We start from the raw sequence: 115,343 nt of genomic DNA, 5'->3' as shown, positions 1-115,343 counted from the left end.
TTTTGCGAAGTCAATCAGTGTGTCAAAAAGTTGTTGGCTTATACCAAACGCTTTTCCCCTGTACTCTTTCTTCACAAACATTTTTCTCAATATCCCATTGCTGTCATTAAGTCTTTGTAAGCCAATCGTACCAATGATTTCATTGTCTGTTTTTGCAACCCAAAATCCACCATTAGAATAAAACTTTTCCAAGTCGCCAAGGTCGGGCTGTTCTGCCTCTGTGAACCCTAACAGAAATTCAACATTCTGAATATTCAGAACGAAATTTTTCGCTTCCCTTTGGTCTGATTTATTGAAGTTGCTTATTGTTATCATTGTATTATTGGTTTATTTCAATAAGGATTAAGGTTAAAGATTGAACAGCATACATGTTGAAACTCCGTGCGCATATATTTTTCCGTCTTCGTCTTTTAGGTCAGCTTCCACAAGTGCCGTGCTTTTGCCCAAATGGATAATTTTCCCTGTAGAGTTCAGTTTACCGTTTTTATGGCTAACTGCTTTAAGAAAATTTACTTTCAGTTCCAATGTAGTATATGCTACGCCCTGTGGCAATGCGGATTGAAGCGAACAACCCATAACCGTATCCAACACGGTAGTAATTACGCCGCCGTGAACGCTGCCAATAGGATTGTAGTGAAATTCCTGTGGCTCAAATTCAAAAACAGCTTTTCCCTTTTCCAAACTCAATGGGTGGAAACCTAATGTTTCTGCTATGGGTGCTTGTGGTATTTCGCCATTTAAAATGCCTTTCAGAAAATCAAAGCCGGACATTGTTTTTGCCTGTGCTGCCAACTCCAAGGGGTTTGCCCACTCATGGGTTCTTGTTCTATCTTTCTTACTCATATCCTCTTTGGGTTTAATTAAATATTCAAATTCTCAATTACTATGACAGATATACCAACAGGTTTCAAATAGCTGTACGTTTTGTCGGCACTATAAAACACTTTTTTCTTTTGTTTTACAGATGCCCGTACCAATCTCTGTCATAAGCCTTATTTAAAAAGGCTGCTATCTTTTTCAAGATTTTATTTATGAATTTTTTTACCGACTTCATCTGTTTATCTTGATTTTTATTATACCCATCGGTATATTAATATTCAAAAAAAATTACACTGACAATTCCCGTTCAATAATGCTTTCTATATGCCTTGCTGCAATTTGAAAATACTTTGGGTCATTCATAATCTTGGCCAACATTATATTTCCCTCCATTATACTGTATATCAATGCCGCATATTCTTCCGAATTGGCTTTTGCCTTGAACTCGTTATTTGCTTGCCCACGCTCAATGGTCAGTTGCAACGTTTCCATAAATCGCTTCATCCCATTGCGAACGCTATCCCTCAAATAATGCAAGTGGTCGTCTGCTTCTACTGCTGCGTTCATCAATGGGCAGCCACCTGTTTTAAAAACAGTTTGCCAATTTTTAGCATAATAATTCGGGTAAGCAATTAGGGCTTCCCTCGCCGTTGCTGCTTTTGCTACCGCCTTATTTATTAACCCGATTGCGTAGGAACAATTAAAATTATAAGCTGCAATTGCCAATTCGTTTTTATCAGAAAAATTTCCGTAGATAGCCCCTTTAGTTAGCTTAGTGGCTTCCTGAATGTCAGATAAAGATGTGCTTTCATATCCCTTTATGTTGAATAAAGGGGCTGATTTCTCTATAATAAATTGTCTTGTTCTTTCTGCCTTTGTCATACTCTTCCAAGATTAAAACAAACTAATTGGGTACAAAGTTAATGAAAAAATATACCAAAAGGTATATTTTTTTGATGAATTTTAGCTATTGAAAATATAAACTGAAAAAACTGATGAAATCAGAACAAGGTTTGTGTAATAGAATGACAGCTTTTTCAATCAAGCCACGCTATCCGACCGTTATCCCTATTGTACCAAATGCTGTAAATCGGGGTCATTCTTGATGCGTTCCAATTCGTTTTCTACAATATTCAAAATGTCTCCCTTTATCTGGCTGTAATTGCCTTCAATCTGCTGCTTCATATTATCTTCTCCGCTTTCATCAACAAAGGATATGTAGCTGATCGTTGATGCCAGAAAGAAAGTAACTATTTTCCGATTATTTCTTTTCGGTGTTCCGCACCCCAATCCGTAAGATTTTTTATCACGGTTTGTAACTTTTTACCGTATTCAGTAAGTTCGTATTGAACGGTGACAGGTTGTGTATCTAAAACGGTGCGTTTTACAAGTTTGTTTATTTCCAACTCTTTTAGTTCTTTGCTCAGCATTTTGTTGGAAATCCCGTTTACGTCATTTAAAATTTCTGAAAACCTCCTTTTGTTGTGATAACATAGCGAGGCGACAATGGATATTTTCCATTTGCCGTTAAGCACATCCATTGCATCGTGAACCGCCATAATTTTTTTCTTACAATCTTTTTGGAATTTATCGTCTGCCATAAGTTACATAGTTACTCAAAAGTTACTGTTACTTTTAGATACTTGGTAGCAAAAATAAACAATTAACCTCTAAATTTGTGGCTTTAAACGATTAAAATTTACAGTATGGCTTTAATAGAAGACTTAAAGTGGCGTTATGCTACAAAGAAGATGAACGGACAGAAGATTCCGAAAGAAAAATTAGATTATATATTAGAAGCTGCAAGATTAGCCCCATCTTCTTCAGGACTACAACAGTACAAAATCATTGTAATCTCTGATAGGGCTTTATTGGAAAAAATCAAAGGATTTTCATATCATCAAAGCCAGATTACAGACTGTTCACATCTGTTGATTTGGATAGCTTGGGATGGTTATAGCGACGATCGGATTGAAGGTGTTTTCAACGATATGATGGATGAACGGAATTTACCTCATAACACTATGGATTCATACAGAAAAACTATCTTAAATCTATATGAGGAAGCAGGACAAGAATGGCAAGCCCATCACGCTGCAAAACAAAGCTATATTTCTTTTGCTATGGCAATTGCCGCAGCGGCGGAACAAAAAGTGGATGCTACACCAATGGAAGGTTTTATTGCGGAAAAATTGGACGAACTTTTAAATCTGAAGGGCAGTGGTTATAAAAGCACGGTAATTTTACCTTTGGGTTATCGGCAAACAGAAAATGATTGGCTCGTCAATATGAAGAAATTTCGTATTCCGAAAGATAAATTCATCGTGGAAATGACGATTGACGATGCGTCAGACATAGCCGAACCACCAATGGAACAAACTCTTGATGACTTCACTCAAAAATAAACTTGTGGTTTTAAACAGGCTTTGCTTTTGAAATTGCAAAGCCTGTTTTTTGAATACCTATAAACAAATTATCCCTGCTGCACCAAATGCTGTAAATCAGGGTCGTTTTTGATACGCTCCAATTCCGTTTCGATAATCTGTACAATATCTTGTTTTATTTGGCGGTAATTGCTTTCAATTTGCTGTTTCATTTTATCCTCGCCCTGTTCATCCACAAAAGATAAAATTTCTGGTATTTTTTGATAGGCTTTGGTTTCGGCAGCTACCTTGTCATTATCCACTACAATTTCTGCGTGAAATATTTTTTGATCGATGCGTTCGTCAAAATTATCAGACACGGAACCAACAAACATTCCCTGTGTAAGCGTTGAAATTTTGGAAGCCGGAATAAGGCTGTCTAACTGTGTGGAAATAGAGGTAGATTTATCGTTGCGGTTGATGGTCATACTTTGGCGTTTCTGCAATACCTTACCGAAACGTTCCGAAAGGCTTTTTGCCGTTTCTCCAACTACCTGCCCACTGAATATATTACCAACCGTATTTTGAATAACCTTGGCTTCCTTATCGCCATAATCCCTTATCAACTGCGAAAAATCCTGGAAGCCTAAGCAAACTGCAACTTTGTTGCTTCTGGCAGTGGCGATAAGGTTGTCCAAGCCTCTGAAGTAAATTGTAGGCAGCTCATCAATGATAACCGAACTCTTTAATTGTCCTTTTTTGTTGATGAGTTTTACAATTCTTGAATTATACAAACCCAATGCTGCGGAATAGATATTCTGACGGTCGGGATTATTGCCCACGCACAAAATCTTTGGTTCTTTGGGGTTGTTGATGTCTAGCGTAAAATCATCTCCGGTCATTACCCAATATAATTGTGGGCTAATCATTCTCGATAGAGGAATTTTTGCCGATGCAATCTGCCCTTGTAATTGGTCTTGTGCACCGCCTTGCCAGGCGTCCATGAAAGGCGATAGGTAGTTTTCCAAATCGGGATAGGAAGTCAAGATGGTAAATACGTCTGAATACTTTTTATTGAGCAATTCAATGGCGTGTGGAAATGTACAATACTTACCATTTTCATAAATTTTCAGATACCAGATTATTGCTGCCAACAGGATAATTGGGCTTTCCACGAAAAAATCACCTTGCTTCTGTATCCACGACCTGTTGAGGTTTAGCATAATGGTATAAGCCGCTTCGTAAGCATCCGAAATGTCCGTCATAAAGTCGGGGTTCAACGGATTACAACGGTGGCTCTTGCGTGGGTCGTCAAAGTTGATGACGTAGAATTTGGGCTGAATTTTATACTTGTCCCTGTGCTTCAGCAAGTGATTGTAAGCAATGGTAGAAAGGTCGTCAAACTTGAAATCGTAGATGTACATACTGAAACCTTTCTCTATCTGCTGTTTGATGTAATTGTTTACGATGGCATACGATTTTCCAGAACCCGGAGTACCCAATACGATTGATGCCCTGAATGGATTGACGATATTGATCCAGCCGTTATTCCATTTTCCTTTGTAATAGAACTTCGTGGGAAGATTAACAGAATATTCGTTTTCCATCAGCTTGGTTTCCTGCTGAAAACTTTCGTTCTCGTTGTTGAAAACATCATCCATCAGGTTGGTACGAAGCAACCGGCTCATCCAAACTCCGGCAACCATTAATGCGATATAGCCTAAAGCTGTAGTAAGGATATAAAAAAATGTAGCAGTTAATACTGGTAGTTTCAAAAAAGGGAAATTCAGAAAAAAGAGGACAAAGCCAACTCCCAAAGCCGCATAAATTTTAGACCAGGTTATTTTTTCGTTCTTCACTCCCTTGGTTCCCAAACAGCTTAGTGCAAGCAATACCAAAGCAAATACTTTGGTATATAAGGTGTGTGAGAACAAACCTGCCGTACGGTCAAAGTTGCCCAATATTTTATTGATAATTTCCAGTGTCCAGCCATGTTCCAAAAAGAACCCGTAGCAGAACCAATAAAGGTGCATCAGTACCAAAAGAATACTTACTGCCCGCATAAAAGCCATTATTTTGGCTAATCCTCTTAAATCGTCTTCTCCCTGCATTATTATAAGTTTTAATGTTCGGGCGTTAATTTAAAGGCAGTAAAAACCTACCATAAGAATGTGGCAATCATTGGCAGTGGATGGCGGTGTTTGGCGTTATGTTATCGCCACCAGATGGTATCTATATAATAGCAAGGTGCATTTTTTGTATATTTACTTTTTGGATATAATAAGCAAAGTTTGAAGAACTTTTTCTGGCAGAAAAACTACGGCCCTACATAAAAATCTTGTGGTTTAAGAAACATGAATTTAGAAATTATTACAAGGTTTTCCCGTCTTCGAAATTGGTTATTGGAAGAAACAACTAAAAGACTACTTTAATGGAGCATAAACATAAATACGATGCACAAGGCAAACAGCTTTGTTGCACACCACAGGAAGAAAAAATATATACCGATGCCAATGCTAAAAAGTTATTGGAAAAGCATCATGACGATGACGGGCACAATCACGGACACAGCAATGATGACGGGCACAACCACGGTAGTACTGACAAATCTCCCTTTCAGATGTTTTTACCTGCCATTATCAGTTTTGCATTACTGATGATTGCCATCGCTTTTGATAATTGGTTTACCCAATCCTGGTTTACAGGTTGGGTAAGAATTACATGGTATGTAGTAGCGTATATACCCGTTGGATTTCCAGTTATTAAAGAGGCATTTGAAAGCATCAGAAAAGGGGAAATATTTTCAGAGTTTTTATTGATGAGCATTGCTACCGTAGGAGCTTTTGCTATAGGAGAATATCCGGAAGGTGTTGCCGTGATGCTGTTTTACGCCGTTGGCGAAGTATTCCAGACTTTAGCCGTAACAAAAGCCAAAGCTAACATCAAAATCTTGTTAGACCAAAGACCGGATGAAGTAACGGTTCTAGAAAACAATGAAGCAAAAACAGTAAAAGCTGAAACAGTAAACATTGGCAGCATCATTCAATTAAAGCCTGGAGAAAAATTAGGATTGGACGGCGAATTGTTATCCGAAACCGCTTCATTTAATACCGCAGCACTTACAGGAGAAAGTAAGCCAGACACCAGAACAAAAGGCGAAACTGTATTGGCGGGAATGATAAACCTGAACACCGTTGCACAGGTAAAAGTGACAACGGCATATACTGACAGCAAGCTTTCAAAGATATTGGAATTGGTACAAAATGCCACTGCCCAAAAAGCGCCAACAGAATTATTCATTCGAAAATTTGCAAAAATTTATACCCCAATTGTTGTCCTGTTGGCAATATTAATCACAATACTTCCTTATTTCTTTGTTGAAAACTATGTATTTAGCCAATGGTTGTACAGGGCATTGGTGTTCCTGGTTATTTCTTGTCCGTGTGCTTTAGTCATCAGTATTCCTTTGGGCTATTTTGGTGGAATTGGTGCAGCTTCCAAAAATGGCGTTTTATTTAAAGGAAGTAATTTTTTAGATGTGCTTGCAGGTATTCAGAATGTTGTAATGGATAAAACAGGAACATTGACCGAAGGTGTTTTCAAAGTACAGGAAGTGGTATTAAAAACAGAATTGAATAAAGAAGAAATTCTGAAAATGGTTAACGTTTTGGAAAGTAAAAGTACACATCCTGTTGCTACCGCTATTCATCAATATGTGGGCGAAATCGACAATTCAATAAAACTAGAAAATACAGAAGAAATTGCAGGCCATGGTTTGAAAGCCAATCTAAACGGGAAAGAATTATTGGTTGGAAATTTCAAATTGATGGATAAATTCAAAATCACTTATGATTTAGATCCAAGCACAATCGTGTACACCTTAATTGCGATTGCTTACGGTGGAAAATTTGCAGGCTACATTACCATTGCCGATAGCATCAAAGACGATGCACAGCTTGCCATTGATAAATTAAAGGCATTGGGTGTAAAGACCACTATGTTGAGTGGAGATAAAAGCACAGTTGTAAAATTTGTTGCTGATAAATTAGGTATTAATAATGCCTTTGGCGATTTATTACCAGAAGATAAAGTAAATAAGGTTAAAGAAATTAAATCAAAAAATGAAACTGTAGCATTTGTAGGTGATGGTGTGAATGATGCTCCCGTGGTAGCATTGAGCCATGTAGGAATTGCAATGGGTGGTTTGGGAAGCGATGCGACCATTGAAACGGCAGATGTGGTAATACAGGACGATAAGCCCAGTAAAATTCCAATGGCAATCAACATTGGAAAACAGACAAAGAAAATTGTTTGGCAAAATATTTCATTGGCATTCGGTGTAAAAGCTATAGTACTAGTTCTCGGAGCAGGTGGTTTAGCAACAATGTGGGAAGCTGTTTTTGCAGATGTAGGCGTGGCATTACTGGCAATCCTGAATGCCTTTAGAATACAAAGGATGAAAGAATTTTGAAACGTCTAACATAACATTCTATTGTTTTTTGCGTATTCTTTTCTTCTTCATCTTATTGGCAAAGTCCTGTTCCTCGTAATCGTCGCCCTGGGCTTCGGGCAATAAACCGCCCAATGCTTCGATCAAACCGTCTTCGTGTTTTTCAGTAGGTAAAAAATCGAACAAATGATGTGGTTTTTCATCGGGCAAATCTTCGTTATTGTTTGACTGTGATAGTTTGGGTTGTTGTATAGCGGTTTTTTTGATCTCCGGTTTAATATTATTATTCCAATAATCATTAAAGGTATTGGCAGAAAGCTCTTTGCCCAAATTTGAACCATTCCAAACAGTTTTGGAATTATGGTCAATAAACGTCATTCCGTAAATACGACCTGCTTCATTTCTACGCACCACTACGTTAATGCCCTGTTCGGTCAACTGTTTTTTAAAAGCCTGCTCATTGCTGGTCGATTGCAGAGCAATGGTAACGGCCGCTTTTAGGGTTGCCTTTGTGGGATGATCCTTCAGCGTTGTTTTGCATTTCGCAAAATGCAATTCCAAAGCCGTAAGCCCTGCATTTTTACCAAACAAGGATGCCTTGAACGGAAGCCCGGCTCTTTCACCCTTTTCATTTAATGGAATGTACAGTAAACCTTGCTGTGCCTTGCCGTGTAACTCGCCCTCCACTTTTTCTGTGGTAATATTGAACAGAGAAAGCAAGGCATTGTATTCGCCCAAAGTCTGAAATTTATAATAATTGGATAAGTGGCGAACAACCGAAGCAATTTGGCTTTTTATATCGCCTGCCCGATAATCTACCGGACGGAAAACCTTATCATTTTGACTACGCTCTTTATCCGTTGCAGGTATCAATCCGTGTTGCCTTTCAAGCTCTCGGCATACATTCATAGACCGCATTTTCTCGAATTTGTCCGAAATCTTTACACCATTTTCGTCCACACAAACCGATACAATATGGATATGGCTGCGGTCAATATCGGTATGTTTGAATACCACAAAAGGCTGTTCTCCGTAACCCATTTCCCTCATATACTGTTCTGCCATTTCCCTGAACTTGTCATCACTTACCTTGTCGTTCGGGTCAGGATTGAGCGAAATATGCAAGGTATGTTTTTCCGTATTGCGGTTCGCTATCAGGTAAGGAGCAAAAGATTGGGCTAATTGTCCAACAGAATATTGCCCGTTTGACGTTTCAATTATCTTATTGGCAAACAGAATTTGTCCGTTTTCCTTTTCAACTTTAAGATTATTGTACGCCAATGCACCGTATAAATTTGCACTTCTTCCAATTTTTGCTATCATTTTTGCTACTGCTTTTTCAGATATTTTTTATCAAATTGTTCCGCTATCTCCACCACATTTTTGAACAATTCGACCATTTCAGCTGTCTGTTTTTCCAGCTTATACAGAAATGCAGATGCCTTTTTCTGAGAAAAATTCTTGTACAACAACTTTACGATCTGATTGTAGTTTACCCCGATTGAGCGAAACTGGCTGTGAAACGAAGTCAATCGCATATAGAAATCAACTGTTCCTTTGTCAATCTGAATGGTCTTTACGGTCTTCTCAAAAATGCAGGACGTTATAAAATGGGCCTTTACCTGCATTCCCGATTGGTCAAATAAGGCAAGAAAACGGGCGTGTTCTTCTTCAGTAAAGGAAATGGTGTACCTAATCTTCGCCGGATCTTGTTTAGGTCGGCGTCCGGTCTTTTTTAATTGTTTTCTGCTGTCATCGTTCATCACTAATCCATTTAAAACCCATACAAAACCTCGACTTCGGAGAGTGTTTTCCCGCCCCCGGCAGGGCAAGTTGTTTTGAGCATCGGAAATCGTTTCGAGATGCTCAAAACACAACTTGCCGTGTTCCGGTGAACACAAAAATCCGCCCTGCGGGACGGATTGAATGTAACAGGGAAAAACGGCTCGATGCCGTTGCTGTTACTCCTTGATTTGTCAGTTGATGTTTGCATAAATCCATTAATAAAAATCATTTTACAAAGTAAGCCCCTCTCTACGAAAGCATTGTACAGTGCGGCAGTGCCAAACACTGCCTTTGAAAGCCAAACAGTGCCATACTCCGCAAAGCAGAAAAATCATCTGCTTTATTTGCTGTACGGTTTTAATGAAGGCAGTAAAAAATGTAGTTAAGCAAGAAAAGAAATCGGGTTTGCAGACGGGCAGTTTGCAATAAAAGCATAAGGTTTTAAAAGCATAAAACTATAAAAGCGTAAAAGCATAAAAGCGGTAAAGCAATTTACCTTTTGTAAGGTTTACCACCTGCCAAAGAATATGTCTTACAAGCCTGCAAAGCGTACAAAAAACCTCATTTAAACTTTACCCGAAAACCATACAGTAAAAAGGGAAAGCGGAAATATTCAAACGTGCAAAACAGGTAAAACAGGAAACAATAAATTTTTAAATAATGGAAACAAGAAAAGAAACTTTAAAAATCAGCTTCTCAACACCCAAAGGCGGTGTTGGAAAATCAACAATGACTGCACTGCTCGCCAGTGTGCTGCACTACCGCTTAGGATTTAATGTGCTGGTAATGGATTGCGACTTTCCTCAACACAGTTTAGCCAATATGAGGGAAAGGGATTTGAAAACCATTATGCAGAACGATTACCACAAAAGGGCGGCAATGAAACTGTACCAAAGCATCAATAAAAAGGCATATCCGATTATCAGTTGCAAAGCGGAAGATGCTTTGTCAAAAGCACTCGAATATGTAGAACAATCCTCAATAGAGCCGGATGTAATATTTTTCGACCTGCCCGGTACTGCCAATACAAAAGGAGTGCTTACTACCCTAAGAACAATGGACTTTATTTTTTCTCCAATCACTGCCGACCGTTTGGTTATGGAAAGTACGTTGAGCTTTACAAAAGCATTTCTCGGACTGCCTGAAACTGATGAGCGTAATAAGGAACAAAAAATGTGGCTGTTCTGGAACCAGGTGGACGGACGGGAAAAGACAGGCATATATGAGGTGTACCAAAGTGTCATTAGCGGACTTCATTTGTCTGTAATGAACTCACGGATAATGGACAGTAAGCGTTTCAGAAAAGAAACGGACGATACCCCAAACAGCGTATTCCGGTCAAGTCTGCTGCCTGCCGAACCCCTGCTAATGAAAACAACCCGGCTAGATATGTTTGTCGAAGAGTTTTTAAAAATTGTCAACTTATAAAATCATTTAGCTATGACCGCAGATAAAAGAAGAAAAGACTTTGACAAGCCTGATGTTGATGAAGAAATGATAATGAATATTATGAGTGGCAACCAGACCGCTGCCGTACCCGAAGCACAACAAAAAGAGCAACAACAGGAAGTACAGAAAGAAGTAAAACCAAAAGAAAAAGCCCGTAGCAGTTCCTCAAAGAAAGTGGATTATGAAGAAACGTTTATGGTCAATCGTTTCCCCTCCGGTCGAAGCGGAAAGGTTGTTTATATCCGTCCCGAATACCACGAGAGATTGCTCCGTATCGTGCAACTAACGAGGGAAGAAAAAACTACGCTTTACTCATACATTGATAACATTCTTGAACACCACTTTAGGGAGTTCGGGGATGACATTACAGATTATTTCAACGAACGTTTTAAACCCATTATATAGCTATGGAAATTGTAATAGTAATATGCCTGCTGATAGTTATTGCTCTGCTTTTGCAGGACAAGATTGTCATTCACAAAAGGTCGGAGCAAAAGCCGACACAGGAAAAAGTAAATCCGCATTTGCCCGATATTATGGGGCAGCCTAAGCCAGTAAAAAGCCAATCCCTACCAAACACTGCCAATGAAAGCCAAATAGCTGAAGCCGAGATAAACCTCGATAATTTAGACATTGAATATGACGAAAATGAAAATGTCAGCATTCAAATTCCGCAGGAAGAGCTGGACGAAGTTTTCAGTAAGCCTGATTTGAGAGAAGAGGAAGAAGAATGGAACAGGTACGGAATATCAGGTGGCGATAACGGTTTAGCACAAGGTGTTACCTATGACGAACTAACATCCGTAGGGGCGTTGCTCCAAAAAGAGAATTTGGAACACGCTCAAAAGGAAACAGCGGTAGCCATAGTTCAGAAATTACAGGGAACTGAATTATTCAGCCTACTGGAAAATTCCATAGAGGGTGCTTCCCGAAAAATTGCCGAGCTTTTGGATAGCACACTTTCGGCTGAAACGGACAACAGTTCTTCCACCTTGCGGAAAAGTGATTTGAGTGATTTTGACATTGGGGAGTTTGTCTGAAAGACGGCTCCCCTATGTTTTAAAGGTGTAGCAAGCTGATAAAAAATGAATAGTTAATCAATTTAATAATACAGGTATGATTAATAAAGATGACCCTGACTACATATTCGAGGAATATAAAGGACATACCATAGCAAGCCACAAAAACAATGTTGTTGGCAAAGACATAAATAATCTCATTATCGTTTATCGTTCTGATGAGTTCCCCAATCACGGCTTTACCATCGGGCTTGATGATAGCAAGCTGTCCGGGCAAAGAAAGTCCGTACCGCACAATATGGATGATGCAAAAGGCTATATTGATTGGGTAGTTGGTGTGCAGCAGAAAAAGGCAGAAGCAAAGCCGGAAAAAAATATAGTTGATGAGAAAGCATACGACTTGCGTGTAAACAAAGGAATGCTGCCAACGGTGGATATTGCAGGGCATACGTTCTATGTAGATATTCGTATGGATATGCTGCGACCTAAAGACGATTTTCTTTCTAAAGGAATTGTGTTCTCCAATATACAGAACTACTATGACGAAGATAAAAGAGCCTACACCATTCCATACAACCCGAAGACACACGAATTTCAGGAGCCGGACTACCGCACTATCAAAGAGCTGCCCAAAGATTTAATTGCTGTGCAGTTCTCCTCCCAAAGATTGCTTGACAGGATTGGGTGGAACAGGCACTACGGGTTTGAGCTTAGGCACGGACTGGATAAACAGGGCTTGAAATTACAATTTACCGCAAAGCAAATACCGTGGGAAAAAACCTTTCTTGTTGGTTTGATAAAAAGCAATCTGAAAGCTGACAAGCTGCAAGAAAAAGCGACCGAAAAACTACAACGAAAAAAGGGGCGAAAGATGTAAATGAAAAACCGGGTTACTAAACGTCAAACTGTAAAAAGTTTGGCATTTTTTTTTGCTCAAACACCTGTTACAAAGCCACTCACAGCCAAACACTTCCTCTGACTGCCACTTTACGGTAACGCCTCTTTTTCCATAAGACATTTGTCCCGAAAGCTCGCAAGGTGCGGGATAAACAGTAACAAATTAATGTGTTTCAATTATGGAAAAACAAAGAAAAAAAGTTTTGCTGGCAGCAGTGGCTATGCTGTCAGGAATTGGTGTGTTCGCACAGGGAAATGGCTCGGCAGGTATCAACGAGGCTACCCAAATGGTAACCTCTTATTTCGACCCCGCAACCCAGTTAATTTACGCCATCGGTGCGGTCGTCGGGTTAATAGGGGGCGTTAAAGTGTACAACAAATTTAGTTCCGGCGACCCCGATACATCGAAAACGGCGGCTTCGTGGTTCGGTGCGTGTATCTTCTTGATTGTAGCGGCTACTATCCTGCGTTCATTCTTCCTTTAAACCCTTGCCTTATGAATTACAATATCAACAAAGGCATCGGCAGAACGGTGGAATTTAAAGGGCTAAAGGCGCAGTACCTGTTCATTTTTGCGGGGGGCTTGCTCGGTACGCTCATTTTCGTGATGATACTGTATATGGCAGGCGTAAACTCATACATCTGCCTTTTCCTCGGAGCAGGCGGTGCTTCGCTCATTGTATGGCAGACCTTTTCACTGAACAGGAAGTACGGCGAACACGGGCTGATGAAAATCGCAGCCAATAAACGGCATCCCCGCCACATCATCTGCCGCAAGCCTGTACACCGCTATTTAAAATTCACTCCTAAACAGAATGCCCTATGAGAAATGTTGCAAAGACCACCACACTGGAAAACAAATTTCCTTTGTTGGCAGTAGAGAACAACTGCATCCTTTCCAAAGATGCGGACATTACCGCCTGTTTTGAAGTGCGTTTGCCGGAACTGTTTACGGTAGCATCTATCGAGTATGAAGCCATACATTCCGCTTGGCACAAGGCTATCAAGACCTTACCGGATTTTACGGTCATTCACAAACAGGATTGGTACATTAAGGAGAACTATGCGCCCGACTTGGCACAGGAAGACCAGAGCTTTTTATCAAAGTCTTATCAACGCCATTTTAACGAGCGACCGTTTTTAAACCACTATTGTTACCTGTTCCTTACGAAGACCTCCAAAGAGCGTATGCGGATGCAAAGCAACTTCAGTTCGCTTTGCAAAGGTTCGCTGATACCAAAGGAAATCAGGAACAAGGAAACGATACACCGTTTTATGGAAGCGGTAGCACAGTTTGAGCGTATCGTGAACGATAGCGGTTTTGTAAGCCTGAAACGTCTGACCGAAGATGAAATTATCGGAACCGACGACACGCAGGGGTTACTGGAGCAATACCTCACGCTATCGAGGGGAGCCGGAACGCCGATGCAGGACATCGCACTCGGAACCGAAGAAGTGCGCATAGGCAATAAAAGGTTAAGCCTGCACACGCTTTCAGATACCGACGATTTGCCCGGAACGGTATCGGCAGATACCCGTTTCGAAAAACTGTCCACCGACCGGAGCGACTGCCGTTTATCATTCGCCGCACCTGTGGGCTTGTTGTTAAGCTGCAACCACATCTACAACCAATACCTGTTTATAGATAACAGCGAAGACAACCTGCAAAAGTTTGAGAAGTCTGCAAGGAATATGCACTCACTGGCAAGGTATAGCCGTGCCAACCAAATCAACAAAGAGTGGATAGAAAAGTACCTGAACGAAGCCCACAGCTTCGGGCTGTCATCTATCCGTGCGCACTTCAACATTATGGCGTGGTCGGAAGACCCTGCGGAACTGAAGCAGCTAAAGAATGATTGCGGTAGTGCGTTAGCACTTATGGAATGTAAGCCACGCCACAACACAACGGACGTAGCGACCTTGTATTGGGCAGGAATGCCGGGCAATGCTGGCGACTTCCCCAGTGAGGAAAGTTTTTACACTTTTATTGAGCCTGCATTGTGCTTCTTCACGGAAGAAACCAACTACCACAATTCGCCCTCGCCGTTCGGTATCAAGATGGCTGACAGGCTTACAGGAAAACCTATCCATTTGGATATTTCCGACCTGCCTATGAAGCGTGGTATCATCACGAACCGGAACAAGTTTATACTTGGTCCATCGGGAAGTGGTAAATCGTTCTTCACGAACCATATGGTACGGCAGTATTATGAACAGGGCGCACACGTACTGTTGGTAGATACAGGTAACTCTTATCAGGGTTTATGCGAACTCATCAAAGGAAAGACCAAAGGCGAAGACGGTGTTTACTTCACTTATACCGAAGATAACCCGATTGCCTTTAATCCTTTCTATACCGATGATGGTGTGTTCGACATTGAAAAGCGGGAAAGTATTAAAACCCTGATACTGACCTTATGGAAACGTGATGATGAACCGCCAACCCGTTCAGAAGAAGTTGCCCTTTCCAATGCGGTAAGCGGTTATATCGAACGTATCAAACAGCAAGATATTTACCCGTCATTCAACGGTTTCTATGAGTATGTGAAAGGCGACTACCGCAAGGTACTGGAAGAAAAGCAGGTCAGGGAAAAAGATTTTGACATTGCCAATTTCCTGAACGTTCTCGAACCCTATTACAAGGATGGCGAATATGATTACCTGCTGAACTCAAACAAGCAGTTAGACCTGCTTTCCAAACGCTTTATCGTGTTTGAAATTGATGCGATTAAAGACCACAAAATCCTCTTTCCCATAGTCACGATTATCATTATGGAGGTGTTCATCAACAAGATGCGCCGACTGAAAGGTATTCGCAAGCTCATCTTAATTGAGGAGGCTTGGAAAGCGATTGCCAAAGAGGGAATGGCAGAATACATCAAGTACTTGTTTAAGACTGTCCGCAAATTCTTCGGGGAGGCGATTGTCGTAACGCAGGAAGTGGACGACATCATCCAGTCGCCTATTGTGAAAGAAAGTATCATCAACAACTCCGACTGTAAAATCCTGCTTGACCAACGCAAGTATATGAACAAGTTTGATGACATACAGGCGATGCTCGGATTGACGGACAAAGAGAAAGGGCAGGTACTTTCCATCAATATGAACAACGATGCAAGCCGACTTTACAAAGAGGTTTGGATTGGCTTAGGTGGTACGCACTCGGCAGTCTATGCCACCGAAGTTAGTTTGGAGGAATACCTCGCCTATACGACCGAAGAAACCGAAAAAATGGAAGTAATGCAGCTTGCTTCCGAACTGGACGGTAATGTAGAACTCGCCATTAAGCATATCGCAATGCAAAGGCGGGACAATTCAAATCAATAGTCATTAACATTTTAAAATTCAGAAACAATGAAAAAAGTATTGTATCTGGTGTGTACGGCACTGATGCTCGCCGTAGCACCGTCAGCAAAAGCCCAGTGGGTTGTAACCGACCCCGCTAATTTGGCTTCGGGCATTATCAACTCTGCAAACGAAATCGTGCAGACTTCTTCCACTGTAAGCAATGTGGTTAAGAACTTCAACGAAGTGAAGAAAGTGTACGAGCAGGGTAAGGAATACTACGACAAGCTGAAAGCCATCAACAACCTTGTGAAAGATGCCCGTAAGGTGCAGCAAACGGTATTGTTGGTAGGCGATGTTTCCGAAATGTACGTGCAGAATTTTGGTAAAATGATGAACGACCCAAATTTCACACCGCAGGAATTGGTCGCCATTGGTAACGGTTATTCAGCACTCCTTAATGAAAGTACCGAACTGCTAAAAGAACTGAAACAGATTATAACCTCTTCAAGCCTTTCGCTGAATGACAAAGAGCGTATGGATATTATTGACCGTGTGTACAAAGAGGTAAAGGATTACCACAGCCTTGTACGCTACTACACCAACAAGAACATTTCTGTAAGCTACCTAAGAGCGAAAAAGAAAAACGATGCCCAAAGAGTACTTGAACTCTACGGAACTGCTAACCAAAAATACTGGTAAACTATGGAATGGGATAATCTTCACGAACTTCTGCGGTCGCTTTATGATGATATGATGCCGCTTGCAGGCGATATGGCGGCAGTCGCTAAGGGTTTGGCGGGATTGGGAGCATTGTTCTATGTGGCATTAAAGGTTTGGCAGGCTTTAAGCCGTGCCGAACCTATTGATATGTTCCCTTTGCTGCGCCCGTTCGCTTTGGGGCTTTGCATAATGTTCTTTCCAACCATCGTATTGGGAACCATCAATGCGGTACTAAGTCCTGTGGTAGTAGGAACCCACCAAATACTCGAAGACCAGGTGCTTGACCTGAACAAGCTGCAACAGCAGAAAGACCAGTTGGAATACGAGGCAATGGTAAGAAACCCCGAAACCGCCTATATGGTATCAGACGAAGAGTTTGATAAAAAACTGGACGAATTGGGTTGGTCGCCCTCCGACATTGGAACAATGGCGGGTATGTATATGGACAGGCAAGCGTACAAGATAGAGAAAGCCATAAAGGATTGGTTTCGCAATCTACTGGAAATACTCTTTCAGGCGGCTGCTTTGGTCATTGATACCATACGAACGTTTTTCCTGATAGTCCTCTCCATACTCGGACCAATAGCCTTTGCTATTTCCGTATGGGATGGCTTTCAGTCCACGCTCACGCAATGGCTCACGAGGTACGTCAGCGTTTACCTGTGGCTTCCCGTTTCGGATTTGTTCAGCTCAATGTTGGCAAGAATACAATCCCTCATTTTAGAACGGGATATAGCAATGCTTGCCGACCCCACCTTTATACCTGATACGAGCAATACCGTGTATATCATATTTATGATTATCGGCATCATCGGGTACTTCACTATTCCGACAGTAACAGGTTGGGTAATCCAAGCCGGAGGCGCAGGAAACTTTACCCGCAATGTAAACTCCACAGCAATGAAAGCTGGAAACATCGCCGGAGCCGGAGCCGGTTCAGCAGCAGGAAATATCGGTGGCAAACTAATGGGGAAATAAAAACAATTAAATCATTCTAAAAAATGGAATTTAAAACGCTAAGAAATATCGAAAACAGCTTTAGGCAGATAAGATTATATGCCATTGTGTTTGCGGTTCTCTGCATTAGCGTGGTAGGTTACGCCGTATGGCGTTCCTACCGCTTTGCAGAAGAACAACGCCAAAAAATCTATGTACTGGATAACGGCAAATCCCTGATGCTTGCCTTATCGCAGGATGCGAGCATCAACCGCCCGGTTGAAGCAAGGGAACACGTTAGGAGATTTCACGAACTGTTCTTTACGCTTGCACCCGACAAGAACGCTATTGAAAGCAATATGAGCAGGGCATTCAACCTTGCCGATAAAAGTGCCTTTGATTACTACAAAGACTTGTCGGAAAAGGGCTATTACAGCCGTATCATTTCAGGGAATGTGCAGCAACGCATAGAGGTGGATAGTGTGGTTTGCAATTTCGACAACTATCCCTATGCAGTGCGCACCTATGCCAAACAGTTCATCATTCGGTCAAGCAATGTAACCAGGCGTAACCTGATTACTACCTGCTATCTCGTCAACTCCGTTCGCTCCGACAATAATCCGCAGGGCTTCAATATTGAAAAATTTGCAGTCGTGGAAAATAAGGATATAGAGGTCATCGAACGCTAAAAACAATCTTATGGAAGCATTATCAGATTTAAGCACGTTTGCAAAAATCCTTACTGACAAAGGATACAACGGGTATTTCCATACGCAGGGTGCGTATGCCGGAAAGCTGAAAGACAGCATCAGCGATTTCCTCGAAAGCTGCCAAAAAGGTGCAGACAGTTTGCCTAAGCAGGACTTATTGCTGACAGGCTACCTACAATGGTGGGGCGATGTCAAACCCCGTGTAGAATGCAGTATGTGGGTAAAGTACCTGAATGGCAAATTCTCACTTAGCCGTATGGAGGTAGCGAGGAAAGACGGCTTTGGGCAATTACTCAAAAAATCGGAACTGGCAAACCTATCCGTAATGTCCGCACCCCAATTAAAGGAAGCGATCGCACTGGTCAACGATGCGCCGAAGCAAACGGCGGGTAAAAGCCCTAAACGTTTCAAGCTATAACACAGAAATAGTAAGGCTATGAAAAAATTAAGAGCAAATATGGACAGGTACTTTGACAAGCTGGACGAACGTTGGCGTGCTTTGCCTTTACGCAGACAGCACCGATATACCCTGTACTTCTTTGTGGGTTATCTGCTGCTTACCGTAGCGGTCATTGGCAAAGTGATGTACGACACCTCAAAGTCCGGTAACGGTATGGTCATAGAGCATATCGAAAACCCTGTCCTCAAAAGTAAAAGTCCTGCAAGGTTGCAGGATAGTGTGTCAACAATTTTAAAAAATCAGATTTATGAAAGAAAATGAAAAAAGGGTCAGTTTTCTTGTTGAGGGAGAAGACCAAAACGGAGCATCAAATCTGCCCGATAATAAAAAGAGCAATAAGGATAAGCTCAAAAAGCCAATCATATTCCTTTTGATGGGCGTGGTATTTCTCGGCTGTATGTACCTCATATTTAAACCGTCGAAAGATAAAAAGACGGTTGAAAATATCGGGCTGAACGATGCCGTTCCGCAAGCTACGGGAGCAGGAATGCCCGATGATAAAAGCAAGGCGTATGAGCAGGAAATGCTTGAACGCAAAGAGCAGGAAAAGCGCAATGCACTGACCACGCTTTCTGATTATTGGAATACTGAAGACAGTGCATCTGCTGACAATGAAGATAGTTTACCTGAAGAAGATGATGTAAGCAACGGCTTAGGCGGTGGTGGCAGAAATTCGGGACGAAACGGAAATTCTGCATTGAACAGCTACCGCAATATGCAAAGCACACTGGGTTCATTCTATCAGGACAACAATTCGGAAACAATGGAATTGCGTAAGCAAGTGGACGAACTGAAAGCAAAGTTGTCGGAAAAAGATGTGCCACCTGTGGCCACCGTTGACGACCAACTCAAATTAATGGAGAAATCCTATGAAATGGCAGCAAAGTATCTTCCCCAAAATGCCAATACCGGAAACGCTGCTCCCGCGAATGGTGTAACTCCAAGTGCTGCTGCGGGTGCTAACCAAAAAGAGCATTTTGTATCATTCACACCCACAAGAAAGAACATTGTATCAGCCTTGTACCGTGAGCCGTCAGACAGTGCCTTTGCAGCAGATTGGAGCCAAACAAAAAACCGTGGGTTTTATACCGCAGGTGCTACCGAACAGGCAATACAGCCTAAAAACAGTATCAAAGCCTGTGTACACGAAGCCCAAACGGTAGTGGGCGAAACGGGTGTGCGCTTGCGCCTGTTAGAGCCAGCTAAAACGCCACAACGTATCATCCCCAAAGGAACGATTGTAACGGCTAATGCAAAATTTCAGAATGGCAGGCTGCAATTAAAAGTTATCTCCGTGGAACTGGAGGGCAACATCATCCCGGTAGATATTACCATTTATGATTTGGACGGTCAGCAAGGCTTGTACGTTCCGTATTCGCCCGAAATGAACGCCCTTACCGAAATGGCGGGCAATATGAGCCAGACCGGAGGAACAAGCGTAATGCTTACGCAGAATGCCGGACAACAGGTTGCTGCTGATTTAAGCCGTGGCGTAGTACAGGGTATTTCGGGCTATTTCGCCAAGAAAGTAAGAACCCCAAAAGTCACACTGAAAGCGGGTTATCAGGTCTTCTTGGTATCTAAAAAATAATGTTGAACTCAAATAAATAAAAACAATGAAAAATCATTTAAAAACCTTTTGGGCTATTGCCCTGATACTCGGCTTTGCCGTACAATCTTATGCACAGGACAGCATCAGAACACCGCTTGCATTGGGCAAGATAGAACCGTACCGTATGGAAGTAACCTACGACAAAACTTCGCACCTGATTTTCCCGACCGCCATACGTTATGTGGATTTGGGCAGCGAATACCTGATTGCAGGCAAGGCTGAAGATGCCGAAAATGTATTGCGTGTAAAAGCATCGGTAAGGGATTTTGAACCGGAAACCAATTTTTCCGTGATTACGAATGACGGACGTTTTTACAGCTTTAACGTGTATTACAGTTCCTACCCCGAGGCATTGAGCTACGACCTGCTCACGATGCAAAAAGCTGTGGATAAAGCCAACGGTAACGATGTGCTTTTTGAGGAACTGGGCAACAATTCTCCATCACTGGCAGGCTTGCTACTGGAAACCATTTACAAGAAAGACAAACGTATTGTAAAGCATATCGGGGCTAAGAGTTTTGGCATTCAGTTTATCCTAAAAGGGATTTATATACATAACGGAAAATACTACTTCCATACGGAATTGAGAAACCGTACCAACGTCCCGTTTGAGATTGATTTTATCAATTTCAAAGTGGTGGATAAAAAGGTAGCCAAACGCACCGTAGTACAGGAAAGACCGCTAACGCCGTTGCGCACTTACAAGCCATTGGACGGCATCGCTGGGAAATCGACCGAACAAAACGTGTTCCTGTTAGACCAGTTTACCATTGCCGATGACAAGGTGCTGCTGATTGAGATTTTCGAGAAGAACGGCGGCAGGCATCAAACGCTTCAGGTAGAAAATTCGGACTTAATCAAAGCCCGTTTGATTGACGATATGCATCTGAAATTTTAATAACCTTTTAAAGCAATAATATGAAAAAGTATATCTATGCCGTGATGCTTGTTTTAATAGGTATTACGGCTGCACAGGCACAACGAATGCTGCCAAAGCAGAAAGGATTGGAAATAAGTGCGGGTGTAATGTCCGATGATAAAATCGGCAACGATTATTACATCAGCGCAGCAATGACCGTAAACGGTAAAAATGGCAATTATCAGCTTTGGGCATTGGAATATACCCACCAGTACCACGATTACAAAGACCTGCGCATCCCGCAGGAAACCTATTCCGCAGAGGGTGGTTACAGCTTCTTTTTATTGGGCGATGCCCGGAAAAATATCACGCTGAATTTAGGGATAACGGGCGTGGTCGGTTACCAAACCATCAACCGGGGCGAAGCAATGCTGTACGACGGGGCGAAGATATTGAGTGAGGATAATTTCATTTACGGCGCAGGCGGTCGCCTCACTTTTGAAACGTACCTGTCCGACCGTTTTGTACTTGTCCTGCAAGGGCGTACAAAAATGCTTTGGGGTACAGATTTACAACAGTTCCGACCGTCGGCAGGTGTGGGAATAAGGTTTAACTTTTAAAACGTAAAAAACAATGATAGCATTATTCAATAAATTCAGAACAGGGCTACTGCCATTATATGTATTCCTGACAATCCTCACAGCTTCGGTTACGTTGGTATCTTGCAGCAAAGATGATGAACTCGAAATACAGAACAATTTTCCTTTCGAGGTTAATGTAATGCCAGTACCTAAAGATGTTGCCAATGGGCAGACCGTAGAAATACGCATTACCATACAGCGTACAGGCAATTACAGCAACACACAGTATTTCCTCCGCTATTTCCAGTTTGACGGGCAGGGAACGTTGCAATATTACAATGAACCACCGTATCAGCCCAATGACTTGTACCAATTACCAACGGAGCAGTTCAGGCTGTACTACACTTCAACATCTGCCGTATCGCAGTCCTTTGATGTTTGGATTTCGGACAGCTTCGGGAATGAAAAGCAGATAACTTTTCAGTTTAATAGCAGCGATTAAGAGCAGTATTTCAATTCATAAAAAAACGGCTTATCTGATTGTTAAGCCGTTTTTAATTTTATGCCGGGCAGTGTATTTCAAAAGAAATAATTTCTTATTCTTGTAACACACATTGCAGTATTGTATAAGATTTTATTTCCATAAACAATGAAAGCGGCTTGCCTTTTTGGTAAGCCGTTTTCGCATTTAGTTCACATTGCTTACAGGCTGAAACAAATATTTTCGTAAATTCAAACAGTGGAAATAAAGTGTTTTTGTTATGGTTGCATCATTAGTTATAGGTATCATATTTTTGGTTGCAGGCTTGGGACTTCGTTACTGGATTAACCGCAGAAAGTTTTACAGGCGCAGCCCTATGGGAGCAGAGGGGTTCTCATCTTATGAAAGTTCGGTTTTCATTAAATTGATTGAAAGGGTCGGTAAATGGATAGCTTACGGACTGATAATTTTCGGTCTGTTGTCGTTGTGGGTTTACTCCCGTGAAAAAAAGGAAAAACAGCAGCCTGAAGTAACAACCGAACAACCTGCCCAACGCAGATAATTATTACAGCATAAATTTTAAAAGCAAATCGGATAGTCCAAAAAGTTATCCGATTTTTTATTTGCACAGGGTAATAAACCGCCAAACGCTGCCTCTCAAAGCCAAACCCTGCAACATTCCCAAACGCAGCACTAAGCCTTTATAAATTCGACTTCCACAGCAAAATTGAGCAAGCAATGGAAGTAATCGCAATACAAAAGTCCGTACTGGAGGGAATGAAAAATGAGCTAAAGGCACTTTTGGAACTGACCGAAAATGCCACGCATAAATACACACCAATTTTCGCACAAGAGCAATGGCTCGATAACCAGGAAGTGTGCCTGATGATGAACATTACCAAGCGGACTTTACAGACGTATAAGGACAGAGGGTTATTGCCCTATTCCCGACTAAACCGTAAGAATTATTATAAACGCTCGGATGTACAGGCTTTGCTCGAAGCCGGACAGCCGTACAATACTGCCGAAAATGGATTTATTCACGAATGACAATGACGAAATCATTTCCCATCAGGAAATGATTACACAGCTACGCAGCCGTATCGAAAGCATATTGAAAAACTACCGCCCAGTAATGAACGGCGAAATATACCTTTCGGGCGAAGATGTGTGTAAGTTGCTCCATATCAGCAAACGGACTTTACAGCAATATCGTGATGATAATATCCTGCCGTATATACAAATAGGCGGTAAAATTATTTACAAGGAAAGCGATATTCTGACAATACTGGAACAGAATTATATTTCACAAAAAACAGTTTGACTGTAATCTTTTTGTATTAGATGCTGTCAAAAAGGCACGAGTTTAGTATCTTTGTTGTCGAAAATATAGAAAATACTTAAAGTGTTTTTGCTTTAAGTCCCACATTGAAAACTGGTAATTTTTAGACAACGGGACAGATAAGTAAGAACGCTCACGTCAAAAGGCGTGGGCGCTCGCTTATTCGTTGTCGGGCATACCAGTGCCTCAATGTGCGGTAAGTGTAGTTGCCTGCGCTCTTTTTTTTTGCAGGGCTCCACTTCTTAAAACATTGAGATTTATGGAAAATGAGCCTGTATTTTACCCCGATTTTGCCCATCCTGCATCACAGCTATCAGCATTCTCTCTCTGCATAGATGTATTTATTATATCCCTCAAAAATGGTGAAATCGTAAAGTTTAAACCTAATGACATAGCACACTTTAAAGAATGGCTTAACCGTTTTAAAGTTAGGGATGTTGCGGTTAATGATGGCTTATCCCACACTCATAGAACGACAAATTTATCTGAAGCTCCCAACGGATTTTTTAACCTTATCAAACGAAGCAAAAGAAAATGAGCAAAGAAACAATTAAAGTAGCGATGATAGACGACCACGACCTGCTTAGAAAGGGCATCTGTGACTTTCTAAAAGATTTTGGTTTTGAAATACTATTTGAAGCGGAGAACGGCAAATTAGCAATGGAAAAAATGGAGCAAAGCGAAGTTGTCCCCGATGTAATGGTTGTTGATATAAATATGCCAGTAATGAATGGATTTGAAACAGCAAAGGCATTGCTTAAAAAATATCCACAGACAAATATTCTCGCCTTTAGTGTGAATGATGAGGTGCAGGATGTAGTGAAGATGCTCAATTGCGGGGCAAAAGGGTATATACTAAAAGGGGCTGACCCTGAAGAACTCAAAAAAGCCATCACGGTAATAAATGACGGAGGGCGTTATTTCAGTGCAGGTGTAGATGAAGTAGCAAAAGAATTTTATAAGCAGTTTCCCCAATCGTAGGTTTCTTTGTTACTTTCTTTTCCGCCGAACTCACGAAAGAAAGTAATCCCTCAAATCTAATTATGGGATAACGAATATCCCACACAATAACGCTGCAACCTGTTTGGTAAAATGGAAAAGAAAGGATTTGTGTAAGGGTGCATTTTGCTAAAGGGGTTGCACCAATTTAAAGCAAAAAGACTGCCCGACCATCGGGAGGATCTGTCTTTTTGCCGCCCAACTTTTTAGGGTCAGGCGGCTGCCATTTTAGCTTATGGTTTTTAAATACTCGTCGTAACGCTCCGTTATATCCTTGCCTTTCCTGAAAGTGTCTTTTGTATAGCTGTAATGCTCTTCAAAAAACTTTACCTCTTTGTTGGTAAGGTCTATTGTATAGCGGTAATCCGCATTTATCCGCCTTTCATCCATCGTGCAATGCTCTTTAAGCATTTCGAGTTCCTGCTCGCTGTTATCAAGGGATAACAAGGGCAAAAAAAGCCTTTCAACGATATATCCCTGTTCAGGTGCGCTGCTGCTGTCGGCAACACATATAATAGATTTGCCGTTGCTCAATTTGATATGAAGATTTGAACGTGTCATAAATTGAGATTTTAAATTGTGGTTTACTAAATAGCTAAGTTTAAAAGGTTGTTTGCCATTTTGCCGTCTGCCGTAAAAAGATACTCGTTTGCTGCAAAGGCTTCCTTTAGGCTTTCATCACTTGTTTCAAATTCGTACTGCTTTTCAAGTGATTTGTATAAATAGTTGTTCAGCCGATTGAGGCATTCCCTTAACCATTTGTCCAACTTTTCTAATTCATAGTCGATGTTAGGCAATTCGGTTTCCCTGCTTGGTATGAAATGATAATCCGTCCACGTTTCAAGCCAGTAACCCCTGTTTGGTGTTTCGGTAATGCAGCTACATTCTATCAATCCTTTTTCGATTAACCTTATTACCTGTTTATCACAAGGGCATTCCTTAAAGTTTAATTCAAGTGTAGGAGCATATTCTTTCCACGCCTCTGAATTGATGCCTTTGATAAACTTCACTTCGTCTATGGTAGATTTAAACGTGCTGCCGTCGCCCTGCGACCAAAAACCACTAAAGAAAATGCCGTCATTATCTATAATAACGCCGATGGTTTTACAAATGGCTGTAAAGTCTTCATACTCGCCCTCATACCAACTACCATCCTTTACATTGAAATGTCTGTATTTTTCAAATGCTTGCTCTTGCGCTTCTTGGCTTAATTCGTCTATGCTGAATAGATTTATTGATATGCTTTTCATAACTACGCAATTAATTGGGTTAATAAAAATTCTTCTGTCCAAAATTCCTCGCTGGTGTGCTTGCCGTATGCTGTATAGTAGCCTGTACCGTTTGCCCGCAATACAAGCCTGTGACAGTCCAGTCGGTTTTCAGGTACGGTAAACGTTTCCTGCTCTTGCTCGTCAAGCTCAACAAATACCCATTCTTTACCGTTTAGCAGTTTCTCAATGTTCGGGTTGTCGTCTTCGCCTGTCCTGTAAAAATCTACTGCCGTATCATAGTAGTTCATTGAGCAGAAATAATGATTGCCCTCTAACGGCTTAACCAATGCAAGCCGTTTTGCCTGTTCCTGTTTCCATTCTTCGGATAGGTAGATAATTGCAAACTCGCAATTATCCCATTCGCTGTTGGTGTTGGCTTTAACCAAAATATGTGCTGTTGCTTTATCTGATAGTTTCATCGTTCTAAATTTTAGTAGTGTTTAACTGATTTTCGATTTTACGTTCTAATAGGGTGTCGAGTATTTCCCACTCGCTGTCGTACTCTGTTCCCTCAAAATGGTAGGTGTCCGTTTCCTCGTCTAATTCATAGCTGTCAAAGTCCTGGCTATCTAAGCAGGTGTCCGTTAGTATGCCGTCTTCAAATATTGCCTGACCATATACTAAGCATCCTAATTCCTCATAGTCCTGTGTGAAATTCACTTTGAAGTGTTTGGCTATCTGCTTAACGGCTTGCGTATTTGGCGACCATTTTGTTTCATACTGGAATACGCCAACACTTTCATTGTCCTGACTGATATTGTAGAAATAATCTCCGTGCGTGTCCTGTACGAAATCGGGTAATTGCCCGCAGTCGTCTTTCTGTTCCTGTTCAGCCATTGATTTGAATAGCTTTGTTATCTGTTCTATTGCTTCGGCTGTTCCCTCAAAAACAACCCAATTGTTGCACCAATTAGCCATAATTATTTATCGTTTAAGGTTATCTGTAAAAATTTGTCACTCCCGAAAAGCAGGTGTATCGCCTGTTTTAATTGCGGGTTGCATTGTGCATCCTCTGTATATTCAATCAGGCAATGAATAGCGAAAATTGAATTGTGTCCGTCAAAAAAATGGTCTGTAAACCAGTGCGGGCGTTTCCAAAGTGGTTCATTTTGTCTATCCCTTTTTGTGCATTCTGCACAAGCCTGTACCAAAATTCAGCAGTAAAAAATCCCTTTTGATACCAACCCTCACGAAAGGCGGTTTCATTTTGCAGGAAGTAGTCGCATTGCTTTTTTATAGCGTTTTGCAGGTTCTCCAGTTCTGCGGGAAACAGTTTGCATAATAAGCCCGCTTTATCGAGGTTATCCATTTTATCTAATGCTTTCATATCTTTTGTTTTTAGTAGGCGACCACCTTTGCAGGCAGTCGCCTTTGATGATTAATTGAAGTTGAAAATCTCTGCTCCTGAATAGGCAAAGTCTGTACACAGTTCAAAGGCTTTTTGGGTCTTTAGCTGTGCTGTACCACCCATAACAATGGATTGTAGTTTGGCTTCGCCATCCCTGTAATTGCGTACATTCTGAAAGTAGCCTGTAACGGCATTGTAAGCCCCGAATAATGTGCCTTTGGTAGTTGCCATTTGTTGGGTATCGCTTATCATAGCGTATTCAAAGGCATCATCTACGGTGTTTTTGAATACGGTGGAAACTTCATCTTCCGCACCTTTTTTAAGCAGGTTAAGCGTTTCTTTGTTCGGGCAAAGTGCCAACTGGATTAGCTTTCTTACTTCTCGGTCTGTTACCCTTACTTTAGCCCAGTCGTTAAAAATGTTCTCTAATTGTGTGCTTAGGGTGTTGGCAAGCCCCATAACCTTGTGAGCATTTTCAAGGCGTTGTTTTGCTCCTGACGTGTGTTTGATACGCACTACGTTGGTCATACTCCGCAATGATGCGTTCAGGGTGTTTTGGCATACGATACGGATAGGAGTAAACGCTGCGGTAATACTTCCGCTACCGTCGTGGCTTGTGGTTAAGAAGATGTACTTTTCGGTAACATCGTCGCCGTTACCTACTCGGATATAGTCGGGCAGCTTGGCAGTGATAAAAATGCGTTCCCCGTTGCCCAATGCTCCTGCGGTTTCGTACAATATCCCATCGCCTGCGCCTACAATAGCATCAAAGAAATTGAACGCCTCACGGTTTTGTACGATATGGTAGTCTTTGCCTACTACGCCCAACGGTGTATTGGTGTCGGTGCGGAGTGTGGCGAAACTGTTAGGTACTAAGATGTCATTGGCTTCAATCAGTTCTCCGCTGTCGCCTATGCTCATTGTTCTGCCCTGTGTAAATAGTGGGGATTTGATAACCTCGTAATCTAAACCTGCGTGTACTATTGCTTCTTCGCTTGTTGGGTACTGCTCTACGATTTGCCCCAAACCGTGCCACGCTTTTTGTTGAACGCTGAAAAATGAATGACGTCCTGTTTGCTCGTTGAAATTGATGTTGTGTGCCATAATGCTAAATTTTTGATGTTGAAAAAATGTTATTTACTCACTCGCTTTTCTCGTTTCCCGCTTCCCGTTGTGGTTTGCTCCGCTTCGCTTCGCATAAATTTTTCCAAAAGAAAAACCGGAAAAAAGAAAGCAGATAATCCAAGCGGGCTAAGCGGGAAAACCAAAAGGAAACGGAATAAGTCCCGGAGGGTGGCAAGGCAACACACAGCAACTCGGCAAAGCCGTCATTTTGCCTTGCCATTATGCCGTAGTCTTTTGGTTGGGCGTGTGCGGTGGCTGCCCGCTATAACTTAGCTGCCTTTTTACCGGTTGATTGTGGAAATTTTCTGTTCTAAAATTTTATGGCATTAATGACCAGGCTATCATAGCCTGTAATAGAGATTTGAAAAACGGAATAGCAGGGGGCGTTAGATAAGGGCTTCGTTTTTCAATTTTCTATTTAGCAAGTAGGTAATAAGCTCTTTTACAGCGTTGGACTGGGTAGAGGAAAGTAAATGTGCTTTACCTACATAAAAGTATGGGCATAAAAAAAGCAGAACCGTTAAGTTCTGCTCATTGTGATTAACTAAAAGCTGATTAGATTGCCATCATAAATGCTTCTTCCATAGCTTTGAATTTAGGGGTAACCAAATCCATATCCTTACTGATTTTTTGGCTTGTGATTTTAGCGTAAATCTGTGTGGTGGAAATGTTTTTATGCCCCATCATTTTGCTAAGGCTTTCAAGCGGTACACCCTCGGTCAAAAACATTGTTCCGAAAGTATGCCTTGCCGTGTGAAAGGTTACTTTTTGCTCCGTAATAATCTCTGCCTTTTCAACCAGTTTACCTATGTGCGTATTGCAGGTTGCATTGGTCGGAACCGGAAAGATAAATTCATTCCTTGTCGTACCCTGATACTTCTCAATGATACGCTTAGGGATTTCCATTAACCGAACATTTGAAGCAATATCTGATTTCTTTCTCCTGCTGATAATCCATTGATGACCGTCAAAGAATGATTGAATATTGTTCCTTGTCAGTTTTTTAATATCCGCATAAGCAAGTCCGGTAAAACAACTAAAAATAAACAGGTCTTTTACCAGTTTATACCGTGGGTGCGGTGGTACGCACATCATCAGCTTTTCAACATCTTCTTTAAGGATATAACCCCGGTCGGTTTCTTCCATATTGATTTCGTAATCCTGAAAAGGATTATCACGTATCAAGCCTTTTTTAATAGCCAGTTCCACAAGGGCTAATACAGGCATCGTGTACACCCAAACTGTATTGTGGGAAGACTGCAAATCATACCGGAGGTAAAAATCAAACTCCCGGATAAAATCGGAAGTCAATTCCCGAAAAGCCATATCATCACGATGATAGCGTTCCTTTATAAATGTGGTAAGATGATTGTAAACTGTGATATACTTGTTGTAGGTGCTTTGTGAGCGTTCTTCCTTTTCGACCAATTTTTTAAAATCCTCATTTTGGTTGTTGAAAACTTTTAGGATAGCATCATCCATTACGCCGACACCCAAAAATGATAGCTTTACTTTTTGGGCGGTCGCAAAGCCCTCGTGCTTCAGCATATCTTCATAAATCTTGTCGATACGCCCACGTATATTATCCAGTTTTTTATTGATGCTTAATGCCTGCGCACTTTTGCCCTGAACTCTTCCGTGTTTCAAATCCCAATTATTGGGGTTTATTTCTAACTTTGTTCCGAAAGTTTTAGGAGTTCCGTCAATGGTAATACGTGCCATAATCGGGGCATTACCGTTCTTTTTCAGTTCGTTCTTTTTCAGGTAGAAAAGTAGTTTGAACGTGGATTTTTTTGTCTGTTCCATAACTCAAATGTTTAATGTTTAAAATTAAATTACATTGAGTTACAAGGGAATGTAAAAAAGGATGCAAAAGACTGAAATATAATCAGTTAAGCTATGTAGTTACCTTTATCAATCGGTAACGAATTAGTAACTTAACCTTGTCATTTTAAGCCCAAAATCTATCAGACACCGACTTCCGAACTAAGACTACTGTTTTTATAAAGCCTTGTATAGCAAAGGTTTTAACCGTTTTGCTTATTTTTGCTTTTTACTAATCTTTTTTAAGAAAAAGATTTAAACAAAAAATCCGTCTCAATTTTGTTTGAGACGGATTTTATTTTAGAACAAAATTTTAATTATTTATACAGCCATTTCCTAATCAGCTTCGTATAATTCGGCATCACTACAAAAATCACTAAAAATACCAGACATCCTGTACTGATGAAAGTATCAAAATACCGATTGGCAGGAATATTCATTAATCTTAAAGAAGGCAATAACAGCAATTGCATCAATAATGATAAAGGATAAATTGCAGACCAAGTTGCCAGATATTGTTTCCATCGAACCGGAACTTTGTTTTCTTTTTCGCCATAAAATAGAAAATCCAGACCCGATTTGATTTCGTAATTGTCTTCTTTGGTGAATAAGGGATGTGCTTTGTCAATCAGTTTTCTTCTGGTATCAGATTCCATCCAGTTTCTGAGATTTTCAATCGTATCAAATCGGATAATGACCGTGTAGACAAAAGTAAGATTTGGAATTGGACGAACGATTTGCCAGTCGATAAAGCCTTTGGCGTTTTTGGAAACGGGCAGAATTTCATCGAGCCATTTTTCATATTCGGTTTGTTTGCCGTTGAGAACGTGATGGGTGATGACCACCGATGCGCCTTGGTTTTCCATAATCATTTTGGTATTAAAAAAATCAATAGGAATGGGCTTTAGCCCTTTCGTTCCCGAAAAATAATAGGTTAGGCTTTAGCCAAAACTTAATCTAAATTTTGGCTAAAGCCGAGTTCATTTAAATTTTAATCATCGGGCTAAAGCCCGACGCAATTGATTAGACTTTAAAGCGATTTCATAAATAATTTAGCCTCAAAAAAAGATTTCAGCAAAATATCTTTCACCTCTTCCAAAGCTTGTGTTGAAGCTGGATTATCGTCGACTGTTAATTCTAAAATATTTAATTTTTCCTCTAATAAAGCCAGCAAACCCATTATCGCAACACTCGATTTCAAATCGTGTGCTCTTAATTTCAGCAATTTGAAATCTTTATATTCATAAGCCAGTTTCAGTTCCTGCAAATGAGTCGGGACATTATCTAAAAACTGTTGCGTCACGGTTCTTTCAAAATCTTTGTCGCCATTGCTGATAGACTTCAAATAGGTAAGGTCGATGAACTCATAATTAGAAGTGATTTCTTCTGTTTTTACTTCGATTTTTTCATTTTCCTTCAGACCGAAATTGGAGATTAATTTGAATAATTCCTCTTCTTTTATCGGTTTGGAAATGTATTCGTTCATTCCACGGCTCATACATCTTTCGCGTTCGCCTGCCAAAGCGTGTGCGGTCATTGCGATGATTGGCGTGTTCAGTTTCAGTTCTTCACGGATGGTTTGCGTGGCGACATAACCGTCCATTTGTGGCATTTGGATGTCCATTAAAACCAAATCACAGTCGTTGTTTCTGAGAAATTCCACAGCTTCCAAGCCGTTATTTGCAGTTTCAAAATTGATGTTCCATTGGGAAAGGAGATGTTTCATCAGGCTTTGATTGATAGCATTATCATCTACGATTAATACTTTCAGAGGCGCATTCGTTTTATCTTTAAAATAATCGGTGTCAACTTTTGGAACTAAATTAAGCTGTTCTTTTGCAATTGTGTATGGAATATAAAAATGGAAAGTCGTGCCTTTTCCCTGTTCGCTCGTCACTTCTATATCGCCGTTCTGCAACTGAATTAGGCTTTTCACAATCGATAAACCAAGTCCTGTTCCACCGTAATTTCTGGTCGTTGAATCTTCTCCCTGATTGAATCTTTCAAAAACTTCAATGAGTTTTTCTTTATCAATTCCGATGCCTGTGTCAGAAACTTTGAAGCCGACAATGATTTCGTTTTCGGTTTGCTGTTTATTGTAAATTTCGATATTGATAGTTCCCTGATGTGTAAATTTGATTGCATTTCCGATGAGGTTGACCAAAATCTGAGTGAGTCTCGTTGCGTCACCATTCAAAGTATCGGGAATTGAAGTATCGATTTTGCTGGAAATCGTCAATCCTTTTTCCTTGGCTCGTTCAACAAAAAATGTTTCGACAGAATTCACCAATCCATTGATGCTGAATATACCTTTGGTAATGCGCATCATTCCGGCTTCGATTTTTGATAAATCTAAAATGTCATTGATAATCGCCATCAGATTTTCCCCGGAACGTTGAATGGATGAGACAAATTCTTTCGAAGTTTCATCCAAAGGTCTTTTCTGTAAAAGGTTGGTAAATCCCAAAATTCCGCTCAAAGGCGTTCTGATTTCGTGGCTCATATTGGCTAGAAAATTTTCTTTGGTCTGTGCGGCAACCGATGCTTTTTTCTCTGCAACATCCAATTCCTGAATTAACAATCTCTGACGTTTGAACTGACGTAGAATGTGATAACCGACAATGGAACCGCTCAAAATCAAAAGAATCAATAAGGAAATATCATACAATCTCGCTTTTTGTCCCATTGCTTCAGTCTCTTTGCTGAGGCTAACCATATGAAGTTTTCTGCTTTCGTAAATTTTAGCAGTGATGGACGTGATTTCGTTCGAAATTTTTCGAGCTCTTGGATTAGCAATGGAAGTGTTGTCGTCCATATTTCCAAGGGTGTGATAGCGAAGCAGTAATTTGTCTTTCGTTGTCTTCTTTTCCATTGCGAGAACGCTCAGTCTGTGAATCAGCTTTTCTTCAACGCCGTCTGAATTGTCTTTGGAAAGTGAATCGAGAAAGTTTTCTATCTGACTGATTTTTTGGTCGATTCCTTCGAGATGAGTCGTATCATTGGTTGCAATAGAAGCTCGGATTCTGCTTTCAACGCCAAGAATATCGCGGTCGATTTCACGCAAATGATTGCTGGAACGCAACTCGTTCAGAAGTCGGTTGTTATTTTGGATGAGTTCTTTGGTATTTTTAGCCGAATTGATTTGAACTGCTATCAATAGGAGAGAACCCGCAATAAATGTGAGGATGATGAAATAACTGAATCGTCTGTTTCCCATTACTGAGGATATTTTTTTCATAAGTATCTGTACTTATTTTGAATTGTTGAAAACCACCCCGTCAAAAATTCTTTGAATTTTCGCCATCCCTCCAATGGAGGGGGATTTTTGCGCTCTGATTAGAACGTTGAATCTGCAGCCCGACTTGAGCGGAAATCCTTTTTTGCTTGTTCTCAAGTTCTATTTAATCTGAAATCGTGTGCAAAAAAGATTGGGAGCGGAAGGCGGATAAAGCTGCCCAAACCTAACAAAGTGGTTCGATGTAGTCAAATAAAAATTTTAAAAGACATTCATTCTTGTGTTGAGTGCTTTTCGATAAGCATCTGCAACAGGAATGAATTTTCCATTGATCATAATTCCACCATCCTGAAGCGTGTCTATTTTGCCTACAGAAACGATGTAAGAGCGATGAACTCTGATGAAATGGTCTTTAGGCAAACGTTCTTCCGCTGTTTTCATTTTACCATGGATAGCAAACATTTTTTCCCGTGTATAAAACTTCACGTAATCACCCATTGCTTCTGCATAAAAAATATCGTCGAGCTTCAAACGCCTTGTGATATTGGAATCTCTCACGAATAAGAACTCATCTTTGGTGACTTCCACATCTTCTTTTCTGCTATCAAGAATTGCCTGAGCTTTACTTACCGCCTGTAAAAATCTCGCCGGCATCACTGGTTTCAGGATGTAATCTGCGATATTCAGTTCGAAAGCTTCGAGTGCATATTCTTTGTTCGACGTTGTGAAAATAATGATGGTGTCCTTCCCGGAAAGATTTTTTGTGAGTTCTATACCGCTCATTTCCGGCATTTCGATATCGAGAAAAATCAAATCGACGGAATTGGTCTGCAAGAAGTTGTAAGCCTCAATCGCATTAGAAAATTCATTGACAATCGTGAGGTTTGGTACTTGTTTTACCAAGTGCGCCAAAGTTGTTCTTGCGATATCATTATCATCAACAATCAAGGCTTTCATAGGGATAGTTATTTATGGTTGACGCAAATATAATTATTCCTTGTCTTATTTGCTTACTTTCTAAAGTAAGAACGTATCATCCAGGCCATTTCTTCGTGTGTTTCCATCAATCCTGTGATAAAGTCGCTTGTACCGTAATCCTTGTATTCTTCGGCAAAAGGCGTAACATTTCCTCTTAAAAACTCGATGATGCTTTCGTGATCGCTTAATAGATCTTTCATATAACCGAGTCCGTCGTTGGTCCTGTCGCTGTATTCAGTAAGATGCGTTAATTCAAGATAGATTTTCATTGTTGCAGGAGCGTAATGACCGATTTTTCGCATACGTTCTGCCACGCTGTCAATCAGTTCATCTAATTGTTTATATTGCTCTTCAAAGAAAATGTGATTGGCGTGGAAGTTGTCGCCAGTTACGTTCCAGTGGGCATTTCTGGTTTTGATGTAAAGTAAAGTTTCGTCTGCTAAAAGCTTTGCCAATTGTTCTGCTACAGCTTCTGTGTTTTGCTCTGTAAGTCCGATGTTTGTTTTCATAATTTTAAGATTTAAATTGAGCGTTATTGCTCTTTTTTCTGATGTAAAGTTCAGAATGAATCTTAAAAAAATGATGGATTTTTCGTCGAATGGGCAAAATGAGTCGGTGAATGAGGCTTAGCCTTTAGAAATGGTTTTTCAAAGCACGATCAATTCATTTTGACTATTGTCTTTTTAAGTAATTTTTTTGTGTTTAATTTTTTTCGTCTTTGGCATTTCCGTATTTTTATTGCTTAAAATTAATCTAATTAAAAAATGGAAAAACTTAATTATGGGATCGTTGGTCTTGGAGTAATGGGACGGAACCTTCTCTATAATATAGCTGACAACGGCTTTTCGGCTGCAGGATTTGACCTCGACGAGCAAAAAGTAAAAGAACTTCACAATGGTGCAACAGAGGGAACAACTGTGCAGGGAACTGCTTCTTTGGAAGAATTTGTATCCGTATTGGAAAGTCCAAGAAAAATTATTCTGATGGTTCCTGCCGGAAAACCTGTAGATGCGGTGTTGGAAAGCATTACACCACTTTTAGAAAAAGGAGATATTGTAATAGACGCAGGAAATTCTTATTTTGCTGATACAAACAGACGTATTGCTGCTCTGGCTTCGAAAAATCTACATTTTATGGGAATGGGAGTTTCCGGAGGTGAGAAGGGTGCTAGAAAAGGACCTAGTATAATGCCTGGAGGAGACCTGGAAGCTTTCAATATTCTAAAACCGATGCTGGAAGCGATTTCTGCGAAAGTCGAGGGTGAAGCTTGTACAGCCTATATGGGCAAGGGTTCTGCCGGAAACTATGTGAAAATGGTGCACAACGGAATCGAATATGCTATCATGCAGTTGATCAGCGAAGCTTACGATTTGTTGAGAAAAGGTGCAGGCCTTAATAACGACAGACTATACGAAGTTTTCAAAACTTGGAATGAAGGTGAGATGAATTCATTCTTAATAGAGATCACAAGAGATATTTTCCAACAAAAAGATGATTTGACAAACGCTTATCTTGTAGATAAAATTCTTGATAAAGCAGGAGCAAAAGGAACCGGAAAATGGACTTCTGAACAGGCAATGGAAATCGGGGTTTCTATCCCGACAATCGATATTGCGGTAACTTCAAGAATTTTATCAGCTTATAAAGATGAGAGGGTAAAGGCGTCTCAATTATATTCTAAAGAAGAGATCTCAAAGCCTGAAAATACAGAATCATTCATCAAAGAAGTTGGTGATGCACTTTATTTATCGACTTTGATCAGTTATGCACAAGGTTTGGCATTATTGGTAAAAGCTTCTGAAGATTATCAGTTTGACATTCCATTAAAAGATGTTGTAAAAATCTGGAGAGGCGGATGTATCATTCGTTCGGTTTTGTTGGAAAAATTCTATCAGGCTTATTCTAATGACGAGAATCTATCTAATATTTTATTGGACCAGGGAATTTCCGAAATCGTGAAAGATAAAATTTCTTCATTAAGAAAAACGGCTTCTTATGCTGTGTCAAATGGAATTCCAAGCTTAGGGATCCAGACAGCTTTAGGTTATTTTGATGCTTACACAACGGAATCTTTGCCGGTAAATCTTATCCAGGCTCAGCGAGATTATTTTGGGGCACATACCTATCAAAGAGTTGATAGAGAAGGTGTTTTCCATACTTTCTGGAATAGTGAAAACAATTAAATCTCGAAAAATGAGCGAACACACAATTTTGCAGCCAACGACCATTGTTATCTTTGGCGCAACAGGAGACCTAGCGAAAAGAAAACTTTTTCCGGCTTTTTATAATTTATATATCGATGGAAGAATGCCCAAGGGTTTCAATATCCTGGCGTTGGGAAGAGCAGAGAATACAGACGAAAACTTTAGAAATTATATCAAAGAAAATCTGGAAAGCTTCTCGAGAAAAAAAGTAACTGCTGAAGATTGGGCTGGTTTTCAGGCTCATATCAAGTATTTTCAGCATCAATTGGATGAAGAAGATTCTTATAAAAATCTGTATCAGAAATTAGAGGATTTTGACAAGGTCTATGGAACAAGAGGTAACAGGCTTTTTTACTTGTCGATAGCACCTAATTTTGTATCGGTTATTTCCGGTCACATCAGGAATACATCAATTGCTTCCGATTCTAAAAAAGACAGGATCATCATCGAGAAACCTTTTGGTCATGATAAGGCATCTGCAATAGAACTCAATAATCTTCTTTCACAAACCTTCAAAGAGGAACAGATCTACCGCATTGATCATTATCTTGGGAAAGAAACGGTTCAGAACATTCTGGCATTCAGATTTGGAAATTCGATCTTTGAGCCTTTATGGAATCATAGACATATAGAATCTGTACAGATCACTGTTGCAGAGGAAGTCGGAGTGGAAACACGGGCTGCTTTCTATGAGCAGACAGGAGCACTTAGAGATATGATTCAGAATCATTTGTTACAGATCCTTTGTATGGTTTCCATGGAACCACCTGTTTCGTTGGAGTCAAGTGAGATCAGAGATCGCAAGGTTGATGTTCTGAAATCGATCCGTAGAATTTCGCCCGATAAAGTTGACCATTATGCAGTGAGGGGGCAATATGGAAAAGGTACGGTTAATGGCGTTCCAGAAAAAGGTTATCGTCAGGAAGAAGGAATTGCCCCGGATTCCAATACCGAAACTTTCGCTGCAATAAAATTCTATCTCGATAATGAAAGATGGCAGAACACTCCTTTCTATGTCAGAACGGGTAAGAAAATGAAAGAAAAGCATTCTTATATCACGATTCAGTTTAAGCCACTTCCACATAATACATTTTCAGAAAGTTCACAGCTTTTATCAGCTAATCGATTAATAATCAACATACAGCCTCAAATGGATATCAGACTGCAGTTTATGGCAAAGAAACCTGGACTTTCATTAGAATTAAAACCTGTGGAAATGATATTTGATAATTTTGCTTGCCAGAATGATACGCCTGAAGCTTATGAGACCTTGTTATTAGAAGCTCTTTTGGGCGATTTAACTTTATTTATGCGTTCCGATCAGGTGGAAGAAGCTTGGGATGTTATGAAAACCATTCAGGAAACCTGGGAAAAGACCAAAGATTCTTCCTTCCCCAATTACGAGGCCGGAAGCTGGGGGCCGGAAGATAGTAATGCTTTAGTTGAAAGACAAGGTCACAAATGGGTTTAATTTAAAAATATAAAATGAATATTACAATATTTGATGATCTGGATACACTTTATAGAAAAGCGGCTGATAGGTTTGCTGAACTTTCGGAAAGATCTGTTCAGAAACACGGTAAATTTGTTGTTGCGTTAAGTGGTGGCTCTTCTCCAAAGGCAATTTTTAATTTATTGGCAACTCCGGAATACGCTGATAAAATAGAGTGGGGTAAAGTCTATTTTTTCTGGGTCGATGAAAGATGGGTTTCTCTAACTGATGAGAAAAGTAATGCTAAAATGACTTTTGAAACATTATTGAATAAAGTTCCGGTTAATAGAGATCATATTTTCCCAATGTATAAAGATGGAATTGAACCAGAAGAATATGCTAAAGAATATGAAGAGCATATCATATCAGTTTTGGGAAAAGAAGGTGTCTTCGACTTCATTCTTTTAGGGATGGGAGACGATGGTCATACGGCTTCTCTGTTTCCCGGGGAAAAAATACTCCATGAAAAAGAAAAATGGGTAGATGCTTATTATCTGAAACCTCAGGAAATGTTTAGAATAACATTGACGGCCCCACTTATTAACAAAGCAGAAAATATCTTGGTTGTAGCTTTCGGTGAATCAAAAAAACATGCTCTGAATGAAGCCCTGAAGGGAGAATACAATCCAGAATTATATCCAATTCAATTAATTGAGAAGAAAGAAACATTTCAGTTTTTTACAGATAAAAAAGCAATAGGATAAATTTAATTATTGATCAAAAAAATAAAACCTCTTTCAAAAATATTTGGAAGGGGTTTTGTTATGAAAAATTTGATTTGATATTATTCTATAATAACCTTGAAATGACTATTCAGATTTTCTCCTGAAACATTCAAGATATAAGTCCCGGAAGCTTTTCTGCTAGAAATGTTTAAAATGAAGATTCCTTTTTCCTTAGAATTAATTTTTTCATTAAGGATAATTTTTCCTGACATATCTCTTAGTGTTGCAGTCAAACTAGATTTTTTGTAATCAGGGAGTTGTATTGAGATTTGGTCTTTAACAGGATTAGGATAGATAATGCCTTTTTTAGAAAGGAATTTATCCGTGCTTAATGTCGTTTGGCTATACAAAGCTTGTACTTCCGAGAGAGGTAAAGCATAGTTAAACATTTTCAGCTCATCAAATGCGCCTTTATAAGGTGCTGGAGCTGTGGTTGACATTAATTCCAATTCTCCAATGTTTCCAATGATTAGATCACTGACCTCTCCAATTCCAGTAACAGCAGTTTCATCGCCTTCTGCACTAAGAACTCCGTTCGTGTAAATTCTCATTTTATGGGCAACAATATCTCTCATTATTACCACATTGACCCAATCACCCGTGAAATAATTTGCAATTGGGGAACTGATTTCTTTCTTGGTCACATCATCATCGATAGCAAAACGTAACTGACCGCCTTTGACTTCAACATTGTATCGTTTTCCTGTTGCTCCGGTTGTCGTATTTTTCGTAAATGAACCTTTGCATAAAACATAAAGACTTGCCGATGATGAAGAAGGAATCATACTCGTAGGAGCTTTCATCCAGAAAGAGACAGTGAATGAGTTTTTGTCAAAGAATATATGGTCTTGATTCGGAACACTTGCGATGTACATATTACTGGGTGAAGTCAATAGATCAAGCGCATAATTTTCCTTTCCTTGAATTCTGACATTAGAATTGTCGTAAGCGACATCCAATATTCCGTCATTTTCATAATCGGTGACATCCGCAATTTTTTCTCCTTCCAATGGTGCTTCTTTGAATGGCCAATGCCCAACGAGCCTTGGTGTAAGTGTATGGAAATTCCAAACGTCACCGGTTGCAGTCCCTTTTTCGTTCGAAGCATCGATTCTCCAATAATAAGTCGTTGCAGGACTTAATCCGGTCAATTGATAAGATGGAGAATTTGAATAATTAACATCCGCGATTTTATTTAAATTTGATGCATCCGTTCCAAGATAAACTGAATAAGCTGTCGTATTTGTACTTCCTGACCATTTCAAAAGTAGATTTCCGCTGGTCAATTCTACATTATCATTTCCTGTTATTGGTGTTGGATTTGTAGCTTTCGTCGGAGCTGAAGGAATCGGTGGAGTTGTAATTGATGCAATCGAAGTATAAACTGAAGATTCTGTTGCACTAATAGCTTTAACTCTGTAATAATATTGAGTATTTGGAGTTAAACCTGTTTCATTATAGCTTACAGTATTTGCAGACAAGGTTGCGATTTCAGAAAAATTATTTCCATCGGTCGAACGTTCCAGAATATAATTAGTTTCATTAATCGAATTATCGCTCCAGTTAACTGTGAAAGAACTTGCAGGCGGAACTTCTGTTGTCGTAACATTCGTGAAATTCAGGTCAGTTGGCGGAATTATAAAATCCGGCGGAGTTTGATAGGGTAAGCTGTTGATATAAACTTCAATATTAAGATATGGAGCGTTTGTAGTGCTCACATTCAATGCATCTGGTGTATATTTATCTAATCCGTTCGCATCTTCCCAAGCATCTGGCATTCCATCATTATCGGTATCCAAAGGAGCTGGAGCACCATAAACGTGTCCCGCGCCACCATTGGTAAAACCAAATTGAGATGTAAGGTCAGACTGAACATACACATAGGTCGCCGTTGTTCCTTTTGACTGCAGATCAGCAATCATCAGATTCTCAACCTGGTCACGTCTCGGATAAGATGCACCGACATTCAAAATTGATTTGTCATAAGCTTGTTGAGCTGTCAAAGTTGGATTTTTCATCGGATAATCATAAGGCTCTGATTTGATGGAATTAATATCACCCGTAGGAAAACCTGTCAAATCCGAAGGAATCAAAGTTCCGTTCAAGATCCCGTCTTTGTTATTATCAAAATAATTTCCAGAACCAAATAAAAAGAAATTGTCATTTCCTCTGTTGAAAGGTGTTGTAACGGTATTGCTCGTATTTGGCCCACCAATAAAATAATTATTAATGATATTCACATCAGAAGTTCCCGCTGAGTCTCCACCCATAATGTAAGCGTCACCCGATTCTGCATGTCCGTAGGTATTCCCGTAATTTCCCCAGTTATAAACGATGTTATTGACGAATTCATTGATTCCCTTTACCTTATTGTTGCGAGTCTTGTTGCAGATATACAAATTTCCGATCAAACTGATTTTTCCACCAGAAGGTTGCATCAATCCTCCAGCCGAGTGATTGTGACGGTGCAAACCTTGACCGATAATAGAATTCTGGATCGTTATATTGTCAGGACTTTCACCTTTGTTATCCCAGTTGATAGAGAAAACTTCGTCCGTTCCCCAAGTGAAGGACATATGGTCGAAAATCATATTCGTACCATTCGCAAGTCCTGATGTATCCTGACCTTGGGTTGTACTTCCAAAACGGATTCTAATATAACGGGAAATTGTATTACTTGCTCCTGTAAAAGTGACTCTGGAGCCAAGAAGAACAATTCCTTCTCCGGGAGCAGTCTGGCCCGCAATGGTTGTATTTTTAGGAATTACGATTTGGGATTTAGTATTGATGATACCGCCAACTTTGAATATCACAAATCGTCCTTCTTTACTCACTGCATCACGGAAAGAACCTGGTCCACTATCATTTAGATTGGTTACCAGATAGATTTCAGGATTTCCTGAACCGCGTGCACCTGTTGCAAATCTTCCAAAACCAGTCGCTTCCGGAAAGGCTAATGTTTGTGCATCAATACCAATAGTCGTTGAAATTGCTCCACAAAACATAAATAGCTTAAATATTTGCTTAATAGGTAGAATTTTTTCTTTCATAATAATTCTGATTAGTTAGAAATAGAACTTTTGTTGTGAGGGAAAATTAGAGACAACCACCAAGATGACTATCCTGTCCAATCCTGTTAATTATCAGGTTGTTATGGTTTTCGTGAATTTTATATTAATTAAATATGAACTGAAATTAAGATTTAATCAAGGTTTGAAGATAATTGAGTTTGCATCAAATAAAATGTTTTAGAATCAAAATTTAACATTAAATCAATAAAAAAATATCCTTTATATATTCATTAGAATTTTTTTGACAGGAGAGGGCAGGATGCTCCAAACTCTCAGAAACTATATTTTTATTTTCGTTTATTAGCTATATAAAATCGATTATGAAATTTCAAAATATATCAAAGCTTTTCCTGGCTTTTTCGCTCTGCTTTTCTTTTTCAGGATTAAAAAGCCAGGACAACTGGCCAGACGGTACCAAAATCGACAAATGGTTTAAAGAAAGCAAGCCCACAGACATCAACAAATTAGGCAAAAAATATATCCTTACAGACAATGGAGTGAAGAACGACAGCACGATTCTTCAGACCAAAGAACTTCAGGCAATCATTGATTTGGCTGCTAAAAATGGTGGTGGAGTTGTGGTGGTGCCGAAAGGAACATTTTTAATCAGTTCAATTTTCTTCAAACAAGGTACCCATTTGCATCTGGAAAATGGAGCAAAATTAAAAGGCAGTGATGATATCAATGATTTTCCAGTTGTAACGACAAGAATGGAAGGTCAGACTGTGAAATATTTTCCTGCTTTGATTAATGCAGACGGATTAGACGGCTTCACGATTTCAGGAAAAGGAACTCTGGACGGAAATGGACTTCGCTTCTGGAAATCATTCTGGAAAAGAAGAGAATGGAATCCTAAATGCACCAATATGGACGAAATGAGACCTAGAATTATCTACGTTTCCAATTCAAAAAACATTCAGATTGAAGGAATTACTGTTAAAAATTCACCGTTTTGGAGTACGCATTATTACAAAAGTGATTTTGTAAAATTGTTAAATCTCACTATTCTTGCTCCGAAAGCACCAGTAAAAGCACCAAGTACAGACGCAGTTGACATCGATGCGTGTACCAATTTCTTAATTAAAAATTGCTATATGTCAGTCAATGACGATGCAATTGCTTTAAAAGGCGGAAAAGGTCCGAAATCCGATAAAGACCCGAACAACGGTGAAAACAGAAACATCCTTATCGAAAACAACAGTTTTGGATTTTGCCACAGCGTTTTGACTTGTGGAAGCGAATCAATTCACAATTACAACGTGATTCTAAGAAATTCTAAGGTAAAAGATGCTTCAAGATTATTACATCTGAAAATGCGTCCGGATACTCCTCAACATTACGAATATCTTACCGTAGAAAACATCACAGGAAACGTGAAAACATTCTTGTATGTTAAAGGCTGGAATCAGTTTTTTGATTTGAAAGGCGAAGAAAGACCGAGAAAAGGATTGGCGAACAATATTACCATCAAGAATATCGATATCAGTTGCGAAACGGCATTCTCTGTTGAAAAATCAGACTTATTTGATTTAAAAGATTTCACATTTGAAAATTTGAAAATAAAAGCTTTAAAACCTGAAATACAAAACCTGAACAACATTCAGAATTTAAAGCAAAAAAATGTTAATGTGATGCAAGTAGCTTCTCTCACGCAATCTTACAACAAAAAAGACGATTCCGATACTGCTGCAAAATGAGTTATTTTACCAAAATATTCGTTCTTTTATGCTTTTGCTCACAGTTTCTGCATTCTCAGTCTAAGGAAATCCAATTCCTGAGCGGGACAGATTCTGAGCAGACAAAAGAATGGGATTTTTGGATAACTGGAGGAAGAAAATCAGGAAGCTGGGACAAAATACAGGTTCCATCACAATGGGAACAGCAGGGATTTGGCTCTTACAACTACGGAAGAGACTACGTTACCTACGGAAAGAATTTTAAATTTAACGACGAAACAGGTCTTTACAAACACAAGTTTTCAGTTCCAAATTCCTGGAAAGGAAAATCGGTCAACATTGTTTTCGAAGGTTCGATGACCGACACCGAAGTGAAAATCAACGGAAAATTGGCCGGAGCAATTCATCAGGGTGCTTTTTATGAATTTAAATATGATATTTCCGACAAATTAATTTTTGGAAAAGAAAATATTCTAGAGGTAAAAGTTTCCAAAATGTCGGCTGATAAATCCGTCAATAATGCAGAACGTCTTGCAGATTACTGGATTTTAGGAGGGATTTTCCGCCCGGTTTATTTGGAAGCAACTCCAAAAGAACATATTTCGTGGACGGCGATTGATGCAAAAGCGGACGGAACTTTTAGTTCAAATATTTACTTAAAAGGAATCACTTCAGTCAATAATTTAAAAGTTGAAATTTTTGATGTTAAAAATAATTTGGTTGGCGAATCTCAGGTTCAAATTCAAAATGGAGATACTTTAAAGCAGATTCAGTTTTCCGTTAAAAACCCGAAGCTTTGGACGGCAGAAACACCGAATTTATACAAAGCAAAATTCACTTTAAATAAAAACAAAAAAATAATCAGCCAAACCGAAGAAAAATTCGGTTTCCGAACCATTGAAATCCGAAAAGGCGACGGAATTTACATCAACGGAACCAAAATCAAAATGAAAGGCATCAACCGTCACGTCTGGTGGCCTGAAACAGGACGAGCGGTGAATAAAAATATAGATTTAATGGACGTTCAGCTCATCAAAGAAATGAATATGAATGCCGTTCGCTGTGCCCATTATCCACCGAATAAATCGTTTCTTCAGATTTGCGATTCTTTAGGGTTGTATGTTTTGGATGAATTGGCGGGTTGGCAAAAAAAATATAGTACTGAAATCGGCAAAAAACTGGTCAGAGAAATGGTTACAAGAGATGCCAATCATCCATCGATTATTTTCTGGAGCAACGGAAACGAAGGCGGACATAATTTGGACTTGGATGCAGAATTTGCAAAATACGACTTATCAAACCGTCCCGTCATTCACGCCCATCACAAACCAGGAAATGCTTTCAACGGCATCGACTGCAACCATTACGAAGATTATTACAGCACCAAAAAAATCCTTGAAGGAGAAAATATTTATATGCCGACCGAATTTCTGCACGCACAGGATGACGGTGGTGGCGGAACTTCTTTGGCTGATTATTGGGAACTTCACTGGAATTCCAAAAAAGGAGCAGGCGGTTTCCTTTGGGCATTTGCGGATGAAGGTTTGGTGCGAACCGATTTCAATAATCAAATCGATGTCAATGCGATTAATGCGCCGGATGGAGTAGTTGGTCCGCATCGTGAAAAAGAAGGAAGTTTTTATGCCATCCGTGAAATTTACAGTCCTGTAAAAATTGATTTTAAAACGTTGCCGACAGATTTTAATGGAACAATTCCTGTTGAAAACCGTTATCATTTTACCAATCTAAATGAATGTCAGTTTGAATGGAAACTGGTCAAATTCAAAACACCATTTTCGTCTGAATCCGGATTTAATGTACTTCAAAGTGGAAAAGCAGAATCTCCGGATATTAAACCAACAGAAAAAGGAAATGTTAGATTAAATCTTCCTCAAAACTGGAAAGAAAGTGAAGCTTTAATGCTGACTGCAACCGATTTTTTGGGAAAGGAAATCTACACTTGGACTTGGAAAATAAAATCGAACGATGAGATTTCAAAACAGTTTTCGAAGACTTTAATCAAAGAATTTCCGGTTTCTGTTGCGGAAAATGATTCATTATTTATTTTAAAATCAGACGAAAAAGAATTTTCAATAGGTAAAAAAGACGGATTATTAAAATCAGTCATTATCGATAAAAAAGGCAAAAAAATGACCTTCCGAAACGGACCGATTTTCGTGAATGGAAAAACGGAATTGTCTTCAATTAAATCTTTATCAGAAGGGAAAAATCAAATCATCGAAGTTTCATACAAAGACGGAAAAAAAGCAGTTTGGAAACTTAATTCTAACGGAATTTTAGAATTGAATTATGAATATTCACTTTCCGGAGATTATCAGTTTGCAGGAGTAAGTTTTGATTATCCCGAAAATTATGTCATCAGCGCAAAATGGTTTGGAAAAGGTCCTTATCACGTTTGGAAAAACCGTACTCAGGGGCAAACTTACAATGTTTGGCAAAACCTGAGAAACTCCACCAGAACAGGTTTTTCACCTTGGATTTATCCTGAATTTAAAGGTTATTTTGATGATGTTTCGTGGTTGCAATTGGATACAGCCGAAGGAAAAATGACAATCGGAACAAAGGAAGAAAAAATGTTTGTCAGACTTTTTGATTTTTACGGAATTTACGGTGCAGAAGGTTACCCGAAATTGCCAACTGGAAATATTTCTTTCCTCGATGCAATTCCGCCGTTGGGAACTGTTTTAGCGTTTAATATTAATAATGATACTTCAACTTTAGGTCCTGAAAGTGAACCGAATCATCTGAACGGGACATTTAAAAGAACACTATATTTCTATTTTGGTCTTCCGGATTTGGGCGATGAAAATAAACAGTTTACAATGCCAAAAGAAAATATTTTAACAGATTAAAATGCAGAACTGGATAAAATTTTTGACGCTTTTCTTAAGTTCGTTTTTGTTTGCTCAACAGACGACTTTCAAGTTTGATTTTGGAGGAAATAGAACTGAAAACGGTTTTATTCCCATCAGGCCAACCTCAAAATTCGATAAGAAAAAAGGTTACGGTTTTATGGATATTTCCGGTTTAAAATCGTTTGATAACGGAGGAAATGCTTTGACGGGAGACTTTATTACGAGTGACAAACCTTTCTATTTTTCAGTCGCAATTCCTGAGGGAAATTATAATATTACATTAAATCTTGGCGATACCAAAGGAGCATCTGAAACGACAGTTCGTGTAGAAAACCGCCGTCTGATGCTGAATGATATCAAAACAAAACAAGGTGAAATTGTTGAAAAACAAATTTCAGTTCACGTAAAAGACAGTATCATCCGAAATCAAAATGGCGAAAAAATCGGAATTGTAAAATTAAAACCAAGAGAAACTAAATATTTACATTGGGACAACTTATTGACGATTGAATTCAATGACAAAACTCCAAAAGTTTCTTCAGTTATCATTCAACCCAACCCAACAGCTAAAACCATTTATATCACTGGAGATTCAACGGTTGTAGATGCGCAGTACGAACCTTGGGCGTCGTGGGGACAGATGTTGCCGTATTTTTTCGTTCCGAATGAAGTTGTGATTGCCAATTACGCTGAAAGCGGAGAAACGTTGAAAGCCTTTGAAGACCGTCACCGAATCGATAAAATCTGGAATAAGATAAAACCCGGAGATTATCTTTTAATCCAGTTTGGGCACAACGACCAAAAAGCTGGAAACAGCATTAAATCTGGTTACAAAAAAAGGTTAAAAGAATGGATTTCGAAAGCCAAAGAATTGGGGGCAACTCCTGTTTTGGTTACTTCAATGAACCGAAGAGTTTTTGACGAAAATAATAAAATCGTTAATACTTTGGATGATTTTCCTGATGCAATGCGGGAAATTGCGAAAGAAGAAAATGTATATTTAATCGATTTAAATGCAATGAGTAAGACCTTGTTCGAAGCGATGGGACCAGAAAATTCTAAGAAAGCATTTGTTTATTATCCGGCAAACAATTATCCAAATCAACCAACAGTTTTAGCAGATGATACACATTTCAATACCTACGGTGCTTACGAACTGGCGAAATGTGTGGTTAAATCTATCGTTGACCAAAATTTACCTTTAAAGAAATATATCTCAAAGAATTATAAAAGTTTTAACCCTAATAAACCCGATGATATTGACAAATTCCATTGGCCAGAAAGTATCTTTATGGAAAGTTTGAAGCCTGATGGAAACTAAAAAATAAGAAATGAATATTCAATCTATCATAAAATTAAGTTTAATCTGTTTTGCTTTCGGAAATCTTTCCGCACAAAATCCGTGGCCAAAAACCACCGAGACCGCAAAACCCTGGACACGTTGGTGGTGGATGGGAAATGCTGTCGATGAAAAAGGATTGGATAAACAGCTGACAACACTTAATAAAGCAGGTTTTGGAGGCGTTGAAATTGTTCCTATTTACGGCGCAAAAGGATTTGAAAGTAAATATATTAATTATCTCTCTCCGGAATGGATGAAAATGCTTCAACTCACTACTTACAAAGCAAAAAACCTGAATATGGGCGTCGATATGTCGGTTGGAACAGGCTGGCCAATCGGTGGACCGCAAGTTGATGAACAGGATGCTGCTACGAAAATGATTGTTCAGACTTACACGATTTCAGCAGGCGAGAATTTTTCAGATAAAATTATTTTGAAAGATGAAAAACAGAAGAATTTAAAAATCATAAAATTAGATATTGTCACAGCTTACAATGAAAAAAATGAAGCGGTAGTTTTAACAGATAAAGTCAGTAGCGATGGAAGTTTAAACTGGAAACCGACGTCTGGAAAATGGACAATCTATGCAGTTTTTGTAGGTAAAACTTTGCAAAAAGTAAAACGTGCCGCTCCGGGCGGAGAAGGCTATACTTTAGACCATTTTTCAAACACAGCAACGGCTGATTATTTTAAAACTTTCGACAAAGCTTTTGGAAATTCAAACTATGGAATCCGTTCATTTTTTAATGATAGTTACGAGGTTTACAACGCAGACTGGACTGCTGATTTTAAAAATGAATTTAAGAAGAGACGAGGGTATGATTTAAGTCCATACATCAAATATTTGGTTAGTGATGAGCTAAATGAAATTGCAGGAAGGGTAAAATCGGATTACAGAGAAACTTTGAGCGAACTGATTTTGAATAACTTCACCGATAATTTCACGAAATGGGCACATTCCAAAAATTCTAAAAATACGAATCAGGCTCACGGTTCGTCAGGAAATTTACTCGATTTATACGCAGCAGTCGATATTCCGGAATCGGAAACTTTCGGAAGTACAAAATTTGATATTCAGGGTTTGAGAAGAAATCTGGAAGACATCAATACGAAGGAAGTTCCCGACATCAATATGCTGAAATTTGCCTCTTCAGCAGCCAATATTACCGGAAAACCTTTGATTTCCAACGAATCTTTCACTTGGTTGACAGAACATTTCAAAACTTCGTGGTCGCAGGTAAAACCTGAAGCTGAGCAGATTTTTCTATCAGGAATTAACCATATTTTTTATCACGGAACAACGTATACGCCGGCTGATGTTCAGTTTCCGGGTTGGCTGTTTTATGCTTCGACGAATTTTGTTCCTGAAAACAGCTTATGGCCAAATATAAAAGGTTTAAATTCTTACATCGAGAGAATTCAATCTGTGTTACAAAGCGGAAAATCAGACAATGAAATCTTGATGTACTGGCCAGTTTACGACCAATGGGCGAATCCGAAAGGGAAAGATATGGCGTTCAAAATTCATAATATTGAAAAATGGTTACATCCGACCGTATTCTACGAAAATCTTGAGAAATTAGGGAAATCCGGCTATTCTCTGGATATGATTTCTGATAAAATGATTGGTGAAGCGAAGTTTGAAAATCAGAATATTCAGGTTTCGGAAAATGGAGGTTCTTATAAAGTTTTAATTATTCCTCAATTGAATTATTTCTCTGAATCAACTTTAAAAAATATTTTAAACTTGGCTCAAAATGGTGCTTCAATTATTTTTCAAAACGAACCAAAAGATGTCCCCGGAAATTTTGAAGTGGAGAAAAGAAGAAAAGAATTACAATCTTTATGGACTCAAATTCCTTTTCAGCAAAATGGAAATCTTAAATCAGCAAGCTTCGGAAAAGGAAAAATTGTGTTAAGTTCTGATGTTGAAAAAGGGTTAGAATTCTTAAAAATTGAAAGAGAAAAACTGACCAATACAGGATTAAAATTTATCAGAAGAAAGTTTGATGGCGGAAAATATTATTACATCGTCAATCATACTTCCAAGGAAATCAATCAAAATATTCCGCTGAATTTTGTCGGAAAACAAGTCACTTTGATGAATCCTGAAAATGGGGATTATGGAATTGCCCAGACTCAAAATAATTCAGTGAAAATTCAATTAAAATCTGGGGAATCTTTAATTGTAAAAGCTTCTGAGACTGCAGATAATTCTGTTGCAAAGTGGAAATATGTTGAAAAAACAGAAGCGCCAATTGTTTTAAATCAACCTTGGCAATTAAGTTTCAAAGAAGGAGGTCCCGAACTTCCGAAACCCAGAAAGTTAACGAAACTTCAGCCTTGGACGAATTTCACAGAAGACGCTCAAACGCAAAGCTTTTCGGGAACAGGAGTTTACACAACGACTTTCAGCTTAAAGAAAAATAAAGCCGATGATTTTGTACTGAAATTCGACAAATTATATGAAAGTGCAAAAGTCATCATCAACGGACAAGATGCCGGAATTGTCTGGTGTCTTCCGTTTGAAATCAATGTCGGAAAATATTTGAAAAAGGGAAAAAATACCATTCAGATTGAGGTGTCAAACCTGATGGCAAACCGAATCCGTTATATGGACCAAAATAAAATTCAATGGCGAAATTACCACGAAATTAATTTTGTCAACATCGATTACAAACCTTTCGACGCTTCAAATTGGAAAGTACAACCTTCAGGGTTGGATGGCGAAATTCAATTAATTCCAGTTCATTATTCAAAATAAATTATAAAAAATGAAATATTATTTGTTGAAAAAGCACTAAAATAATTTTATCGAAGATAAAATCTTTGCGCCTTAAAAAAGTATTTTTCTCATTAACTTGCGTCTTTGCGAAAAACCAACAAATAAATTAAAATAAATAGATATGAAGCAGAATATCGTAAAAACATTAGCTTTAGGAACGCTCTTCACATTCGGATTTTCCAATGCTCAAAACAAACCGAAAGTCGTTTTAGACAACTTTTTCAATAACGAAAAAAAGGAAAATAAAGAAACCAAAGTTCTGGAATCTTGGCATTACACGTGGAACGACACTTCCAACGGCGGATTTTCTTTACTGGGCGAGATTTTCCAGAAACAAGGTGCTGAAATTTCAACATTGACGACTGCTCCTTCCAAAAAAGATTTGAAAAAAGCCAACATTTACATCATTGTTGATGCCGATATCGACAAAGAAGCTTACGGCGGAAAAGCCAATCTGATTGACCCGACCAGCATCAAAAATCTGACAGATTGGGTGAAAAAAGGCGGTGTTTTGGTTTTGATGAGCAATGATAATGGCAATTCGGAATTCGAATATTTCAACAAATTGGCGGGAGAATTCGGGATTCATTTCAATGATGACAGTTATAACCGCGTTCAGAAAAGAGAATTTGAACAGGGAAAAGTAATGGTTCCTGCCGGAAATGAAGTGTTTTCTGAGCAAAAATTATATATGAAGGAAGTAAGTTCAATTGATGTAAAAGCTCCTGCCAAGGCCATTTTGATGGCAGAAGGCAAAAATATTGGAGCCATTGCAAAAGTCGGCAAAGGAACCGTTTTCGCATTGGGCGACCCGTGGTGCTATAACGAATATATCGACGGTAAAAAACTTCCGGCAGATTTCACCAATTATCAGGGAACTGAAGAATGGGTAAAGTGGTTGCTGAAGCAGGTTTCTAAAAAATAATCGAATCTGTGCAATCGATTGAAATACAATGATGGGAATTGTTTGGGCAGCTTTTCCGCCCTCCGTTCCCGCTTTTTTGTCTGCGCTTTGCTGCGACAAAAAGAGCTCCACTCAGGTCGGGCTGCGAGAGATTCAACGTTTAAAATGTATGATTAAGAACAAATATTGAAAGCGGATAAACAGGTTAATTTAATTGAGCATTTGTCATTCTGACGAAGGAAGAATCTCAGTCAGAAAAATTGAGATTCTTCACTACATTTTATTTCGTTCAGAATGACATACTGAAAGAACTAGTTTATAAAAGCATTTAGCCAGAACTTATTAAAAATAAAAGATTTTGAAAATCAAATATATCTTCATTACATCCGCCATTTTTCTTTCGCAAACTTTTTTTGCCCAAAGACAAATGGAATACCTGAAAAGAGGAATCGTTGCGATTCCTGCAGAGTCAGGCGTTTTTGTGAGTTGGCGTTTGCTGGGAACAGAAGCTCAAAATACTCATTTTGATTTATACCGAACTGAAAATAATTCAACTAAAAAGTTGAATGAAAAACCACTTTCAAACGAAACCAATTTTTTAGATAAAACCGCTGACAAAGGAAAAAATTATACCTATTTCGTAAAATCAAACACGCAACATCAGGATGTTGACCAAGATTTTGCAAAATATACTGCGAATCAAAAACCTTATTTTTCTATTCCGTTGAAAACACCAGCCGGTTACACGCCAAATGACGCTTCTGTAGCTGATTTAGATGGAGATGGTGAGTACGAAATCATCCTACATCAAACCGGAAGGTCAAAAGACAACAGCCAAAAAGGAGAAACAGACCCGCCGATTATTCAGGCTTATAAACTGAATGGTCAGTTTTTGTGGGAAATTAATTTAGGTAAAAATATCAGAGAAGGAGCACATTATACACAATTTTTGGTGTATGATTTAGACCAGGACGGAAAAGCGGAAATCGTGATGAAAACCGCCGACGGAAGCAAAGATGGAAAAGGAAAATTCATTGGTGACCCAACCAAAAATTATGTCAACGAAAACGGAATGATTCTTTCCGGACCTGAATATCTGACGGTTTTTGACGGACAAACCGGTACGGAAATTAATACCGTTAACTATGAAGTTCCAAGATTTGCTAGAAGTTTAAACCCAACTAACGAAGAAATGACCGAAACCTGGGGCGATGCCAAAGGAAACCGCATCGACCGATTTTTAGGAGCAGTTGCATATCTCGACGGAAAGACTCCAAGTGTGATTATGTCGAGAGGTTATTACACCAGAACTGCGATTGCAGCTTGGGATTTTAAAGACAGAAAACTCAGTCTCCGTTGGCTTTTTGATACCGAAAGTTCAGAAGAAAACAAACAATATCGCGGACAGGGAAATCATAATCTGAGCATTGCCGATGTTGATAATGACGGAAAAGACGAAATCGTTTTCGGTGCAATGACGGTTGATGACGACGGAAAAGTGTTGAACAGTACAGGCTACGGTCACGGTGATGCTTTGCACGTTGGAGATTTAGACCCTTCAAATCCGGGATTGGAAATTTTTGATATTCAGGAAAGATTTGATGATGCGGGAGCACATTTTAGAGATGGAAAAACAGGAAAGGTTTTGTGGAAATTACCTTCTACAGTTTACAGTCAGGCAAGTAAATTTCAGGGACCGGGAAGAGGTTTGTCGCTAAATATAGACCCTCGTTATGATGGTTCGGAATGTTGGGCAGCCGGTGCAGGTTTAAAAGGAGTTTACAGTGCAAAGGGAAAGAAAATCAGTAATAAAAATCCGGCAGTGAATATGGGAATTTACTGGGACGGTGATTTTTTAAGTGAAATTTTAGACGGAACAGTCGTTTCAAAATGGAATTGGAAAAAAGAAAAATCAACTGTCATATTTGATGCTAAAGATTTCCAATGTGAATCGAATAACGGAACGAAGAAAAATCCGTCTTTGGTTGTAGATTTATTCGGGGACTGGCGAGAAGAAGTAATGTACAGAACAGCTGATAATCAGGAATTAAGAATTTTCAGCACGACAATTCCTACAAAACACAGGTTATACACTTTGATGCATAATCCGCAGTATCGTTTGAGTATTGTATGGCAAAATGTAGGCTATAATCAGCCTCCACACACGGATTATTATCTGGATGAATCTGTGAAAAAAATCTTAAAGCCAAATGTTTTTACTGTAAAACCTAATTAATTTACCAGTTGAAATCAGTTTTTTTGAAAAAATTATATATAAATATTATGAAAAAGTTACTAACTGCAAGTCTCGCTTTTGCTTTGTTATTTGGAGGGATTTCTTCTTGTACAGCTCAAAAAAAGTCAACCGCAAAGAAAATATCTGAACTTCCAAATAAGAAAGAAGTTCTGGAAGTTGCTCAACGTGCCAACCAATATTTTATGAATAAATGGCCAGATGCAGGCAAGGAAGTCGTTGGAAAGAAGGTATGGCCAAGTAATCTTTGGACGAGAGCGGTTTATTATGAAGGCTTGATGGCGCTTTATAAAATTAATCCGAAAAAAGAATATTATGATTACGCTTTGGATTGGTCGCAAAAACATAATTGGGATATGATGCGTGGAACTTACACTCGAAATGCCGACAATCAAGCTTGTGGACAAACATATCTCGACCTTTATGAAATCGATGGAAGAAAGAATCCTGAGAGAATCAAATTCGTGAAGCTTTCTATGGATAGTATGATTGCTTCCGGAAAATCTGACGATTGGTGGTGGATAGACGCATTGCAAATGGGAATGCCGATTTTTACAAAGTTGGGTAGAATTACTGGCGACAAAAAATATTTTGACAAAAATTACGAGATGTACGCTTTCACCAAGTATAAACACGGCGGAAACGGTCTGTACAATGCAAAAGATAAACTGTGGTGGAGAGACAAAAGTTTTGTGCCTCCTTATAAAGAACCGAATGGAGAAGATTGCTATTGGAGCCGTGGAAACGGTTGGGTTGTAGCAGCTCTAGCAAGAACTTTGGAAGATACGCCTAGGTCTGATGCACATTATCAGGAGTATTTGCAGGATTATAAAGACCTTTTATCGGCTTTGCTTCCGATTCAGAGAGAGGATGGATTTTGGAATGTGAGTCTTCACGACCCAACTAATTTTGGCGGAAAAGAGATGACGGGAACTGCACTTTTTGTTTACGGAATGGCCTATGGAATTAATAAAGGTTTGATTGATAAAAAAGCATATTTGCCAGTTCTTACTAAAGCTTGGAATGCAATTGTAAAAGATTCTGTTCAACCGAATGGATTTTTGGGATGGGTCCAGGGAACAGGGAAAGAGCCAAAAGATGGACAACCGCTTTCTGTTAGCAAGGAACCTGATTTTGAGGATTATGGTTTAGGTTGTTTATTACTCGCTGCAAGCGAAGTATATCAATTGAAATAAATTTTAATTTTCTAAAGAATCAAAAGACTTAATAATGGAAATTGTTAAGTCTTTTTTTATTTAAATAAATAGAAATCAAAAGAGCTGTTTGATTTTTGGTAAATATCAAAAATTAGAAATAATGATAATTAGACATGTGCTTTGGTAAAATAATTTAATGTTAATTTATTATGAAATTACCTGTAACTATCAATTTAATAGTGTTTTAATAAACGTTTTCGAAACAGTAGAAAAAATCTTATTTTTCAAAAAAGTTAGGCATGACAGTACAAGATGCGCAATCGATTACATGTTGTTAATTTTCAAATTCAAGCAATACGATAATTATGAATGCATTATTAGGAGTTATTTTCCATTTTTTAGGAGGTTTTTCTTCTGGCAGTTTTTACTTACCTTATAAAAAGGTGAAAGGGTGGCAGTGGGAAACTTTTTGGTTGATCGGTGGTGTCTTTTCATGGATTATTGTTCCACCTTTGGCCGCTTTTCTTACAATTCCTGATTTTTGGGAAATTATTAAAAATGAAAGCTCATCGATTTTAGGACTGACATTTTTATTCGGAGCACTGTGGGGAATTGGTGGTTTTATGTATGGTTTAGGTGTTCGTTACCTAGGCGTTGCACTTGGAAGCAGTATCATGTTGGGACTTACTATGGTGATAGGTTCGCTTCTTCCTTCCATTTTTTATGAATTTAATCCGCAGGCAGGAAAAGATAATATTGGTTTAATGCTTTCCAGCGATTGGGGAAGAATGGTTCTTCTGGGATTGTTAATTTGTATTGTCGGGATTATCATCAGTGGAAAAGCTGGTGTTATGAAGGATAAGGAACTCCAAACCAGTTCCATCGACCCTCATGGTGTAGAATCTAAAACCGAATATAAATTTGGTTTGGGACTTATCGTTGCTATTATTTCCGGAGTTCTCAGTGCTTGTTTCAATTTCGGACTGGAGGCTGGAAAACCAATGGCCACGGTTGCAAACGAAGCATGGAAACTAGCAAATCCGGATCAGGGAGAATTCCTCTTTCAAAATAATGTAACCTACGTTGTCGTCCTTTGGGGCGGAATGGCTTCAAATCTTATCGGATGTCTTTACCTTTCATTTAAGAATAGATCTTATACCGATTATATCAAGAAAAATGTTCCGGTTGTAAAGAATATTATTTTCTGTGCATTAGCTGGAACGATGTGGTTTTTACAATTTTTCTTTTATGGAATGGGAGAGAGCAAGATGGGCAATGGTCCAAGCTCATGGATTTTACACATGGCATTCATCATCCTTATTGCAAATCTTTGGGGCGTGATTATCAAAGAATGGAAAGGCGTTTCCAAGAAGACCATCTCAACAATTGTTATTGGGATGTTGGTGATGTTCATCTCGATTTTGATTGTGGGTTATGGCAATTCTTTACGATAACAATTAAAACAATTTAAGTCGTTTTTTTCTAATATTTTATGAAAAGATATGATACAATTCTAATTTCAAATCAAGTTAATAGAAGGCACTGATTTTTATCAGTGTCTTTTTTTGAAATTAATATGGAATTCAGAAAAATATAATCAATTCAATCCAAAATACATAAAGCTTACTCTGGTTTTTATTTTCAAAAAATATTAACATTTTTTAAATACTATAATTTGTTTTTGACTTTATTTGTGTAAATATACTTTAAAAAATTATGATAAATTAATAAATTGATAATGCAGGATATTGCAGGATGCCAAACTTTTCCTAACAATGTACTTTGGCGGTATTAATTTAATATTACTAAAAATTAACATATGTCTTTAATCATTAAACACAAAGCAATAAAGGGAATCGTTTTTCCGGCATTTTTGCTTTCGTCTGCTTTTCTTGCTGGTCAAGAAACGGTCAGCGATACTGCACAGGTCAGTACCAAAGTTATTGATGAAGTGGTGGTCATCGGTTATGGAACGGTTAAGAAGTCCGACCTTACAGGTTCGGTGTCATCTGTTTCCGCAAAAGAACTTGCAGCTACACCAGCAATGAACGCTTTACAGGCGCTGCAAGGCAGGGCAGCTGGTCTTAATATCGTTACAGCAAGTGGTGCGCCTGGTGCCAGTGCCAATGTTACCATTCGTGGAGGTGCTTCCATCACGCAAGGCACGGAGCCGCTTTACATTGTGGATGGATTCCAGCTGGACAATGCCCTGAATGTCATCAACCCAAATGACATTGAAAGTATTGATGTGCTAAAAGGTGCATCTGCCATCGCTATTTACGGTGCACGTGGTTCCAATGGTATTATCGTCATCAAAACTAAAGGCGGAAAAAAGGGAAAAACTATTATCAACTATAACAACTTCACCTCATTCGATACATTGTCCAAAAGATTGGATATGCTTTCTAATGCAGAAGATTATGTGAAATATCAGTACGAAATGGCTAACTTGGCCGGAAGAACTGCCCAGTGGAGCAATTATTTTGATAATAATCTACCGCCTGAATCCCAAGGTTTCTACACAGGTGTGTTCAACAGAATCAGCGAAAGATATGCTAATGCACCCACGCTGGATTGGCAGGAAAAAATGCTTGGCGGTTCCGGAGTGACCACCAATCATAACTTTAATTTTTCTGTTGGGACTGAAAAGACACAGGCATTTGTCAGTTATAATTACAATAAACAAGACGGCTTGCTAAGCAATTTCAGTGAGACCAGAAACTCTTTGAGAGCAAATATTAAATCTGAGTTGTACAAAGGCGTAAGGGTAGATTTCAATACCGTTTTCAATTCCAATTCGCTTAATGGTGGTGGTGCTTACTCCGGGATGAAGAAGATTTTGCTTCAGCCGATCATTGGTGGGACGCGTTTCAGTCTGGACCAGCTTTTCAATACGCAAACGTACGGGGATTTTACTGCATTGGACCCGAGTTTTGATACAGAAAACCCGTTTGTGGAACTTCAGGCTTCCACTTCCAATGCACGCACAAGAAACTTTGTAGCGAATGCAGGAATAGAAATTGACTTTTTGAAGAATTTTACCTTCAGAACGGCTGGACAATATAATTGGAAAAACACCAAATCAACTTCTTTCTCCGATGAGAACTCCAGGGCAAATCTTACAGACCCGACAACTACGGGAATCAATGGAAAAATAGGAAACAGCGAATCCTACGGTTACCAGATTACGAATACGGTAACTTATAACAATACATTTGGAGATAAGCATAAGCTTAATGCATTGATCGGTCAGGAACTCGTATATTCCCAATCAGAAAGCAATAATCTGTCTCTGATAAAATTTCCTTTTCCTAACTTTGGGCTGGATGATATTTCCACAGCAACAGTTTCTGGTAAATCTACCGACAGAAGTAGTAATTCTTTGATGTCTTACTTTGGAAGGGTTAACTATAACTACGATGATAGATATCTATTAACAGCCACTATTAGAAGGGATGGGTCATCAAAGTTTGGACCGAATAATAAATGGGGTATTTTTCCATCAGTAGCCGCAGCCTGGCGAACATCCCAGGAGAGTTTCTGGCAGAATTCCAAAATCACAAATACAATTAATGATCTAAAATTCAGAGTTGAATACGGTGTGACAGGGAATAATGATATCGGAAACAATCTCTTTAAAACGACTTATTCCATTACGGATTATCCTATGAACAACACGCCGGGAACACCAGTTTACGTGACGAGTTCCAATCTTGGAAATCAAAATCTGAAATGGGAAGAAATGAAGACAACGAATGTCGGTGTCGATCTAGCCTTATTCAATAGTAGAATTAAACTGACATCTGAGTGGTATAATAATATTGTAGATGGAATGCTTCTAGAAGCGGTTCTTCCGACATCGTCAGGATACTCCAGACAATATCAAAATATTGGAAATATGAGAAATCGTGGTGTCGAGTTTACATTGAACACAATCAACTGGAGGTCTGACAATTTCAGATGGTCCACAGATTTCAACATCGGTCATAACCGTTCCAAAGTACTTTCATTAGAGCGGGGAAGAAATTCCAGAACGTTCAGCGTTGGAAGCAACAGAGCAGGTGTGGTTACCTATTATGCAACAGTTGGTGAACAGCTTGGTGAGATGTATGGCTATGTTTATCAGGGAATCTACACAACGGATGATTTCATCCAGAACGCCAATGGTTCATTGACTCTTAAAGATGGTGTGGTGAAACCAGCAACGGGAACACCCAAGCCAGGAGATATCAAGTTTGCTGCTGATAATGAAGCAGGAGACCAATTCACAAGAAAGATGGTGAAGATTGGTGACGCAACGCCAGATTTCATCGGAGGAATGAGCAATAACTTTTCTTACAAAGGTTTTGACTTAGCAGTATTTATGAAATTCAGCGTTGGTGGCGATGTGTACAATGCTACTAAACATAGTTTAAGTCCATATGCCTTGTTTCAGAACGTTCCGTCGGAATTCGGGACTAATTTCTATCATCTGATCGACCCAAATACTGGACAGCAGACAATGAACCTTGCCAGATTGAAAGAACTTAACCCTAATGAAGATTCAAGACTTTGGAGTCTTAGCAATACTAATACACAGACCATCACTTATCCGTCATCGTATTATGTAGAAGATGGTTCCTATCTTAGAATTGCGCAGCTGACCTTAGGCTATTCTTTACCTAAAAATTTCCTGAGAGACATTATGGTAACCAATGCCAGAATTTATGTTACAGTGAATAACTTAGCTACGATAACAGGTTATTCCGGTTTTGACCCGGAGGTTTCTGCTGCAAGTGGCGTGGCTGTGACACCAGGCTATGACAGTTCTACTTATCCAAGGTCCAGAAGTTACGTACTTGGAATTAACTTAACATTTTAATTTTTTTAAATTGATTTAAAATGAAAAATATATTTATCCAACATAGATTTTTAAAAAAGACGCTTGTAATGTCGTCAATGGTTTTGGCTGTTTTGGCAACCAACTCCTGTAATGAAGATTTTCTGGACCAGCCGGCTTACAACACAGCAGATTCGGATTTGGTTTTTCAAGACCTGCAGACCGCTGAGATGTTCGTATTGGGATGCTACAGAGGTCTGGTTCCCACAGAGATGTTCTATCAATTGGGCGCAGGTGACACAGTGAACCATTCTGTTGAAGCGCTCAATAATTCAAAATATAATGTTTGTAATTACAATTATGACGCTTACACACCATTTACGGTAACAGGGATCTACTCTGCTATGTATGCTGTCATCGAGCGAACCAATATTGCAGTGTATCAATTAGGGAAAATGCCTGCAAGTGAAAAACGTGACGCCTTGATTGGTGAGGCTAAGTCCATCCGTGCTTTTTGTTATTATAACCTGATTAGGATTTATGGCGACGTACCTTCGGTATTTGAGCCATTGGAAACACTGGACCCGAATGATGAAAATACATTCTATCCAAAACGTGCCTCTCGCGATGAAATCTATGACAGAATTGTAGGCGATTTGCAGGAAGCATCAGTGACTGTTCCTACATTGGCAGCCAGCGGTTTCGGGACCACAGAACGTTTGTCTAAAGAAGGTGTCAATGCACTGCTTGCAAGAATTGCACTTTATGCTGCGGGTTATTCGCTTCGTTGGGAGCTGAACACTTCCAACCCAGGTGTGGTTTCCCGCCGTTCGGACAATACAAGAGTAAGGGAACTTTATCAGATTGCAGATAATGCTTGTGCAGCTATCATTAATGGCGGTACCAAAAGTCTCGTTCAAAGCCAAGGTGGAAAAAGCGGCTTCGAGACATTATGGTTCAACTTTGATCGCCGAAATTTCGGTGCGGTCAATTCCGAAATGCTTTGGCATGTCGCATCATTGGGTCAGAATACCAATTCGGCATTCCAGGTCTATGCGCATCCGGGGTATAAGAATGGCGTTTTCGGTTCACGTTCTTCCCAGCAGATGATATTGCCGTCATACTATCTTTCATTCAACCAAAATGATACCCGTAGAGATGTGACTTGTACTTCTTACAGTGTCTACTTCCTGGAAGCCGGAGCTGCAGGTGATACATTTGTAGATGTAGGAACTACTTATTCTGCAATAATGCCTGGAAAATTCAGATTGTCCTGGTGTGTTGAGCCACAGGCCGCTGCTGACAGAAACCTTAATATTCCATTACTGAGATATGCCGATGTTCTATTGATGTATGCGGAGACTCAAAATTATCTTAACAATGGTCCTACAGCTGCTGCAAACGCTGCATTGACAGCCATTCGTACAAGAGCTGGTATTGGTTCATTGCCATTACCTTCCGGACAAACTGAGTTTTTAAAGGCGATTGTTCAGGAAAGAAAATGGGAGTTTGCCGGCGAGTTTATGCTCCGTACAGACCTTATCAGAACGAATAGCTTAACGACTGAAATCGAGGCGACAAGACAGGACATGAAGGATTTGACCAGAAGAGTTGGTAAATATGCTAATGTGGCCACTTACAGACTCTATAAGTTTCATAAAAATTCCCAGGTTTATGGTGATCCATTCTTAGCACTACCTTACATTGACATCACCGACCCAACGGAAATTGCTACCATCAAAAACGTTCCTACCAGTTCAGCAAATTATGCAGCTTATCAAACAGCATTAAGAGCGATTGTAGCAGCACATGGACAGCCTATTTCGACAGATGATAAATGGTATCCTACACAGATGTTTGAAGCATACACCAGTACGTTTAATGGCAATGCGAGAAAAGCAGTAGGGTTTGGAGCAGGATTCAATGTTTTGGGAATGGGTAACAATATGTATTCTAAGCCGTTTGGTTATGCTGAGAATGGAAATGCGTATCCGGGTTGGGTAGAGTCTGCCAACGATGGTCTTTTCTTCGGTTTCCAGACCAATAAAACAGAACTGTTGCCTTTCGCAGCCGCATCTGCAGGACACCCAATGATAGATAATCCAAATCTGACCCAATTGCCAGGCTATTAATATTTTACAAATTAGAAAGGGTTGGATTTGATATCAATAATCGTCGGATTGAAGCTGAATCTTATTTTAAATTAACTTTAAATCTAGGATTCATCAGTATAGTACGGGATGCCGTTGAAAATCCAACCATCTAATTTTGATGAAAAATTTAGAAATATAAAAATGGAAAACGTAAGAACATTTAAATATGTAGATTATTTGTGGGATGAAGAAAAAGCATCATCATTTGGAGACGACCAAGTTGCTTTATTTTTGTACCGTTCAAACATACTGGGAGCAGATCTTAGAATCACAAATTATGGAGGAGGAAACACAAGCTGTAAAACTATTGAAAAAGACCCTTTGACTAATGAAGAAGTTGAAGTAATGTGGGTGAAGGGTTCGGGCGGTGACATTGGAACTTTAACCAGAAAAGGAATTGCAGGTCTTTATACCGAAAGATTAAGAAATCTTAAAAATGTTTATGAGGGCTTGGCAGATGAAGATAGAATGGTTGGACTTTTCAATCACTGTATTTTTGATCTGGACAGTAAAGCTCCTTCAATTGATACGCCTCTCCACGGTTTGCTTCCGTTCAAACATATAGACCACCTTCATCCGGATGCTTTGATCGCAGTCGCAGCAGCAAAAGACAGCGAAGCAATTACAAAAGAAATCTGGGGAGATACAATGGGTTGGGTTCCTTGGCAAAAACCAGGTTTTGATCTGGGATTACAATTGGAAAAATGTTTAAATGACAATCCGGGAATCAGAGGAATCGTATTAGGTAGTCATGGATTATTTACTTGGGGCGATACTTCATATGAATGTTACATTAATAGTTTGGAAGTTATCGAAACGGCTTCTGATTATATCAATAAGAAAATAGCAGAAAACGGCCAGGTTTTCGGGGGGCAAAAAGTAGAATCTCTCCCTGCAGAAGAACGTAAAGCAAAAGCCGCTCAGATCATGCCTTTGTTGAGAGGTTTAGCTTCATCTGAGAATAGAATGGTGGGTCATTTCACAGACAGCGATGTTGTTTTGGAATATATCAACAGCAATGATCTGGAACGCTTGGCTCCGCTTGGAACATCTTGTCCGGACCATTTCCTGAGAACCAAGATACAGCCCTTGATATTGACTTTAGATAAAAATGAAGATCTGTCTGATTCCAAAGTTATTCTTGAAAAATTGAATCCACTTTTCCAACAATACAGAAAAGAGTACAAAGAATATTACGAGACTTGTAAACATCAGAACAGTCCTGCAATGCGTGACCCGAATCCGGTGATCATTATTTACCCTGGAGTTGGAATGTTCAGTTTCTCAAAAGATAAACAAACGACTCGTGTTGCAAGTGAATTCTATGTCAATGCGATCAACGTAATGCGTGGGGCAGAAGCCATTTCTGAATACACTTCACTGCCAAGACAGGAAGCTTTTGACATAGAATATTGGTTGTTGGAAGAAGCAAAACTTCAGAGAATGCCAAAAGAGAAGCCATTGTCAAGGAAAATAGCGATCGTAACCGGAGCCGGAGGTGGAATCGGACAAGCTATTGCAGACAAAATGGTGGCTGAAGGTGCTGTCGTCGTTTTCACAGACCTTGATCAGAAAGCTGTTGAATCTGTTACTGAAAAATACAGCAAAGACCAAGCAATTGCAGTTCAGTGCGATGTGACGAGCGATGAAGCAATAGCCAGAGCTTTCAATGAAACTGTTTTGGCTTTCGGTGGAGTGGATATCATTGTTCATTCAGCTGGTTTGGCAATTTCTAAATCATTAGAAGAGACCACTTTACAAGATTGGGATTTATTGGAAAATGTTTTAGTGAAAGGTCAGTTCTTAATGTCTAAATTTGGTGTTGAAGTTATCAGAAAACAGGGTTTAGGCGGAAACATCGTAAATATCGCAAGTAAAAACGGATTGGTAGCCGGTCCAAACAACGTAGCTTACGGAACTGCAAAAGCAGCTCAACAGCATATGACCCGCTTATTGGCGGCAGAATTGGCAGGTGATAAAATCCGTGTGAATGTTGTTAATCCTGACGGCGTTATCGTTGGAAGTAAAATTTGGGAAGGGAAATGGGCAGAAGGTCGTGCAAAAGCAAATGGGATCTCTGTTGAAGATTTGCCTGCGTTCTATGCAAAAAGAAACTTGTTAAACGAGATCATTCTTCCGGAAGATATTGCAAATGGCGTATTTGCTTGTGTCGCCATTTTAGATAAAACGACAGGAAACATCATCAACGTAGATGGCGGAATGGCAAATGCCTTTCCAAGATAAAATTAAAAAGTAATTTATTAATTGGGAGGCCTGTTCATGGGCAGGCTTTCTTTTTTAAAAAATTAAAGATATTATGATCATAGGAAAAGATATTATTGAACAATACAACAAAGGAGAAGTCGAGAACTTTGATTCAGATTTTGATTATCTGCAGAACAAATTGACAAGATCGGGGGCAAATGTTTCCGAGATTGTTGATAAGATCGCTGATTTTCAGGTAGCCATTCCAAGTTGGGCTTTGGGAGCTGGAGGAACTCGTTTCGGAAGATTTTCTTACGGAGGAGAACCTTCATCTTTGGAGCAAAAACTGGATGATGTTGGCTTGATTCACGCGCTTACACACTCTGCCGGAGCGATTTCCCTTCATATTCCTTGGGATATTCCAAGTGATGTGAAGGCAATTAAAGAAAAAGCAGTTTCTCACGGACTTGTTTTTGACGCAATGAATTCTAACACTTTCCAAGACCAGCCGAATGCAAAACATTCTTACAAATTTGGTTCTTTGAATACTGTTAACGAAGATTCAAGAGCTTATGCGGTAGAACATAACAAAGAAGTTATCAGAATCGGAAAAGAATTAGACTCAAAAAGTTTAACGGTTTGGTTAGCGGACGGCGCAAGTTTTCCAGGACAGCTGAATTTCCAGACAGCTTTGTCTAAAACTGAACAAAGCTTGAAAGAAATCTACGCAGGAATGCCGGAAGATTGGAAATTGTTCATCGAATACAAACCTTACGAACCTAATTTCTATTCGACCACGATCCAGGATTGGGGAACGTCTTTTATGCTGGCAAATGCTTGTGGAGATAGAGCTTATACTTTGGTTGATCTGGGACACCATTTACCCAATTCAAATATTGAGCAGATTGTTGCAACCTTGATGTATAAAGGGAAATTAGGTGGTTTCCATTTCAATGACAGCAAATATGGAGATGATGATCTGACGGTAGGTTCAATCAAACCTTATGCATTGTTCTTGATTTTCAATGAACTGGTTTACGGAATCGAAAATAATCCTCAGAATCCTTATCCGGCTTGGATGATTGATGCGAGTCATAATGTCAAAGACCCTTTGGAGGATTTGATCCAGTCTTTGGAGGCGATTTTAATTGCTTACGCACAGGCACTTTTAGTTGACCAAAAAGCATTGAAAGATGCACAATCAAACAACGATGTTGTTCGTGCACAGGAGATTTTGCAGAATGCTTACAGAACGGATGTTCGTCCGTTATTGAAAGCAGCAAGATTGAAAACCGGAGCCGCACTTGACCCGATCTCAGCTTACAGAAATCTGAAAGTAAGAGAAACATTGATCTCCGAAAGAGGTTTCGATACCAAGGCAACAGGATTGTAAGGTCCTATTTAAAATTGATAATTTCAACTTTTAAGAATTAAAGGTTTTTATTATAAGTAATTTATTCTTTACGACCATTAAGGCAGAATTTAGTTTTCCTAGACCTAAAAGCTCCTTAATGGTTTTTAAAAATTTTAAACCAATTATTAGAATAGTTCTGAGATGGAATTCGAAACTACTTTAATATTCAAAATAATTCATTGCAAGGATGTCCAAAAAGAAGAAGGTAAGCATCGTATTTGATATTGGAAAGACCAATAAAAAGTTCTTTTTATTTGATAAAAATTATAAAGAAGTTGTTCGGGAATATACAGAATTACCACTGACAACGGATGAAGATGGTTATCCTACAGAAGACATCATAGCATTACAAAACTGGATAAAAGATAATTTTCATTCGATATTGGATAATAAAGATTATGAAGTGAAAACAATCAATTTTTCCAGTTACGGTGCGAGCCTGGTTCATCTGGACCAGAAAGGAAATGTTCTGACGCCATTGTACAATTATACAAAACCGATGGAGCAGGAGATTCTTGATCTATTCTACGAAAAACATGGCGACAAACTGAAAATTGCCCGCGAAACAGCTTCTCCACAGTCTGGAATGCTAAACTCCGGAATGCAATTGTTTTGGCTGAAATACAAACATCCGGAAGTTTTCAAAAAAATACGTTACAGTCTTCATTTACCCCAATATTTATCGTACTTGTTCACAGGATTATGTGTTTCCGAGTTTACTTCAATCGGCTGTCACACCAATTTGTGGGATTATGATAAGAATGATTATCATGATTGGGTTTATGAAGAGGAAGTAGATGCATTGTTACCACCGATTGTTCCGACATCAGCAAGTATCAATACTTCTTATAAAGGTCAAAAGATAAAGATTGGCGTAGGAATTCACGACAGTTCTTCTGCATTATTGCCTTATATTTTGAGCAAAAAGAATCCATTTTTATTGGTTTCAACAGGAACTTGGAGTATTTCTCTTAATCCTTTCAATGATGAAAGTCTGACGTATGAGGACATCGAAAATAATTGTCTGAATTATATGCGTGTTGATGGTAAACGCGTAAAAGCTTCGCGGTTTTTTATGGGAAATGAATATAGGATCCAAGTTGAAAAATTGTGTGCCCATTACGGAAAAGAATACGGATTCCACAGGGAAGTGCGTTTTGACCAGGATTTGTACCTACGTTTGATGAAGCATAAAGCCGTTTATTTTCGTTTTGAAGGAATCTCATTAAAACGAAAAATGATCAGTGAAACAGATCTGAATTCGTTTCCGACGTTTGAAGAAGCTTATCATCAATTAATGATAGAATTGATGGACCTACAGATTCATACGATTAAAAATGCCATTGGAAATTCCGAAATTGAGACCATTTACATAGATGGAGGCTTTACCGATAATGATGTTTTTATGAAACTGATGTCCCATCATTTCCAGCATTACAGTGTGATGTCAACACATTCTCCGCTGGGTTCTGCTTTAGGCGCCGCAATGGTGATCTCTAATAAAGAAATCGATGAAACTTTTTTGCAGCAACATTATAAGATGAATGTGTTGCAGCCTTTAATTTTTAATTTATAGATTATGTCATTTCCATTTGATATCAGATATGCGTCGCTTGAATTGTTGATCGAAAGAGCTAAAAAAAGAATGCCTCGTTTTGCATTTGAGTATCTTGATGGAGGCTGTAATGAAAATATCAACAGAGACAGGAACACAAGCGAATTAAGAGACGTTCTGCTCCGACCGCGTTATTTGAATAATACTTATGCTGAAGCCAATATGGAAACCGAATTGTTTGGCGTGAAATATTCAGCTCCTTTTGGCATCTCGCCTGTTGGTTTACAAGGATTGATGTGGCCGAATGCGCCAGAGATTCTTGCAAAAGCAGCTTTCAAACATAACATCCCTTTTATTCTAAGCACAGTTACAACAAGCAGTATCGAAAGAATTGCTGAATTAACGGAAGGGAAAGCTTGGTATCAATTGTATCATCCAAGGGAAGAGTGGTTGAGAGACGATATTCTCGATCGTTGTGAAGCTTCTGGATATGACGTTTTGGTCGTCCTTTCTGATGTTCCGACTTTCGGTTACAGAGCTAAGGAGATCAGAAATGGTTTGGCGATGCCTCCGCAATTGAATTTTAGAAATGTTTCCCAGGCTTTGGCAAAACCACAATGGTGTCTGGAAATGCTGAAACATGGTGTTCCAAGTTTTAAAACGATGGAGAAATATATGGATAAGAATATGAACGTGAAACAGCTGGGACAGTTCATGAATTCCACTTTTTCTGGCAGATTAAATCCAGACAGGATCAAAGCCATCCGTGATAAATGGAAAGGAAAACTGGTCATTAAAGGTGTTGCTTCCGATGAAGATGCGGAAGAAGCAGTACGTTTAGGTTTCGACGGAATGATCATTTCCAATCACGGTGGAAGGCAGCTGGATGCAGGAGAATCCACGATTGCTGTTGTAAAAGAAATCAGCGATAAATATAAAAATCAAATCAAAATAATGATGGACAGTGGTGTAAGAACTGGTCCGGATGTTGCCCGAGCTTTGAGTTGTGGCGCGGAATTTACTTTTATGGGGCGTACTTTTATGTATGCTGTTGGCGCTTTGGGAAACAAAGGAGGCGACCATATCATCGAAATGCTGAAAATGCAGTTTAGACAAGTTATGGAGCAAGTTTGTTGCGATAAACCTGAGCAGTTGCAGAATTTCAGAGTGAAATAACTGAATTATCAATAAAAATGGACCAAACTCATTTTCAGGAAGATCTATAACATAATGATATTAGCCAGAATTATTGCGTTTTCTTCTCTGCAAAACTGAAAATACTATGAAGCTTGATTTCTGAAAAACTATTGGATTTTATCTTTGAGGCCACAATCATAGCTTTTGCCAGAACAGAAGTTGGAAGTGGTTGCTGACTTTTGAAAAATCCGAATTTATTTAGAAATTTAATTATTTTCAAACCATAGACCTCACCGTTTCTGTCAGTGTTTTTTCGTTCCAGCATACCGGGTTTGAAGATCGTCGTTTTTGGAAAATGTAAATTTTTAACAGCTTCCTCCAGTTCTCCTTTCATTCGGGAATAGAAGATTTTGGAATCCGGATTTGCGCCGTAAGCAGAAACCAAAATATAATCATCTACTTGATTTTCTTTCGCTGCTTTCGCAAACTGATATTGATAGTCGTAATCGATTTTCCACTGGTTATCCTTACTTCCGGCAGTTTTCAAAGTTGTTCCGAGACAGGAAAAAACAACATCACCTTTCACAAGATGTTTCCATTCATCAGGCTGGTCAAAATCTACGATGTGCGCTTTGACTTTTTCATTATGAAAATCAGAACGTCTCCTCACAAAAATATCAATTTCATCAAAATCAGGATCCTGGCAAAGTTGATTCACGAGGTCGTTTCCTGTAGCGCCGGTTGCACCAATTACCAAAGCTTTCATATGCGTAAGATTTGATAATAAAGTTAAGGAATATTTTCAAGTAAATGATCAGACTTTGAAATCTAAAACTTATAAGTGGGAAAATGAAAAATATTTCTCTCACAAATCCAGCTAATTTTGCAGCTTAAAAAAATCTGCTTTATCTGCCAAATCTGCGAGTTTTTTAATTAATTCAGCTGATTGCGATACTCCGCCCAAATGATTTTAAACCATTCTGTAAAGTTTTCCGGATTTTCAGCTATTTCCTGTTGCAAATCAGAGATGGAAACATATCGGATTTCAGACACTTCCTCAGGATTTAAATTAAATTCCCCATCAAAGTTTCCTGTGAAGACATGATCCAATTCGTGTTCCCAAAGCCCATCTCCAACATCCGCTTTATAGATGAAATGGAATTTCTCCGTCAGCTCACAATCGATTCCCAATTCCTCTTTGATACGTCTTTTCGCTGCATCCAGATAAGATTCCTCGATTCTTGGGTGTGAGCAACATGCATTGGTCCATTGGTTGGGTGAGTGGTATTTTTCATTGGCACGTTTCTGCAAGATCATTTCTCCCTTTTCATTGAATAAAAACACCGAAAATGCACGATGCAAAAGCCCATTTTCATGCGCCTGCATTTTTTCCATTTGTCCTAAAACTTCATCATTCGGATTTACCAATACCACTTTTTCCATAGTACAAAAATAGGGATTTTAAAATAAATTTTTAAGAGCTAAATAACAACTTCGAAGAGTATTTTTTGAATATTTTTTAGGAGCTATTTCCCGCTTTCCGTTGCAATCTTTTTTGCAAGACGTCTCCTTTAAATAGAACTGTTGGTAAACGCAAAAAAGGATTTCCACTGCAATCGGGGCTATGGGATTTGTCTTTATTAGAACATTTATTCATAACTTAGAAGATTAACAAAGCCCGTTTTTCATTCCAAAATGATTTCGACAGCGAAGTTTAGATTCCTACGGAATGAAAATATTATGCTTATAAAGCATTTTTTATAAACTCTCAAACTCCAAAACTCGCCTTCCACTCATTCGTAAAATCAATAAAATCAGCAACAGACAATTCCTCCGCACGAATGTCAAGAAAACGATGTGAACTCATAGCTTCAGGAATACCAAGAACTTTCAAAGAATTGCTCATTTTTTTGCGTCTCTGTCCAAATCCGGCTTTCACGATCTGTTTGAACAAAACCTCATTTCCAGCCAAACCTGGTTTCAGATTTCTGGTCATTCGAATAACACCGGATTTCACTTTTGGTGGCGGATTGAACACATTTTCATGAACCGTGAAAAGATATTCCACATCGTAATAGGCCTGAACCAAAACCGACAAAATCCCGTAATCTTTTGTCCTTGGAACTGCCGCTGTTCTCTCTGCGACTTCTTTTTGGAACATGCCGCTCATTTCCGGAACATATTGGAAATTATCAATGATCTTGAACAAGATCTGAGACGAAATATTATAAGGGAAATTCCCGATCACAGCCAATTCTTCACCATCAAAAACTGTTGGAATATCAGTTTTCAGAAAATCTCCAACGAAATGCTGTTCTTCTAATTTCGGATAATGTTTTTTAAGATAATCGATGGACTCGTTATCAATCTCAGCAACGTAAGTTTCAACGTCCTTTTCCAGAAGAAATTTTGTAAGAACACCCATTCCAGGGCCCACTTCCAAAACTTTTTTATAACCTTCCAAAGAAAGCGAATCTACAATGTCACGTGCGATATTCTGGTCTGTAAGAAAATGCTGACCGAGATGTTTTTTTGCTCTAACGTCCAATTCCGATTTTTTTTGCAAAGATAGAATTATATTTAACGCAAAGGCGCAAGAATAGTTTCTAACGGATAAAAAAGAAATCGCAAAAGTTTTCCTTTGCGACTTTTATATGCTTATTTAAGTTAAAGGCAGGTAGCCAATTGCTATCAAATAATCAATACATCTTCGTCTTCACACAAGTCACATTTTTGATTTTGACTGGTTTTCTCACTTTCTTCAACATTCCTGTATCTAAGTTTCTTTTAAAAACGGTTACGTTTTGAGAAATTACGTTTGTAACAATAATGAATTTTCCAGTTTCATCAATTGCGAAAGTTCTCGGATGTTTCCCTTTCACAGATTGATATCCGATGGATTCCAAAGTTCCATTTTCTTTGATTTTAAAAATTGCAATATTGTTTTCTTTCCCTCTATTGCTCGCGTAAAGGAACTTTCCGTCCGGAGAGATATGAACATCCGAGCTCTCAAAACCGTCTTTGATTTCGTCCGGATGTGTCGGAATTCTCTGGATTTCTTCCAACTTGTTTTCAGAAAAATCATAAACCGAGATCATCCCAGCCAATTCCTCGATAGAATAAGCTAATTTTCCATCTTTGCTGAAAGTGATATGTCTCGGTCCGCTTCCCGGTTTTGTATTGATGAAAGTACTTTGGTTGTCAATCAAAGGTTGTTTTTGTGTTGGGTCAAAAGGATATTGCAAAATCTTATCTGTACCCAGATCTGCAAAAAGTACAGTTTTATAATCTGGTGAAAAAACCGCAGAATGTGTGTGCGCTTTTTCCTGTCTTTTCGGGTCAACGCCACTTCCTTCTGTGAATGTAAAATGTTGCGCTATCGAATCAATTTTTCCATTTTCAAGAAGCGGAAAAACAGAAATCGTTGCTTGATTGTACGTTGCATTAATGAGCCATTTTCCATTTTTGTCAACATTCACATAAACGGGATTTTCGCCACCGGTTTTTTGTTGATTGAGGAAAGTCAAGGATTTTTTATCTGCATCGAAAGCAAAGGAACTTACTGTTCCGTAATTTGGAGTTTTAGCATCAGATGAAGCGTAGATATATTTTCCGTCAGGCGAAACAGTGATGTAACCCGGATTGATAACATCAGAAGAGGAAGTAACTTTCGTCAGTTTTCCTGTTTTCATATCAAGTTCATAAACATAAACCGCGTCTGAACCTTTGTCCCAATTATAAGAACCAAAAAATACAAACTGTCTTTGTGAATATAGACTTTTGAAAATTAAGAGACTTAATAATATAAATATTTTTTGGAATTTCATTGGTGAAGAATTAATGTGGAATTAAACCTGACGGAATTAAATCTGTGTTGTCACAAATTTCCTAAAAATTCATCTGGAAACCAAACTGAACACCAAATTTTCTAACTTCGGACGTTGCAGAAGTATTATGATTAAGATAATTTCCTCTCCAGTTAAAATCGACTCTCAATATTCTGAAATTGCCCCAACCAATATTTTCGATCCCAAAACCATATTCGTAATAAGGCTTGTCAGGAGCAGTCAATTTCATACTTCCTGCATTCATATTGATGGTTTCTTGTTTCAGGCTTCCAACTCCCGAGCGAAAAAATGCAACTTCTCTTAATTTCAATTTTTTGATTAGTGGGATTTGAGAAAGAATTTTTCCATTGAAGTGGTGTTCCAAAAACAAAACTGCATAAGAATCTGCAACGAATTCATAATAATTCATCAAAGAGAAAACACCTCTTACCAGACCATAAGACTGGTTGGCGGGCAAGACATTTTGCAAAGCGAGTGGGAGAGCGTCAAAGTTTTTACCAACTTCCACATTGGCAAATAATCTTCCCCAGTTTCCTAAGATCACCGGTTGATAATAATAAAACTGAAGCTTGTTATAATTAAAGTCCGAATCGAAAACGCCTCCGACCCCTTTTGTATATTTAAGAATTAAAGTTGGATTGGTTGCCAAGGCGGTCATCTCGTACCGATCAATACCATAAGTGGAAAATTTGATTCCGGGTCTTGCGATAATGGTCGCTGTAAATCTTGTATCGTTCAAATCATTTCGCAGAACACCTTGTCTGTAATAATCGATATTGAAAAGATCGGAGTCGGCAGATCTGATGTTTTGTGTGGTTGCATCCAACTTGATCTGGAAGTTTTTCCAAGGCTCTATACTTGTGAAGAAATTGTATTGTTTCACAGAACTCATCGATGTTGTTTCACCGCTGTTAAGAACAGACGAAGAGGCAAATGAACGGGTCATGATTCCCTCATCGGTTGTTAATTGAACTCCAAGCTGCAAAACATCTTGTCTGTAACCTGCACCAATTTGGAAACGATTGGTTTTATTGAACATATATTTGGCCTCACCTCCGAATTTCCATTTTTCATCACGGAAACCGTAAGCGGTATAAGCTTGGACCCTCCACATATCGTTCTTTCCAAAATAAGTTCTGGCTCCGGCTCTTAGTCTCAGTCCTTCTATATCATTATATCCCCAAGTCTGGAAAATATTTCCAAAATCCAGCCATTTTCCAAAATGAATATAACCTGTGTTACCGATCTGGACCAGTTTTACAATCCGTTTATATTTCGGAACGTTTTCCAGTTCGTCATACATTTTGTAGATATTCTGTTCGCTTTCTGTCAGTTTTTCGGTTCTGTTTTCCAGCCAATAATTTTCATCTTTATCAACCAAATAGTCTTCCGGTATATAGACTTTATTAAGGAAGGAATCATCTATCCCTTTATCGAACTCATAATTGGAATAATTCGCAACCCGTTTTGCGATCACACTTTTTGCACCATCTCTATCATTAAGGACAAGATTAAGCGTAGTCTCATTTCTGGTCGGAATAAATGTAGAATCATCTGGATTATCGAATTCTAGATCGGTAGCAATATTTTTCACAAAGTTGATATTGATCCTTTTATTCGTTTCCATCTCCACTTTCATCACATTATATTTGTCCATCGAGATATAAAGTCGCCCTTTCAAAGCTAATGCCTCAGGATTTTTAGGCGTGAACCGGATCTCGTAACTTCTGACCGTATTTACTTCGATCGTATCTGTAATATTGTAATCAAAAACGCCGAAACCGTCTGTGGAAACTGGACTTGTAAAACCAAGATTCAGATAATTGATCGTATTATCATAAATGTTGATGTCCTTATACATGTTCTGGATTGTCTTCGCAACGATCTGGTTGTTTTTAAGTCCGGAATTCCTTATAGCCAAAAGGTCTTTCCTTTCTTTTTTAGGGTCATTTTTCCCGTAGATCTGGGTGATACTTTCTGTAATAAAAAGTGGTAAAACTGCTTTTCCTGCAATCTCAGAAGAATCGTTGTATTTGAAAATGATAGAATCCAAACCTCTGAATACTTTCTTTTTCGTAAAAGAACTGTCGATATTATCTAATCGGAAATCGATTTTCTCGTAAGTTTTATATTTATAGTCCTTATGGAGAAGAAGTCCGTTGGATTTCTTTTTTTTCCAGACCTGTTGCATGATCGCATAAGCCGGATTTTCTTTTTTATTTTTATACTTTTTTACCGATTTAATGGTAACGCTTTCAATTTCATTTTCTTTTTCGGTTTGCGAAAAAAGCAATCCGGAACACCAAATCAGAAAAAATGAAAGAATAAATTTTTTATCAAACATCGAGTCTTCGAACATTAAGCTATTAAAACTAAAATTTTATTAAAATATTATACTTGTAATGAATTATTTTCCTTTTTCATAGAAAATAACATTCACGGGTGCACAAACAGGGATGGACTTCTTTGTGGGAGTCAATTCTCCCGATTTGAGATCCCTACTGAAAATATTGATTCTATTCGTATCCTGGTTCGCGATCAAAACCAGTTTATTATTTGGGCTGATGGCAAAATTTCGGGGATTTCGCCCGGTTGTTTTGATTTGCTGAATTTTTTTCACTTTTCCATCCTTCAAGATTTTGAAAGTTGTGATGTCATCTGCATCATCACGATTCGTAACATATAAAAATTCCTCATTATCAGACAAATGGATATCAGCCGCTCTGAAATTAAACCTAACTTTTCTTGACAACAAGGTTTCTTCTTGAATTAATTCAATTTTTCCTTCATTGAAACTCAAGACAGACAGATCTCCACTGAGTTCCTGGACGAGATAAATTAATTTTCCAGATTTATTAAAAATAATATGTCGTGGGCCAGAGCCTTTTTTCGCATCAAATTCCCCCGCTTTTTCCAAAACCTCTTCTCCGGTTTTATTATATTTGAATACATAGATCTTGTCCAATCCCAAATCGGTTGCCAAAACATATTTCATATCCGGGGAGAACTGAACCTGATGAATGTGTGATTTTTCCTGTCTTTTTGGATTCATACCAACACCTTCAAATTTTATATTCTGAAAAACATCAGATAATTTTCCGTCAACATATCTTTTGAAAACATTGATGCTTCCACCGGAATAATTGGCAACAATTATATTTTGGTCGTCAGAAATGATAAAACACGGGTCTTCCCCCTGCGTTTTTTTCTCGTCTTTTTTGATTAAAGTTCCATTCGCTTCATCAATTTCAAATGACGTGATTGTACTTTTTTCGCCATTTTCATTAACTGAAAAAAGAAATTGCTTATCTGGACTAAGGCTTACAAAACTTGGATTGATTATATTCTCTGTATGGAATTTCAAATTGTATTTGTAAGTATTTTCATCAAAATCAAAAACATAAATTCCACCACTGCTGCACTTATCACTATTCGTATAAGTTCCAACGATGATGGTGTTCTGTGCGGATAAATTGGCCATAAAAATTATTGAAAAAATAAAACTGTTCCAGATTTTCATTCTAATTTGAGCTGTTTTTACAGATAAATGTTAAATTTTGCTCGAATTTATTACATTAAAAATTAAGCCAAAGACCTTTTAAGAGAAATTAACTTTAATTCACTGGAAAAGTCAGCGGATTTGCTTTAATCGATTTGTAAATTTAATTTTGTAAAAAATATGACTATGACCTGGAAAGAAGTTTTGAAACCAATTAAAGAAAGTGACTATTTTGAAAATCTTTGGAATAAGGTAAAAGTTGAATATAATTCGACGAAATGTTTTCCACCAAAAAATGAGATTTTCCGAGCTTTGGAATTGACGGAATTTGATGATGTGGAAGTTGTTATCATCGGTCAAGACCCTTATCATAATGATGGACAGGCTAATGGGCTTTGTTTCTCTGTTTCAGAAAATGTGACTGCGCCTCCTTCACTCAAAAATATCTTTATTGAGCTAAAAGATGACATTGGAATCGAAAGAAAAAACAAAGATTTGCAGGATTGGGCAAGGCAAGGTGTTCTGCTTCTTAATGCAACTTTAACCGTAAAAGCACACGAACCGAACTCTCATAAAGACCTCGGTTGGGAAACGTTTACAGATTATATTATCAAGCAAATTTCTGATAAAAAACAAAATGTAGTTTTTGTGCTTTGGGGAGCATTTGCACAGAAAAAATCTGTATTGATTGACCAAGGCAAACATTTCATCATTCAGTCAGCGCATCCTTCTCCATTTTCTGTTTACAGAGGCTTTTTTGGAAGCAAACCGTTTTCAAAAATCAATAACTATCTATTAGAAAAAGGTAAAAAGCCAATTGTTTGGGGATGATTTGAGTTTGAGAATGGATAGTTATAGAATTTTTTGATTGGATATTATTCCTCTTTCTCATACTTAAAAGTTACAGATTCGCTTTCTTGTTTTCCGCCAGGATAGGGTTTCAAATCGGTTAATGTAAATCTGTATCCTGAAAAACTGAAAGACTTGCTAACATTTCTTGGTAAAAAATCTCTCGTCCCAACCTGAAAATTGGTTTTCTGACTTCCAGAAGTTCCTTCAATATTAACTGTTGCAATGCCTTCCCAGACACAAGTCACATCAACCGGACAACGGCTGTCTTCCGTAATTTCTTTGAAGTGAAGATTGATCTTAGAATTCGGGATTTTTGCCGTTTTATTGATTCCGATTGTAATTGTGTTGCTTCCGTTCTCTGAATTCAGAGTCTGAGATTGCGTCGTACAATTGCTCATCAATAATAAAACCGGAGCGAATAAAAGTGTTTTGATATTCATCATTTATAATTTTAAAAGAAAATATAATAACCAACAACCAAAAACATTGCCAGTCCGACCATCAAACTAAATCCCGTTCCGTAAACAAATCCGATAAAAGCTCCTTTCATAGAGTTGAAAGCTTTTTTCCTATCATTAATGTCGTGCAATAATTCGCCAAGGAAAACACCTAATAACATTCCTATCAAAAAACCAAGCGGAATCGGGATAAAAAATAACCCGACAAGTGTTCCAATGAAAGAACCAATGCTCCCGTAACGTGTTCCGCCATATTTTTTGTTGGTTTTGGCTGGAATTACATAATTCAGGATTGTTGAAATTAATGTCAGTAAAACAAAAATCCAAACGTACATCATCGGCATTTCGTTTTCTGTCCCGAATTTGAATATCAGTAATCCGCAGATACTCAATAATAAGCCAGGCAAAACAGGAAGGAAAGTTCCCAACATTCCTACAAAAAGGAGAACCAAAGCGATAATGTCTATAAATACAGAATCCATTATTTTTAAATTTATTTAAAAATACAACATTCAAAGTAATGCCAAAAGAATTTTTTTTATCCTTAAATTTGTGAAATAATTCTCTTCAATGAAAAATGAACTTATAGATTACAAAGATTTTCTTCAGCGGATCAGTGATGAAATTCATTTCTTCTGCAAAGACTTTTTTCCTGATGAGTTTGTTTTGTCGACTCAGATTACACTTAAGTTTGTCCTTCTGATATTCCTTATTTATTTGCTTTCTTTTATCCTGAAAAATGGGATCAACCTGATTTTCAGATTCTTTTTTGATAAGGAAAAATATCCCGTGATGAAGTCGATCTACAAAGCCAGAGTTACCAATTCTGTGGCTAGTATTCTGGCTTTGGGATTCGGGAATTATGCCTTGTTTTCTATCTTTTACAGACATCCTAAAAGCTTTGTTTTTCTCGAAAGAATGATAGGTTTCCTGATTGTTTGGGCGATTGCGAACATGGCTTTCCGTTTCATAAGAGTTTTGCAGACTTATTACGAGATCCAGAAAGATTACTATAAAATCCTTGCGATCAATTCCATTACTCAAACGGTAAAGATTTTCGGAATTTTCATCTTTAGTGTCATTGCTATCTGTGTCATTTTTGGGATTGCAAGCAGTACGGTTTTAGGAAGTTTGGGAGCTATCACAGCTGTAATTGTTCTGATTTTCCGGGATACGATTTTAGGTTTTGTAACGGGAATCCACGTGGCTACTTCCAAAAACCTGAAGCCTGGCGATTGGGTAGCAATCCCAAAATACAATATTGAAGGAAATATCGAGGGAATTGACCTTTTGACAACAAAGATCAAAAATTTTGACAAAACGATCTCGACAATTCCGACCTATGATCTATTAACGACAGAAATCAAGAATTATCAGGTGATCTCTGACGAAAATACGAGAAGGATCAAAAAATCGATTGTTTTCAATATGAAATCTCTGAAGTTTGTGAACGATGATTTGATGAACCGATTGAAGAGAATCAATCTTATCAAAACTTATCTTGGCCTTAAGGAAAAAGAGATAGAGAAAGAAAGACGATCAATGGAAAATCCTGACGAGATCATCAATGGAACTCAGTTGACCAACATTGGTGTTTTCCGAAAATATGTTCAGAACTATCTTAACAACAGCGACAAAATCGACCAGAAAGAAATTATCCTTGTGAGACAATTGCAAAGTACGCCGGAAGGTTTGCCTTTGGAAATCTATTGCTTCGCAACCGAGGCTGATACAGAGAAATACGAGAATATCCAGTCTGATATTTTTGACCATTTGTTATCGGCTGCAAAAGAGTTTGAACTTGATATCGTTCAAAAAGTTTAAAATCAATTATTAATTATCATTTATAGGAGTTATGACCAAACTTAGTGTCAATATCAATAAAATCGCAACGCTTAGAAATGCCAGAGGAGGCGATGTTCCAAGTGTAACACAAGTGGCTTTGGATTTGGAAAGATTCGGAGCGCAGGGAATTACCATCCATCCAAGACCGGACGAAAGACATATCACGAGAAAGGACGTTTACGATTTGAAACCTTTGGTAACAACGGAATTCAATATCGAAGGAAATCCTCACAGACCTTTTATCGATATGGTTCTGGAAATTAAACCGGAGCAAGTGACCCTGGTTCCCGATGCTGATGATGCAATCACTTCCAATGCGGGCTGGGATTGTGAAAAGAATCTTGATTTCTTGAAATCTGTTATTACAGAATTCAAAAACGCCGGAATCAGAACTTCTATTTTCCTTGACCCGAATCCCGAAATGGTAAAATTCGCGGCAGAAACAGGAACGGATAGAATCGAGCTTTACACAGAAGCTTACGCCAAACATTATCCTGGCAATAAAGAATTTGCTGTAGAATCTTATTTTAAAACAGCTGTTGTTGCAAGCGAATTTGGTTTAGGAATCAATGCTGGACACGATTTGTCATTAGACAACTTAAAATATTTTGCAGATAACATCCCAAACCTGTTGGAAGTTTCCATTGGTCACGCCTTGATTTCGGAAGCACTTTATCTTGGTTTGGAAAATACGGTTCAGGCTTATCTTAAGAGATTGGCGAAGTGGTAATTATATTTTATTATTGATGGAAATTTTACATTCAAAAATATACGGAGAAGAAAGAACGGAAACGCCACTTTTGGTTTTTCACGGATTGTTCGGAATGCTTGATAACTGGGGAAGTTTTGGAAAAGAATTTGGGGAATTGATGCCGACACATTTGCTGGACTTGAGAAATCACGGCCGCAGTTTTCATTCAGATTCTATGACGCACGATGATTTGGCCAACGATATTCTGAATTATATGGATTTTCATAAGATCGAAAAAGCCAATCTTCTCGGACATTCGCTTGGTGGAAAAGCGGTGATGCAATTCGCCATCAATTTTCCTGAAAGAGTTGAAAAGCTAATCGTTGCAGATATTTCTCCAAAAGCCTATCCGCCACACCATCAGGGAATTATCAAAGCGCTTCAAACTGTTGATTTCTCTACGGTTGAATCTCGTCAGGATGTAGAAAAAGTTCTTGGAGAATATATTCACGAGAAGTTTGTGATTCAGTTTTTGATGAAGAATTTATATTGGACGGAGGAGAAAAAACTGGCCTGGAGATTCAATCTTGAAACTCTTGCTGCAAAATATACAGAATTTGTTTCCAATGCAATTAAGTTCGGGGTTTTTAATGGTCCGACTTTATTCATTGCCGGAGCCAATTCCAATTATATACTTCCACAGGATGAGTTTTTGATCAGACAACAGTTCCCGAATTACCAACTCATCAAAATAAAAAATGCGGAACATTGGGTTCAGGCCAATAATCCTGTTGATTTCAACGCTGCTGTGAAAGAATTTTTGCAGAATTAAATTATCTTTGTAATTCCTAAATGAAAAAATACCAAGAAACCATTTATAAGATCATTTTGATTTTTTCTGTTCTCATCAATATTTTTTTGATCGTATTGCTGTTTTTTGTCCTCAGAGATTCACTTTCTGGTCATGGAGAATGGTTTTTGGATGGCAGAAGCTTCTGGTATTTCATTGGTGTGATTCTCGCATATTCTTTAGCGAATTCTATTTTCATCGTTAGATTTTTAAAAATCAAATCTATTAAAGAATGATTCTAATAACTGGCGCAACAGGGATTTTGGGGAGAGTTATTGCTCTTGAACTTTTGAAAAAGGGAAAGAAAGTCCGTGCGACCAAACGAAAATCCAGCAACTTAAAAGATGTTTCAGAATCTTATCGGTTTTATACCGAGCGACCTGATTTTTATTTTGATCAGATAGAGTGGATGGATGTTGATTTCGAAGATTTGGATTCACTTCAAAATGTTCTGAAAGATGTGGACGAAGTCTATCATTGTGCCGCAAAAGTGAGCTTCGATCCAAAAGATGAAAAAAGTCTATACAAAAATAACTCTGAGGCAACGGAGAAATTACTCTTCGCAATCGACCCTTTGAAAGTCAAAAAGTTCCTTTTTGTGAGTTCCATAGCAGTTTTGGATGGATTTAATGAAAAGGGTGAAATGGATGAGAATTCTGATTTCAATGAAAAACTTCACCATTCCGATTATGCGATTTCCAAATATGTTTCCGAGATGGAGGTCTGGCGCGCACAATATGAAGGTCTTAATACAGTTATCATCAATCCGGGTTTGATCATCGGCTCCGGAAACTGGAATCACAGCAGTGGGAAATTGTTCAAAGAACTGTCAAACCGTTTTACATTTCCAGGCTCTACAGCTTATGTAGATGTAAGGGATGTCGCTAAAGTTGCGATTGAATTAATGGAAAAATCAATCTTTGGACAACGATTCATAGTCACTTCAGAAAATGTAAAATACAAAACGATCTCTGATAAAGTGCGGAAGGTCTTCGGAAAAAGTCCGGTAAAGATCATATCAAATTCGATTCTTGATTTGTTACCATTTTTCTCCATGATTTTTGGTTGGTTTATTCCAATCTTGAAATTGGGAAATAAAACCAATGTAGAGACCGTCAAATCAGACTCGAAAATAACAAACAAAAAAATTCGTGAAACTTTAGGTTACGAATTCATTCCTATTGATGAAAGTGTGGATTTTCATCTGAAAAATTATACGGAATCCTTAAAATCATAACTATCATTAATGAGCAACGTTACTAGTTTTCTTCAAAAAAACGTTAACCAATTTCCGGAAAAACCCGCCATAGGTTTCAAAAAAGACCATGAATGGAAAGAACTCAGCTGGTACAAACTCAAAAGAATTGTCTATAAAACGGCCAATGCACTTAAAGAAAATGGTGTAAAAGAGAACGATAAAGTTTCTATTTATGCTGATAATTCTGCGGAATGGATCATTTTTGATTTGGCGATTATGGCGATTGGAGCGGTTACAGTTCCGGTTTATTCTACCAATGGCGAAGACCAGGTTGAATATATCATCAAAGATTCCGGAGCAGAAATTATTTTTGCAGGAAATCAGGAACAATACAATGTCTGCCAGAATCTTTTGAACAAAGGTTTACCGCTTAAACAGATCATTGTTTCGAAAAAATATATCAAGTTAAAGGAAAACTCTTCCTACTTAGAAACTTTTATCGAGTCTGCATCTGAAGATTTGGAAATTGTTGAAAGAGGAGAAGATGATTTAGCAACATTGATTTATACGTCAGGAACAACCGGGGTTCCGAAAGGTGTGATGATTACGCATTCTAATTTCATAAAAGCATTTGATGCGCATATGGAGTTTTTCAAATTCAGGAATTTTGAGGAAGAGCATTCGTTGGCATTTTTACCTTTGACACACGTTTTTGAGAGAAGCTGGACATTACTTTGTTTACATTTTGGTGCAAAAGTTAGTTTCCTGGAGAACCCAAAACTGATTGCATCTGCACTGACCGAGGTCAAACCGACAATGATGTGCTCGGTTCCAAGATTCTATCAGAAAATCTATGCCGGACTAAACGAAATGGTCAATTCAGGTTCAGATTTGAAAAAGAAGATATTCAGTTGGTCGATTGAAAATGGTGCTTTGGTTTCTGAAAAAAAACGTTTGAATCAAAGTATTCCTTTTGGGCTTAATATTAAAAATAAAATCGCCAATGCTCTGGTCTTTGGTAAAGTAAAGAAAAAACTGGGCGGTAAACTTTGGTTTATGCCTTGTGGAGGTGCTTCTATTTCAGCAGAAGTGACACAGTTTTTTGATGCAATGGGAATCCATATCACAGTTGGTTATGGGATGACGGAAACGACTGCTACAATCACCGCTTTTCCTTTTATAAAATATAAATATGGAACTGCCGGGAAATTATTAGGAGATTCTCAAATCAAGATTGGAGAGAATGATGAGATCCTTGTGAAAGGAAGCGGGATAATGAAAGGTTATTACAACAAACCGGAAGAAACAGCCAAGGTTTTCGATGAAAATGGCTGGATGAAAACAGGTGATGCTGGCTTTATGGATGAAGAAGGCAATCTTGTGATCACAGACAGAATCAAAGACCTGATGAAAACTTCCAACGGAAAATATATCGCACCACAACCGATTGAGAACATGTTTTCGAATAACAATTACATCAATCAGATAATGTTGGTGGCAGAAGACAAACCTTATGTAACTGCAGTTATTGTTCCCAATTTCGAATCGATGACGGAGAAAATAAAAAGTTTAGGTGTGACATTTACCAATTGGGTAGAAGTCGTGAAGAACGAAAAGGTACTTTCTTTTTATCATCAATTGATCGATGACATCCAGAAGGATCTTCCTGGTTTTGAGAAAATCAAAAAATTCGTTTTGATGCCTGCTGATTTCGAAATTCAAAGTGGTGAGATCACACCAACGCTCAAAATCAAAAGAAATATTGTAATTCAAAAATACAAAAGTATCATCGATGCAATGTATCATCACGAATAAGTTTAAAATATAAGATCTCTGTACAAATAGGGATTTTTTATTTTTGCAAAATTCACTAAATTTACAAACCAATTTTATTAAAATCTAATTTTCTAAAGTATATAATGAACACACAGCAATTTGTAAACCGTCACATCAGCCTAAATGAAACTGATAAAGCGGAAATGCTAGACAAGATCGGGGTTAACAGTATCGATGAACTCATTTCTCAAACCATTCCTGACAGTATCAGATTAGAAAAAGACCTGGAGCTTTCTGAGCCGCTTTCTGAGTACGAAATGTTGCTTCACTCCAAAGATCTGGCATCTAAGAATGTCGATTTTGATACTTACATCGGATTCGGGTATAACAACACGATACTGCCTTCTCCAATCCAAAGGAATATTCTTGAAAATCCAAGCTGGTATACAGCTTACACACCTTATCAGGCGGAGATCGCACAAGGTAGATTGGAAGCGCTTCTTAACTTCCAGACTGTGGTTTGTGATCTGACTGGTTTTGCAATGGCAAATGCTTCACTTTTGGATGAATCGACTGCCGCTGCAGAAGCAATGCATATGTTCTTCAACAACAGAACGAAAGACCAAAAGAAAAATGAAGCTATCAAGTTTTTTGTTTCCGATCTGGTTTTACCACAAACGATTTCTGTTCTTAAAACAAAGGCAGAAGGTCTTGGAATAGATATTATTGTAGGAAATCACGCAACGCATCAGTTCAATGATTCTTATTATGGCGTGTTGTTACAATATCCAGGGAAAAACGGAATTGTTCTGGACTATACAGATTTCATTTCTTCTGTAAAAGGATTCGATTTGCAGGTAGTTGTAGCTTGCGATCCGATGTCTTTGGTTAAATTGAAATCTCCAGCTTCAATGGGTGCAGACTGTGCTGTTGGAACGACTCAGAGATTCGGTATTCCAATTGGTTATGGTGGTCCGCACGCAGCTTTTTTTGCTTGTAAAGACGATTATAAAAGAGATATTCCTGGAAGAATTATCGGTGTTTCTCAGGATATGTACGGAAAACGTGCATTGAGAATGGCACTTCAGACCAGAGAGCAGCATATCAAAAGAGAAAGAGCAACTTCTAATATCTGTACAGCACAGGTTCTTTTAGCTGTAATGGCAGGGATGTACGCTGTTTATCACGGCCCAAAAGGTCTTAATTTTATCGCTGACCAAATCCATTATAAGACCAATGCTTTAGCAGATGCTTTGAGAATTTTGGGTTATGATATTGTTGACGAACCTGTTTTCGATACAGTAAAGTTCAGACTTCATGAGGAGGAAAAAACATCTTTGAGGATGAAGATGAGAGACCAGAAAATCAATCTTAATTATTTCTCTCAAGGGATTGTAAGTATTTCTATCAATGAAACTACAACGGTTGAAAAATTAAATAAATTGGTTGAAGCCTTTGCTCAATTCAAAGCGAAGCAAGGTTATAAATTGACGCTCAAAGAAGAATATTCGATTCCGGCTGAATTGTTGAGAACAGATGAGATTCTTAAAGAAGAAGTTTTCAACAAATACCATACGGAGACTGAATTGATGCGTTACATCAAGCGTTTGGAAAGAAAAGATCTGTCTTTGACACATTCTATGATTTCTTTGGGTTCTTGCACAATGAAACTGAACGCGGCAACGCAAATGATTCCGTTGTCTTGGGCAGAATGGGGAAGTATCCATCCATTTATCCCGACAGAACAGGCTGGAGGTTATCAGCAAATGATAAAGCAGCTTGAAAAAGATCTGGCTGAGATCACTGGTTTTGCTGGAACATCACTTCAACCAAATTCAGGTGCGCAAGGCGAATATGCAGGACTAATGGTCATCCGCGAATATCATAAGAATAGAGGAGAAGGTCATAGAAATATTGTGTTAATTCCTCAATCTGCACACGGAACCAATCCGGCTTCTGCAGCAATGGCGGGAATGAAGATCGTAGTTGTGAAAAATCTTGAGAATGGAGAAATCGATTTTGAAGATTTGAAAGCGAAGACAGAACAGCATTCTGAAAACTTGTCTTGTGTGATGATTACTTATCCATCCACTTACGGATTCTTCGATGCGAATATCAAAGAAATTACAAAACTGATTCACGAACACGGCGGACAAGTCTATATGGACGGTGCTAACATGAATGCTCAGGTTGGATTCACAAGTCCGGGAAATATCGGAGCAGACGTTTGTCACTTGAATCTTCATAAGACTTTTGCAATTCCTCACGGTGGTGGTGGTCCTGGTGTTGGCCCGATCTGCGTGGCTGAACATTTGGTTCCATTTCTTCCAACCAATGCGAATATCCCGGTAGGAACAAAAGATGCGATTGAAGGGATTTCTGCAGCACCTTACGGTTCTGGATTGATTCTGAATATCTCTTATGCCTACATCAAATTATTAGGAACTTCCGGTTTGAAAAAAGCTACTGAATATGCAATTCTTAATGCTAATTATCTAAAAGAATTATTGGCAGAACATTTCCCAATCCTTTACGCAAACGCAAATGGTAGAGTAGCACACGAGTGTATCGTAGACTTCCGTCAGTTCAAATCTTTGGGAATTGAAGTGGCTGATGTTGCAAAAAGATTAATGGATTATGGTTTCCACGCTCCAACAGTGAGTTTCCCTGTAGCCGGAACATTGATGATCGAACCAACAGAATCTGAAAGCAAAGAAGAAATCGAGCGTTTTGCAGAAGCTTTGATCAGCATCAAAAATGAAATTGATGAGATTGCCAACGGAGAAGCTGATGCGACAAACAACGTTCTGAAAAACGCACCCCATACAGAGCAATTGGTTATCTCTGACAGTTGGGACAAACCTTACGGAAGAGAAAAAGCTGCTTATCCATTGGAATGGGTAAGAACGCACAAGTTCTTTGCAACTGTTGCAAGAGTGGATGAAGCTTATGGCGACAGAAACTTGGTTTGTACTTGTGAGCCGATTGAAGCGTATATGTAAGTAAGATTTGGATAACAGATTTATTGGTCTGGATTTATATAAAATAAAACCTCTCAATCACTTGAGAGGTTTTTGTTTTGCAATATTAAAAAACTATAATTCTTTTTGTCCAATTTCGTTGATTTCGTGGTAATTTTCTTTAGGATTCACACCATATTGGTTTTTGCCAGGCGTTCCTTCTGTACAAAATAGAATAAGTAACCAGATAGCGCCAATCAATGGGATAAAAGCGATTAGAATAAACCATCCGCTCTTATCTACATCATGTAGTCTTCTCACAGCAACTGCCAATCCAGGAAGAAGCGTGAACAAAGAATATATTAGGTAGATAAATCCGTAACGAATCTCGGAAGAAAAATTCAGACCCAATATATTGTCAAGAATAGTTGCTGCAATTAAAAATAGAGCATTGAACAATGTGTACATCCAATATTCCATTCGTCTTGCCCTGCCGTTAAAATCTGCGTATTGTTTTAGAACTTTTAAATACCAATTCATAGTTTATTATTTTTTTGTTAGTATCAAAAATAAGATAATTTTATTACCCGAAAAATTTAAATCAAAAATAATTAAACGTTAATTCTTGGCCTGTTTTTTTAAAAACACTACAATATCAGCAAGTGAGGATTTTGGAAACTCGTGACCGGCATCGCTTTGCTGAAGAACAAGTTCTGTGTTGTTTTTTCCTGTGAAATAGGTTTTGTCTCCTCCTGTTTTTTCTTTATCGGTGATTCCAAGATTTTTTTTGACAATTGGGATAGACTGCTCCTGATTCTGTGGAGAAACAATTCTGTCATTGTTTCCGATGTACATCCAGACCGAAATAGGAACAGCACCGGAAATAAGATTGCCGCCTTGTGCAGATGCAGAACAGATAGCTGTGATTTTGTCGCCTCTCATCTTCCAAAGTACATTTACAAATCTGGCACCGTTGGAATGACCGATGAGATAGATCCTACTATCATCTATTTTATAACGCCTATGAATATCCGAAAAGACCTCATCAAAAAATTGGATATCACGACCTTCCAAATCGTCGGTAAAAATCTGCCAGCCATTCATTCTACCATTCGGGTCAATGCCCGGAACTTTTCTACCAGGTAGGCCTTCCATAAAAATTACTAAAGCCTCTTTATAATAATTTTGAACATCAATCCTTTTACTTACAAAATTAGCATTGCCACCATGACCGTGAAAAACAAAGACCACCGGAACTTTATCAGATTTTGCAGTAGGTTCGTAGATGATTGCTTTTCGGGATGTGCCATCTATATTATAATTCTTTGTGGTTTGAGAAAAAATAAGAATGTTGAAAGCAAAGAAGAATAGAATAAAATAGTTTTTCATACTTATAATTTCTTCTTTGGATTGTTTTATCTGGGTAATGTTAAAACATAATAATTAAATTGTCTTGTAAATGAAAATAGAATTTGCACTCTTTAAAATAATTTATGAACAGTGTAGAAATTCTCAGCCACCTATTTTAATTACCAAATTTTTGGTTCAAAATTCAACAGAGATCTTAATTAAAAAATCCAATTATTTTAAAATTGAACAGCAACATTATTCTTTTAATATTTTAAGCGTCTCTATCAATGATGTAAGAATTTCCACACGTTGTTTTGAATTGAATCCAATTAATGACATTCTGAAAACGTATAATTTTTCAGATTCAGAAGTGGTAATATTCAAGTAAATAGTATTCCCTTTCAGATAAGAATGCTGTAATAAAGCTATTGGAAATTCTAAAACTGGAAATACAAAACTGTCTGCCCTGAGTGGATGTTTTTTCTTAATAGTCACAACATAACCAGAATTTTCAAATTCAGTATATCTTAATTTTGCAAGAAAAAAGGCTATTATAATCAATAATACCAGAAAGGAAAAGAAAACCACGTCTGTTTTTTTTAACACCAGGAGATACCATATTATAATTATTAAGTTCGTGGGTATTAAAAATAACAATAATGTTCCTATAGCCTCGATATTTTTTTTATTGCTTACTTTCATTGATGTAATGATAAAGCCAGATAGTCAAAAAACACAAATTAAAGGATAAATGATATTTCCTATAAAAAACAACTATCTGGCAAAATTTATAAAATAATAGAATTCTTGATCATGGTTTCCAAAATGTCCAACCTCCGCCATTAAAAAGTGCAAGCCTTTTAGCTCCGCTTTTATTGATATATACCAGCATTCCGGGAGCTGGGTCCGGAACATCGTCAGTGCTATTTACCATAGGTAAAACCATTGCTTTTGTATCGGATTCTAGTACTAAGACGCCCTCTGCACTAGTTGTGTCTGATCCAATAATAACTTTGGCAGCAGACTCCTCGGTGACCACAGCTGAAGTCGGCTGTATACCCATAGCTGTGGTAATGTCGGCCGTATTACCATTGCTTAAGTCCATCCATCCATCTGGCGATTCCGCAGAGGTCACCCCATTGTAGTACTTTATTTTTGCTTTTGTAGCATCTGTTGCATCTAGTATCAATGTGCCTTCCACCAAACCGGACCCGGAAGGTACCGTTCTGACATAAGGAAGAATGATACCTTTGTTCTGTCCAGTGGCAAATTCGAGAAGGACAGAGTTTTTTTGTCCTGCAGGAACTGTTCCTGTCGTATTCCCAAAGATCACTTGTGAAAAACTAAAATTGTAAAATGCCAAGGAAATTGCTAAAAATAAATTTTTCATTTTTTTTCATTTATTGATTTTTACCCGATATATTTTTTTAGACAATTTGAAAAATGCTAAATATAATTTTAAAGAGCAGAATTAATTTTTTATACTTTCTTACAAATAAACTATGGACAAGCCGGCTTATTGAAACAACTCCAAATCCCATCATGATAGATTTTTATACATTTTGCTGTCGTGTCATATACCATCATGCCTTCTTGAGGGCTGGTTATTTTAGGTGCAATAACGGTAGGACTATTTTGTCCTTCAATATCAATCGTTGAAAGTCTGGTGATTACAAACCCTTTTGTATTGGATTCTAAAGCAATGTGTCCTGATTTTCTTACCATAGGCCAATTATCCGAATCATCGCTTCCCGCCCTTTTCAAAAGTGTTATCCCAGTCGTTGTATCTGGACCATTACCAGTGATCACTGGCGGTCTGTAGCACGCACACGGAGCGATATTCAATCCATAACCGTAACCATCCATGATAGTAACACCCACGACATTTTGTGTCACAGTGACATTGTTCATGCCTGAATTATTCCAAGTGATTGTATTCAATGTATTCCCATTTGTTAGAACAAGAGGAAATAGTGGACCATAAGAGTCTTTGCTGCCAAAAAGTGAGATTGCTCCTGATGGGCTGATAACTATACGGATCAATGGATTTTCTGCATTTCCTCTCATTTGCCAAATAGCGGCTGATGTTCCATTATGGGTTGTATTGGTTTCATAATGATCCCCATCGGCAAATTGAACATTGATACCGGATGTCCCGGAAGATTGAAACTGAAGTTCCTGTGCGGCAATGAGAGTTCCGTTTATATTTAAATTAAAAGAATTGTCCAGTTCATATATATCAAGCACAAAACCATAATTAGAAGGAGGCTGTATCACATTCTGAGTTATAAAAGGCTCTGAGGAAGCAGAATAATTCCATTGAAAGGTATTACCATTGACCGGCTCTGTACATACCTCTCCGGGAGTGAATGAAACTGTATTGTTTATCAAAATATTATTGCAATTTCCTCCTAGTCCATTATTGGTACATTCATATTCAGCATCTGTTGGTGGAACGCCAGGTGTTGTGTTTGTAGCATCTGGATCTGTAACATCATTAGGGCGAAGTATTGATGCCTGTGACTGAATGCTTCCTGTAGTTGCCCCATTCGTAACAGTTACTGTGATAGAATAAGTAATTTCACACCCATTAGGAAGGTCTAGCTCTGATGAATAAGTATGGGTAGATGAATTATATGTTAATGCTACAGATTGACTACCACAAGAGTTCCCTGTGAAAATAAATGATTTAGGGTCTAACCCAGAAGGGAGAGTAAAAGTAAAAGGAGCACCTTGTACATCGCTGGGACCATTGTTTTTTACCTTGATAGTATAAGTAAGGTCGTCTCCTGTAGTTACATTGGTTTTATCCACGGTTAATGCTGTAACTTGCAGGTCGGCTGTCTTAACAGTTACAGACGTATCAGATTGCGCTATTGGTCCTTTGATATATGACCAGGTATCTATCGATTTTTCATTTCCAAACCCATTTCCAAGATTGGCTGTTGGTAGTGGGGCTGTATTCGCTGTCTGTTGGCCCCACATATGTCCTCCTGTTCCTGTAGGTCCGCTTAAAGAACCATTAACACTTGTATTGAGGGGATTGGAAGCTTTACCTTGATTATTGCCAGAAGAGATGGTGATATCAGTATCATTCCAATATACCCGGAACCGCTCATTGGATGGGTCCATCCCATTTAAAAGTTCCAATATGATACCAGATGGATTGATCTCCATATCGATATATGGAAAATGAACCTCAGCACCACGTAGCTGTACTTTTATGTCGATAGGTTGATCCCCTTGTGGCAAAGTATTACCATTCCCATCTTTCCCATCCCAAAAAATAGTATTGGCACCAGCATCTGCTATTCCCGCCAATGTTCTTGTTGCAAAACTCGCCGGAGTGGATAAACTTTCAATACTAACTGTGTATGATCCTAATACAGCAGCATTGAAATTGATATAACCTCCTTTGATACTGCTTACTTGTCCTGGTGTACTTTCTGCTCCCACAAGTGCTACATTATTTACAGTAGGTATTATAACATTATTTTTAAGCCATGTACTATTTCCAGGTACGCTACCACTTGCACTTGTCGGCATATCGGATGCTGGTTGAGCATAGAATATTTTATAGGTTATATTCTGTGCTGTATCAGCGATTGTTGGTGGCTGAACATACGATGATATACCACTCGAAAAATCCATACTCTTATAGAGATTGTTATTTCCGGATATGAATCCACGGTTATTCACGAAAAAAGTAAAACCAACACCATTACTGCCGTTGTTATTCACTCTATAGATATAGCCATCCCTTGTAAGTGCAAATAATTCTCCATAAAATCCTGAAGTTTGACCACTGCTTATATGGAGATTCACAACATTGGTATAGACACGTCCAGATACCCATGCTCCTGAAGATTCTACTGAAATATCCCAGGCTGCGATCAGCTCTGTACTTGTTCCCTGGGTCCAATTGGAGTCTGCTGCCACGCTGGTGACAGAAGGTGAGCTAGATGAGTTAACATCACCCGTTGGTAAAAAATCTATTTTCCAAATCCCTACTTGGTCAGATGCTGCTGTCCTGTTAAATGTAGAATATCGATTGCCTCCCGTTCCTTGTGAAGATAATCTAGGCCCGGCCAATTCAGCGGCTCTGCTACTTATTTGTCCTGTTGTATTATTTGCTGATGTATATACGGTACCGTTTGGGGCTGTCAAAGTAATTCTTCCGTTCCCAATTCCCTGGGCGCTGGAGGCGACATGTAATATTTCTCCTGCATTAACATATGCATAATGAGTTCCTGTGGTTTTAAAAGGCCAAGACGCCAAGGTTGATCCGGAAGTCCCATTATACGAATTACTGTACAAGAATGCTCTTCCTCCGGAGACACCACCAGGATAAAGGTTTTTTGACCCATCTGCAAAGAGATAACTACTATTGACCAGCAATAGGGTTATCAGCATAATTCGCCAGATACCAAAAGTTTGTAAAGTTTTTTGTTTCATTTTTGTGTTCATTAGGTATAGAATATAAATGTGTTTTCAGTCTGATTTGTGTTTGTGGGTATTGAGAAATATAGATGTGGCTATGTGTATTCTTTGTAACAATAGTGTAGATACTCATTTGATATAGATCTAAAAGCCGATTTGACTTGATATAAAATATGATAGAATTTATTTTGATGGAGGCTGTAATAAGTATTTGATAACCCCACGTTGCTCAATCGTATTTGTGAGAGACCATACCTTAAAAATACTTTTCCCAATATGAGATCGGGAAAAGTAAATGCTTTTTTCATCATTCGTATTTTGTCGTGTTACAAGAAACTTTTTGCGAAAATACAGGCAGGAAAAGGCTTTAAACAAACATTGTTAAGTGCGTATTCGGGAAAATGAATAACTAAAAGTGGATAAAAACTAGAAAATAAAACAATTGTAAGCTTTAGAAATCAGCAATATACATTTTCGTGGAAAAGAAAAGTTGTTTTATTGCTTCATTGCTTATTTTGCTTGGAAATTAGAGCTTTTTTTTAAATGTTCGATGAATTGTGACGGTGATAGTTCTGTTATTTTCCTAAATGCAGCAGCGAATTTACTTTGGGAAGAAAATCCAACTTCTTCAGCTAGTGTAGAAATTTTATATTTATGATATTGAGGGTCATTTTTTAATTTATCGATGATATATTTGATACGTAATTCGTTGATGTAATTTTTAAAGTCTTTCTTTTTATAGGTATTCACAACATAAGAAAGATATTTTGTATTGGTATTACAATAAGAGGCCAAATACGGGAGGGAAACAGTGCTACGGGTAAATAATTTTGATTGCTCAAACTTCTCAAGCTTAAGCAGTATTTTTTTCTCTGTCGCAGGTGTCATCATTGTATTTTGTTCAGAACCTTCCGATCGATTGTCATAATTGGTTTCATGATGGAGCTCGTTGTCGATATTATTTGGGGGAATTTCAAAATTCAGGTCCTGGGTCTTGATCTGATTTTCCATGAACTGTTTGAATTTATTGAAATTGTCTTTTTGCTTTCTCCTATATAAAAAAAAGTAAACTATTCCCGAGATAATAAGCAACAATGCTATCCAAATTGCAATGTTTTTTTTCTCCGTTTCCTTTTTTATATCATCATTGTTTTTGATAAGTTTTGAAACAGAGGCACTTATGAACGATGATGAATTGGTTTCGATCTTGTCAATAATCGAGTCTTGCTTGACCTTGGTCTCTTGAAGTTTATCAATATCCTTGATCAAAGAATAATACTCTTGAGAAGTTTCGTAGATCTCACTCTTTAAACTTAAATATGACGATTCTTCTGCAAGACGTTTAGCCTCATCCAATCTTTTTTTTGCTTGACCAACATCTTTTTTTGCGATAAATATTCGAGCAATGCCATTGATAACAAGTGCTTTCATAAAATTGTCCGGCATTTGCCCTAGATTTTTGAGTGCTATGTCATAATAGCCAAGTGCCTTATCGTACTCTTTGAGATAATAATAATTCAAACCTAAAAGCTGATTGTTATTGGCAAATATAAAAGGATTGGTTTGTCCGTTCAGGTCAAAATATCTTTGAGCTTCCAAAACGTAAGAGATCGATTTTGTGTAATCCTTCATCTCAAGTTCATAGTATGCCTTTTCTTGCATAATGAAACCCATTGTCTGATCAATGATTTTTTGATCTTTGATTTTTTTTGTTGCTTCTATCGTTTCATCGATATACTTTTTGGATTGTTCAAAAAGTTTTAATTGGCGATACTGAGTGGCGAGAAAACCTGATATTTTGGCTTTCCATATGAGATCATCACTCTCATTACTTATCTGTTGCGCTGTAACGGCATATCCAATAGCCTTTTTGATATCGCCTGATTGTTGTAATAATGACGCAGATAACATCAGACTTCTTACCTTGAAACGGGGAGTCTCTGATATACTGAATAGCGAATCAGCGATTTTCAGTGCTCTGGGAAAATCTTTCTGGGAAATGTCAATATAAGTTTTTGTATAAATCTTATTGTATTCTTCAGGATTCTGCGCGCTAACTCTTGCAAAAACTACGATAATTAAAAAAAAGAAAATTTTTCTCCAATTTTTTTGGTATAACCTCATCTATATTGTGTTATGTAAATAAATTTCAAATTTAATAAAGATGTTGCCTGCAAAAAATTTAATGACCGATTTTCTGTAAAATTTGTTAGTCCTTTTTCGGTAAAAGGACTTGCCCAAACTTAAAACAAGTGCTTAATAAACAATGTTTTATTATTAATTTAAGCGTCTAAGGTCAGTAATAAGACAAATGAGAATTTTAAACTATAAAGATTCTCATTACTGTATCATCACAATCCATGATCTATAAGGTATGATCAGTTCCCAAGACTTCTAAACAGATATTTTATTTTTCTATAGATTAATGTTTTTTGTAAAGATTAGCTTTTTCCAGACCAAAGCTGTTCATTCTAATGTATGGCGGATCTAGTCTCCAATCGGGGAGATTCTCGTAAAGTTGCTCGCCTAGTTTTATGATACCTTCTGTATGATCATCACCAAATTCATAGCTTCTATTTTTGGTGATGAGTTCAAGTCCTGTCTGTCTATCCCTAAATTTAGAAGGGACGGTAAAAGCATTAACTTCCAAAATATCCGTCCATTTTATGAATTCGGTTTTATCATCTAGTGTCACAGAGAATCCATCGCTTCTGTATTTGAAAATACCATCGAGTTGAAGGAGCCTGTCCATTTCTTTTTCAACCTTTCCATAATCGTCTTTATCTGTAGGACTATAGATTTTGGCAATACAAAAAATAATGATTGCAAGGCAGGCGAATATGACCAATGATGTAATGCCTTTGTTGTCAAAAATAGGATAATCGTAGCTGATGTATATCAACACCGAACAACTTACGGCAATGAGTATCTTCTCTAAATCTTTCAAACCAGATGAGTTGCTAATTTTAGTTGTAAAGATAATTATTTCAAGGTTTGAACAATGTAGAAGTTACGCTATCTGGTCTCTCAACATTGATTTTCTGATTTTTTCGATGAATCGATAATGGAAATGTAATTGTTTGGAACGTAGAAAATAAACATTCGATTTCTTTGTCCGTTCATGAAAATTCCAGCGCCTTGTCCCGTATTCATTTGTTTCGTCTTTTCACAATGCTAAAATAACCTGAATTCGGGATAAGGGATTTATTTAAATAATTGTATATCAAATACAAATGCACTATCAATAGCGTCGGGCTTTAGCCCGATGTAAAGATTGTAATTCAAAATCGGCTTCAGCCGAAATTTATGATAAGTTTTAGCTAAAGCTAATCTTCTTTTTCAATCTTTAAAATGGGCTAAAGCCCATTCCTATTGATATTATAAAACTTCTCTTATCCCGAATTCAGGTTAAAATATAACTGGAAGAGCGGAAATAAAATTGAAAATAATAACAATAATATGAACTTCAGACCTCGTTAGATTCAAAATATTAATCTAAATTGAGGAAATATTTTTATTTCTCTCTCTCGGTTTCCCAAAAGGATTATAAGATATTCCCACATTGAAATAAAAAGAAGGTTTTGCCTTAGCTTCCAAAATATAATCTTTGAAGGTATCTTCTTTATTGAATATTCTGGCATTGGGCGCGGCTCTCATTCCTGTTTTTAAAGTCCCGATGAAATTTCCGCCTAGTTTATGTTCGTAACTAGCTCCGGAATTGATCTCCAATTGGCGAAACTCATATTTTTTATCGTCCTGATAAATATAAAATGACGTGTTATCCATTTCTGTTCCGATAGAAAATCTTCCATTTGTGAATATGTTTTTCCTCATCATGATTTTGCTGGGTAGAATGATGTCAGCTATCCACCCGTTATCGAAATTATGTTTGTAAGTGATAACTGGAAGTGGAAATACAGGGATTTGCCCACTTGGGTCGATAAGTGCCGCTAAACCTAATGTGAATGTTGTATTTGCATTAGCAGTCACAATTACCGAGCCTGCCAGCATTCCTCTTACCCTTTCGAAATGCTGTTCACTTCCGTCCACAGATGCTGTCGCAGAATATATGGCTGTTTTACCAAATAATTTCGAGAAACGGGTCAAACTTAGAGATTCCGAATGATAATGGAAGTCCTGTTTATTGAATATGTTTTTGGGAAAAATAGAAATCGGATTTTCTGCATTAACGGATGTATACTTATAATTCAAGCTTGTACTTAACATCCATTTTGCATTTTTTATGAAGTAAAAATTCGCATTCACTTTCACTTGTTGCAGATTTTTGATTTTGTTGTCTGGTAAACTTTCACCATATAATTTGGATGAATATTTATGAGGTGCCAGTTGTATGAATTCTACATTGAGGTCTCTTGATTGAGGAAATTTGTCGGTAACAAAAGCTACAACTTTTTGCGGGATACTGTCTTTTTTTTGCGCGATGATTTTATTCAAAGGCAGAATAGCCAATGGAACAAAGATTTTGTTTGAAATTTTCATAGTTTATTTTAATGAATGGATTGTGGATTGGAAAAAATTGAAAATGAATATTTTGCTATAGAACAAATCGATTCCATTTTTTTTGATGAAGTCGAGGTGGCGTGAAAAATCTGTAATGCTGTCTTCTTCTACAAAGACGAACCAAAGTTCCTGAAGTTGATTTTGAGCTTTGAACGCAACCGATGTCAACAGGTCCAGTTGCAGATCATATTTAAAATCATAGAATAAAATTCCTTTCCTTACATTGTTTTCTTCGATAATATTGATCGGATGGCTGATATAGTCAATAACCGTAAGACTTTGATGATAAGATTCTATGAACTGATGCAAATCTATAACCTGAATTACTTTCTCTTCCTGCTGTGATGGTGTCATATAGAAACATTCCAGATCTATCTGATCTGTCAATTCCTGAAAAACGTTAAGTTCCATATTTTTATAAATTTTACAGAACAAAGGAATGGAGAATAGCTTCTTAGAAATGATTTTTTATACAAACTCCTCGATAATTTATACCAAATCCCCAGTCATAAAAATTGGTATAAAAAACTGCAGTGTTTGTATAATATTATCGGGTTTATAAACGTTATTGGTTATTTTTGAACTTTCTAATAAATATGTTGAGATATAAGTCCAAGGAATTAAGAGATCACTTTTTCATTGATCTGCTGGTCAAAGATCAATACAAGATCTTACGACATATCATATTTCTGCTTTTCTTTTTTGTATTACTTTATTTTGCTAGATTTTGGCATTGGTATATTGAGCCTTACAGATATATTATTATTGCTTTTGTTTATATATCATTAATAGCAATGGCGTATGTCAATATTTATGTTTTGGTTCCTTTTTTCTTTTTCAGAGCGCGCTATATTGCTTATTTTGTATTGTTGATATCAATGGGAATCGTCTGTCTTAATCTCATAAGCTACATCTTTGATCATTTCTTTTCTGACTATAGAATAAAAGCCCTTCTTAAATTCGAAGATAGAAAAGGAGGACTTTATGAAGGAGTGTTAATGTGCATCCCGATTATTTTTATGAGCACTACAGTAAAACTATTACAGAAGTGGATAAAAGATAACGAGAAAATTACAGAGCTTAGCAATCTAACCCTGAATATGGAACTAAAGGAATTACGTAACCAGATCAATCCGCATTTTCTATTCAATATGTTGAATAATGTAAAGGCACTGATAAGAACAGACCCTGAAAAAGCAACGACTGTCATCATCAAATTATCAGAATTTCTGCGTTATCAATTGTATGAAAATAATGAAGAGAAAACCTTTCTGACAGCAGAAATCGATTTTTTGTCAAACTTCATTAATCTGGAAAAAATAAGGAGAGAAAACTTCACTGTTGACATTAGAACAGAAACAGATAAGAAGTTGCTCAATACGATTTTTATTCCACCGAATTTATTTACGACTTTTGTGGAAAATGCCGTGAAACATAGTGTGGAAATAGGTGGCGGGATGTCTTATGTCAACATCAATATAGAAATCAAAAATCAACATTTGTATTTTGTCTGTGTCAATTCACGAAACCCAAATTATTCCATCGCAAATGGAAATTATGGAGGCCTCGGATTGGCAAATATCAAAAGACGATTGGAGCTTTTATATCAGGACAAATTCGATTTGAAAATACATTCCACAAACGAAGAGTATATCGTAAACCTAATCATCCCGATATGAACTGTATAATCATAGATGACGAACCATTGGCCAGAGCAGAGATGCGGTCGTTGATAAAAGAAGTTTCAGAGATTAAAATATCAGGCGATTTTTCCAATGCTTTGACTGCCTTGGATTTTCTGAAAACAAATGATATTGATTTGATTTTTCTTGATATAGAAATGCCTTTGGTCACAGGTTTGGAATTTGCAGAACAGCTGCCAAAACAAAGTTTGATCATCTTTACAACAGCCTATTCTCAGTATGCTTTGAAAAGTTATGAATTGGATGCTATTGACTATCTGTTGAAACCGATTGAAAAACATCGATTGGAAAAAGCCATCCGGAAAGCTGAATTATATGACCAATTACTTTCGCAATCCACAATCAAGAATACCATCGAATCCAATACTAATGATTTTCTTTTCATAAAATCCGACAGGCGATTTTATAAGCTAAATCTTGATGAGATCAAATTCATAGAAGGTCTCAAAGATTATGTTGTGATTCATACCAAAACTCAAAAGCTTATCACAGCAATGAACTTGAAAACGACGCATCTGAAGCTGCCTGCAGAAAAATTTTTGCGTGTCAGCAAATCTTATGTTGTCAATATCAATTTCATAGATTCGTTTGATAATCATAATATTTATGTCGATGAATCAGAGATTCCTTTGGGAGAGGTTTTTCGTGCTGAGTTTTTCAGAGTTTATTCTGGAGGGTCGCTTAATTCTAATCTATGATTTTTTAATTCTTCATTAATCTTTTTACAATAAGAATCATAAATATTTTTATTGATTTTTATGATTTCTTTACGGTTTTATCGTTTTTTTCTTTCAATTGCTTTTTCTATATTTAGGCGTTTTTTATCGCATTGTGTGGAATTTATTTTTGAATATTAAAACCTAAAAAAGAAAAACATAATTTATGACTATCAACTTGCAAAAAGGTCAGAAAATTGATATCAGTTTGATCAAAGATCGTGACCAGGGACATAATCGAGAAATGCATGGTGAACAAACCAATTAAATGGTTATTTGTGGAAATAGATATAGATTCATACGAGCATTTTTCCTTTGATCTGTGGATGACGATCATTAGGTCCAATCCGCAATTCAAACCGAAGAGGACAGTCTTATTAAAAGAATATTTTGATATTGATAAAAATGTAGAGGAAATTGATAGGGTTATTCGTCATTATGATAACTTGTTCAATATCATTTCAGAAAAAACAGGTAATCACATAGAAAGAGAAGAGGTTTTTTTCCTGATAATAGCATCTTTGGGAAAAGATATACAAGGAATCTCTGTGGATGACCTTCGCGGATTTTTCATGCGATCAGATAAGTTGTTCATAGAAAATATTCCGCGGATAATTTGGAAAGATATTGATCAGTTACTAAAAAAAATAAAAGAAAAAGAAAAAACGGCAAGTATTCTAAGCAATACAGCTTTCATCTATGGAGATTCTCTGAGGAAGGTTTTAAGACAATTGGAGCTGGAACAATATTTTTCCTTTATGATTTTTTCGGATGAAATAGGAATGTCAAAACCGAATATTAAAATATTTGAATATCTTTATAAAAAAACACAAGAATTACGACCACTGCACCGGTCACAGATCATCCACATAGGTGATAACAAAATTGCCGACCAAAACGGCGCTCTGTCATATGGGATGAATGCAAAGCTGGTGAAATTTTAAAAACATGAATAAAAGATTTAGTTTACACAAAATAGAAAATGAGTTTGATTGTCCCTTTGATGAAACAGGATACAGCCGGTTCAAATTTGGGGATACTTATTATGCGAAGTCCTTTGCGAAAGAATTATTTGATGGGTTTATTAAGGAATTTGGAAAAGAGATCTTGGCTCAGAATGAGATTATCCTTTTCCCAAGCCCTTACAATTCTATCCCGACCGCATCTAATTTTCTATGTTCCTACTTCAAAGAACATCTTAATTATTTTTTATTTGAAAATAGTAGAGCAGGTTGCATAGAAGGAAAGATACACAGACAACAGACTTATGTCCAGGATTATGGAAATATGAGCTTCGAAGAAAGGATCACATTGATATCCAATGATACTTATTATATTGATAAAAGCTTTGTTGATGGGAAATTCTGTATTTTTATAGATGATATAAAGATCACGGGAAGCCATGAGAAAACTGTAGATAGAATTCTGAAAGAATATAATGTAAATGGGGAATTCATTTTTGTCTATTTTGCAGAATTGATAAATAATGAGATTCATCCAAAAATTGAAAACCATTACAATTATTACAGGATCAAGACCACACAAGACCTGATAGAAGTGATGAATAGTGAACATTTCCGATTCAATACAAGGATCACTAAGTTCATATTATTAATGGAAGATTCTGATTTTGAGCAGATCTACCAGAATATTTCCGAACAAAGACGTGAAGAAATGCTACACTGGGCGATTAGCAACAATTATCATCAAGTGGAAGAGTATCAAAAAAATATTATTAAATTAAAAGATAAAATACAATGGCAATTAACTTACAAAAAGGACAAAGACAAAACATTAACGCTCCAAAATTCACAATCGGTCTAGGTTGGGATGCTAATAATTCTTCTACGGGAGGCGCTTTTGATCTGGATGCTTCGGTTTTTGTGTTGGGAGAGAATAAGAAATTGATAGCTGATGAATTTTTTGTTTTTTACAACAATCTTCAAACGCCGGACAAAGCGGTAACACATACAGGAGATAATCTAACAGGGGATGGTGACGGTGATGATGAACAGATCAAAATTGACCTTACGGGAATAGATTCCAGAGTTAAGGAGATCATCGTAGTTGTAACCATCCACGAAGCAGATTCTAGAAACCAAAATTTCGGACAGGTAAGAAATTCATTCATCAGGGTTTTCAATACAGATACCAATGAAGAGATCTTGAAATATGAATTAGACGAGGATTTCTCCATAGAAACAGCAGTGGAATTCGGTAGGATCTATGAGAGAAACGGCGAATGGAAATTCGAAGCGGTAGGAAACGGACAAAGAGAAGGTTTGGCTAAATATCTAAGTTTATATCAATAATGGAGATGGATTTACCTCAAGTTACCAATACTGTCATCGATAAAAATGGCAATGTAGATCTGGCTCAGCTCCAGACTGTTGACGTTCAGAAATATGATAGCCTTTCCGGCTCAATAGATGAACAGAATCCGAATTCGATCATCAATTTCGGATCGGAATTGCAGAATTCTCTGGCTAACCAAAGTGATTCTTTCCTTAATAATGTCAGAAAATCAAATTCGGGCGAAGTTGGTGAACTTATCAATAAACTTTTGGTAGAGCTCAACTATGTAGATGTTGATGAGCTGGAAGGAAACTCTGTGAAAAAGTTCCTTAAGAAGATACCGTTCTTTAAGAAAATGGTGACTTCTGTAGAAACTTTGTTTGTAAAATATGACAAGATCGTCAATAATATTTCTGATATTTCAAATAAAGTCAATGCCGGAATTATCAATTCCACAAAGGATAATGCCGTCCTGCAGACGATTTTTACAAGCAATATAGAGTCTGTGAAAAAAATCGAGGATTATATCATTGCAGGAAGTATCAGAATGCAGAAATCCAGCGAGGAATTGGCTTTGATGGAAATCAATGCAGCTAATTATCAGGATTATCAGATTGCCGACAAGAGAGATTTTATTGCAAGATTGGACAGAAGATTGGCGGACCTTAAAGTTGTTCGTTTTATTATTTTGCAATCATTACCTCAAATCAGATTGATTCAGAATAACAACGTCTCTATTGCGGAGAAAGCACAGACAATCTTGACGACGACGCTTCCAGTTTGGAAAAATCAATTGACTTTGGCAGTGGCAATGCACCGCCAGCAACAGAATATTGATGTTCAGAAAAAAGTATCATCCACAACAGAAGAGATCCTTAGAAAAAATGCACAGAGATTACAACAGAATACGATAGATGTTGCACGTGCCAATGAACAGACCATTGTTTCTATAGACACTCTTCGTGATACGACCAGCTCATTGATCAATACCCTGAATGAGGTGAAACAAATTCAGCAACAAGGAGCACAGTCCAGGCAACAGCTTGATATTGAGTTGAAAACGCTTGAAGATACTTTGAAAAAGCAAATTCAAAATTCTTAAATTAGAAATTGGATCACAACAAAGAGATATTAAAAAAAAGTAAAAAAAGATTACAAAAATTAAAGCTTCTAAGCAAGTTTTTTGATAACGTAGAGATCATCAACATCATTATTAGGACAGAACTTATTCAATCTTATTTTGATGTAGACTCTCTTAATGGACTTGATATCAATAAATTGGAATTGTTTCATCTGCAATATACCGATACGCTGATTGTCCTTTTAGAAAAGATCAAAAAACAAAAAGAGGCCAATATCCTTGCGATCTATAAGGAGATGGATACCAATGAAGAATATATTGATAGATATGTATCTCAAAAAAATAGTGGAAAAAACTTCGATATCGACAGGAAGTATCAGAATGCTCTAATGTCAGGATTTTTAAGGGCTTTGTATGATAATTTGACAGGTACTAGAAAAGAAATGGATTTTACCCAGATCAGAAGCCTGTCGAATAACTATTCAATCGATTATTATAGGAAAACAGCTAAACTAGAATACTTGATGAGTTTTTCGGATACCAGATATTATGAATATGACAATATAAAAGTAGAAAGAAAGTTATTAGGAAAACTGAATGTCGGAAATTTCAAGGTCAGATTTGTCTGCGGATATAATATCGAAGATCAAGTTTTTGAGTTGTATAAAATATCTGATAATGAGGAAGATTTTATCTGGAATTTACAAACCAATGAGTTTTACTTTTTAGCAGATGATATCGCCTTGCTTTTGGATAGATCTGCCAACACGTGCTCCAAGAAAAGTATAATAAACGAACTGAAGAACCGGAATACCGAATTGAAAACAAAATCAGAAACTATCAAAACCGACCTTCCGGAAGATATTTTACTATTATTAAGACGATACAAAGAGACATTGGATAACCAAAAGGTCATCGATCAGGTGATCAATGTAGATGAGGAAATGAATGTCCTCAATTCTATGCTTAACTTAGATTTAAATAACAAATTACAATAACATGGCAATTAATTTACAAAAAGGACAAAGGATAAACCTTCAGAAAGACAATGGATCTACATTACAAAACATCTGTGTAGGTGTTAACTGGGGAGCGATCGAGAAAAAAAGCTGGCTGGGAAGCGTTACAAAAGAAGCCGTAGATCTGGATGCAAGCTGCGCTTTGTATGATGAGGCGAAAAATGTTTTGGACGTTGTGTATTTCGGACAGTTAAAATCCAAGGATGGGGCTGTGAAACATAGTGGAGATGACCTTACAGGAGATATGTCCGGAGATGATGGTCTTGATAATGAGGTGATCACACTAGACTTTTCAAAATTAAGCCCAAATGTGAATTATGTAGCATTTGTCCTTAATAGTTATAAAGGTCAGGATTTCAAGACCATTCCATTTGCTTCTATCCGGATCTATGAGGGAACTCCTACACGTGTGACAGAAGTTTTTGCTACCTATAATATTGCTAAAGGTGACAATTTTTCCGGACATGTTGCCATGGTAATGGGTGTATTCTACAAAAAAAATGGCGAGTGGAAATTCAATGCAGTTGGGGAGCCTACTCGTGATAGAAAGCTGCAAGAAACCGTAGAGACCGTGAAACAGAATTATTTATAAAATTAAATAATAGAGTTGATTTACAAACGTTTACGAAATTGTAGCTCTTTATTATTTTGATAAGAGCTGATAGACGTAAAACGTAATAAAAAAATAAAAATAGTTATGGATAAGAGTATTATCGATTTACATCCTGGTCTTGTAATAGGTTTTGCTATCGTTGTGATAGTGATGTTATTGCTGGATCTTGGAGTTTTTAACAAAAAAGCACACGAGGTGTCTTCCAAAGAAGCAACGATCTGGAGTATAGTCTGGATTTCTTTATCAATGGTTTTTTCAGGTGTTGTGTATTGGGTTTTCAATCAGGATGCAGGCGGACATGCTTTGGCAATAGAAAAATTTACCCAGTTTCAGGCTGCTTATTGGATAGAAAAAGCTTTATCAGTTGATAATCTCTTTGTATTTATTTTGGTATTTGGATTTTTCAAAGTTCCAAGACATCTTCATCATAAGGTATTATTTTGGGGAATTATCGGAGCATTGATCTTCAGAGCGATTTTCATTTTTGCAGGGGTTGAATTGATTGATTTGACTTATTTGCCAGAAATGAACGTTTTCGGACATCCAGTCAAGATCAATGTGGTAATGACACTTTTTGGACTATTTTTAGTCTATGCAGGAATCAAATCCTGGGGTGGAGGAGACGATGATGACGAGCAAGATTATAGTGAAAGTGCCGGGGCAAAATTGATCAAAAGTTTCTGGAAAGTTTCCGATAACTATGATGGAGACAAATTCTTCACGATAAAAAACGGAATAAAAATGGCAACACCTCTTTTGGTTGTAGTTGCGGTAATTGAGTTTACGGATGTATTGTTTGCCGTTGATTCTATTCCAGCGATCTTTGCAATCTCGAAAGATCCGTTTATCCTTTATACATCTAACATTTTTGCAATTTTGGGGCTTAGGTCTTTGTATTTCCTGCTATCCAATTTCATTTACATGTTTAGCAAATTACCCTACGGATTGGCTGTTATCTTGAGTTTCATTGGAGTTAAAATGTTGATTTCGCCTTGGTATCATATTTCATCCCCTGTTTCGCTGGGGATTGTTGGCGGGATCTTGATCTTATCAGTTGTCATCTCTATAATGTTTCCGGATAAAGAGGATGATAGTAAAAACGCAGTGTAGTAATATTTGAAATAATAAAAAATTAAAGAGGCAGAATATTTCTATTCTGCCTCTTTAATTTTGACTAGACAATTATCTTACATCCCTAATTTCTATTTTTAATTACGACATAACCTTCCATAATTCTTCCGTCTGATATTTTGATTTGATACCAATAAGTGTCTGTAGGTAGTTTATGTCCATTGAATTTACCATCCCATTCGAATAGTTCTTCTTTTGTAATTGTATCTATAAGGAGTTTTCCATTTCTATCAATAATCTTGACCTCAGAATTAGGATAATTTTCTATTCCGGATATTTTCCAGGTGTCATTAATACCGTCTCCATTTGGTGAAAAGACATTGCTTAAAGAAAAAATGGTAAACGTTTTTGAACCAAGATTGCAATCCAAATTAGTTTTCACATAAACTGTATAATTCCCATTTGATATGTTTTCAAATTTGTTCGAAGTCTGCCAATTGACTTTGTCAAGAGAATAAAGATAATCTCCAGCAAGAGACATGATGATGTTTGCACTGTTGTTGGAAATTATTATACTTTGAATATCTGCTAATTTTGCTTTTTTCACAGTCGTACTTGCTGTGTTTTTACAACCAAATTTATTGGTTACAGTTACAGTATAGATTTGTTCTTTATCCGCTTTGATGGTTTGTGTTGTTTCACCTGAACTCCAATTATAAATATAAGTATTAAGCGGATCCGGGTCAGAGCCTGCATCTAGGAGAACTCCAGAAATTTCATCACAAAATTCCTCTTCTGCTCGAAGACTGATCTTCGGTTTTGGGTCTAATGTTAATTGGATTCTCACATTCTGATAACAACCCAAAGCAGAGCTTATTTTCACATCGAAAATATTAGTCCCAATGTTAAGTGGTGTATCACCAGTTACTAACTCACCTCGTTCATTTCTAATTTCAAATTGATAATCTTCAGGATTTGTGATAAGTTCTTTTTTATACTTATCAATATTAATAATCTTACTATCTGCAGTTGTATCGTTACAGAAAGTTTCAGAATAATCATTAGCAGAAAGATAGTTGGTCACAATATTTACAGTTACTGCCAGTTTTTGTGTGCTCTCACAAGTTCCTATAGTTTGGGATGCATAATATGTTTCTCCATTCATTAATGGTGTTGTATCTTGAATAGAATTTCCGAGATTATCGTACCATTTAATGCCGGTTCCGTTTATAAATATATTGAGAAGAGTAGGATTCTGAGCAGAACAAAAAGTCTGATTCACGTTTCCGGTCGGAGGATTGGGATCTGTTAAAGTTACCAATATTTCTTTCTTTGCACTTTCGCAACCGCTGGAGTTTTGAGTAACGTAATATTTTGTATTATCTGTCAATACAGTAGCTAGATCAGTTATTATAGTTCCGCTTGCATCGTACCATTTTGGATTGGTTGCCGTAACTGCAATATGTGATATCGTTCTATTATCAATTTTGCAGAAGGTTTGTGTTGAATTTGCAATTGGTAAAGGTTGTGGTGTTATTTCTACCTGTTGTGTTTGGGTTTCGATATTTCCATTACCGTCATCATATTTCCAAGTGATCGTATAATTTCCAGGCAAAGAGTAAGATAATTGATCTGTAGTTGTTGCTGTTATTTGTCCTTTACAATTGTCGGTTGCAGTTGGAATTGTTGAAACTAATGTTTTACAATCTCCTATGATTTTTGGAAGATTTGTAATGTTTGGAATTGGTTTTATGTTGTCTCCTATTATAATTGTAATTGAAGTTGAAGTATCACAACCGCCTGTTCCAGTAACTTTACAGGTATAAATTCCGGCGTCAGCTAGTGTTGCAATTGGGATTTTTGGATTTTGTAGATTAGATTTGAATCCATTGGGTCCCGTCCAGTCATAGCTTGCTCCGCCAGTAGCACCTAATTCGATATCTTTTCCTATACAAACAGGAGAGTTGGAAGTTAACTGTGCAAACGAAGAACAGTCTTTAAACTTAGCTATGTACATACCATTATATACAGAACTTGCTGTTTCCTGAAAAGCTCCCGGAGTTCCTACATTTGGGGAATAACCACTAGCCATACCAAAAAAATAGAGATTGTCTTCATTATCTTTTGTAATCTGACCTTGTTGCGATCCCCAATAAAATGTACCCCAAATTTTATTAAGATTAGAATCATATTTTATTTGATAAGTACCTGCATATTTTTCCCAATTTTCAATAAAAGCATCTGGTGTACCTATTTGGTTTAACCATGGTGAATCATAACTTGCCATTCCGGAAACAAAAATATTTCCTTGAGCATCTATATATGAAGTGTGTTGTAGACCATCATAAATTCTATATTCACTTCTACTAATAATTGAGTTGGTATCAGTATCAATTTTATACAAAAGTCCACGCTCATATACACTATATTTTTGTGTTCTACCACTAAAAAACACTTTGTTACCTATTCTTCTTGCGTCTCGGAAATAGTCAGCATCAATATCATCATTTCCTAAATATGTGGAATATAATAAATTCCCGTTATCCGAAAATTTTATATATAATCCATTGGTTTTTCCATTAATATTTGTTGCCTTAATGGGATTCAGCATTACAATATCAGAAGCTCTACTAGCTCCCATTATCTCTATATAATTATTATCCGAATTAAATATTTGATAAAGGCTTGTCGCAAAATTCCCACCGAAGTATGTTATCCAATCTGTATCTCCGGAAGTTGAATCAAATCTTCCAATAAAACCATCTGTGTATCCGGCAAGTTTGGTTTCCTGAAATGAACCATTAGTTGCTAATCCATTGGTGCTGGTTGTTTCTCCGACAATATATAGTTTATTATTTTTAAAATGAATGTCATAAGGAACTTCTTCACTATTACCGCCAAGAATTTTATTGAAAATCATTGTTCCATCTTTTGAGAATTTGATTATAGAAAATCTTTTATATACATCATATTGATTACTGGTTGGAGTTCTGGGTAAATGTGTCATTCCAGTTGCATATGCATTAGAACTATTGTCAAATGATACATTCATGAATTCATCATAAAATTTGCTACCATAATACGTTCCCCATAATTTAGTAGAACCATCTTTGCTAATTTTTGTGATAAAAGCATCAGAAAAGCCACTTGAATTAAAATTTGGTTGATAAGCTCCCGTAGTTGCGATGTTAGTTTGACTCCAAGTAAGTCCTAATACAAAAACATTATTTTCTGGATCTGTTTTCAAAAGTCCATAAATATCTTCATTGCCACTCAAAAAGCTCCCCCAGATTCTAGTAGGAACAGGGTCAATAACAATTGTTTTGTTAGAATTATTAACCTCGGAATAGAAACCAAAAGTTTGGTTGCCAAGATCTTTATAGTTGACAGCAATATTTTGTTTTCTATCATTCTCTATCCAAGAATTCGGGATGTTTTCCTGCATTTCTCCAAATCTAAGATTCATTGATAATTTTCCATCTTTCAATTTAGTTTTAGCGCCTTGAAATTTCATTTTAATATCGGACATTCTGCCGCCGGGATGAACTAGGAAATTATACTCAACAGGTTTTGTAGAATCTTCTGGCTTGAAGAAAACCAAATCTATATTGTCGTAAAGATTTTTGTAAGTGATTTTTCTATACCGATGTACGAAACTTACACCTTCTTCTTTGTCAGGAAGGTTATAGTAGTTTTCATAGTCCAGAGATTTTTCCTCTGCAATAATTTCAGGATTAGCTTTGGAATCAACAAAATTGATTTCAACTCTATGATATTTGTATACTACAAGCTTATTGGAAAGGCTCTTTTTATTGCCAAAGTCTAAATCAGTTTTAACTTTTTGTTTTTTTAATTCTTTTTTTTGAGTTTCATAAACATCATAAGAAAAGCCATTCTTGCGGATTTGAACATTCAGCCCGGGAGAATTAAAAAGATATTTTACATCAGGATTTGATTTGCCATTTTGATCCACGATTTGACCTTTATTTTCATAAAAACAAAAATCCTGATTTTTTTTCTGGGCAAAAATTAAGAAGTGAATTGATATTAAGACTAACGAAAAGATCTTCTTCATTTATGGTTAAAAATTTTCCGCAAAGATAAAATTTATTTTAACAAAAATTTAAGATTTCCACCACTCAGAAAAAATTTGAGAATCACTGTCTAGCTCTAGTTTTTCACCAATTAAAGGTGTGAAGAGTTTGAAACTTTTATTCTGAGAGTTTTCATAAACTTTTTGCAAAGGTTCGTTCCAGGAATGTTGAGCTAAAGCGAATTTCCCTGAATGTACAGGCAAAATATTTTTAACATTGAGTTCTTCTGCAACTTTCACAAATTCCTCAGGCAAAGTATGAATGTATCTCCATTTTTCGTTGTATTGCCCGTTCTCGAGAATTGCCCAATCAAAAGGTCCGAACTTTTCCCCTATTTCTTTAAAATGAAAATCATAGCCGCTATCGCCACCAACAAAGATTTTTTTAGTCGGAGTTTCCAAAACATAAGATGACCAAAGTGTATTGTTTCTTTTGAACATTCGTCCGGAAAAATGGCGTGCCGGAGTAGAAGTGATTTTGAAGCCTCTGGTTATTTCTGCATCTTCATACCAATCCAATTCGACAATCTGATCTTCATCAAAACCCCATTTTTCAAAATGGGAGCCAACTCCTAAGCCACAAATTACTTTATCAATTTTTGGATGTAAACTTTTGATAGTTTTATAATCAAGATGGTCGTAATGGTCGTGGGAAATAATAAGAAAATCAATCTCAGGAAAATCTTCTGCGGAATAGATATCTGTTCCTGTAAAAGCTTTCGTAGTTCCTGGTATTGGCGACGCATTTCCACTGAAGACCGGATCAACCAAAAAACGTTTTCCATCCAATTGAAAATAATAAGAAGAATGCCCCATCCAAACCAGGAAATTATCTGAGATTAGCTGCTCTTTCAGATTCAGTTTTTTTGTTGGCAGGAGAAAGCCTGGTTTTTTGTTTGCGGTTTTATCGGTCAGGAACTCCCAAATCACTTTCCCCATTGTATAACCTTCTGCCAAAGGCGGTGTAAAACTCAGGTTTTGGAAAGCACCATCTTTGTAATTTGGTGATTGTTTCATTCTTACAAGGCGTTTTCCTTCGGCCTTTCCTCCGAATACAGGAAGGTTATAAAGATAGATTGCTAAAGCCAAAAGCAGGATGAGAAATGTAATGATCATAATTTATTCAGTCGTTTTTTTTACTAATAGTAACCATTCGTTATCAAGTATTTTGTAACCTTGTTCATAAACGAAAAAGTATTGTGAACCGTTTTTGTACGTTACGATCTGTGTGATATACTCAAAATCGAAACCGGCACTTAGTAACTTAAGACGATTGACTTTTGTTTTTCCTTCAAAATTATATTCAGAAAGTATGCGATAATTTTTGCGGAGCTTGTTGTTGATGTTCCGCATATAGTTTGTAGAAGTTTTGTTTTGCTTATTGTTATAAGCATTGCGACAGGCATCGGAACAGAATTTCTTGTCCGATCTGCCGATTATTTTGTCGCCACATTCTGGGCAGGTTGGAGTTTTCATTTGTGTTTTTTTATGAATTGAACTAAGTTATAAAAACTTGTTCATATTTCTTTGCTTCACTTCAATCTTACTTTTTTCTTGATCAATTTTCCATTTTCATCATTTATATCTTTTCCGAGATAGTAAATATTATTTTTCTCTCGGAAGATCATTTTTTGCAGATCATCACTATTGATCCCATCACAACCGGTTGGAATCATAAAAGTATCAATCATCTTTTTCCAATTTCCATTGATGTAAGAATAAGTTGTCATAGAGTAGGTGCAACCATTCATTGGGGCTTGATATATTGAGATCTCATCAATTCCATCTTTGTTCAAGTCGCCTTCATTGATTAATTTTATTTCACAGCAGCCAGTATTTATTGGACGTAGTTTTTCGTCAGAAAACTGGATCTGATATTCATCAGGCGTCCCATCTTCCACAGGATTTCCTTTTCCATTTTTTATTTTGATCGCTGTTGCTGTTATTTTTTGACCATTTCCTGAAAAATTGCCTTCGATTCTGTTTCCAATTTTTTTGTTTTGTGAAGTTTGTCCAAAAGCCCAAACATTAAATGTCAGAAAGATGATTATTATTCTTATCATTAATATTCTTTTTTGTGTATTACTGTTCTTTAAAATTATAAAAACATTTCCATTTACAAACGATTACAAACGGATATAAATGCTTTTTAACCGAATCAATTTTTCCTTTTGATGAAAATTTGCAACAAGAAAATCAGGAAATAAAAGATACGTCCTGCTTTTAAAAGTTCAATTTAAAAATTTAATAGTATGTCTTTAAGAAACAAAGTGATGCTTATTGGTCACACAGGAAAAGAAGTTGAGGTCTTCAATTTCGAAAATGGTAACAAAAAAGCGAATGTTACGCTCGCAACCAACGATTTTTATACGAATTCTGCGGGCGAAAGAGTAGAAGAAACACAATGGCATAATTTAGTTGCCTTTGGAAAAACTGTCGATATTCTGGAAAAATATGTTCCGAAAGGTAAAGAAATTGCCATCGAAGGAAAATTGACCTACAAATCCTATGATGACAAAGATGGGATAAAACGATTTGTAACAGAAATTAGAATTGATGAATTAATTCTTCTAGGTTCGAAATAATTATTAAACCTTGGCACGCTTCTAAGGTTTGTCAAGGTTTTTTTATTTTAAAAATATTATTATGAAAGTTAAAGTTTTGAAAGTAAGGATTTCCGAGGAATTTCAAACTACAGATGAAACTCTCGTTAATAATTTTCTTTCCAGATACGATGTAGGAATATGAATTCAAAATTAGTTCAGGATGAGATAAATTATTGGTCCGTTTTAGTTTATTATCAAGAAAAGTCAAAACAGACAAATTCTAATAAAGTCAGTGTGAGCTCAGAAGAAGAACTTTCTGAAGAAGAGAAAATTATTTATAATAAACTAAAAGATTGGAGATTCGAAAAGTCTAAAGAACTTGATCAACCTCCTTATATTATTTTTCACAACACACACTTGATGTCTATTGCGAAGTTCAAACCATATAATTTGCGGGATTTAGAACAAATAAGTGGTTTGGGAGAATCCAAGATCAAAAGATATGGTACAGAAATCATTGAGGTTCTGGCAAATGCTTAGAGTTGAAAATTTAAGATAAAATAACATTTACAAAGATTGATTTTATAATTTATCTCTTATTTTTGTTTTATGCTAAACGATCAGAAAATTGAAAAATTCAGGCAGATTGTAGAAAATAAGTTCCAGATCTACAATTCACTCTTTATGAGTTTGCCCTATGATAAAATGACAAATATTGGGATGTTGCTTCCTTTCCTTGCAGAAGAGAGTAAAGAAGGCTATCAACAAGGGAAATCCCCTGAAGAGATAGTAGAAGAATTTTTTCAGAAACATACAGAATTGGAAACCGAGGATCAAAAATTGGAATTGCTTTTCAAGATCATTCAGTACATAGAAAGACAGGTCGTATTGTTTGATAGTATAGAAGATGCCGCTTTCCAAAAGTTACATTCGGAAAGTGATCCAGGAACGGTTCTCAATCTTTATGATCGTGCAAATCAGGAACATCACCTGGCTGCGATAAGAAAGAAAATGGATGATTTTGCGATCAAGATCGTTTTTACGGCTCACCCGACCCAGTTCTATCCGAATGCTGTTCAGAGAATCATCCACGATTTGAGAGATGCTATCATCAATGATTCTGTAACACAGATCGATACCCTGCTGCAGCAACTTGGGAAAACGCCCTTTGTGAATAAGGAAAAACCAACGCCTCTGGATGAAGCAATGAGCATTATCTATTATTTAAGGTATGTTTACTATCAAAGCATCGGAGAACTTTACAAGAAAATAAAACAGACTTTTGGAACGTCTAATTTTACACCAAATCCAGATATAATCCAGTTAGGATTTTGGCCAGGAGGAGACAGAGATGGTAATCCTTTTGTAACAGCTGACATTACTTTGAAGGTTGCCGAAGAACTGAGGATCTCCATTTTAAAAGATTATTATGGACATTTGAAAGTTGTACGAAGAAGATTAAGTTTCCGAGGTGTTTCAGATATTTTGAAAGCTGTAAGTCAGAGAATTTATGATGCCATTTTCCAAGAAGGTGTAAAAGTCTCAGCGGAGGAGATCATTACTGAACTTAATAAGGCCGAAAAGATTCTTGTAGAAGAGCACAATGGGCTTTTTCTAGATGTTTTGGATGATTTCAGAGATCGTGTAAGAATATTCGGGACCCATTTTGCAACCTTGGATATTCGTCAGGATAGCAGGATTCATCAGAATGTGATCAATGATATCTATAAGAAAGTTATTGATGAAGATATAGATTCAAAAACAAACGATGAGAAAATTCAACTGTTATTGGATTCGGGTGCTGTTTTGAATCCTGATGATTTTGAAGATGATATGACCAAGGAAACCCTTAAGAGTATCTATAATATCAAATTGATTCAGAAAAATAATGGCGAACGAGGCTTACATCGTTATATCATTTCAAATTCCGACGAGGTGAAAGACGTAATGAACGTTTATGTAATGATGAGATTATGCGGTTATTCTGAAGAAGAGATCAATATCGATATTGTCCCACTTTTTGAAACGATGGAAGGCCTTGATAAGTCTGAACAGGTAATGCAGACTTTGTACAATGATAAAATTTATCAGAAGCATCTGGATAAACGTAACAGAAAACAAGTGATCATGCTTGGATTCTCAGACGGAACCAAAGATGGCGGTTATCTGAAAGCCAACTGGCAGATCTATACTTCCAAAGAAAAATTGACAAAGGTCTCTGAAGATAATGATATCAAGGTTATTTTCTTTGATGGCAGAGGTGGCCCTCCAGCAAGAGGTGGTGGGAAAACTCACGATTTTTATGCTTCCCAAGGTAAGACAATTGCCAATAACAAAATCGAGTTGACGATCCAAGGGCAAACTATCACAAGTGTATTTGGAAACAAAGATCAGGCTAAATTCAATTTTGAACAATTGCTGACTGCTGGTATAGAAAATGATGCTTTCAAAAGTTCAAAAAAAGAACTTAACGAGAAAGAAAGAGTTTTGATCTCTGAATTGGCAGACATCAGTTACAGAAAATATTCTGATTTGAAAGCACATCCAATGTTTGTTCCATATCTTCAGGAAATGAGTACTTTAGAATATTACGGAAGAGCTAACATTGGAAGCCGACCAAGTAAAAGAGGTGCTGGTTCTGAGTTGAAATTTGAAGACCTGAGAGCCATTCCATTTGTTGGATCTTGGGCACAATTGAGACAGAATGTCCCTGGATTCTTTGGCTTCGGATCAGCTTTGAAGGACTTGAAGGATGCAGGAAGATTTGATGAGATCAAAGAACTTTATAAAGGTTCGGATTTCTTCAAAACTTTGGTTCTGAACTCGATGATGAGTATGAATAAGACGTACTTCCCATTGACTTATTATATGAGAAACAACAAAAAATTTGGAGAATTCTGGAACATTCTCTTCTCCGAATTTGAACTATCTAAAGCAATGATGCTGGAGTTAACGGGTTACAACATCCTTATGCAGGAAGAACCTATTAATAGAAAGTCTATTAGGATTCGTGAAAAAATCGTACTTCCATTATTGAGTATTCAGCAATACGCGCTGATAAAGATCCAGAAAGAAGAAGGTAATAGAGAGCGTTATGAAAAACTCGTTATGCGATCTTTATTTGGAAATATCAATGCCAGTAGAAACTCGGCTTAAAACATATAAACCCTTCAAAATTTTTGAAGGGTTTATACTAATTATATTTGAAAATTACCAGAACTTCCACCATTGTTTTGGCTTTGATTTTATTATTTTTTGAGTGACTTTGGGTGTGCTTTGATTTTTAGCTGATGGATATTTTTCTTGATGTAGGGTATTTGCAGTATTGAACAATTTCTTATTTCTTGAACTCATTCCATAGACCTTCATCATATAAAAAGCAGTTGCGTTGAGTTTATTTTTAGTGAAACTATTAATGTTATTTTCAGTAAAAGTCAAAATACGATTTAAAAATTTTGTATGATATCCACCTATTTTTAAGTAATAATCAAAACTGAGATCACTTTTAAAATTGTCTTCAAACAAAATAATTTCTTCCAAATACATCAAATTATCATCGGTGTATTTGTCGGCTATGATAGATGTTATCATATGCAAA

102 protein-coding genes (2 of these 102 only partly in view) are annotated in these 115,343 nt (G+C 37.6%); 61 read left to right on the top strand and 41 right to left on the bottom strand.

The features are described 5' to 3' along the window. The 4 genes from BLT30_RS13670 to BLT30_RS13650 all read right to left on the bottom strand — a co-directional run. Positions 1-315, bottom strand: partial view of a GNAT family N-acetyltransferase gene (locus BLT30_RS13670; protein ID WP_089874095.1) — the 5' portion only. It extends 165 nt beyond the left edge of the window; only the first 315 of its 480 coding nucleotides appear in the window; the start codon lies at positions 313-315; its stop codon lies beyond the left edge, outside the window. 33 nt (positions 316-348) lie between these two features. Beyond that, entirely contained in the window at positions 349-843 is a 495-nt protein-coding gene (locus BLT30_RS13665) for a PaaI family thioesterase (RefSeq protein WP_089874094.1), read from the bottom strand. 264 nt (positions 844-1,107) lie between these two features. After that, the gene (locus BLT30_RS13660; RefSeq protein ID WP_089874093.1) at positions 1,108-1,701 is read right to left on the bottom strand and encodes a TetR/AcrR family transcriptional regulator; all 594 of its coding nucleotides are present in this window, start codon (positions 1,699-1,701) and stop codon (positions 1,108-1,110) included. A 368-nt stretch (positions 1,702-2,069) separates the two neighbouring features. Then, the gene (locus tag BLT30_RS13650) at positions 2,070-2,420 is read right to left on the bottom strand and encodes a winged helix-turn-helix transcriptional regulator (RefSeq protein WP_089874092.1); all 351 of its coding nucleotides are present in this window, start codon (positions 2,418-2,420) and stop codon (positions 2,070-2,072) included. 105 nt (positions 2,421-2,525) lie between these two features. On the opposite strand from BLT30_RS13650, the gene BLT30_RS13645 reads away from it, so the two are divergent. Then, complete coding sequence (locus tag BLT30_RS13645) at positions 2,526-3,224, top strand: nitroreductase family protein (RefSeq protein WP_089874091.1); 699 nt, start codon at positions 2,526-2,528, stop codon at positions 3,222-3,224. Positions 3,225-3,292: 68 nt separating this feature from the next. On the opposite strand, the gene mobC is transcribed toward BLT30_RS13645, so the two are convergent. Beyond that, positions 3,293-5,293, bottom strand: a complete 2,001-nt coding sequence (gene mobC, locus BLT30_RS13640; RefSeq protein ID WP_089874090.1) for a conjugal transfer protein MobC — start codon at positions 5,291-5,293, stop codon at positions 3,293-3,295. Positions 5,294-5,613: 320 nt separating this feature from the next. Between mobC and BLT30_RS13635 the strand changes: the two genes are divergently transcribed. Continuing rightward, positions 5,614-7,653 carry a heavy metal translocating P-type ATPase gene (locus tag BLT30_RS13635; RefSeq protein ID WP_089874089.1) on the top strand — a complete coding sequence of 680 codons (2,040 nt, stop codon included), beginning with the start codon at positions 5,614-5,616 and terminating at the stop codon, positions 7,651-7,653. Positions 7,654-7,671: 18 nt separating this feature from the next. Here the strand turns inward: BLT30_RS13635 and mobB are convergent, their stop codons facing one another. Together mobB and mobA are read right to left on the bottom strand one after the other, a co-directional pair. After that, the gene (mobB, locus tag BLT30_RS13630) at positions 7,672-8,955 is read right to left on the bottom strand and encodes a conjugal transfer protein MobB (RefSeq protein ID WP_089874088.1); all 1,284 of its coding nucleotides are present in this window, start codon (positions 8,953-8,955) and stop codon (positions 7,672-7,674) included. A gap of 5 nt (positions 8,956-8,960) precedes the next feature. After that, positions 8,961-9,395 (bottom strand): conjugal transfer protein MobA, encoded by a 435-nt coding sequence (gene mobA / locus BLT30_RS13625; protein WP_089874087.1) that lies wholly within the window; start codon positions 9,393-9,395, stop codon positions 8,961-8,963. 682 nt (positions 9,396-10,077) lie between these two features. Here mobA and BLT30_RS13620 point away from each other — a divergent pair. From BLT30_RS13620 to BLT30_RS13520, 21 genes are all read left to right on the top strand, one after another. Beyond that, positions 10,078-10,845 (top strand): ParA family protein, encoded by a 768-nt coding sequence (locus tag BLT30_RS13620; protein WP_089874086.1) that lies wholly within the window; start codon positions 10,078-10,080, stop codon positions 10,843-10,845. Between the two features lie 12 nt (positions 10,846-10,857). Further along, positions 10,858-11,271 (top strand): DUF3408 domain-containing protein, encoded by a 414-nt coding sequence (locus tag BLT30_RS13615; RefSeq protein ID WP_089874085.1) that lies wholly within the window; start codon positions 10,858-10,860, stop codon positions 11,269-11,271. Between the two features lie 2 nt (positions 11,272-11,273). Beyond that, on the top strand, positions 11,274-11,906 hold the full coding sequence (locus BLT30_RS13610) for a conjugal transfer protein TraD (protein WP_089874084.1): 633 nt from the start codon (positions 11,274-11,276) through the stop codon (positions 11,904-11,906). 76 nt (positions 11,907-11,982) lie between these two features. Then, complete coding sequence (locus BLT30_RS13605; protein WP_089874083.1) at positions 11,983-12,762, top strand: hypothetical protein; 780 nt, start codon at positions 11,983-11,985, stop codon at positions 12,760-12,762. Positions 12,763-12,961: 199 nt separating this feature from the next. Then, complete coding sequence (locus BLT30_RS13600; RefSeq protein ID WP_089874082.1) at positions 12,962-13,267, top strand: DUF4134 domain-containing protein; 306 nt, start codon at positions 12,962-12,964, stop codon at positions 13,265-13,267. A gap of 11 nt (positions 13,268-13,278) precedes the next feature. Then, positions 13,279-13,608, top strand: coding sequence for a DUF4133 domain-containing protein (locus tag BLT30_RS13595; RefSeq protein WP_089874081.1), 330 nt, complete (start codon positions 13,279-13,281; stop codon positions 13,606-13,608). Beyond that, positions 13,605-16,109, top strand: a complete 2,505-nt coding sequence (locus BLT30_RS13590) for a TraG family conjugative transposon ATPase (RefSeq protein WP_089874080.1) — start codon at positions 13,605-13,607, stop codon at positions 16,107-16,109. Before BLT30_RS13595 ends, BLT30_RS13590 begins: the two co-directional genes overlap by 4 nt. Before the next feature lie 27 nt (positions 16,110-16,136). Continuing rightward, positions 16,137-16,769, top strand: coding sequence for a DUF4141 domain-containing protein (locus tag BLT30_RS13585; RefSeq protein WP_089874079.1), 633 nt, complete (start codon positions 16,137-16,139; stop codon positions 16,767-16,769). A 3-nt stretch (positions 16,770-16,772) separates the two neighbouring features. Further along, a complete protein-coding gene (gene traJ / locus BLT30_RS13580; protein WP_089874078.1) occupies positions 16,773-17,768 on the top strand; it encodes a conjugative transposon protein TraJ in 996 nt (331 codons plus the stop codon). 23 nt (positions 17,769-17,791) lie between these two features. Further along, the gene (gene traK, locus BLT30_RS13575) at positions 17,792-18,415 is read left to right on the top strand and encodes a conjugative transposon protein TraK (RefSeq protein ID WP_089874077.1); all 624 of its coding nucleotides are present in this window, start codon (positions 17,792-17,794) and stop codon (positions 18,413-18,415) included. Between the two features lie 10 nt (positions 18,416-18,425). After that, positions 18,426-18,854, top strand: a complete 429-nt coding sequence (locus tag BLT30_RS13570) for a hypothetical protein (protein ID WP_089874076.1) — start codon at positions 18,426-18,428, stop codon at positions 18,852-18,854. Positions 18,855-18,872: 18 nt separating this feature from the next. Beyond that, positions 18,873-19,157: a nitrogen regulatory IIA protein gene (locus tag BLT30_RS13565; RefSeq protein ID WP_089874075.1), complete on the top strand. Its 285-nt coding sequence runs from the start codon at positions 18,873-18,875 to the stop codon at positions 19,155-19,157. Then, a complete protein-coding gene (gene traM / locus BLT30_RS13560) occupies positions 19,144-20,487 on the top strand; it encodes a conjugative transposon protein TraM (RefSeq protein ID WP_089874074.1) in 1,344 nt (447 codons plus the stop codon). The genes BLT30_RS13565 and traM overlap by 14 nt, the downstream gene beginning before the upstream one ends. Before the next feature lie 25 nt (positions 20,488-20,512). Further along, on the top strand, positions 20,513-21,406 hold the full coding sequence (gene traN, locus BLT30_RS13555) for a conjugative transposon protein TraN (RefSeq protein ID WP_089874073.1): 894 nt from the start codon (positions 20,513-20,515) through the stop codon (positions 21,404-21,406). A gap of 20 nt (positions 21,407-21,426) precedes the next feature. Beyond that, on the top strand, positions 21,427-21,987 hold the full coding sequence (locus BLT30_RS13550) for a conjugal transfer protein TraO (protein ID WP_089874072.1): 561 nt from the start codon (positions 21,427-21,429) through the stop codon (positions 21,985-21,987). 13 nt (positions 21,988-22,000) lie between these two features. Beyond that, positions 22,001-22,450: a DUF3872 domain-containing protein gene (locus BLT30_RS13545; RefSeq protein ID WP_089874071.1), complete on the top strand. Its 450-nt coding sequence runs from the start codon at positions 22,001-22,003 to the stop codon at positions 22,448-22,450. A gap of 355 nt (positions 22,451-22,805) precedes the next feature. Further along, positions 22,806-22,991: a hypothetical protein gene (locus BLT30_RS13540; RefSeq protein WP_449401666.1), complete on the top strand. Its 186-nt coding sequence runs from the start codon at positions 22,806-22,808 to the stop codon at positions 22,989-22,991. Between the two features lie 176 nt (positions 22,992-23,167). Then, the gene (locus tag BLT30_RS13535) at positions 23,168-23,479 is read left to right on the top strand and encodes a helix-turn-helix domain-containing protein (RefSeq protein WP_089874069.1); all 312 of its coding nucleotides are present in this window, start codon (positions 23,168-23,170) and stop codon (positions 23,477-23,479) included. Between the two features lie 28 nt (positions 23,480-23,507). Further along, positions 23,508-23,753: a helix-turn-helix domain-containing protein gene (locus BLT30_RS13530; protein WP_449401667.1), complete on the top strand. Its 246-nt coding sequence runs from the start codon at positions 23,508-23,510 to the stop codon at positions 23,751-23,753. Between the two features lie 277 nt (positions 23,754-24,030). Further along, positions 24,031-24,309, top strand: coding sequence for a hypothetical protein (locus BLT30_RS13525; RefSeq protein WP_089874067.1), 279 nt, complete (start codon positions 24,031-24,033; stop codon positions 24,307-24,309). Beyond that, a complete protein-coding gene (locus tag BLT30_RS13520; RefSeq protein ID WP_089874066.1) occupies positions 24,306-24,752 on the top strand; it encodes a response regulator in 447 nt (148 codons plus the stop codon). Before BLT30_RS13525 ends, BLT30_RS13520 begins: the two co-directional genes overlap by 4 nt. 246 nt (positions 24,753-24,998) lie before the next feature. On the opposite strand, the gene BLT30_RS13515 is transcribed toward BLT30_RS13520, so the two are convergent. The 11 genes from BLT30_RS13515 to BLT30_RS13465 all read right to left on the bottom strand — a co-directional run bounded on the left by BLT30_RS13515 (position 24,999) and on the right by BLT30_RS13465 (position 35,060). After that, the gene (locus BLT30_RS13515; RefSeq protein ID WP_089874065.1) at positions 24,999-25,331 is read right to left on the bottom strand and encodes a penicillin-binding protein; all 333 of its coding nucleotides are present in this window, start codon (positions 25,329-25,331) and stop codon (positions 24,999-25,001) included. 26 nt (positions 25,332-25,357) lie between these two features. Beyond that, on the bottom strand, positions 25,358-26,020 hold the full coding sequence (locus BLT30_RS13510; protein WP_089874064.1) for a hypothetical protein: 663 nt from the start codon (positions 26,018-26,020) through the stop codon (positions 25,358-25,360). Positions 26,021-26,022: 2 nt separating this feature from the next. Next, positions 26,023-26,460: a hypothetical protein gene (locus BLT30_RS13505; RefSeq protein WP_089874063.1), complete on the bottom strand. Its 438-nt coding sequence runs from the start codon at positions 26,458-26,460 to the stop codon at positions 26,023-26,025. A 4-nt stretch (positions 26,461-26,464) separates the two neighbouring features. After that, the gene (locus BLT30_RS13500) at positions 26,465-26,959 is read right to left on the bottom strand and encodes a DUF1281 family ferredoxin-like fold protein (protein ID WP_089874062.1); all 495 of its coding nucleotides are present in this window, start codon (positions 26,957-26,959) and stop codon (positions 26,465-26,467) included. A gap of 106 nt (positions 26,960-27,065) precedes the next feature. Continuing rightward, positions 27,066-27,368: a hypothetical protein gene (locus BLT30_RS13495; protein WP_245707181.1), complete on the bottom strand. Its 303-nt coding sequence runs from the start codon at positions 27,366-27,368 to the stop codon at positions 27,066-27,068. Positions 27,369-27,419: 51 nt separating this feature from the next. Beyond that, on the bottom strand, positions 27,420-28,493 hold the full coding sequence (locus tag BLT30_RS13490; RefSeq protein ID WP_089874061.1) for a DUF932 domain-containing protein: 1,074 nt from the start codon (positions 28,491-28,493) through the stop codon (positions 27,420-27,422). A gap of 576 nt (positions 28,494-29,069) precedes the next feature. After that, positions 29,070-30,320: a site-specific integrase gene (locus BLT30_RS13485; protein WP_089874060.1), complete on the bottom strand. Its 1,251-nt coding sequence runs from the start codon at positions 30,318-30,320 to the stop codon at positions 29,070-29,072. A 335-nt stretch (positions 30,321-30,655) separates the two neighbouring features. Then, a complete protein-coding gene (locus BLT30_RS13480; RefSeq protein ID WP_089874059.1) occupies positions 30,656-31,210 on the bottom strand; it encodes a putative antibiotic biosynthesis monooxygenase in 555 nt (184 codons plus the stop codon). Between the two features lie 158 nt (positions 31,211-31,368). Further along, positions 31,369-33,576: a hybrid sensor histidine kinase/response regulator gene (locus tag BLT30_RS13475; RefSeq protein ID WP_089874058.1), complete on the bottom strand. Its 2,208-nt coding sequence runs from the start codon at positions 33,574-33,576 to the stop codon at positions 31,369-31,371. Positions 33,577-33,834: 258 nt separating this feature from the next. Continuing rightward, entirely contained in the window at positions 33,835-34,530 is a 696-nt protein-coding gene (locus BLT30_RS13470) for a LytR/AlgR family response regulator transcription factor (RefSeq protein WP_089874057.1), read from the bottom strand. 53 nt (positions 34,531-34,583) lie between these two features. Beyond that, positions 34,584-35,060, bottom strand: a complete 477-nt coding sequence (locus BLT30_RS13465; RefSeq protein ID WP_089874056.1) for a Dps family protein — start codon at positions 35,058-35,060, stop codon at positions 34,584-34,586. 255 nt (positions 35,061-35,315) lie between these two features. Between BLT30_RS13465 and gndA the strand changes: the two genes are divergently transcribed. The 3 genes from gndA to pgl are packed head-to-tail and all read left to right on the top strand — an operon-like array spanning position 35,316 to position 38,951. Further along, positions 35,316-36,734, top strand: a complete 1,419-nt coding sequence (gene gndA / locus BLT30_RS13460) for an NADP-dependent phosphogluconate dehydrogenase (RefSeq protein ID WP_089874055.1) — start codon at positions 35,316-35,318, stop codon at positions 36,732-36,734. A 10-nt stretch (positions 36,735-36,744) separates the two neighbouring features. Continuing rightward, positions 36,745-38,226 carry a glucose-6-phosphate dehydrogenase gene (zwf, locus tag BLT30_RS13455; protein ID WP_089874351.1) on the top strand — a complete coding sequence of 494 codons (1,482 nt, stop codon included), beginning with the start codon at positions 36,745-36,747 and terminating at the stop codon, positions 38,224-38,226. 14 nt (positions 38,227-38,240) lie between these two features. Then, the gene (gene pgl / locus BLT30_RS13450; protein ID WP_089874054.1) at positions 38,241-38,951 is read left to right on the top strand and encodes a 6-phosphogluconolactonase; all 711 of its coding nucleotides are present in this window, start codon (positions 38,241-38,243) and stop codon (positions 38,949-38,951) included. An 80-nt stretch (positions 38,952-39,031) separates the two neighbouring features. Here the strand turns inward: pgl and BLT30_RS13445 are convergent, their stop codons facing one another. Next, positions 39,032-42,022, bottom strand: a complete 2,991-nt coding sequence (locus tag BLT30_RS13445) for a LamG-like jellyroll fold domain-containing protein (RefSeq protein WP_245707180.1) — start codon at positions 42,020-42,022, stop codon at positions 39,032-39,034. Positions 42,023-42,363: 341 nt separating this feature from the next. On the opposite strand from BLT30_RS13445, the gene BLT30_RS13440 reads away from it, so the two are divergent. The 14 genes from BLT30_RS13440 (at position 42,364) to BLT30_RS13375 (ending at position 68,359) form a co-directional block, all read left to right on the top strand. Next, positions 42,364-43,740: a rhamnogalacturonidase gene (locus BLT30_RS13440; protein ID WP_089874052.1), complete on the top strand. Its 1,377-nt coding sequence runs from the start codon at positions 42,364-42,366 to the stop codon at positions 43,738-43,740. Then, a complete protein-coding gene (locus BLT30_RS13435; protein ID WP_089874051.1) occupies positions 43,737-46,592 on the top strand; it encodes a glycoside hydrolase family 2 protein in 2,856 nt (951 codons plus the stop codon). Before BLT30_RS13440 ends, BLT30_RS13435 begins: the two co-directional genes overlap by 4 nt. 1 nt (position 46,593) lies before the next feature. After that, on the top strand, positions 46,594-47,916 hold the full coding sequence (locus BLT30_RS13430) for a rhamnogalacturonan acetylesterase (RefSeq protein WP_089874050.1): 1,323 nt from the start codon (positions 46,594-46,596) through the stop codon (positions 47,914-47,916). Between the two features lie 10 nt (positions 47,917-47,926). Next, a complete protein-coding gene (locus BLT30_RS13425; protein WP_089874049.1) occupies positions 47,927-50,701 on the top strand; it encodes a glycosyl hydrolase in 2,775 nt (924 codons plus the stop codon). 142 nt (positions 50,702-50,843) lie between these two features. After that, the gene (locus tag BLT30_RS13420; RefSeq protein WP_089874048.1) at positions 50,844-51,647 is read left to right on the top strand and encodes a DUF4350 domain-containing protein; all 804 of its coding nucleotides are present in this window, start codon (positions 50,844-50,846) and stop codon (positions 51,645-51,647) included. A gap of 337 nt (positions 51,648-51,984) precedes the next feature. Beyond that, entirely contained in the window at positions 51,985-53,862 is a 1,878-nt protein-coding gene (locus tag BLT30_RS13415) for a rhamnogalacturonan lyase (RefSeq protein WP_089874047.1), read from the top strand. Between the two features lie 47 nt (positions 53,863-53,909). Next, complete coding sequence (locus BLT30_RS13410) at positions 53,910-55,076, top strand: glycoside hydrolase family 88/105 protein (protein ID WP_089874046.1); 1,167 nt, start codon at positions 53,910-53,912, stop codon at positions 55,074-55,076. Positions 55,077-55,402: 326 nt separating this feature from the next. Then, on the top strand, positions 55,403-56,491 hold the full coding sequence (gene rhaT / locus BLT30_RS13405) for an L-rhamnose/proton symporter RhaT (RefSeq protein ID WP_089874045.1): 1,089 nt from the start codon (positions 55,403-55,405) through the stop codon (positions 56,489-56,491). Between the two features lie 365 nt (positions 56,492-56,856). After that, positions 56,857-59,898 (top strand): SusC/RagA family TonB-linked outer membrane protein, encoded by a 3,042-nt coding sequence (locus BLT30_RS13400; protein WP_089874044.1) that lies wholly within the window; start codon positions 56,857-56,859, stop codon positions 59,896-59,898. Between the two features lie 20 nt (positions 59,899-59,918). Then, positions 59,919-61,988 carry a RagB/SusD family nutrient uptake outer membrane protein gene (locus BLT30_RS13395; protein WP_089874043.1) on the top strand — a complete coding sequence of 690 codons (2,070 nt, stop codon included), beginning with the start codon at positions 59,919-59,921 and terminating at the stop codon, positions 61,986-61,988. 162 nt (positions 61,989-62,150) lie between these two features. After that, on the top strand, positions 62,151-64,253 hold the full coding sequence (locus tag BLT30_RS13390) for a bifunctional aldolase/short-chain dehydrogenase (protein ID WP_089874350.1): 2,103 nt from the start codon (positions 62,151-62,153) through the stop codon (positions 64,251-64,253). Between the two features lie 73 nt (positions 64,254-64,326). After that, the gene (locus tag BLT30_RS13385; protein ID WP_089874042.1) at positions 64,327-65,607 is read left to right on the top strand and encodes a sugar isomerase; all 1,281 of its coding nucleotides are present in this window, start codon (positions 64,327-64,329) and stop codon (positions 65,605-65,607) included. A 208-nt stretch (positions 65,608-65,815) separates the two neighbouring features. Continuing rightward, positions 65,816-67,204: an FGGY-family carbohydrate kinase gene (locus tag BLT30_RS13380; protein ID WP_089874041.1), complete on the top strand. Its 1,389-nt coding sequence runs from the start codon at positions 65,816-65,818 to the stop codon at positions 67,202-67,204. 3 nt (positions 67,205-67,207) lie between these two features. Beyond that, positions 67,208-68,359 (top strand): alpha-hydroxy acid oxidase, encoded by a 1,152-nt coding sequence (locus tag BLT30_RS13375; protein ID WP_089874040.1) that lies wholly within the window; start codon positions 67,208-67,210, stop codon positions 68,357-68,359. A 70-nt stretch (positions 68,360-68,429) separates the two neighbouring features. Here BLT30_RS13375 and BLT30_RS13370 read toward each other — a convergent pair whose 3' ends face one another. The 6 genes from BLT30_RS13370 to BLT30_RS13345 form a co-directional block, all read right to left on the bottom strand. After that, on the bottom strand, positions 68,430-69,086 hold the full coding sequence (locus BLT30_RS13370; protein ID WP_089874039.1) for an NAD(P)H-binding protein: 657 nt from the start codon (positions 69,084-69,086) through the stop codon (positions 68,430-68,432). A 167-nt stretch (positions 69,087-69,253) separates the two neighbouring features. Next, positions 69,254-69,763 carry an isopentenyl-diphosphate Delta-isomerase gene (idi, locus tag BLT30_RS13365; RefSeq protein ID WP_089874038.1) on the bottom strand — a complete coding sequence of 170 codons (510 nt, stop codon included), beginning with the start codon at positions 69,761-69,763 and terminating at the stop codon, positions 69,254-69,256. A gap of 325 nt (positions 69,764-70,088) precedes the next feature. Next, positions 70,089-70,868, bottom strand: coding sequence for a 16S rRNA (adenine(1518)-N(6)/adenine(1519)-N(6))-dimethyltransferase RsmA (gene rsmA, locus BLT30_RS13360; protein ID WP_089874349.1), 780 nt, complete (start codon positions 70,866-70,868; stop codon positions 70,089-70,091). Positions 70,869-71,019: 151 nt separating this feature from the next. Then, positions 71,020-72,147: a lactonase family protein gene (locus tag BLT30_RS13355; RefSeq protein ID WP_089874037.1), complete on the bottom strand. Its 1,128-nt coding sequence runs from the start codon at positions 72,145-72,147 to the stop codon at positions 71,020-71,022. 61 nt (positions 72,148-72,208) lie between these two features. After that, positions 72,209-74,527 carry a DUF5686 family protein gene (locus BLT30_RS13350; protein ID WP_089874036.1) on the bottom strand — a complete coding sequence of 773 codons (2,319 nt, stop codon included), beginning with the start codon at positions 74,525-74,527 and terminating at the stop codon, positions 72,209-72,211. 48 nt (positions 74,528-74,575) lie between these two features. Beyond that, a complete protein-coding gene (locus tag BLT30_RS13345) occupies positions 74,576-75,649 on the bottom strand; it encodes a lactonase family protein (RefSeq protein ID WP_175487193.1) in 1,074 nt (357 codons plus the stop codon). A gap of 204 nt (positions 75,650-75,853) precedes the next feature. Between BLT30_RS13345 and BLT30_RS13340 the strand changes: the two genes are divergently transcribed. Further along, a complete protein-coding gene (locus BLT30_RS13340) occupies positions 75,854-76,498 on the top strand; it encodes a uracil-DNA glycosylase (RefSeq protein ID WP_089874034.1) in 645 nt (214 codons plus the stop codon). A 44-nt stretch (positions 76,499-76,542) separates the two neighbouring features. Here BLT30_RS13340 and BLT30_RS13335 read toward each other — a convergent pair whose 3' ends face one another. Together BLT30_RS13335 and BLT30_RS13330 are read right to left on the bottom strand one after the other, a co-directional pair. Continuing rightward, positions 76,543-76,962, bottom strand: coding sequence for a hypothetical protein (locus BLT30_RS13335; protein WP_089874033.1), 420 nt, complete (start codon positions 76,960-76,962; stop codon positions 76,543-76,545). A gap of 8 nt (positions 76,963-76,970) precedes the next feature. Beyond that, a complete protein-coding gene (locus tag BLT30_RS13330; RefSeq protein WP_089874032.1) occupies positions 76,971-77,459 on the bottom strand; it encodes a DUF456 domain-containing protein in 489 nt (162 codons plus the stop codon). 88 nt (positions 77,460-77,547) lie between these two features. Between BLT30_RS13330 and BLT30_RS13325 the strand changes: the two genes are divergently transcribed. From BLT30_RS13325 to gcvP, 7 genes are all read left to right on the top strand, one after another. Further along, positions 77,548-78,801, top strand: coding sequence for a mechanosensitive ion channel family protein (locus BLT30_RS13325; protein WP_089874031.1), 1,254 nt, complete (start codon positions 77,548-77,550; stop codon positions 78,799-78,801). A gap of 31 nt (positions 78,802-78,832) precedes the next feature. After that, positions 78,833-79,552, top strand: a complete 720-nt coding sequence (locus BLT30_RS13320; protein WP_089874030.1) for a pyridoxine 5'-phosphate synthase — start codon at positions 78,833-78,835, stop codon at positions 79,550-79,552. 16 nt (positions 79,553-79,568) lie between these two features. Beyond that, on the top strand, positions 79,569-80,345 hold the full coding sequence (locus BLT30_RS13315; protein WP_089874029.1) for an alpha/beta fold hydrolase: 777 nt from the start codon (positions 79,569-79,571) through the stop codon (positions 80,343-80,345). A 20-nt stretch (positions 80,346-80,365) separates the two neighbouring features. Further along, the gene (locus BLT30_RS13310) at positions 80,366-80,599 is read left to right on the top strand and encodes a hypothetical protein (protein ID WP_089874028.1); all 234 of its coding nucleotides are present in this window, start codon (positions 80,366-80,368) and stop codon (positions 80,597-80,599) included. Next, positions 80,596-81,600 (top strand): NAD-dependent epimerase/dehydratase family protein, encoded by a 1,005-nt coding sequence (locus BLT30_RS13305; protein ID WP_089874027.1) that lies wholly within the window; start codon positions 80,596-80,598, stop codon positions 81,598-81,600. The genes BLT30_RS13310 and BLT30_RS13305 overlap by 4 nt, the downstream gene beginning before the upstream one ends. A 9-nt stretch (positions 81,601-81,609) precedes the next feature. Beyond that, positions 81,610-83,376, top strand: a complete 1,767-nt coding sequence (locus BLT30_RS13300; RefSeq protein WP_089874026.1) for an AMP-dependent synthetase/ligase — start codon at positions 81,610-81,612, stop codon at positions 83,374-83,376. Positions 83,377-83,480: 104 nt separating this feature from the next. After that, positions 83,481-86,339 carry an aminomethyl-transferring glycine dehydrogenase gene (gene gcvP / locus BLT30_RS13295; protein WP_089874025.1) on the top strand — a complete coding sequence of 953 codons (2,859 nt, stop codon included), beginning with the start codon at positions 83,481-83,483 and terminating at the stop codon, positions 86,337-86,339. A 93-nt stretch (positions 86,340-86,432) separates the two neighbouring features. Here gcvP and BLT30_RS13290 read toward each other — a convergent pair whose 3' ends face one another. The 9 genes from BLT30_RS13290 to BLT30_RS13250 all read right to left on the bottom strand — a co-directional run bounded on the left by BLT30_RS13290 (position 86,433) and on the right by BLT30_RS13250 (position 97,019). Further along, positions 86,433-86,837, bottom strand: coding sequence for a DUF805 domain-containing protein (locus BLT30_RS13290; protein ID WP_089874024.1), 405 nt, complete (start codon positions 86,835-86,837; stop codon positions 86,433-86,435). A gap of 78 nt (positions 86,838-86,915) precedes the next feature. Then, complete coding sequence (locus tag BLT30_RS13285) at positions 86,916-87,686, bottom strand: CE1 family esterase (protein ID WP_089874023.1); 771 nt, start codon at positions 87,684-87,686, stop codon at positions 86,916-86,918. Positions 87,687-87,902: 216 nt separating this feature from the next. After that, the gene (locus tag BLT30_RS13280) at positions 87,903-88,349 is read right to left on the bottom strand and encodes a hypothetical protein (protein WP_089874022.1); all 447 of its coding nucleotides are present in this window, start codon (positions 88,347-88,349) and stop codon (positions 87,903-87,905) included. Positions 88,350-88,458: 109 nt separating this feature from the next. Beyond that, the gene (locus BLT30_RS13275; RefSeq protein ID WP_089874021.1) at positions 88,459-89,037 is read right to left on the bottom strand and encodes a hypothetical protein; all 579 of its coding nucleotides are present in this window, start codon (positions 89,035-89,037) and stop codon (positions 88,459-88,461) included. Positions 89,038-89,147: 110 nt separating this feature from the next. Beyond that, positions 89,148-92,102 (bottom strand): DUF11 domain-containing protein, encoded by a 2,955-nt coding sequence (locus BLT30_RS13270; protein WP_175487192.1) that lies wholly within the window; start codon positions 92,100-92,102, stop codon positions 89,148-89,150. A gap of 495 nt (positions 92,103-92,597) precedes the next feature. After that, positions 92,598-94,211 carry a helix-turn-helix domain-containing protein gene (locus tag BLT30_RS13265; RefSeq protein WP_089874019.1) on the bottom strand — a complete coding sequence of 538 codons (1,614 nt, stop codon included), beginning with the start codon at positions 94,209-94,211 and terminating at the stop codon, positions 92,598-92,600. A gap of 298 nt (positions 94,212-94,509) precedes the next feature. Next, positions 94,510-95,034, bottom strand: a complete 525-nt coding sequence (locus tag BLT30_RS13260; protein ID WP_089874018.1) for a hypothetical protein — start codon at positions 95,032-95,034, stop codon at positions 94,510-94,512. 548 nt (positions 95,035-95,582) lie between these two features. After that, positions 95,583-96,587: a DUF6268 family outer membrane beta-barrel protein gene (locus BLT30_RS13255; protein WP_089874017.1), complete on the bottom strand. Its 1,005-nt coding sequence runs from the start codon at positions 96,585-96,587 to the stop codon at positions 95,583-95,585. Between the two features lie 3 nt (positions 96,588-96,590). Then, positions 96,591-97,019 (bottom strand): hypothetical protein, encoded by a 429-nt coding sequence (locus BLT30_RS13250; RefSeq protein WP_089874016.1) that lies wholly within the window; start codon positions 97,017-97,019, stop codon positions 96,591-96,593. Positions 97,020-97,204: 185 nt separating this feature from the next. Here BLT30_RS13250 and BLT30_RS13245 point away from each other — a divergent pair, with 185 nt between their 5' ends. The 10 genes from BLT30_RS13245 to BLT30_RS13205 all read left to right on the top strand — a co-directional run bounded on the left by BLT30_RS13245 (position 97,205) and on the right by BLT30_RS13205 (position 105,145). Continuing rightward, positions 97,205-98,287 (top strand): sensor histidine kinase, encoded by a 1,083-nt coding sequence (locus BLT30_RS13245; RefSeq protein WP_089874015.1) that lies wholly within the window; start codon positions 97,205-97,207, stop codon positions 98,285-98,287. Further along, positions 98,284-99,009: a LytR/AlgR family response regulator transcription factor gene (locus BLT30_RS13240; RefSeq protein ID WP_089874014.1), complete on the top strand. Its 726-nt coding sequence runs from the start codon at positions 98,284-98,286 to the stop codon at positions 99,007-99,009. Before BLT30_RS13245 ends, BLT30_RS13240 begins: the two co-directional genes overlap by 4 nt. A 184-nt stretch (positions 99,010-99,193) precedes the next feature. Beyond that, positions 99,194-99,295, top strand: coding sequence for a TerD family protein (locus tag BLT30_RS18280; RefSeq protein WP_221405584.1), 102 nt, complete (start codon positions 99,194-99,196; stop codon positions 99,293-99,295). A 10-nt stretch (positions 99,296-99,305) separates the two neighbouring features. Continuing rightward, the gene (locus tag BLT30_RS13235) at positions 99,306-99,971 is read left to right on the top strand and encodes an HAD family hydrolase (RefSeq protein ID WP_175487191.1); all 666 of its coding nucleotides are present in this window, start codon (positions 99,306-99,308) and stop codon (positions 99,969-99,971) included. A gap of 4 nt (positions 99,972-99,975) precedes the next feature. Continuing rightward, complete coding sequence (locus tag BLT30_RS13230) at positions 99,976-100,851, top strand: phosphoribosyltransferase family protein (protein ID WP_089874012.1); 876 nt, start codon at positions 99,976-99,978, stop codon at positions 100,849-100,851. After that, the gene (locus BLT30_RS13225) at positions 100,785-101,339 is read left to right on the top strand and encodes a TerD family protein (RefSeq protein ID WP_089874011.1); all 555 of its coding nucleotides are present in this window, start codon (positions 100,785-100,787) and stop codon (positions 101,337-101,339) included. The genes BLT30_RS13230 and BLT30_RS13225 overlap by 67 nt, the downstream gene beginning before the upstream one ends. Continuing rightward, positions 101,339-102,424, top strand: coding sequence for a toxic anion resistance protein (locus tag BLT30_RS13220; protein ID WP_089874010.1), 1,086 nt, complete (start codon positions 101,339-101,341; stop codon positions 102,422-102,424). The genes BLT30_RS13225 and BLT30_RS13220 overlap by 1 nt, the downstream gene beginning before the upstream one ends. A gap of 8 nt (positions 102,425-102,432) precedes the next feature. Then, positions 102,433-103,401 carry a hypothetical protein gene (locus BLT30_RS13215; RefSeq protein WP_089874009.1) on the top strand — a complete coding sequence of 323 codons (969 nt, stop codon included), beginning with the start codon at positions 102,433-102,435 and terminating at the stop codon, positions 103,399-103,401. Between the two features lies 1 nt (position 103,402). Next, the gene (locus BLT30_RS13210; RefSeq protein ID WP_089874008.1) at positions 103,403-104,014 is read left to right on the top strand and encodes a TerD family protein; all 612 of its coding nucleotides are present in this window, start codon (positions 103,403-103,405) and stop codon (positions 104,012-104,014) included. Positions 104,015-104,119: 105 nt separating this feature from the next. Further along, positions 104,120-105,145, top strand: a complete 1,026-nt coding sequence (locus tag BLT30_RS13205) for a TerC family protein (protein WP_089874007.1) — start codon at positions 104,120-104,122, stop codon at positions 105,143-105,145. A gap of 85 nt (positions 105,146-105,230) precedes the next feature. Here BLT30_RS13205 and BLT30_RS13200 read toward each other — a convergent pair whose 3' ends face one another. Genes BLT30_RS13200 through BLT30_RS13185 form a run of 4 tightly spaced genes read right to left on the bottom strand, consistent with a single transcriptional unit; the run spans position 105,231 to position 111,262 of the window. Beyond that, positions 105,231-109,181, bottom strand: a complete 3,951-nt coding sequence (locus BLT30_RS13200) for a DUF7948 domain-containing protein (RefSeq protein ID WP_089874006.1) — start codon at positions 109,179-109,181, stop codon at positions 105,231-105,233. Between the two features lie 48 nt (positions 109,182-109,229). Next, complete coding sequence (locus tag BLT30_RS13195) at positions 109,230-110,315, bottom strand: MBL fold metallo-hydrolase (protein ID WP_089874005.1); 1,086 nt, start codon at positions 110,313-110,315, stop codon at positions 109,230-109,232. Positions 110,316-110,318: 3 nt separating this feature from the next. After that, a complete protein-coding gene (locus BLT30_RS13190; RefSeq protein WP_089874004.1) occupies positions 110,319-110,675 on the bottom strand; it encodes a DUF2116 family Zn-ribbon domain-containing protein in 357 nt (118 codons plus the stop codon). A gap of 56 nt (positions 110,676-110,731) precedes the next feature. After that, complete coding sequence (locus BLT30_RS13185) at positions 110,732-111,262, bottom strand: hypothetical protein (RefSeq protein WP_089874003.1); 531 nt, start codon at positions 111,260-111,262, stop codon at positions 110,732-110,734. 189 nt (positions 111,263-111,451) lie between these two features. Here BLT30_RS13185 and BLT30_RS13180 point away from each other — a divergent pair, with 189 nt between their 5' ends. The 3 genes from BLT30_RS13180 to BLT30_RS13170 all read left to right on the top strand — a co-directional run bounded on the left by BLT30_RS13180 (position 111,452) and on the right by BLT30_RS13170 (position 114,901). After that, entirely contained in the window at positions 111,452-111,784 is a 333-nt protein-coding gene (locus BLT30_RS13180; protein WP_089874002.1) for a single-stranded DNA-binding protein, read from the top strand. Positions 111,785-111,943: 159 nt separating this feature from the next. After that, complete coding sequence (locus tag BLT30_RS13175) at positions 111,944-112,285, top strand: HRDC domain-containing protein (protein WP_089874001.1); 342 nt, start codon at positions 111,944-111,946, stop codon at positions 112,283-112,285. 69 nt (positions 112,286-112,354) lie between these two features. Further along, positions 112,355-114,901, top strand: a complete 2,547-nt coding sequence (locus BLT30_RS13170) for a phosphoenolpyruvate carboxylase (protein WP_089874000.1) — start codon at positions 112,355-112,357, stop codon at positions 114,899-114,901. Between the two features lie 54 nt (positions 114,902-114,955). Here BLT30_RS13170 and BLT30_RS13165 read toward each other — a convergent pair whose 3' ends face one another. Further along, positions 114,956-115,343, bottom strand: the 3' portion of a protein-coding gene (locus tag BLT30_RS13165; RefSeq protein ID WP_089873999.1) for a hypothetical protein. Its footprint extends 215 nt past the window's final position; only the last 388 of its 603 coding nucleotides appear in the window; its start codon lies off the right edge, out of view; its stop codon occupies positions 114,956-114,958.

Source organism: Epilithonimonas hungarica (genome assembly GCF_900102265.1).
Taxonomy (GTDB): Bacteria; Bacteroidota; Bacteroidia; order Flavobacteriales; family Weeksellaceae; genus Epilithonimonas; species Epilithonimonas hungarica.
Note: the sequence above shows the minus strand (reverse complement) of the source record. Positions and strands in the feature narration are given on the sequence as shown.

What these genes read in the sequence shown, in the direction of transcription:
- BLT30_RS13665 (WP_089874094.1), bottom strand. Translation starts at nt 843, where the DNA reads ATGAGTAAGAAAGATAGAACAAGAACCCATGAGTGGGCAAACCCCTTG.
- BLT30_RS13660 (WP_089874093.1), bottom strand. Translation starts at nt 1,701, where the DNA reads ATGACAAAGGCAGAAAGAACAAGACAATTTATTATAGAGAAATCAGCC.
- BLT30_RS13650 (WP_089874092.1), bottom strand. Translation starts at nt 2,420, where the DNA reads ATGGCAGACGATAAATTCCAAAAAGATTGTAAGAAAAAAATTATGGCG.
- BLT30_RS13645 (WP_089874091.1), top strand. Translation starts at nt 2,526, where the DNA reads ATGGCTTTAATAGAAGACTTAAAGTGGCGTTATGCTACAAAGAAGATG.
- mobC (WP_089874090.1), bottom strand. Translation starts at nt 5,293, where the DNA reads ATGCAGGGAGAAGACGATTTAAGAGGATTAGCCAAAATAATGGCTTTT.
- BLT30_RS13635 (WP_089874089.1), top strand. Translation starts at nt 5,614, where the DNA reads ATGGAGCATAAACATAAATACGATGCACAAGGCAAACAGCTTTGTTGC.
- mobB (WP_089874088.1), bottom strand. Translation starts at nt 8,955, where the DNA reads ATGATAGCAAAAATTGGAAGAAGTGCAAATTTATACGGTGCATTGGCG.
- mobA (WP_089874087.1), bottom strand. Translation starts at nt 9,395, where the DNA reads ATGAACGATGACAGCAGAAAACAATTAAAAAAGACCGGACGCCGACCT.
- BLT30_RS13620 (WP_089874086.1), top strand. Translation starts at nt 10,078, where the DNA reads ATGGAAACAAGAAAAGAAACTTTAAAAATCAGCTTCTCAACACCCAAA.
- BLT30_RS13615 (WP_089874085.1), top strand. Translation starts at nt 10,858, where the DNA reads ATGACCGCAGATAAAAGAAGAAAAGACTTTGACAAGCCTGATGTTGAT.
- BLT30_RS13610 (WP_089874084.1), top strand. Translation starts at nt 11,274, where the DNA reads ATGGAAATTGTAATAGTAATATGCCTGCTGATAGTTATTGCTCTGCTT.
- BLT30_RS13605 (WP_089874083.1), top strand. Translation starts at nt 11,983, where the DNA reads ATGATTAATAAAGATGACCCTGACTACATATTCGAGGAATATAAAGGA.
- BLT30_RS13600 (WP_089874082.1), top strand. Translation starts at nt 12,962, where the DNA reads ATGGAAAAACAAAGAAAAAAAGTTTTGCTGGCAGCAGTGGCTATGCTG.
- BLT30_RS13595 (WP_089874081.1), top strand. Translation starts at nt 13,279, where the DNA reads ATGAATTACAATATCAACAAAGGCATCGGCAGAACGGTGGAATTTAAA.
- BLT30_RS13590 (WP_089874080.1), top strand. Translation starts at nt 13,605, where the DNA reads ATGAGAAATGTTGCAAAGACCACCACACTGGAAAACAAATTTCCTTTG.
- BLT30_RS13585 (WP_089874079.1), top strand. Translation starts at nt 16,137, where the DNA reads ATGAAAAAAGTATTGTATCTGGTGTGTACGGCACTGATGCTCGCCGTA.
- traJ (WP_089874078.1), top strand. Translation starts at nt 16,773, where the DNA reads ATGGAATGGGATAATCTTCACGAACTTCTGCGGTCGCTTTATGATGAT.
- traK (WP_089874077.1), top strand. Translation starts at nt 17,792, where the DNA reads ATGGAATTTAAAACGCTAAGAAATATCGAAAACAGCTTTAGGCAGATA.
- BLT30_RS13570 (WP_089874076.1), top strand. Translation starts at nt 18,426, where the DNA reads ATGGAAGCATTATCAGATTTAAGCACGTTTGCAAAAATCCTTACTGAC.
- BLT30_RS13565 (WP_089874075.1), top strand. Translation starts at nt 18,873, where the DNA reads ATGAAAAAATTAAGAGCAAATATGGACAGGTACTTTGACAAGCTGGAC.
- traM (WP_089874074.1), top strand. Translation starts at nt 19,144, where the DNA reads ATGAAAGAAAATGAAAAAAGGGTCAGTTTTCTTGTTGAGGGAGAAGAC.
- traN (WP_089874073.1), top strand. Translation starts at nt 20,513, where the DNA reads ATGAAAAATCATTTAAAAACCTTTTGGGCTATTGCCCTGATACTCGGC.
- BLT30_RS13550 (WP_089874072.1), top strand. Translation starts at nt 21,427, where the DNA reads ATGAAAAAGTATATCTATGCCGTGATGCTTGTTTTAATAGGTATTACG.
- BLT30_RS13545 (WP_089874071.1), top strand. Translation starts at nt 22,001, where the DNA reads ATGATAGCATTATTCAATAAATTCAGAACAGGGCTACTGCCATTATAT.
- BLT30_RS13540 (WP_449401666.1), top strand. Translation starts at nt 22,806, where the DNA reads ATGGGAGCAGAGGGGTTCTCATCTTATGAAAGTTCGGTTTTCATTAAA.
- BLT30_RS13535 (WP_089874069.1), top strand. Translation starts at nt 23,168, where the DNA reads ATGGAAGTAATCGCAATACAAAAGTCCGTACTGGAGGGAATGAAAAAT.
- BLT30_RS13530 (WP_449401667.1), top strand. Translation starts at nt 23,508, where the DNA reads ATGATTACACAGCTACGCAGCCGTATCGAAAGCATATTGAAAAACTAC.
- BLT30_RS13525 (WP_089874067.1), top strand. Translation starts at nt 24,031, where the DNA reads ATGGAAAATGAGCCTGTATTTTACCCCGATTTTGCCCATCCTGCATCA.
- BLT30_RS13520 (WP_089874066.1), top strand. Translation starts at nt 24,306, where the DNA reads ATGAGCAAAGAAACAATTAAAGTAGCGATGATAGACGACCACGACCTG.
- BLT30_RS13515 (WP_089874065.1), bottom strand. Translation starts at nt 25,331, where the DNA reads ATGACACGTTCAAATCTTCATATCAAATTGAGCAACGGCAAATCTATT.
- BLT30_RS13510 (WP_089874064.1), bottom strand. Translation starts at nt 26,020, where the DNA reads ATGAAAAGCATATCAATAAATCTATTCAGCATAGACGAATTAAGCCAA.
- BLT30_RS13505 (WP_089874063.1), bottom strand. Translation starts at nt 26,460, where the DNA reads ATGAAACTATCAGATAAAGCAACAGCACATATTTTGGTTAAAGCCAAC.
- BLT30_RS13500 (WP_089874062.1), bottom strand. Translation starts at nt 26,959, where the DNA reads ATGGCTAATTGGTGCAACAATTGGGTTGTTTTTGAGGGAACAGCCGAA.
- BLT30_RS13495 (WP_245707181.1), bottom strand. Translation starts at nt 27,368, where the DNA reads ATGAAAGCATTAGATAAAATGGATAACCTCGATAAAGCGGGCTTATTA.
- BLT30_RS13490 (WP_089874061.1), bottom strand. Translation starts at nt 28,493, where the DNA reads ATGGCACACAACATCAATTTCAACGAGCAAACAGGACGTCATTCATTT.
- BLT30_RS13485 (WP_089874060.1), bottom strand. Translation starts at nt 30,320, where the DNA reads ATGGAACAGACAAAAAAATCCACGTTCAAACTACTTTTCTACCTGAAA.
- BLT30_RS13480 (WP_089874059.1), bottom strand. Translation starts at nt 31,210, where the DNA reads ATGATTATGGAAAACCAAGGCGCATCGGTGGTCATCACCCATCACGTT.
- BLT30_RS13475 (WP_089874058.1), bottom strand. Translation starts at nt 33,576, where the DNA reads ATGAAAAAAATATCCTCAGTAATGGGAAACAGACGATTCAGTTATTTC.
- BLT30_RS13470 (WP_089874057.1), bottom strand. Translation starts at nt 34,530, where the DNA reads ATGAAAGCCTTGATTGTTGATGATAATGATATCGCAAGAACAACTTTG.
- BLT30_RS13465 (WP_089874056.1), bottom strand. Translation starts at nt 35,060, where the DNA reads ATGAAAACAAACATCGGACTTACAGAGCAAAACACAGAAGCTGTAGCA.
- gndA (WP_089874055.1), top strand. Translation starts at nt 35,316, where the DNA reads ATGGAAAAACTTAATTATGGGATCGTTGGTCTTGGAGTAATGGGACGG.
- zwf (WP_089874351.1), top strand. Translation starts at nt 36,745, where the DNA reads ATGAGCGAACACACAATTTTGCAGCCAACGACCATTGTTATCTTTGGC.
- pgl (WP_089874054.1), top strand. Translation starts at nt 38,241, where the DNA reads ATGAATATTACAATATTTGATGATCTGGATACACTTTATAGAAAAGCG.
- BLT30_RS13445 (WP_245707180.1), bottom strand. Translation starts at nt 42,022, where the DNA reads ATGAAAGAAAAAATTCTACCTATTAAGCAAATATTTAAGCTATTTATG.
- BLT30_RS13440 (WP_089874052.1), top strand. Translation starts at nt 42,364, where the DNA reads ATGAAATTTCAAAATATATCAAAGCTTTTCCTGGCTTTTTCGCTCTGC.
- BLT30_RS13435 (WP_089874051.1), top strand. Translation starts at nt 43,737, where the DNA reads ATGAGTTATTTTACCAAAATATTCGTTCTTTTATGCTTTTGCTCACAG.
- BLT30_RS13430 (WP_089874050.1), top strand. Translation starts at nt 46,594, where the DNA reads ATGCAGAACTGGATAAAATTTTTGACGCTTTTCTTAAGTTCGTTTTTG.
- BLT30_RS13425 (WP_089874049.1), top strand. Translation starts at nt 47,927, where the DNA reads ATGAATATTCAATCTATCATAAAATTAAGTTTAATCTGTTTTGCTTTC.
- BLT30_RS13420 (WP_089874048.1), top strand. Translation starts at nt 50,844, where the DNA reads ATGAAGCAGAATATCGTAAAAACATTAGCTTTAGGAACGCTCTTCACA.
- BLT30_RS13410 (WP_089874046.1), top strand. Translation starts at nt 53,910, where the DNA reads ATGAAAAAGTTACTAACTGCAAGTCTCGCTTTTGCTTTGTTATTTGGA.
- rhaT (WP_089874045.1), top strand. Translation starts at nt 55,403, where the DNA reads ATGAATGCATTATTAGGAGTTATTTTCCATTTTTTAGGAGGTTTTTCT.
- BLT30_RS13400 (WP_089874044.1), top strand. Translation starts at nt 56,857, where the DNA reads ATGTCTTTAATCATTAAACACAAAGCAATAAAGGGAATCGTTTTTCCG.
- BLT30_RS13395 (WP_089874043.1), top strand. Translation starts at nt 59,919, where the DNA reads ATGAAAAATATATTTATCCAACATAGATTTTTAAAAAAGACGCTTGTA.
- BLT30_RS13390 (WP_089874350.1), top strand. Translation starts at nt 62,151, where the DNA reads ATGGAAAACGTAAGAACATTTAAATATGTAGATTATTTGTGGGATGAA.
- BLT30_RS13385 (WP_089874042.1), top strand. Translation starts at nt 64,327, where the DNA reads ATGATCATAGGAAAAGATATTATTGAACAATACAACAAAGGAGAAGTC.
- BLT30_RS13380 (WP_089874041.1), top strand. Translation starts at nt 65,816, where the DNA reads ATGTCCAAAAAGAAGAAGGTAAGCATCGTATTTGATATTGGAAAGACC.
- BLT30_RS13375 (WP_089874040.1), top strand. Translation starts at nt 67,208, where the DNA reads ATGTCATTTCCATTTGATATCAGATATGCGTCGCTTGAATTGTTGATC.
- BLT30_RS13370 (WP_089874039.1), bottom strand. Translation starts at nt 69,086, where the DNA reads ATGAAAGCTTTGGTAATTGGTGCAACCGGCGCTACAGGAAACGACCTC.
- idi (WP_089874038.1), bottom strand. Translation starts at nt 69,763, where the DNA reads ATGGAAAAAGTGGTATTGGTAAATCCGAATGATGAAGTTTTAGGACAA.
- BLT30_RS13355 (WP_089874037.1), bottom strand. Translation starts at nt 72,147, where the DNA reads ATGAAATTCCAAAAAATATTTATATTATTAAGTCTCTTAATTTTCAAA.
- BLT30_RS13350 (WP_089874036.1), bottom strand. Translation starts at nt 74,527, where the DNA reads ATGTTCGAAGACTCGATGTTTGATAAAAAATTTATTCTTTCATTTTTT.
- BLT30_RS13345 (WP_175487193.1), bottom strand. Translation starts at nt 75,649, where the DNA reads ATGGCCAATTTATCCGCACAGAACACCATCATCGTTGGAACTTATACG.
- BLT30_RS13340 (WP_089874034.1), top strand. Translation starts at nt 75,854, where the DNA reads ATGACCTGGAAAGAAGTTTTGAAACCAATTAAAGAAAGTGACTATTTT.
- BLT30_RS13335 (WP_089874033.1), bottom strand. Translation starts at nt 76,962, where the DNA reads ATGATGAATATCAAAACACTTTTATTCGCTCCGGTTTTATTATTGATG.
- BLT30_RS13330 (WP_089874032.1), bottom strand. Translation starts at nt 77,459, where the DNA reads ATGGATTCTGTATTTATAGACATTATCGCTTTGGTTCTCCTTTTTGTA.
- BLT30_RS13325 (WP_089874031.1), top strand. Translation starts at nt 77,548, where the DNA reads ATGAAAAATGAACTTATAGATTACAAAGATTTTCTTCAGCGGATCAGT.
- BLT30_RS13320 (WP_089874030.1), top strand. Translation starts at nt 78,833, where the DNA reads ATGACCAAACTTAGTGTCAATATCAATAAAATCGCAACGCTTAGAAAT.
- BLT30_RS13315 (WP_089874029.1), top strand. Translation starts at nt 79,569, where the DNA reads ATGGAAATTTTACATTCAAAAATATACGGAGAAGAAAGAACGGAAACG.
- BLT30_RS13310 (WP_089874028.1), top strand. Translation starts at nt 80,366, where the DNA reads ATGAAAAAATACCAAGAAACCATTTATAAGATCATTTTGATTTTTTCT.
- BLT30_RS13305 (WP_089874027.1), top strand. Translation starts at nt 80,596, where the DNA reads ATGATTCTAATAACTGGCGCAACAGGGATTTTGGGGAGAGTTATTGCT.
- BLT30_RS13300 (WP_089874026.1), top strand. Translation starts at nt 81,610, where the DNA reads ATGAGCAACGTTACTAGTTTTCTTCAAAAAAACGTTAACCAATTTCCG.
- gcvP (WP_089874025.1), top strand. Translation starts at nt 83,481, where the DNA reads ATGAACACACAGCAATTTGTAAACCGTCACATCAGCCTAAATGAAACT.
- BLT30_RS13290 (WP_089874024.1), bottom strand. Translation starts at nt 86,837, where the DNA reads ATGAATTGGTATTTAAAAGTTCTAAAACAATACGCAGATTTTAACGGC.
- BLT30_RS13285 (WP_089874023.1), bottom strand. Translation starts at nt 87,686, where the DNA reads ATGAAAAACTATTTTATTCTATTCTTCTTTGCTTTCAACATTCTTATT.
- BLT30_RS13280 (WP_089874022.1), bottom strand. Translation starts at nt 88,349, where the DNA reads ATGAAAGTAAGCAATAAAAAAAATATCGAGGCTATAGGAACATTATTG.
- BLT30_RS13275 (WP_089874021.1), bottom strand. Translation starts at nt 89,037, where the DNA reads ATGAAAAATTTATTTTTAGCAATTTCCTTGGCATTTTACAATTTTAGT.
- BLT30_RS13270 (WP_175487192.1), bottom strand. Translation starts at nt 92,102, where the DNA reads ATGAAACAAAAAACTTTACAAACTTTTGGTATCTGGCGAATTATGCTG.
- BLT30_RS13265 (WP_089874019.1), bottom strand. Translation starts at nt 94,211, where the DNA reads ATGAGGTTATACCAAAAAAATTGGAGAAAAATTTTCTTTTTTTTAATT.
- BLT30_RS13255 (WP_089874017.1), bottom strand. Translation starts at nt 96,587, where the DNA reads ATGAAAATTTCAAACAAAATCTTTGTTCCATTGGCTATTCTGCCTTTG.
- BLT30_RS13250 (WP_089874016.1), bottom strand. Translation starts at nt 97,019, where the DNA reads ATGGAACTTAACGTTTTTCAGGAATTGACAGATCAGATAGATCTGGAA.
- BLT30_RS13245 (WP_089874015.1), top strand. Translation starts at nt 97,205, where the DNA reads ATGTTGAGATATAAGTCCAAGGAATTAAGAGATCACTTTTTCATTGAT.
- BLT30_RS13240 (WP_089874014.1), top strand. Translation starts at nt 98,284, where the DNA reads ATGAACTGTATAATCATAGATGACGAACCATTGGCCAGAGCAGAGATG.
- BLT30_RS18280 (WP_221405584.1), top strand. Translation starts at nt 99,194, where the DNA reads ATGACTATCAACTTGCAAAAAGGTCAGAAAATTGATATCAGTTTGATC.
- BLT30_RS13230 (WP_089874012.1), top strand. Translation starts at nt 99,976, where the DNA reads ATGAATAAAAGATTTAGTTTACACAAAATAGAAAATGAGTTTGATTGT.
- BLT30_RS13225 (WP_089874011.1), top strand. Translation starts at nt 100,785, where the DNA reads ATGGCAATTAACTTACAAAAAGGACAAAGACAAAACATTAACGCTCCA.
- BLT30_RS13220 (WP_089874010.1), top strand. Translation starts at nt 101,339, where the DNA reads ATGGAGATGGATTTACCTCAAGTTACCAATACTGTCATCGATAAAAAT.
- BLT30_RS13210 (WP_089874008.1), top strand. Translation starts at nt 103,403, where the DNA reads ATGGCAATTAATTTACAAAAAGGACAAAGGATAAACCTTCAGAAAGAC.
- BLT30_RS13205 (WP_089874007.1), top strand. Translation starts at nt 104,120, where the DNA reads ATGGATAAGAGTATTATCGATTTACATCCTGGTCTTGTAATAGGTTTT.
- BLT30_RS13200 (WP_089874006.1), bottom strand. Translation starts at nt 109,181, where the DNA reads ATGAAGAAGATCTTTTCGTTAGTCTTAATATCAATTCACTTCTTAATT.
- BLT30_RS13195 (WP_089874005.1), bottom strand. Translation starts at nt 110,315, where the DNA reads ATGATCATTACATTTCTCATCCTGCTTTTGGCTTTAGCAATCTATCTT.
- BLT30_RS13190 (WP_089874004.1), bottom strand. Translation starts at nt 110,675, where the DNA reads ATGAAAACTCCAACCTGCCCAGAATGTGGCGACAAAATAATCGGCAGA.
- BLT30_RS13185 (WP_089874003.1), bottom strand. Translation starts at nt 111,262, where the DNA reads ATGATAAGAATAATAATCATCTTTCTGACATTTAATGTTTGGGCTTTT.
- BLT30_RS13180 (WP_089874002.1), top strand. Translation starts at nt 111,452, where the DNA reads ATGTCTTTAAGAAACAAAGTGATGCTTATTGGTCACACAGGAAAAGAA.
- BLT30_RS13175 (WP_089874001.1), top strand. Translation starts at nt 111,944, where the DNA reads ATGAATTCAAAATTAGTTCAGGATGAGATAAATTATTGGTCCGTTTTA.
- BLT30_RS13170 (WP_089874000.1), top strand. Translation starts at nt 112,355, where the DNA reads ATGCTAAACGATCAGAAAATTGAAAAATTCAGGCAGATTGTAGAAAAT.